We start from the raw sequence: 115,343 nt of genomic DNA, 5'->3' as shown, positions 1-115,343 counted from the left end.
CGACTTCTTCATGACATGGCGAACCGACAGGAGAACGGCTTCAAAGATTTCTTCCGGATCTTGTTCGGCAGTGTGGCTGTCCGGTGTGTACAATGGATAGCCGTTGTTTTCCGATGCGACAATCTCTCCGTTTTCCTTGTACAATACCGCTTTCGTACTGGTGGTTCCGATATCCACACCCATCATCCATTTGTTCTCATTCATATTGCTCATTCGCTTTCTTTAAAAATTCCGGGGTTGTCCACAATCCGTCCGATTTTCTCTTTACGTCTCTGAAGTTTTTGTAAAAAGCTTCTTCAACCAATCGCATGTCCTTTTCTTCGATGGACTGGATCAGGAGTTGGTGGTTTTGGATAATCCGGCCAAAATCCGCATCGTTGTTTTTCATCCGATGCCGCATGTCCAGCAAAATGAGGCATTCCATCACCGGTTTGATATTGGACCAGAGGATGAAAAGATACCGGTGTTGGATGGACCGGATGATTGTTTCATGAAATTCGATATCCCGAAACGAAAATTCATCGGCATCTTTGTATTTGATGGCAACCTTCATCATTTCCAGGATTTTATTTAGTTCCCGGAGCAGAGAATCATTATTTTCCCGCTCCAATAAGTTTTTAAAAACAAAAGATTCCATCATCAGCCGGACATCATAAATTTCATCAATGTCTTTTTCCGTGATGCCGGCCACTTTGGCGCCCATCCGGTTTAATTGCACCAAATCTTCCCGTTCCAGTATCCTCAATGCTTCCCGGATGGGGGAGCGGCTGACGTTGTATTCCTCAGACAGCCGGTTTTCTGATAAAACGGTTCCATTTTTAAGATCCCTGGAAAGGATCCTCATTCGCAAATCGGCAGCCACTTGTTGGCCGATCGAGGACTTTGCGAGTCTTTTTTCCGGATAAAGCCCTTTCAAATCATCACCTCTTTTGGTTTTGAATACTTGTATACAAGTATCCTACCAGGAAACGGTTGGTTTGTAAACGGTTTCGGTCTGGTGGGAAGAAACAAATGTTTCATAAAGAAAACCCTGATCTATCAATAAGATCAGGGTGTGACCATCCGGCCTCTTTTATTCATTTTTGGTTGCGAAGCAGACGGAGCCCGTTTAACGTGACCAGCAAGGTGGCTCCCGTATCCGCGAAAATGGCCATCCAAAGTGTCAGCCATCCCGGAATGATCAGCAAAAGGGCGATTAATTTCAATGCGATGGCCAGCGTGATATTTTGCTTGATGATGTTTAGGGCTTTCCGGCTCAGTCGGATGGTGAACGGGAGTTTTTCCAGATCATCCCCCATCAGCGCAATATCTGCGGTTTCCAGCGCCGTGTCAGTCCCGGCTCCGCCCATGGCGATGCCGACAGTGGATGCAGCCAGCGCCGGGGCGTCGTTGATGCCGTCTCCCACCATGGCGACGGATCCGGTCTCTTGTTGCAACTGCTTGATCCATTTCAATTTTTCCTGTGGCAGAAGCTCTGCCCGGACTTCGCTGACCCCCAGTTTTTGGCTGATGGCTTGTGCCGTGGAAGCATTGTCTCCCGTTAACATGACGGTTCTTTGGATTCCCAGGGAATGCAATTTTTGAATCACTTTTTGCCCGGACTCCCGGATTTCATCCGAAACAGCGATCAAAGCCAGGATTTCTTCTTCGTTCCCCATCAACATGACGGTTTTGCCTTGGGCTTGTTGCGATTGGACCCGATCTTTGAGATCATCGGGCATCCGGTCACGGAATAACCCTGGATTTCCAATTTCGTAAAGGATGCCGTCCACTTTGGCCCGCACGCCTTTTCCCGTCAGCGAGGAAAAATCCTCCACCACGCGGGAGCCGAAAGGAACATTCCATTCTTCCGCTTTTTTGAGAATGGCTGACGACAACGGATGTTGGGAGTTTTTTTCGATCGCTGCCGCAATGGCAAGCAGTTCTTCTGCGGACCTTGAACAAAGCGGCACGAAATCCGTGACTGCCGGTGTCCCTTTGGTCAGGGTGCCGGTTTTGTCAAAAGCGATGGCTTTGAGTTTGGCCGCGGATTCCAGGTGAATTCCGCCTTTGATGAGCACCCCGTTCCGTGCGGCCGTGCCGATGGCCGTGACGATGGAAACCGGGGTGGAGATGACCAAAGCACAGGGACATCCGACAACAAGCAGCGACAACCCCCGGTAAATCCATTCGCTCCAGTCTGCCCGGAAGATCAGGGGAGGGAGGATGGCCAAAAGAATGCCGGCAGCCAGTATCGCCGGGGTATACACCCGTGCAAACCGGTCAATGAAGGCTTGCGCCGGAGCCCGTCCGGCCTGGGCTTCTTCCACTAAATGAATGATTTTGGCTAGGGTGGTGTCTTCAACCCGTTTGGTCACCCGCACTTCCAGGAATCCTTCTTCGTTTAAGGTTCCGGCAAACACTTCATCCCCGGTGCTTTTGGCCACGGGAACGGATTCGCCGGTGATGGCGGCCTGGTTGACCGTGGAAGCTCCGTTGATGACCATCCCGTCCATGGCTATTTTTTGCCCGGGTTTGACCAGCATAATGTCGCCCGTTTCAATTTCCTGGACGGGAATGAGTTTTTCTTCCCCGTTGCGGCGAATCCAGGCCTGTTTCGGTGCGATATCCATGAGCGAGCGAATCGATGTGCGCGCTTTATCCATGGAGTATGATTCCAGCATTTCACTGATGGCGAACAAAATAACGACCATGGCGCCTTCCCCCCACTCTCCGATGGCGACGGCACCGACGATGGCAATGGTCATCAGGGTATTCATTTGAAATTCAAATCGGATGAGGTTTTTCAAACCGTGGATAAACAACCGGTATCCTCCCGTGAGGATGGAAGCCGCATACAAGAGGATGACGGGAAGATTTTCGCCGGATTGCCGGCTCAAGATCCAGGCGGCAATCAGAAAGAAAGCAGAGAGAAAGACGGGATAATTCGCTTTGTTCTTCCAAAATGAAAGGCGGTTTTCACCCGGGATTTCATGCTCCGGTGAGATTTTCAAGTTTTCAAAGGCGCCGGCTTTTTCAATTTCTTCCATGGTGGCATTGCCAAGCACCGTGATCTTGGAAGCCCCGAAATTTACCTTGGCATCTTTTACACCGGGCAGATTGCAAACATTTTTCTCAAATTGTGCAGCGCAATGGGCGCAGGATAACCCGTGAATACGGTAAATTTTTTTCGCTTCATTGGTTTCCATTTTCGCGTAACTCCTTACTGTGATCAAAGGCCAACCGGATCAAGTCTTTGACGTGATCATCATCCAGTGAATAAAAAACCATTTTTCCTTCCTTCCGGTATTTGGCCAGGCCCATATTCCGCAACAAGCGTAAATGATGGGAGGCGGTTGCCGGCGAAGACCGGATGATATTGGCCACATCACAAACGCATAGTTCACTTTCCTTTAATAAAGCATAAGCGATTTTCAAGCGGGTCGGGTCAGCCAAAGCTTTAAACATTTGTGACGTATCGCTGAAATTTGTGTCTTTCAGGGAAGACCGGGCTCTTTCGACTTTTTCTTCATCAAAACAATAAATTTCACAACGGTCTTTACTCAACGATGGCACCTCGTTTCTTTGGAAATATCGGGGACAGGCCGGTTTTTACCATCAAATATTCAAATGATTGTTTGATTATATGATAACACCAAGCGGCATAGATTCAAATATCCTTTTGAATATCTTTTGGATCCATGTTTGGAATGTTTCTTTATTATTGACATCCGGATCACTTGATGATAAAAATTGATTGAACGACCAATCAAAAATTAGATTATACAATCAAATTTTGAGGGTGGGTATCGTGCAGATCCAAAAAGGAGAAGAAAAAGCTTATTTTTTTGTTAGTATAGGACTGAGTATCCTTGCGTTTTGGTATTTATGGCATCACTTTGCCGGAGTGGAAGAAAAAACGGTGATCACTGTTTATGATTACTGGTATGTTTGGATCCGGCCCGTGATTATCGGGATTGTCGGGATCATTACTTTGCTTTCGGCCGTGCTGTTTTTATTTCGTCATCCTGTTGCGGCCGTGCTGTTTCAAAGCGGGATTTCCCTGATCGTGTTCATTCTGGTGGCGAACTTGGTGGTTTTGGTCATCCGGGGGGGTCATCACTTGATTCAGGGAGGTGCCCGGCCGGTTTTGGAAGGGGTGGTCCGGGAGCCGCACAAAGTATTTTTGGTTCCGGTGATTATCCTTGTGTTGTCCATTATGAGTGCCATCAGGAAAAAATAACCTGAGAGGTGAATGCGATGCAAAAAGATGAACGGGAAAAAGGAAAATTATCCTTTATTCAAGAGGCGAGACGGGAACAGATCATTCAAGCCGCCATTGAAACACTGGGGGAGATTGGATATGTGAAAGCCAGCTTGTCCAAGATCGCCAAAAAAGCTGGCATTTCCACCGCTCTGATTTCTTATCATTTTCGGGATAAGGAAGACTTGATGTATCATGTGTTGATGAAACTGATGGGGGATTTGTCTGCTTATGTTTTGGAGAGGGTTCACAAGAAAACAACCCCCTTGGACCAGTTGCATGCCTTCATTGAAGCCAGTTTGGCTTACCAGGGAACACACCAACAGAAAAATGTGGCTTTGATTGAAATCATTTTTAATGGCAGAACACCAGATCATATTCCTTATTATCTGCTTGGTGACTCAGAAGAGGATCCTCTTCTGAAGGAGCTGCGGAATATTTTAAGGGAAGGGCAGAAAGAAGGAGTTTTTGGAGACTTCCATTTGGATGTGATGGTTCACGTCATTCAGGGATCAATCGGAGAATACATGCTGGATTCAGGTCTCATGCAAAAAGTGGATTTGGAAACATACAGCCGGGAACTGATCCGGATCCTCGATCAGACTGTCAAAGCCGGCGGGGAGGATTGAAACTGCAAGGTCCGTTTCCGATGTCGTGAAGAGGAAAAGAGGGGCTGTCACGACTTCAACCGGCTTTCATCAAAAGGGGAAAGCCGGTTTTGATGCTTTTCAGGTGAAGGAGAGGGATTCCATTTCCGTGATCTTTTGATTGGAAAAGAAAGCTGAAATGGCAAACGAAGCGGCGCCAAGGGCTGTCGAATCATCTTTCAGCTTGGAAAAGCGAAGGCGGGTTGGGAAGGGATGATGGTTGGACAGCCGCTCTTCCAAAACGCGTTCAATGGGGTTTTTAATCCAGGGTTCAAAGCGGGCGATCCGGTTTCCGATGATCATGGCTTCGGGATTGAACGTATTCATGACATTGGTCAGGCCGATGCCGATGTATTCTCCCAAAGTGTTCAACAGTTGAATGACTTCAACGTTTCCTTTTTGGGCTTCGGTGTAAAGAACATCCAAATCGGCTTCCGGATGTCCTTCCGGGAGGTTCCGTTTGGAAGCCGCATTTAAAAGGGCGCTTTCCGATGCATATAATTCCCAGCAACCGCGGTTGCCGCACGAGCATTTTCTGCCCTGAAAGTCGATGGACATATGTCCCATTTCCCCGGCAATCCCCGTAAAGCCCCGATAGAGTTGATGGTTGATCACGATCCCCGTTCCGATCCCGATGCCGATGCTGATATACACTGAATTGGCAATGTGTTTGCCGGATCCGTACAACTGTTCCCCGTGGGCGCCGGCATTGGCTTCGTTTTCGATTTTGACCGGAATGTGGAATTTTTCTTCCATCACTTGTTTTAAATCCACGTTTTTCCATTTCAGATTGGGGGCGAATAAAATTTGTCCCCCGGAATCAACCAGTCCCGGGACCCCGATGCCGATGCCGACAATGCCATACGGGCTGTCGGGAGCTTTTTGGATAAGGTTCTCCGTGACGGCCGTCATTTGGTCCACGACCGTTTCCAGCCGGGTTGACTTTAATTTGCTCGTGGTTTTTTCGACGATATTTCCGCTTAAATCCGTTAAGATTCCCGAGAGATAGTTCACGCCGACATCCATGCCGATGGCGTAACCGGCGTGATGATGAAAATAAAGCATTACAGGCTTCCGGCCGCCACTGGATTGGCCGGCGCCGATTTCTTTGACGAAGGATTCTTTCAACAATTCGGCAACCATGGTGGACACCGTGGCTTTATTCAAACCGGTTTCTTTGGAAATTTGTGCCCGGGAGATCGGGCCTTTGTTTTTGATGGTGTGGAAAACAACGGATTTATTGATCTGTTTGACCAGGTTTTGATCACCGGTTCTGAGTGCTTTCATTTCTTTTTTCTCCTTACTGCAACCTCTGTTGTTGAAATTTTATCATACTCCATGGTTCGGTTCATGCGCAATGATTGTTTATGGTTTATACAAAGTTATGCTGCCAACCGCCGTGGATTTTGTATTTTATTATATATAGAAATTATATATTTGGATATATTCTTATTTTTATTGACAACGCTTTCATCAAAGTGTTAATCTTAGTTTAACAATTAAACAAAGTTTCGCTGAGTGTGGGCTGGAAAGGTTTCCGGGATGTCAGGAAATTCCGTCAAATGACATAATATTCTTTCTAAATTTGTGGTTGAAAGAAACCTGCAGGCAACATGGAGACAGGAGCTGGTTCAATATGAAATATGTCATCGGTGTCGATTTGGGGACGAGTGCAGTCAAGCTTCTTCTGGTCAACAAGCCGGGGGAAGTGGTATTACAAGTCTCCAAATCCTATCCGCTGATTCAGGAAAGGTCCGGGTGGAGCGAACAAAACCCGGATGATTGGGTGAAGGCCACCATCAGCGGATTAAAAGAGCTTTTGCACCAATTTGCGGGGGATCCCGAAGACATTGAGGGGATCAGTTTTTCCGGGCAGATGCACGGCTTGGTGCTGCTGGATGAAAACCTGGAAGTGCTGAGAAACGCCATTTTGTGGAATGATACGCGCACGACGGAAGAATGCCGGGAGATCGAAGAGCGGGTGGGCAAAGAAAGGTTGCTCGAAATCACCAAAAACCCGGCCTTGGAAGGGTTCACCTTGCCGAAACTCCTCTGGGTGAAAAAGCATGAACCACATTTGTATCAAAAAGCCGGCGCTTTTGTCCTGCCCAAAGATTATGTGCGCTTTAAGCTCACCGGGAAACTTCATATGGACTATTCCGATGCGGCGGGCACCCTTTTGATGAATGTGCCGGAAAAAACATGGAGCCGGGAAATCGGGGAACGGGTCGGGGTGGACATGCGCCTGTGTCCGCCACTTATTGACTCGGTAGATGAAGTCGGTACGGTCACACCGGAAATCACAAAAGAGACCGGCTTGTCGCCGGCGACCCGCGTCTTTGCCGGAGGGGCGGATAATGCCTGCGGCGCGATTGGGGCCGGAATTTTAAAAGAAGGAAAAACGCTTGTCAGCATCGGGACTTCCGGAGTGGTTTTAACGTATGAAAAAGACGGAACCAAAGACTTTGGCGGAAAAGTCCATTATTTTAACCATGGCGCCCCCGATGCGTTTTACACCATGGGCGTCACGTTGGCCGCCGGGTACAGTTTGTCCTGGTTGAAAGAGGTCTTAGCCAACGACGGGGATTTTGACGAACTGTTAAACGGGATCGACCGGATTCCCGCCGGGGCGGATGGCCTGCTGTTTACCCCTTATATTGCCGGGGAACGAACACCGCATGCCGATGCCTTGATTCGCGGAAGTTGGATCGGACTGGACAGTTCGCATCAAAAGGAGCATTTGGTCCGTTCCGTGTTGGAGGGAATCACCTTTTCGCTGAATGAATCCGTGGAAATGTTTCGTGCAAACGGCAAAAAGGTGGATCAGGTGATCTCCATCGGCGGCGGGGCCAAAAATGAAACATGGCTGCAAATGCAGGCGGATATTTTCGGGGCCAAAGTCGTGAAACTGAAAAGCGAACAAGGCCCGGGGATGGGAGCGGCCATGCTGGCGGCTGCCGGATGCGGCTGGTTTGAATCGTTATCAGAATGTGCGGAGCAATTCGTCAAAGAGGAACGGGTTTACGAGCCGATTCCGGAAAACGTGAAAAAATACCGGCAACTGTTTCGGATCTACCGGGAAATTTATCCGGCTACCAGCGGACTGAGCCGTCAATTGCAGGCATTCCGCCATGGAGGATGATCTTTTAAAGAGGAGGATGCGAAGGTGAAGGCAGACAAAGCATACCGGTTATCTTTCACCGAAAAGGCCAAGGAAATCGTCAGCCAAATGACCTTGGAAGAAAAAGTGTATCTGATGAGCGGGAATTTGACGAGAGAAGACTTGGTTGAGGAAGACAAAAAAGGCATCCGCTACAATGAAGTTCCTTATGAAGCGGGTGGGAACCGACGCCTGGGCGTGCCGGCCGTCAAGTTTGTCGACGGGCCGCGCGGGGCGGTGTCGGGAAATCGAAGCACCTGTTTCCCGGTTTCCATGGCCAGAGGGGCGACCTTTGACAAAGACTTGGAAGAAAGAATCGGACAGGCGATCGGGAAAGAAGTGAAAGCACTTGGCGGGAACTTGTTCGGGGGAGTTTGCATCAATCTTCCGCGCCATCCCGGATGGGGAAGGAGCCAGGAGACGTACGGGGAGGATTCGTTCCATCTGGGGGTGATGGGCTCTCACCTGGCCAAAGGAGTCCAGAGTGAAAACGTGATTGCCTGCGTCAAGCATTTTGCATTTAACAGCATGGAAAATGCCCGGTTTACGGTCAATGTGAAAGCGGACGAGCGCACGGAACGGGAAGTGTATCTGGCCCATTTCAAAGGCGTGATCGACGCCGGGGCGGCTTGTGTGATGAGTGCTTACAACAAATACCGGGGAACGTATTGCGGACATCATGATTATTTGCTGAATCAGGTGCTCAAAGGCGAATGGGACTTTGACGGATTTGTGATCAGCGACTTCTTGTGGGGAGTCCGGGATACGGTTGAAGCGGCCAACGGCGGGATGGACATCGAAATGAACGCTGTGAAATACTTTGGCGAAAAATTGGTGGAAGCGGTCAAAAACGGCCAAGTTCCCGAAAAGAAAATCGATGAAGCCGCCGTGCGCATTGTCCGGACGCTTCTGGCTTTTTCGGAAGCGGATGAAAAAAAATACGGCGAAGAGGTTGTCGGCTGCAAAGAACATGTTGCTTTGGCGCTGGAAGCGGCGGAAAAGTCGATGACCCTGCTGCAAAACAAGCATGAGACGCTTCCATTTTCCAAAGAACGTTGCAAGCGCATCGCAGTAATCGGCCGGCTGGGGAGCAAAGAAAATACGGGCGATCATGGTTCCAGCCGGGTTTATCCCGAATATGTGGTGACACCGGTGGAAGGAATCCGGCGAATTGTCCCCGGTGCCGAAGTGATTTTTGATGACGGACAAGACATCGGGCGGGCCCGAAAATTGGCCGCCACGGCGGATGCGGTCATTTTTGCGGTGGGCTATGACCATGATGATGAAGGTGAATATATCAACAATGCTCAGGATGACAGCGGATTGTCCGCCATCGGTGCCGGGTTTGATGCGGTGGGCGGAGACCGGGTCCGGTCCTTGGGGCTCCATGAAGAAGAGATCCGGTTGATTCAAGCCGTGGGGCCGGTGAATCAAAATTCTGCAGTCGTTTTGATCGGCGGGAACATGATCATGATCGAGGAGTGGAAAGATTTCGTTTCCTCCATTCTGATGGCTTATTATCCGGGGATGGAAGGCGGAACTGCGATTGCCAAAACGTTATTCGGCGATGTGAATCCCGGCGGAAAGCTGCCGTTTGTTGTCCCCAAAAAGGAGAGCCATCTCCCACCGGTCGATTGGGAAGCCGATGAGATTGTCTATGGATATGACCATGGTTATGTCAAATTGGAAAAAGAAGGGGTCGAACCGTCTTTGCCGTATGGGTTTGGCTTGTCTTACACCACGTTTGATCTGTATGATGCCGGGTTTTCCGCCGGCGACGGGTGGGTCACTGCCAGCTGTACGGTCAAAAACACCGGAAACCGGGCGGGGGATGAAGTCATCCAGATGTATGTCGGATTCAGCCAGGCCAAAGTGGACCGGCCGGTGAAAGTGTTGCGCGGGTTTGAACGCGTCCGCCTTCAACCGGGAGAGGCCAAAAAAGTGGAGATCCGGTGCCCCGTTGATAAGCTGAAGTGGTTTAATCCCAAAACCCGCCAGTGGGAGCTGGAGCATATGGAGTATGAAGTCTATATCGGAAACAGCAGCCATGAGCGGGATTTGATCAAAGGCAAGGTCACGTTGTGATTCTTTTGCGCGCGGAAAAGGCCGGACGGGTCTTTTCCGTGTCCCAACCAAAATTTAAAGTGTTTGGGGGATTTGTATGGAACACATCAGGGAGTACAAACCGAAGGCCGGGGAAACCCCGAAGTTGACAATGCTGGAGAAACTGACGTTTGGGATCGGGGATTTCGGTGCCAATTTCAGTTGGACCTTCATCGCTTCGTTTATCACGATTTACATGACGGATACGGTGGGGATTCAAGCCGGGGTGATCGGAACGATTATTTTGATTGCCCGGATTTTTGACGGCTTCACGGATCTGTTCATGGGAAACATCATTGACCATACCCGGACAAAAATGGGGAAAGCCAAACCGTGGGTGTTTTGGACGGCTCCGGTTCTCGGAATCCTGACATTCATGTTGTTTCATGTGCCGGATGATATCAGTGATATTTGGAAAATTGCTTATATTTTTACGGTTTATCTTTTAATTTCTGCGGTTTTTTACACGGCGAACAATGTCGCTTATGCTTCGTTGACCTCATTCATGACCAACCGTGAAAAAGACCGTGTCGCTTTGGGAAGCATCCGGTTTATTTTCGCCAATGCGGCGGTATGGATTATCACCACGTTCACCACCGTGTTGGTCGGAACATTCGGCGGCGGCCAGCAAGGTTGGACCGTCACCGCGGCCATTTACGGGATGCTGTGCGCCGTTCCCCTGATGATCACCGGTTGGTTTGTCAAAGAAAGAAATGTGGCCAAAAAGAAAAAAGCAGAAACCAAAACCTCTTTTTTCCCGACCATGAAGGTGCTGTTTACCAACAAATACTTTATTCTGGCTTTGATTTTGTACTTGTTGTGGTATCTGCGCCAAACGGAAACAGGGGCAAGAATTTATTATGCGTCTTACATTTTCCATCAGCCGAATCTGATGGGCGTCTTAAGCACAGCCGGATTGATTCCTTTGCTGGCAGGACTCTTTTTTGCCCCGTATGTGGTAGGCAAATTCGGAATGAAAAAAAGCGCCTGTTACGGGTTGTTGATTTCAGCCGCCGGGTCCTTGATCATGATGGTGTTTTCCGAAAATTTAATCGCCTTGATTATCGGCATTGTGATCAACGCCATCGGATTGGTTCCCTTGCAGGCAGGGCTGAGTGCCATCGTGGCGGATGTGGGGGATCTGGTTTATTGGAAATCCGGCGTGCCGGTTCAAGGCTCGGTCTTCAGCTTGACCAGCGCCGGCATGAAAATCGGACAAGGACTCACCTCCGCTCTGGTCGGTTGGGCCCTGCAAATCGGAGGGTACGTGGCCAATGCCGGCGTCCAGTCGGAAAGTGCCGTTTTCGCGATCAAGTCGATGTTTATGTATTTTCCGTTCCTCGTCATTCTCTTGATGCTCGGGGTGCTCATGTTGTTGGATTATGAGAAAAAAATGCCGAAAATCAGACAGGAAATTCAAAGCCGAAATCATTGAGGGAGGGAATCCGGTGCATGTTCAAACCATCCGGCTCCACGAAAAATGGAAAAAATTCATTCTCCAAAACAGGGAAGGAATTGAAATCCATGTATTAAATTATGGCGGGATCATCCAAAAAATCATGGTCCCAGATCGCTTTGGCAAAGTGGAAAATATTGTTTTGGGATATGAAAAGGAGAAGGATTATGAGACGGATCCTTATTATCTGGGGGCGTTGATCGGGCCGGTGGCAGGCCGGATCCAAGGGGCCGAATTTCAATGGAATGATCAAACATTTAAACTGGAAAAAAATGAGGGGAACAATCATTTGCACGGCGGATCGCAGGGGTTTCACCAAGTGATTTGGGAAGCGGAACCGCTTCAAACACCGGAGGGTGTCGGCGTGAAGCTGTGTTATGAAAGCAAAGACGGAGAAAGCGGATATCCCGGAAACGTCAAAGTAACGGTGATCTATTGGCTGAACCGGAAAAATGAGTTGGTCATGGATTATCAAGCTGTCACGGACCGGACGACCCCGGTTACCTTGACCAACCACTCCTATTTTAATTTGTCGGGGAACTTGAAGGATACCGTTGAAAACCACCGGGTGCGGATGAATGCTTCCCGTTTTGCGGAATTGGACGAAGCGTTGCTTCCGACGGGAAGAATCCTTTCCGTCCGCCAAACCCCGTTTGATTTTGGGCAGGGACGAAATCTGAAAGACGGTTTTACCGGCAGCCATCCGCAAAACCGGATGGTTGGCGGCGGATATGACCACTATTTTTTCTTTGCTTCCAACCCGGGATGCGTGTCAGTCGAAGAAATAAAAAGCGGCCGGATGATGCAAATCATTACAAACCAGCCGGGGATGGTCTTGTATACATCCAATCAGATGAAAAAGGACCGGATGCTGGCGGGGGGATGGTCGAGAAAATATTTGGGAGTTTGTTTTGAAACACAAGCATCGCCTGCCTCCTTGCATGATCAGAGGTTTCCGTCCGTGCTTTTAAAGAGGGATGAAGTTTACCGCAAAAAAACGGTTTTTTCGTTTGGAATCAAATAGTGGCAGATGGCGTGGCCCTAACGGGCCGCTTTTTTTTATTTCTGATTCAAAACCATTCCCGTGGTCCACAGTTTGATACTCAGGTCAAGCAGAAACAGATCATCGGGATTTTCCAGGGACCGTCCGGTCAACGATTCAATTTTGCGCAGACGGTACACCAGGGATTGCCGGTGCAAATTGAGGGCCCGGGAAGTTTGGCTGATTCGGCAACATTTGTGCTGGGGATGATGACATCCGGCGCGAACTCCGATCCTTCCATCCTGTGCCGCTTCATTTGGGGAATGTTGATGGCCGCCATCACGGCCGTTCTCATCATCAGTAGCGGCTTGGAAGGATTGCAGACCGCCGCCTTGATTTCAGCTCTTCCCTTTACAATCATATTGATTTTGATGAGTTTTTCCCTGATCAAATCCTTAAGGCAAGAGAAAGGTTAAGGTTGTGCGCGGAAAGGAGAAAACACCTTTCCGCTTTTTGCTTGAAAAAGGGGACAAAAGCGGGGAAAGAAGGATCTTTTTTTATTCAGCCGGCCGGCTATGATAAACAAAGGAATCATTCAACCGGACGATGCACAGGAAAGGGTGAAAGGGAATTGGCAGGAATCAAAAAAAGCAAGCGCAAATGGATTTGGATTCTTGTGGTTCTTTTGCTGTTCGTCTCTTTGGTTTATGTCAACAACACTTCTCTTTTGGCAAAACCGCGTTCTGGCGATCCGTATCTCATGGCTCATCGCGGGCTGGCACAAACCTTTGACTTGGAGGGGGTGGAAAATGACACCTGCACCGCCGAGCGGATCCATCCGCCGGAACATTCTTATCTGGAAAACACGCTTCCTTCCATGCGTGCGGCTTTTCAGGCCGGAGCGGACATGGTCGAACTGGATATTCAGCTGACCAAAGACCATCAGTTTGCCGTGTTCCATGATCATATGCTGGAATGCCGGACCAATGCCAAGGGGAAAGTACGCGATTATACCATGGATGAACTGAAGAAATTGGATGTGGGGTATGGTTATACGGCCGATGGGGGAAAAACGCATCCCTTTCGCGGGAAAGGCGTCGGCTTGATGCCGTCACTGGACGAAGTGCTTCAGGCCTTCCCCGGAAAAATGCTGCTCATTCATGTGAAAAGCAATGATCCCCAAGAGGGAATCGTGCTTGCAGAAAAACTTAAATCGCTCCCTGCAGACCGCCTCCGTCAATTGGCGGTGTATGGCGGAGACCAACCGGTGGAAGAATTGCAAAAACAGCTTCCGGAGCTCCGCACGATGAGCAAAGCATCATTGAAAAGTTGCCTGCTTTCTTATCTGGCCGTGGGTTGGAGCGGTTATGTCCCGGCAAGTTGCCGGCAAACCCAGATTCATATTCCGGATGAGATCGCTCCCTGGCTGTGGGGATGGCCTGACCGGTTCCTGGAAAGGATGGACCGGGTGGACACCCGGGTGATTCTGGTGAAGGGAAGCGGCGGCTTTTCAGATGGATTTGACCAAGCCGAAGATGTATACCGTCTCCCCGAAGGTTACAACCGGTGGATCTGGACAAACCGGATTGATCGCATGGCCCCGCTTTTTAAGGATTAATCATTTCGTTCCACCAGATACCATTTTCCGGTGGAAGAAGCGATCATGGTCGGTGTCACCGGAAAGGGATGTTGTTGAAACCCGTTGATTTCATGAAGAGGAATTCCGGGAAAGCTCAAGTGACGGAGCAGTTCGCGATAGCACTGCTCGCGCACTTTTGCCGGGATTCCTTCTCTTTTGATCCAGCGGACGGCTTCCCGGAATTGTCCTTGTTGAATCAAAAATTGTATGTATAAAGGGAATACATGGTGTAGCGGCCGTCTGAATTGCAACTTGGAGCGTTTGCCGCGCCCGCCGCCCGGTTTAAAGAAGATCAGTTGGTCATCCACCATTTTTCGCAACAACCGTTTTACGTTGCGGGTGGAACAACACAAGACCCGGGCCAATTCGTTCAAACTGACATAAAACGATTGATGACAACGGTACTCTTGATATTGAAGTCTGAGCAACAAATAATACTCGATGATATTCATGCCATCACCTTGGTGCCAATCGGTTTGTTTGAAATCATCTTAACGGAAGGGCCGGAAATTTACCACCTGAGTTCCCGGGCTCATCCACCGCGGAGGGTATAAATGGAGACGTGCCCTCCGGACACGCCTCTTTATCCCGCTTTTCAATAACCTGATCGCCTCTGAATTTTTTCCTCTTAGTGAATATCTCTCTTTTTAAAGGAACCGCCCTGCACATCATGGATGTTTCCGGTGGCCAAAAATGCATTCGGATCAATATCCTCGACAATGGATTTTAATTTCGCTTCCTCCAGCCTTGTGATGATACAAAAAATCACTTTTTTGTTTTCTCCGCTGTAGCCGCCTTCCCCGGCCAAATAAGTGACACCGCGTCCCAAACGGTTGGAAATCGCTTGGCCGATGATTTCGATTTTGTCACTGATGATCCAAACGGATTTCATTTCTTCAAAACCTTCAATGACGATGTCAATCATTTTAACAGCGATGAAATAAGTGATCAAAGAGTACATGGCACGATCCCAGCTGAAGACAAAGCCGGCGCTGCTCAAAATGAACAGGTTGGCGAACATCACAATTTGACCGACGGAAAAAGGAACTTTCTTATTGATGAGGATGGCGAGGATTTCCGTTCCGTCCAAGGAACCGCCGTACCGGATGACCAGACCGACTCCGACTCCCAGAATAATTCCGCCAAACACGGCGGCAAGAAGCGGATCTTTGGTTACAGCCGGAATGGAATGGAATAAGTTGGTAAACACGGACATCACAACAATCCCAAACATGGTGGAAAAAGCAAAAGTTTTCCCGATTTGCTTATACCCCAAGAAAAGGAACGGAAGGTTAAAAACGACTAACAACAATCCAAGATTCCATTGGGTTAAATGAGAAATGATGATCGAGATACCGACAATGCCGCCGTCGATAACCTGATTGGGTACGAGGAAAACTTCCAAACCGAGCGAAAACAAAAAGGCACCGACCAAAATAAAGAAAATTCTTTTGATAGTATTTAACCAAATCAACTTTCTCGGCTTTTCCATTTGTTCCATTTCATTGGAAGAAGTTAATAACTCCATATGATTCACAACCCCTTTTTGACAGTGTGTTATCCAAGAGGGGATCAGGTTACAAAAAAGGGGAATGGCGAGGTTTTCAATTTCTTTCCATAACAATGATTCTTTAATTATATCACAATTATTTCATACGTGTTTTAAATATTTAAATGTCTAAAAATTAAAACCAATGTACAGAGGATGAAACCGGAAGGCGGTTCGGTTTTTGGGCTCCAAGATCATCCATTAATAAAGCGGTTTTTTTCGCACAAAATATGCTTGATATGGATGGAAATGGTTGATCTCTCCCTCTTTTTTTGGATTATCCCGAAAAAACAAAGATTATTCACTTATCATTATGAATATATCCAATAAACAAAATAAATTGTTAAATAAAAAATAAATTATTCATATTCATATTAAAACAAATTGAAGCGAATGGGAAGGTGGCTGAATAATTTTCCATATGAATTAATTTCGTTCTTTTCCTTTTGAAAAAAGCAGAAAACGATTGGATTCAAACGAGAGGATAGAAAAGAAATAAAAAAAGAGGGTTTTTATTACAAGATAGAAAATAAATATTTAAACGTGGTTTCCAACAAAACCCTGCAAAAGAGAACAATTCCTCCAATCCATGTTTTTCCTTTTATGTGGCACCGGAAAAAAGAGATCCAAATCATTTGATGATGTGATTGACTTTGAAAGGTTGATATTTTATGATATGAATCATTCGGTCATCGAAGTAATTTTGGATGGTTGTTGAACATCTTGTGACGCATATTGACTTATGCAGGTTAATATTTTATTGTATTAATCATTCGATAATCGAAACATCATTTCCCTGGGGGAGGTGATTGTGATTCGTGATGATCAAATGGACAATTTGATTGGCCTGTTTCACCAAATAATGGCGCTCTGTCACCTCTTGCTGCGGGAAGAATTAAAAAAACATCATTTAACTTTTTCCCATGCGCTGGTTCTTCATTTTCTCAATGTCAAAGGAGCCTCCCCGCTGGTGGAGATCAGCAAGCATCTGGATATACCGCTGAGTTCACTGAGCGGAATGATCGGGCGTTTGGAAGAGATGGGTATGGTTTTGAGGAAACGGGATCAGAAAGACCGGCGAATCGTACAGATCAGGCTGACGGACAAAAGCCGGGAGATGATTGATGAACTCTCCGACTCCCAGAGAAACAAGATTTATGCGCATGTCAAAAGGTTGAATCTTTCTTCTGAGGAAATGGAGCGATTCATTGAAAATATGCAAAGGTTTATCGAGGGGGTACACGAAAACCGGTTGGAGAAAGGAGGGACAAAGCATTGAAGCGTGCGGTGAACAACTTGATTTTGGTCCTTTTTGTGCTGGGGATGGTTATCGGTGCGGGATACTATCTTACCAATCAATCCCTTTATGTGACCAGTGAAATTGCCCAAGTGACGGCAGAGATGGTTCCGGTTTATCCGGATCAGGCCGGTGTGCTGAAAGAGTGGGCGGTTGAAGAAGGGGATTCCGTGGAAAAAGGTCAGATCCTGGGAACGGAGACGCTTCTGCAGTCCGGCCGGCCGTCTGACGAGGAATCCGATGCTCCGTTGACACAATCCATTACTTCGCCATATTCGGGTGTCCTTGTCAAAAGCAATGCCGTTCCCGGAAAGGTGGTCAGACCGGGACAACCGGTTGCGATGGTTGCCGATTTATCGAACAAATACATCGTTGCTTACATTGATGAGACAGAAATCGACCGGGTCAAACCGGGCAAAAAAGTGGACATTACGGTGGATGCTTTCAAAGACCGCATTTTTAAAGGAAAAGTGCAAAAGATTGGTTCGACGGCCGGGGATTTCACCAATCCATCGGCAAGCACGGACAGCCAAAATGAAAATAAAAAGGTTCAGCGTGTTCCGGTACAAATCGTCTTTGATGACCAAATCAACGTGAATTTGATGCCCGGAATGAATGCTGAGGTGAAAATACAGTCTTAAATCAAGGGGAAAGGTGATGGCTCATGAAAACAGGACGTCTTGTTTTGACGAATGCGCTTGTGTTCCTTATTATCATGGGATTGGGAATTGGCGGCTATTACTTCTATTATATGAAATCCAATTATATTGAAACCGAAGATGCCCGGGTAAAAGGGGATTTGATTCCGGTGGCTTCGGTCGGAAACGGAAAGTTGGAAGAATGGAAGGTTGAAGAAGGGCAACAAGTGAAAAGCGGTCAGGTTCTGGGGAAAGTAAACACCGGACAGCAAACCGTGGACATTCAAGCTCCGATGGACGGAACCATCGTGAAAAGCGATTTTTCTGAGGGGCAAATGGTTGCCGCAGGCCAAACCTTGGTCCAAATGGTGGATTTGAACAAACTTTACATTGAAGCGAACATCGAGGAAACCGAGATTAAAGATGTAAGTGTCGGACAAGAAGTGGACATTAAGATCGATGCGGAAGAAGGCACCAAAATCAAAGGAACGGTGAAGAAAATCGGAAAAGCGACCAACTCCGTCTTCTCCCTGTTGCCGCAACAAACCGCCAGTGGTGATTATACCAAAGTGGTCCAACGCATTCCGGTGGTCATTGAAATGGAAAGCTATCCGGATACCGTGGTGCCGGGTATGAATGCAACGATCCTCATTCATAAATAAGTTGATTTAAACAGATTTGTCAGGAAAGGAGGAAAAGAATGAGTGCGAATCAAAATACAGCGGACGGCGGCGGATTCCGACAGCATTTGCCGCTGATGATCGTGATTATGCTGGGAATGTTTTTGGCGGTATTGAACCAGACTTTGCTCAATGTGGCCATTCCCAGTTTGATTAATGAATTCAATGTGACGGCAAGCACGGCACAATGGTTGCTCACTGGTTATATGTTGGTCAACGGGATTTTGATTCCCTTCTCCGCTTATTTGGTTGACCGTTACGGAATCCGGCGGCTTTTCATCGCTTCGATGGTGTTTTTCACAGCAGGTTCACTCATCTGCGGGCTGGCCGCCACGTTTTCCATGATGTTGATCGGTCGTCTGATTCAGGCGGTTGGTGCCGGAATCCTGATGCCGCTGGTGATGGTGGTGACCCTTCATATTTTCCCGCCGGAGGCGCGCGGAAAAGGAATGGGGCTGTTCGGGCTCGGGATGATTTTTGCCCCGGCCATTGGTCCCACGTTGTCAGGATGGGTCATTGAACATTACGATTGGCGCATTTTGTTTAACGGGATGGTGCCGCTTGGTCTGATCGTCATTGGTTTTGCATTCTTCCTTTTAAAAGATGGTTTGAGAAAAGAGACCAAGCCGCAATTTGATTTTTGGGGGGCCGTCACCTCTTCGCTCGGCGTCGGTCTGTTGCTGTACGGATTGAGTGAAGCCGGGAACAAAGACTGGGATGATCCGGTGGTGGTTTCCACCCTTGTGCTGGGTGTGTTCTTCCTTTATGTGTTTGTGCTGTTGCAAGTTCGTTCGAAAAAACCGTTGCTCGATTTTTCCGTGTTTAAATTTGATATGTTTACCCTGTCGAGCGTGATTAATGCGATTATCACCATTGCCATGTTTGCGGGCATGTTTTTGATTCCGATTTACTTGCAAAACCTGCGCGGCTTTACCGCTTTCGAATCCGGGTTATTGCTGCTGCCGGGAGCGATTATCATGGGGTTGATGTCCCCGATTTCCGGTGTGTTGTTTGATAAAGTGGGTCCCCGTCCTCTGGCGGTGATCGGGCTGTTGATCACCACGGTGACCACTTATGAATTTACGCATTTAACCCTGGAAACCAGTTATACTTGGATCTTGATCATCTATATGATCCGTTCTTTCGGAATGTCCCTGTTGATGATGCCGATTATGACGGCCGGTTTGAACCAATTGCCGGAAGAGATGAACGGTCACGGCACGGCGATGGCCAACACATCACGGCAAATCGCCGGATCACTTGGAATCAGTGTGTTTACGACGATCTTTTCCATCCGCACCCAATATCATTTAGGGAAACTGGCGGATCAAGCCAATATGATGGATCCGGCTTACAGCGATCATTTTTATTCGGCACTGAGCGGTTTTGCCCAAGCTGTCGGCTTGCCGGCGGAACAAGCACAAAGTTTGATGACCAGCACATTGTACGGGCAAGCTGCCCAACATGCTTCAGTTTTGGGAATCAATGATGCTTTTGTTTGGGCCACCGTTTTTGCGTTTATTGGTTTGATTTTGAGTTTCTTCTTGCGGGATGTGCGGAAAGACAAGAAAGTATCCGGTTGAATGGTTCCTGAAATTACTCGGAATGTCGTGGAAGGGAGAGAAGTGATTCATGAAGATTTATGTGGTATATGACAGTGAAAGCGGACATACGGAAAAAGTGGCCGCATCGATTGCAGAGGGCGCACGCGAAGTGGAAGGGGCGGAGGTGATCCTCCGTCACGTCAATGAAGCCGATGTGCGGGAGTTAAACGATGTGGATGCGATCATCTGGGGATGCCCCGGCCATTTCGGAACAATCAGTTCCGGATTGAAGTCATGGATTGACCGTTTGGGACATCTGTGGGCGAACGGAAAATTGATTGGAAAAGTGGGAGCGGTTTTCTGCACGACCGCAACCCTGCACGGCGGTGCGGAAATGACATTGTGGAATTTGATTACGCCGATGCTTCATAATGGAATGATTATTGTCGGACTGCCGAGTAATTTGCCGGAAAATGTCATGTTGGGCTCTTATTACGGATTGTCTGTGACTTGTCCGGTCACGGATGGGGAAGAAGATTCACCGGGCGAAAATGACTTGTCACTCGGAAGAGCATTGGGACGCCGTGTGGCCAACGTTGCGAAAAAGTTGAAGTAAAAAGTTGATATGCTTTAAACCCGGAACAAAAGGGGGGAGTCGATTGACTTTTTTGATTCTTTTTTACGGGGCGCTCATTGTTCTTGGCGGAATAGTGTTGTATGCCATCAATTCCCGTGCCGGGAAAAATGTTGAGGAAGAAGAGCAGGCGGGAACCGCGGAGGTCCCGTCCCAAAAAGAAGCGCCTCAAAACAATGAATCTCCGGCGAAAAAAGTGACCGGGAAAGAAACGGATTCCTCCGGATACACCATGACCGATGATGAGTATCGGGAAGCCTTGCGCAGAAGCTTGAAAAAACAAACAGATACGGAAACGAAAGAAGAGCCGCCCCGGGATCCCGACCGGTACAGTGACCAAGAATACCGGGAAGTTCTTCGTTCGATGCATAAGCAATTGAATCAAGATAAGGAATCCAACCGGTAAACGAAGTCCCGGAATGCACCGCCCTGTGAAATGCAGGGTGGTTTTTTATTAGTGTTCCCATCGGTTGCCGGTTTTATCCCTTGGTTGAAAAGAGGTTCACGGACGGGCACTTCATGCGGATTATTCAGGATGGTCATTCTTCCCATGGCGCCGGAAGGAGGAATGGGCTATACTTTTGGCTGGTTGGATTTGGATGGAACGATAACCGAAGGGAACCGGAATGCTGTGCATGAATGGGAAGCATGGTATTTTGGTTGAAAGAAAAAGGAGTACGAGCGAATGGGACAAAATGCGTACAAAAAGGTTCGGGAAATCATCGATACCTCTGCCGGTTTATTAACCGGCCAGGCTTTATATCCATTTGCGGTGGATGAAATTCTTTGCAAGGAAGTGGGAAGCGGCCATCTTCCCCCGGTGCTTCATATTTGGCGGCATCAAAATGCTTTTATCCTGGGAATCCGGGACCGGAAATTGCCTCATGCTGAAAAAGCGATCGGTTGGTTGGAATCACTTGGTTCCCGTGTGGGAGTCCGAAATTCCGGGGGAGCCGCTGTTCCTTTGGATCCGGGGGTGGTCAATCTTTCTTTGATTTTGCCTTCACCAAGGGGAAAAGTGGAAATCAAACAAGACTTTGAAATCATGTATCAGCTGATGCGGGAGTGTTTAAAACCTTTGGTTCCCCCCGTTGAAAAAGGGGAAATCGAAGGATCCTACTGCCCGGGGGATTATGATTTAAGCATTGACGGGCGGAAGTTTTGCGGCATTGCCCAGCGGAGACAGATCCGGGCCTTTGTGATTCAGGCATTTGTTCTGGTGGAAGGAAACGGAAAGGAAAGAGGAAAGAAAGCGAAACAATTTTATGATTTGGCGTCAGGCGGCGATTTCAGCGCGGATTTCCCCAAAGTGGAACCCGGCAAAATGGCTGCCTTGTCCGAATGGAACCAGGATCTGACCGTTGACCGGTTTGTATCGCGGGTCAAAGAAGTGGTTGGTGACGGACGGAAAAAGGAAAGACATGATTACGATCCGGTGTATGAAGGACCGGTTCGGGAAATGTTGACGAAGATCCAAACAAGATACGGAAAATGACAAAAAGCCACTCCGGTGAGGAGTGGCTAAACACGTAGGAAAACGCTGTGAAAAAGGGATTGGGTTATAATGAACCCGCCTGCTGCAGCACAGACGGATGCGAGAAGGTCTCGGGTCTCATATTATTATTCGGACCCGTTTTTGATTTTCTGTCCTCGCGGGCAGATTTTTTAATGACGCCTTGCAAAGTCGACAAAACGGAATTTTTCCGGCAGATGGCGGGATTCCGTGTATTGAAAAAGCGTGTTGTCCTCCAAAAAGACATAATTTCGGACCACCGCCACATAAGGCTCTTTTTGATGGTCAAGGAAGTTCCGGTCTTCTTCCGTAATGGGTTCGATGGTGATGACTTTTTTGGCAAAGCTGATGGAAAGCCCGCACTGTTTTTCCAGATATTCATAAATGGAATCTTGGCAGACTTCTTTGGTCAACTCGGGAACATAAGCCTGTCGGAAGTAATCCTTGTCCAAAATGATTTTTTCCCCGTCCACTTCACGGATCCGGACAACTTCCCAAACCGGTTCCTTGCGCTTTAACCCAAGTTCCGCGTGGATTGTCGGATCCGCCGGTTTTAATTCCAATTTCTTCACATGGGTCTTCCATTGTTTATTTAATTTGGAGAACAATTCTTTGAAACCGACCAATCCCGAAACCGGAAAGTCGTACCGGTGAATTCCCAACACAAAAGATCCTTTGCCTTTGATTTTTTGGATATAGCCGTTTTGGGACAACAAGTTCAGTGCCTTTCGCACCGTTTCACGAGAGGTTTGGTATTGTTTGGAAAGATCATGTTCGGAGGGAAGTTTCCCTCCGGGTTTTAACTTTCCTTTTTCGATTTGTTCGGCAAGTTCATGGTAAATGGTCAGATAAATGTTTCCCACTTTGTTTCCCCTCAATGATTGGTTTTCGTTAAACGGAAAACAAGGGATTCGTAAGGACGCAATGTCATTTCCCGGAAATGGTCCGGCGCATCCGGATAGTTGGAGAGCACCAATTCTCCTTTCCAGTCTTCCGGCACATGGGAAGACGGCAGATGCCAACGGGTGGAATGAGCAAAGAAATTATTGATGACGAGCCATTTTTCATTCCGGCCGTACCTCAGATAAGAAAAGACATCCGGGTGATCCAATTGAACGGGTTCAAAAGTGCCGTTGATCAAGACATCGTGCTCTTTTCGCAGCTGAATGAGACGTTTGTAATGATGAAAAATGGAGTTGTTGTCCTTTAAGGCTTGTTCCACGTTGATTTGCCGGTAATTCGGTGCAATGGGAATCCAAGGGGTCCCTTGGGTGAAGCCCCCGTGTTTCCCCGCTGTCCATTGCATCGGGGTGCGCGCGTTGTCACGGGATTTTTGCCGGATGATCCGCATCACTTCTTCCTCGGTTTTCCCCTGCTCCCGCAAAATGTGATACATATTCCTTGTTTCGACATCCCGGTACTCGTCGATGGACGTAAAATCCGGGTTGGTCATGCCGATTTCTTCCCCTTGGAAAATAAACGGGGTTCCATGCATCAAATACATGGCGGTGGCCAACATTTTGGCCGATTCTTTGTGGTATGGTCCGTCATTGCCGTAGCGGGAAACCACCCGCGGCTGATCATGGTTGCACCAAAACAAGGTGTTCCAGCCGCCGCCTTTTTGCATTTCCGTCTGCCAGGAAGAAAGGATTCGTTTTAATGCTTCAAAATCCATTTGGCCTGTTTCCCACTTCTTCCCGTCCGGATAATCCACTTTCAAATGATGGAATTGAAAAACCATGTTTAACTCGCGGTTGTCCGGACGGGTGTATTGAATGCAGTGCGGGATGGTCGTGGACGACATTTCGCCTACGGTCATGATATCATAGCGGGAAAAGACTTCCCGGTTCATCTCCTGCATAAATTCGTGGATGCGCGGCCCGTCGGTGTAAAATTTGCGGCCGTCCCCGGGAGGGACGGATCCGTCGTCATCGGGGAACCGCTGATCTTTGGAGATCAGGTTGATCACGTCCAACCGGAATCCGTCCACGCCCAGATCCAGCCACCAACGCATCATTTCGTAAATTTTTTGTCTCAGCTCCGGATTTTCCCAGTTTAAATCCGCTTGGGTTTCATCAAATAAGTGCAAGTAGTATTGGCCGGTTTTTTCGTCCCGTTTCCAAGCGGAACCCCCGAATTTGGATTGCCAATTGTTCGGTTCCTTTCCGTCCTTTCCGTCTTTCCAGATGTAATACGAACGGTACGGACTTTCTTTGGAAGATCGGGACGCTTGAAACCATTCATGCTCGGTGGAAGTATGGTTGACCACCATATCCATGATCAATCGCATGCCGCGTTGGTGCACTTGATGGAGAAGTTCTTTAAAATCCTCCATCGTTCCGTATTCTTCATGGATTTTGTGATAATTGCTGATATCATACCCGTTGTCGTTTTGCGGGGATTCATAAACCGGCGTCAGCCACAAAACATCGACCCCCAGCTTTTTCAGGTAGTCCAGCTTCTGAATGATTCCTCTTAAATCTCCTGTTCCGCTCCCTGTCGTGTCATAAAAGCTTTTTGGATAGATCTGGTAGACAACAGCTTTTTTCCACCATTCCGCCAACAAAAAAACCTCCTTGTAAGCTACATCAACTCTTGGATTTCTTCCTTGATAATGGATGATTTCGTTCCAAACACCGCCTGAATCCCGTCGCCTTTTTTGATGACACCGGCGGCGCCCAATGCTTTCAGACGGTTTTCATCCACTTTGTCAATTTCTTTGACCCCGACCCGGAGGCGGGAGATGCACGCGTCCAGTTTGACAATGTTATCTTTGCCGCCCAAAGCTTCCAAAATGAGAGCGGCTTGGCTGCTTGTGCTTTCTTTTTCTTTGCTTCCGGATTGGATGCCGATTTTTTCGCGGAACTCGTCTTTGGTGCGGAGACGGGTTTCTTCGTTATCATCTTCACGTCCCGGTGTTTTCAGGTTCATTTTTTGGATCAAAATCCGGAACGTGAAATAGTAAATAACCGCAAAGACAAGGCCGAGTCCGATGGTGACAAGCCATGCATTGGAGTGGTTGGGCAGTACATTGAACAAGATGAAGTCAATCAGCCCGGATCCGCCGGCAAAACCGCCGTGCATGCCCAAAGCATTGACAAGCCCGAAAGCGATGGCGGTCAAAACAGCATGAATGGCATATAACACCGGGGCAACAAACAGGAATGTGAATTCAAGCGGTTCCGTGATTCCGGTCAACAAAGCGGTGACGGCAGCCGCCACGATCAAGGATTTGGTTTTTGTTTTTTTGCCCGGTTTTGCCGTGTGAATGATGGCCAGTCCCGCAGCCGGCAGTCCGAACATCACCGGGATGAATTTCCCAGCGATGTAGGTGCCTCCGGTAATGGCAATCGACGGGTCACGCAGTTTGTCGATGACTTGGGAAATATAAACGTTTTGGTCCCCCACGATGCGGGCGCCGTCCAACGAAGTGTAAGCGCCGCCGATATCCGTGAACAGCAAGGGGGTGTTGTAAATATGATGCAAACCGAACGGGATGAGCAGTTTTTCAATCCCGCCGTACAACCCCACAATCAACGGGTTGGTATGGGTGGCAATATAGTTCCCCAAAACAAAAATCCCGTTTCCGACCGGCGGCCAGATGAAGTAAAGAACCACCGCAGACAAGATGGCCCCGAACGAAGAAACAATGGGAACCAGCCGTTCTCCGCTGAACAAGGAAATCGAATCGGGCAATTCCACTTTATGAAAGCGATTGTAAAGATAGGCGGTCAAAAAACCGATTAAGATCCCGCCGAACACACCGATTTGCATGGTTTCGATGCCAAGTTCGGTTCCCAGCAGTTTTTCGTTCAGGTTGATTCCGGTGATATCAATCAACGCCCCGAGGGTGGTATGCATGATGAAGAACGAAATCAGTGCCGAGAAACCAGCCATTCCTTTGCCTGTCCAAGTGACGGCAATTGCCACGGCGAACAGGACGGGAAGATTATTAAAAACGGCTTGTCCTGCCCGTTGCATCAATTCCCCGGTGACTTGCCAGCCGTTGCTGCTCAAGAAAGGAATCAATTCTTGAACATTGGGATTTAAAATCACACCGCCCAGACCCATCAAAATCGAAACAAGCGGAAGAATGAGAACCACGGCCATCATGGAGCGGCCGACACGTTGAAAAAAGTCAAAAGAGAAACCTTTCGCCATTATTTTCCTCCTATCCCCGTGTTGGAATCAGTCGCCTGTATATACAGGAAAGGGAATATAAAAAAATGAAAAGCCTTTCATTTAACCAAATTGTACTCCTGTCTATACAGGTTTGTCAATGGAGGAGGGAGGTTCCGGGAAATCCTGATCCTGCCATTGATTCTGACGCCAAGCTTGTGTTATGATGAATACACCGCGCTAGACGGGGAGGTAGCGGTGCCCTGTAACCCGTAATCCGCTATAACGGGGTTGACGCCTGTCCGAGGCGTGCTTTGTGCGAGGCTGGTCTGGATCATCCGTGTTGATGACCGGGTCCTGCGCAACGATCACTTCCGAACCGTGTCAGGTCCTGACGGAAGCAGCACTAAGGGAGACCGGTCGTGTGCCGCAGGGGTGCCTGGTCTGAGCTGATGGTTCAGGGGCCGCTCGGGCAAGACACGTCGGAGACAGGTGCGCGGTACATAGACATCTTTGAAAAACGCACCTTGGGCACAAGGTGTTTTTTTTAGGTTTTGAATGGAAAATTTTTTCTTAAAGAAGGAAGAAAAAGGTAAACAGCGAATAAAAAGGTAGAATTATTTGTGGCATGTTGCCCGTACACAGCAGGTTGTTGTCAAAAAAGATGGGAACTTCCCATTTTGATGTCGGTTGTTTGCGGTTGTGATGGGAGAAGTTGTTCACTTGTGGATCTCATGTGATTCCAATGAATCGTTCGTTGCAAAAAGTAAGCACGAAGGATAGAAGGGAAGCTTTTAATGTGGCGGTGCGAAGATGATGAATATGAACACAAAGGCGTTAGCAGGAAATGGAGATGGGTCAATCCATTTATACACATTTTATCCTGTGACACCCTATGAGCGTTTGGCCGTCCAGTTAATTTCAAAAATCCACTTGGGAGTTATCGTGGTTGATGACCGGTTGAATGTCGTGGAAATCAATCAAGCAGCAGCAAGGCTGTTGGGGCTGGAAAAGTCAAAGATGATGTACCGGTCGTTCCGGGATGCCGTGATTCAGCTGGGGTTGCCGAAAAAGTACAGGGAACGGTTGTTTTCGATTTTGCATTCCCGCAAAGAGAAACGGAAGCTGGAATTGGACTGGTGCCCGGACGGGGAAGAACCGCGGTGCCTGCTGATGCGGTTTCACACGTTTGAAGACAGTGAAAGCGGCTTGAAAGGGCAAATTTTGATGATTGAGGACCAAACCGAGATGCAACTTTTGAGGCAGCAGGTTCAGCAAAACAACCGTTTGGCGACCATCGGTCAGATTGCAGCCGGAACCGCGCATGAAATACGCAATCCCCTCACGGCGATCCGGGGCTTTTTACAGGTGATCGGGCACAAAATGAAGGAGAACGGGCAGCAGAAAGAACACGGGTATATCGATATCATGTTAAGGGAGATCAGCCGGATCAGCAGCCTTGTCGGGGAATTTTTGATGCTGAGCAAACCACGGCATTTAAACGTCCAATCCGTGAATGTGACAAAGGTCTTCAACGATATCCTGCCCATCATCAAAAACGAAGCACTTCTTTATAACATTGATGTGGTGACCAAACGGCAACTGACGACGATTCCGATGATTGAAGCAGATGGGGAGTTGTTGAAACAGGTTTTTCTCAATATTTCCAAAAATGCGATTGAAGCAATGAAAGATGGCGGCCTGCTGACGATTCGGCTCAAAACATATGAAAAAAGAAAACATGTGGTTGTGGAGATCATGGATACCGGTCCCGGAATACCACCTCATGTTTTGGAAAAAATATATGAACCGTTTTTTACAACCAAAGAGAACGGAACCGGTCTGGGACTTCCCATTTGCCGTCAGATTTTGCGGGAGATTGACGGAGAAATCAAAATTGAGTCCGGACCGAAAGGAACCAAGGTGAAAGTCTGCTTGCCGCTTATCAAAACATAAAACCCACTGCCGATAAGACGACGGATCTTTTCCCACAGGCAGTGGGTTGTTTCTTTTGGAAAAAAGGTTTCCAGTGTAGTATGATAGTAAAGACCATGAATATGCCCCGTTGAGGGGGAACAAGTTGGAGTGTTGGGTGTGTCCTATCGGGCATTGTATCGCGTTTGGAGACCGCAACGCTTTGAGGATTTAGTCGGTCAGGAACATGTGACAAAAACATTGATGAATGCATTAAGCGAAAAACACCTTACCCATGCTTATTTGTTTAACGGACCGCGCGGAACGGGGAAGACCAGCGCGGCAAAGATTTTGGCCAAAGCAGTGAACTGCGTTCACGGTCCGGCCAAAGAGCCTTGCAATGAATGCGAAGCTTGCCGGCGCATCACCGAAGGTTCCCTGATGGATGTGGTCGAAATTGACGCGGCATCCAACCGGGGGGTGGATGAGATCCGTGATCTGCGCGACAAGGTGAAATATGCGCCGACCGAAGTCCGTTACAAGGTGTATATCATTGATGAGGTTCATATGTTGACTACAGAAGCATTTAATGCGCTGTTGAAAACATTGGAAGAACCTCCGGAGCACGTGATTTTTATTCTGGCTACCACGGAGCCGCATAAACTTCCTCCAACGATCATTTCCCGCTGTCAGCGATTTACTTTTCGCCGCATTTCCTTTGAAAAGATCGTGAACCGTTTAAAAACGATCTGCCGGTCGATGGATATTTCCTTTGATGAAGAAGCCTTGATCTCCATTGCGCAAACCGCCGACGGCGGACTGCGGGACGCGCTGAGTCTCTTGGATCAAGCGCTGGCCTTCAGTGGGGATTCCTTGACCATTGAAGCGGTGCAAGCCGTGACGGGAAGTGCGTCGAGGGAGATGGTGCTTTCAATTTTCGTTGATTTGGCCGGACAGAAGATGCCTTCCGCCTTGCAAAAGCTGGAGGAGTGTATTGCAAGCGGCGTGGAACCGGAAAAGTTGATTCAAGATTTCATCCATGTTTGCCGGGACTTGTTGATGTATAAAACCGCACCTTCTTTGATGGAGCACGAAGGAAGAACACAGTGGATGAAATCGGTGGAAAAGGTTGCAGGGGAGTTGACACATCAACGTCTTTCCCGGATGCTGGATGTGTTGGTTCATTCCGAACAGCAGATGAAATGGGTGACCCATCCCCGCGTGTTATTGGAGATGGCCTTGGTCCGTTTGGCGGATGTTTTTGGAAGCGATCCAAAAAATGTGGAGCCGGATCTGGTGGCAAGGCTGGAAGAGCGGATCGAAAAGTTGGAAAGTTGGATTCGCCAGGCAAAAAACACCGCGGCCGTGAAGGAAGAAGCTTCCCCGGCCTCCGGGAACCGTCCAGGCCCGTCTTCTCCGGTTGTCAAATCTTCCGAACCGGCGTTCAGCCGGCAATGGTTGGAGAAGCTGTCCGGGAAACAAGGAGCCCGGATCAAAAAGATCTGGCCTGAATTGCTTCAACGGGTCAAAGAGGAAAAAATCACGGTTCATGCTTGGTTGATTGACGGTGAACCGGTCGGAGCCACCGATGATGCCGTGATCGTTGCTTTTAAAAGCAAAATTCACCGTGAAACGACGGAAAAGGAAAGCAACAAGTCTTTAATTGAAGGAATTCTTTCACAGATGACGGGGCAACGGATGCAACTGAAAACCGTGATGCTGGATGATTGGAAGAAACAAGCTTCCGCACAGAATCTTCCGGCTTCCGGTAACAAGAGCGGCCCGCAACCGGAACCGGAGTCTTTGCAAGAAGACATTGTGAAAAAAGCCGTGGATTTGTTCGGCGAAGAAATCATCAAAGTTTCCGATGAGAGTGAACCGAAAGTTTAGGAGGCGATGACGGATGCGGAACATGAATCAGATGATGAAACAAGTGAAAAAAATGCAGCAGGAAATGGCGAAAGCCCAACAAGAACTGGAGAAAAAGGAAGTGGAAGGAACAGCCGGCGGTGGTGTGGTCAAAGTGCGGATGAACGGCCATAAGCAATTATTGGGGATTGAGATTTCCCCGGAAGTTGTGGATCCGGATGATGTGGAAATGTTGCAGGATTTGATCACCGCTGCAATCAATGAAGCGATGAAACAGGCCGAGGAGCTGGTGGCCAAAGATTTAGGGAAATTCACAGGCGGTTTGAATATCCCCGGACTATTTTAAAGTGACCAGAGGTGGGGAACGTTGTATGTGCCTGAACCAATCTCAAAACTGATCGAGGGATTCATGCGCTTGCCGGGGATTGGCCCCAAAACGGCTCAACGGCTGGCTTTTTATGTATTGACCATGGAAGAAGAGGACGTTTTGGATTTGGCCAAAGCATTGGTCCGGGTACAACGGGATTTGTGCCATTGTTCCGTATGCGGGTATATCACGGATCAGGACCCTTGTTATATCTGTTCCGATAAAAACCGGGACCAGTCCACCATTTGTGTGGTGCAGGACACCAAAGATTTGATCGCCATGGAACGGACTCGTGAATATAATGGCTTGTATCATGTGTTGAACGGGGCGATTTCACCCATTGAAGGAATCGGCCCTGATGATTTGAATATTCCCGGACTGTTGAAGCGGTTGGAAGACGAAAAAGTCAAGGAGCTGATCCTGGCGACCAATCCCAACATTGAAGGGGAAGCGACGGCAATGTATTTGTCCCGTTTGACCAAACCTTTCGGGTTGAAGGTGACGCGCATCGCCCACGGACTGCCGGTCGGCGGGGATTTGGAATATGCGGATGAAGTCACCCTGGCCAAAGCGCTGGAAGGCAGACAAGAGTTATAAAAATTGGTCATGAAACAGACAACCTTGTGCATAGAATGGAAGCGACACTTCCCGGGAAGCTGTCGCTTTTATTTTTGCCAGAAGAGCAGGCCGAAATGCCGGATGGGACGAAACGGACCACGTCAAAACGATCAAGGGGAGATTGTGTCCGGTTTTATTTTGGGAGGCGTCGCAGCGGAATCCATGGGGAGGAGTGTCAGAGGTTGTAAGGATGTCCGGTTGCGTTTGGATGTGTTTCCCGTTTCCATTCCTGTTTTGCCTTTTTGCCTTGATTCCGATTCCGAAAAAAATGATCCGGGGAGGGATGGGTTTGTTGGAATATCAATGGTGGATGGCTGCCGGCTTGTTGGGCGTGGTGTTTTTTATGATGATCAACCGGTCGGTGAAAAAGCCGCTGGTGTGGTTGGGAAAAGGAGTGTTGTCGACCGCTGTGGGGGCATTGGTTTTGTTTGTTTTGAACTTGCTGGGGCAATATGTGCAAATCCACATTCCGATTAATCTTTGGACGGCGTTTGTCACCGGCTGTTTGGGGATTCCGGGAATCGCTTATCTGGTGGCCGTGAAAATAATTTTTATCGGGCTATAAAAAAATCGAAAAAAGGTGTTGACTTATGTCTAATAAGGTGGTAGTATCATATTTGTCGCCGCGAGAGAGCGGCACAAACAAAGTGAAATGAAGTGTTCCTTGAAAACTGAAGAGTGAAGACATGACTCGTTAATTCTTGAGAGTTCACATCAAACTTTTTTGGAGAGTTTGATCCTGGCTCAGGATGAACGCTGGCGGCGTGCCTAATACATGCAAGTCGAGCGGGAGAATCATCCTTCGGGATGAGGATCCAGCGGCGAACGGGTGAGTAACACGTGGGCAACCTGCCCGCAAGACCGGGATAACTCCGGGAAACCGGGGCTAATACCGGATAGTCCTTTTCCCCGCATGGGGAAAAGGGGAAAGGCGGCTTCGGCTGTCACTTGCGGATGGGCCCGCGGCGCATTAGCTGGTTGGTGAGGTAACGGCTCACCAAGGCGACGATGCGTAGCCGACCTGAGAGGGTGATCGGCCACACTGGGACTGAGACACGGCCCAGACTCCTACGGGAGGCAGCAGTAGGGAATTTTCCGCAATGGGCGAAAGCCTGACGGAGCAACGCCGCGTGAGTGAGGACGGCCTTCGGGTTGTAAAACTCTGTTCTTGAGGAAGAATTCCTTCCAGGCGAACAGCCTGGAAGGTTGACGGTACTCAAGGAGAAAGCCCCGGCTAACTACGTGCCAGCAGCCGCGGTAATACGTAGGGGGCGAGCGTTATCCGGAATTATTGGGCGTAAAGCGCGCGCAGGCGGCTGATTAAGTCAGGTGTGAAAGGCTGCGGCTCAACCGCAGAGCGGCACCTGAAACTGGTCAGCTTGAGTGCAGGAGAGGGGAGCGGAATTCCCGGTGTAGCGGTGGAATGCGTAGAGATCGGGAGGAACACCAGTGGCGAAGGCGGCTCTCTGGCCTGTAACTGACGCTGAGGCGCGAAAGCGTGGGGAGCAAACAGGATTAGATACCCTGGTAGTCCACGCCGTAAACGATGAGTGCTAGGTGTTGGGGGGCTACGCCCCTCAGTGCCGAAGGTAACCCATTAAGCACTCCGCCTGGGGAGTACGGCCGCAAGGCTGAAACTCAAAGGAATTGACGGGGGCCCGCACAAGCGGTGGAGCATGTGGTTTAATTCGAAGCAACGCGAAGAACCTTACCAGGGCTTGACATCCCGCTGACCCCTCCAGAGATGGAGGTTTCCTTCGGGACAGCGGTGACAGGTGGTGCATGGTTGTCGTCAGCTCGTGTCGTGAGATGTTGGGTTCAGTCCCGCAACGAGCGCAACCCTTGTCGTTAGTTGCCAGCATTTCGGATGGGCACTCTAACGAGACAGCCGGTGAAAGCCGGAGGAAGGTGGGGATGACGTCAAATCATCATGCCCCTTATGTCCTGGGCTACACACGTGCTACAATGGCTGGTACAAAGGGCAGCGAACCCGCGAGGGGGAGCCAATCCCAAAAAGCCAGTCTCAGTTCGGATCGCAGGCTGCAACTCGCCTGCGTGAAGCCGGAATCGCTAGTAATCGCGGATCAGCATGCCGCGGTGAATACGTTCCCGGGCCTTGTACACACCGCCCGTCACACCACGAGAGTTTGCAACACCCGAAGTCGGTGAGGCAACCTTTTAGGAGCCAGCCGCCGAAGGTGGGGCAGATGATTGGGGTGAAGTCGTAACAAGGTATCCCTACCGGAAGGTGGGGATGGATCACCTCCTTTCTAAGGAGCTCATTTCGAGCAAAAACGTTTCTTCTTTCAAAGAGTCATGTCTCGCACTCTTTAGTTTTGAAGGAATACACGGGCCTATAGCTCAGTTGGTTAGAGCGCACGCCTGATAAGCGTGAGGTCAGTGGTTCAAGTCCACTTAGGCCCACCACCTTCTTAATGTGGGGCTATAGCTCAGCTGGGAGAGCACCTGCCTTGCAAGCAGGGGGTCAGCGGTTCGAATCCGCTTAGCTCCACCATGACGCACCTTGAAAATGAGATATGGAAGAAGCAAGACGAGGTTGAAGAGGCTCGTTTGACGAGAATCTTCACACGTCGCTTGTCAAGTTGCAATCACCGGGAGAAGTAATCTCCAAGAGAGCCAGTAGGGTAAGCTACTAAGGGCACACGGTGGATGCCTTGGCGCCAGGAGCCGATGAAGGACGGGACGAACACCGATATGCCCCGGGGAGCTGTAAGTGAGCGTTGATCCGGGGATGTCCGAATGGGGGAACCCGCCAGCTTGAAGAGCTGGCACCGCCATCTGAATCCATAGGATGGACGGGGGCATACCAGGGGAACTGAAACATCTTAGTACCCTGAGGAAGAGAAAGCAAACGCGATTCCCTGAGTAGCGGCGAGCGAAACGGGAACAGCCCAAACCGGTTGGCTTTGCCAACCGGGGTTGTAGGACGTCTCACACGGAGTCACAAAGGTGACGGATAGATGAAGTGGTTCTGGAAAGGCCCGCCAAAGAAGGTAACAGCCCTGTAATCGAAATCGGTCACCCTCCGAGACGGATCCTGAGTACCGCGGGACACGTGAAACCCCGTGGGAAGCAGGGAGGACCACCTCCCAAGGCTAAATACTCCCTGGCGACCGATAGTGAACCAGTACCGTGAGGGAAAGGTGAAAAGCACCCCGGGAGGGGAGTGAAAGAGAACCTGAAACCGTGTGCTTACAATCAGTCGGAGTCCTTTTAAAGGGATGACGGCGTGCCTTTTGTAGAATGAACCGGCGAGTGACGGTTACGTGCGAGGTTAAGGTGAGAAGCCGGAGCCGCAGCGAAAGCGAGTCTGAACAGGGCGAATGAGTACGTGGCCGTCGACCCGAAACCGGGTGATCTACCCATGTCCAGGGTGAAGTTCCGGTAACACGGAATGGAGGCCCGAACCTGTTGGTGTTGAAAAACCATAGGATGAGGTGTGGGTAGGGGTGAAATGCCAATCGAACCCGGAGATAGCTGGTTCTCCCCGAAATAGCTTTAGGGCTAGCCTCGGAGAGGAGTCGTGGAGGTAGAGCACTGATTGGGCTAGGGGCCCCCACAGGGTTACCGAACTCAGTTAAACTCCGAATGCCACAGACTCGTCCTCCGGGAGTCAGACTACGAGTGCTAAGATCCGTGGTCGAGAGGGAAACAGCCCAGACCGCCAGCTAAGGTCCCAAAGTAACCGTTAAGTGGCAAAGGATGTGGAGTTGCCCAGACAACCAGGATGTTGGCTTAGAAGCAGCCATCATTCAAAGAGTGCGTAATAGCTCACTGGTCAAGTGACTCTGCGCCGAAAATGTAACGGGGCTAAACGGTTCACCGAAGCTGCGGATGTCCTTCGGACATGGTAGGGGAGCGTTCCAAACAGCAGCGAAGCTGCTTCGTGAGAAGCGGTGGAGCGTTTGGAAGTGAGAATGCCGGTATGAGTAGCGAAAAGAAGGGTGAGAATCCCTTCCACCGAAAGCCTAAGGTTTCCTGAGGAAGGTTCGTCCGCTCAGGGTTAGTCGGGACCTAAGCCGAGGCCGAAAGGCGTAGGCGATGGACAACAGGTTGAGATTCCTGTACCACCTTGTTCCGTTGACGACGGGGGGACGCAGGAGGGTAGAGAATCGCGCGACTGGTTGTGCGCGTCCAAGCAGTGAGGCTGAAGAGACAGGCAAATCCGTCTCTTCTTAAGGCCAGGCTGTGATGGCGAGGGAAGTTTCAGTACCGAAGTTCTTGATCTCACACTGCCAAGAAAAGCCTCTAAGGAGGAACAAGGTGCCCGTACCGCAAACCGACACAGGTAGGCGAGGAGAGAATCCTAAGGTGCTCGGGAGAACTCTCGTTAAGGAACTCGGCAAAATGACCCCGTAACTTCGGGAGAAGGGGTGCCCCGTTAGGGTCTTCGGGCCCGAGGGGGCCGCAGTGAAGAGGCCCAGGCGACTGTTTAGCAAAAACACAGGTCTCTGCAAAGCCGCAAGGCGAAGTATAGGGGCTGACGCCTGCCCGGTGCTGGAAGGTTAAGGGGAAGAGTTAGCTCACGCGAAGCTCTGAACCGAAGCCCCAGTAAACGGCGGCCGTAACTATAACGGTCCTAAGGTAGCGAAATTCCTTGTCGGGTAAGTTCCGACCCGCACGAAAGGCGTAACGATCTGGGCGCTGTCTCAACGAGAGACCCGGTGAAATTGTACTACCAGTGAAGATGCTGGTTACCCGCGACAAGACGGAAAGACCCCGTGGAGCTTTACTGCAGCCTGATATTGAATCCGGGTACGGCTTGTACAGGATAGGTGGGAGTCTGCGAAGCCGGAGCGCCAGCTTCGGTGGAGACGCCGGTGGGATACCACTCTGGCCGTATCGGGGTTCTAACTCGCCGCCGTCATCCGGCGGGAGGACCGTGTCAGGTGGGCAGTTTGACTGGGGCGGTCGCCTCCTAAAAGGTAACGGAGGCGCTCCAAGGTTCCCTCAGCGCGGTTGGAAATCGCGCCCTCAGAGTGCAAAGGCAGAAGGGAGCTTGACTGCGAGACCTACAAGTCGAGCAGGGACGAAAGTCGGACTTAGTGATCCGGTGGTTCCGTGTGGATGGGCCATCGCTCAACGGATAAAAGCTACCCCGGGGATAACAGGCTTATCTCCCCCAAGAGTCCACATCGACGGGGAGGTTTGGCACCTCGATGTCGGCTCATCGCATCCTGGGGCTGAAGTAGGTCCCAAGGGTTGGGCTGTTCGCCCATTAAAGCGGTACGCGAGCTGGGTTCAGAACGTCGTGAGACAGTTCGGTCCCTATCTGTCGCGGGCGCAGGAAATTTGAGAGGAGCTGTCCTTAGTACGAGAGGACCGGGATGGACGCACCTCTGGTGTACCAGTTGTTCCGCCAGGAGCACCGCTGGGTAGCCAAGTGCGGAAGGGATAAGCGCTGAAAGCATCTAAGCGCGAAGCCCCCCTCAAGATGAGATTTCCCATTCCCTTCGTGGAAGTAAGACCCCTTGTAGATGACAAGGTAGATCGGTCCGGGGTGTAAGCACAGCAATGTGTTCAGCTGACGGATACGAATCGGTCGAGGGCTTTCCCTACTACTTCTCACGGTTGCATTGCTTCTTCCATCCTCATTTTCAGGGTGTGTCCATGACATCTTTGTCTGGTGACCATAGCGGAGGGGATCCACCCGTTCCCATCCCGAACACGGAAGTTAAGCCCTCCAGCGCCGATGGTACTTGGGGATGACCCCTGGGAGAGTAGGTCGTTGCCAGGCAATCAAACATCCTGAACCCTCTTAAGCAAATTGCTTAAGAGGGTTTTTGCTTTATGTGGCAAGTTTTTTGCTTCGCAAATTATTTGGATTCCATTTGATTTTGTGGATCTTTACTGCAGACTGATATTGGATCCGAATAGGGTTTCTTTGGTCAGGTGGCCCCGGGATGAAAGAAAAAATAAGAAAGATGACTTCACGTTTTTGATGTCACGTCTTTCAGATGATGATGTCTTTTATGGTCAATCAGGAATTTCATCCGATGTGTATTGGGATCGTGCATAAGTTCTTTTTTCACGGGTTAAATTAGCAAATACACATTTTTTCGGGGAAGCTTTGATAGTAATAGAAGAAAGGAAATGCGAAGCGGGGAATCATCGCGGCGCTTGGCCGGTTCTTTTTGCATAACTGTTTAAATATTGGCGAATGTGGCGAAAATAATGGCAAAGAAGGAAAGAGGCAGGGGATTTGCATGCATGAGAAAAAGGAGTGCATTGTTTGCCGGCAAAAAAGGGAACGTGGCATCAATATATTAAATCGTTTTCTTTGTGATGATTGTGAAAAAGAAATTATTGAATCCGATTCCAATCATATTTTGTATACATATCTGGTTTGGAGAATGCGCTTTTTAATCCATCAGGACGCAGAAAAAGAATTGCACGGATAAGATTTCATCCGGTTGGGGATCGGTTCCGGTGGAAGGAATCCCTACCGGAAGGCGGGATGGATCACCTTTTTTCTGTGGATGAATGATACAAAGATCGTTGAATCATCGGCAGGAAAAAGACAAAGACGAAGGGGCGAAAAAACGCCGGAAAAGATGGTTGCCAAACTTAAAAGATGGCTGCCAAAAACTTATGGAGTCCGTCTGTTATTGGTATAATAAGACGAAGTGGGTTTGGCGATGAATTGAAATGAACCGGTGATTCCATGGTCATGGGGCGGTTGTCATGAAACTGGATCTAATGGGCAAAGCAACGATCTGATGCAACAGAAACGAAAAAGGGATCAGGGCGCGTTGGTCCTCAAGGGAAGCACCGATTGCCGGTGGTTTGGGTGGATGCCGTTTTTTCAAGACCCAAAGCGGTTTCTTTCAAAACCATGTCCTTTTCACCGGACGGATCGTTCAATTGGACGGAGATTTTGTTGCAGAGAAAAAGAAAAAGAGCGAAAACCGTTGAGACTTGAATGTTCAAGTCTTTTTTCTTGTAAACGGAGGGAGAAAAAATTTGGATCAGACGAGAGCGCCAATATTTGATGCATTAAAAGAACATGTGGCACGAAAGTGGATCAATTTCCATGTGCCGGGCCATAAACAGGGGCAAATGTTTGACCGGGAAGCATTGGAATGGTTTCATCCTCTTTTATCCATGGATTTGACGGAAGTGGGGCAGCTGGATGATTTACACCAGCCGACGGGAGTCATTAAAGAAGCCCAGCAGCTGGCGGCGGAAGCTTTTCGGGCAACAACGACTTATTTTTTGGTGGGGGGGACGACCGCCGGCAACTTGGCTGCGATTTTGGCATGTTGTCCATCCGGGGGTTCGGTGATTGTGCAGCGAAGCAGCCATCAATCTGTGTTTCACGGCTGCATGTTGGCAGGAGCCAAGCCTGTTTATTTGAAGACCGGTTTTGATGAATGCGGAGTGGAAAAGCCGGTTTCCCCCCGGGAAATTGAACGGATTTTAAAGGAAGATGATTCGGTGAAAGCGGTGGTCCTGACCAGTCCGTCCTACTATGGCAGGGTTCAACCGGTCCGGGAAATTGCGCAGGTTTGCCACCGGCATCGGGTTCCGCTCATCGTGGATGAAGCCCATGGGGCGCACTTTGGATTTCACAAAGCACTGCCGCAGTCTGCCATGGATTTGGGAGCGGATATTGCTGTTCAGTCCACCCATAAGATGTTGCCTTCCATGACCATGTCGTCCATGTTACACTTGCAAGGCCAAAGGGTTTCCCCTGACGAAGTGCGTCACTGGCTGCGGGTGATCGAATCAAGCAGTCCTTCTTATCCACTGATGGCCTCCTTGGATGTGACACGCCGTCTTATGGCGACAGAAGGGGAAAGGCTCTTGGACCGTTTGTTAACCGATCTGGAATATTTCCGGGGAAATATCCAATCTCTTCAATCTTTGTCTGAGCTAAAAGCGGATGATCCATTGAAATTCACCTTGACGGCCAATGGAAAAATAACGGGATTCCAATTGGCCGATCGGCTGAAACAGGAAGGCATTCATGCGGAATTGGCCGATCCGTTGTCCGTATTGTTGGTTTTGGGTCTGGGAACCACCCGGGAGGATTTAAAGATCCTGTGGAAAGCTCTAAAAAAAATTGATCAATCTCTTGCAGGGATTCCTGCTTCCTCTGCCAAGGTTTCCTTTGCTTTTGCAACGGATACGCAAAAAGTCCGCCTGCCACTGAGCGAACTTCGCCGCCGGTCTTTCCGGGCGGTGCCCTTAAGTGAAGCCGCGGGCAAGGTCGCCGTGGAGATGGTGGTTCCTTATCCGCCGGGAATCCCGGTGGTGCTGCCCGGAGAGACATGGACCCGGGAAGCGCAGGAAACCATTGAAACCATTCTCAAAGGCGGCGGGCAAGTGCGGGGGGTTTCACAACATTTCAATCCCACCGTGAATGTGCTAACCTGAATACGTTGAGCCAAGCGCAGGATGGAGGAGAACGATGAAAGGAAAGTTTATTACTTTTGAAGGTCCGGAAGGAGCCGGAAAAACAACACAAATCAAGCGGGTTCACCAATATTTGCAAAAGCGGCGGGTTCCTTGCCTGGTGGTGCGGGAACCCGGGGGGACCATCATCGGGGATCGTGTGCGGGAAATTTTGCTCGATCCCGGCCGGAGCGAGATGAAATGGAAGACCGAGGTGTTGTTGTATGCCTCTTCCCGTGCCCAGCTTGTCAATGAAGTGATCCGCCCCCATTTGGATCAGGGAATGGTGGTGCTTTGTGACCGCTATATTGATTCAAGCTTGGCTTATCAAGGTTACGGGGTTGAAAAAGATGTGGAGGAAGTGAGAAAACTGAACCAATGGGCCACGGACGGATTGATGCCGGACCGTACGTATTTGCTCGACATCCCGGTGGAAGTGGGCCGAAAACGGCTGTTGAGCCGCGGAGGGAAGAAGGATCGCATGGAGTTGAAAGAGAAAATGTTTCATGAACGGGTCCGCAAAGGGTTCCGGCAAATTGCTTCTAAAGAGCCGTCCCGCTTTTGCACCATCCGTGCGGAACAGTCCGGCGACAGAGTGTTTCAGGAGATCGTGGAGGATCTGAATTCATGGTTTCTCCGTTAATCTGAAATAGAATTTGCTCAACTTTTATCATCGATGATAAAATGTTATCAAAGGTTCTGAGCACTGGTTTGTGCAAAACTTTTGGAACCTGATAACCAAACGGTTGCATAAGATTCCGAACGCGTTGAGATAGATTTTTTCCGAACTTGTTGCAAAACAGGTGATGTTTGCCGCTTGCCTTACCGGCGGATGACTGGCCGATATGCAACCTCTGGCCATACTGGTCTTCAGGGTATTGGCTGTTTTGGAGGGATTGCTGCATGCAAAGAGTAATAGGTGTCCGCTTCCGACAAGCGGGTAAGATATATTTTTTTGATCCACTCGATTTCGAGGTGAAACGCGGAAATTACGTGATTGTGGAAACAGTTCGCGGAATTGAATATGGACAAGTGGTTTCCGGCATACGCTATGTAAAAGATGACGAGGTGGTTTTGCCACTGAAACCGGTGATCCGGATTGCCACGGAACAAGACAAAAAGCAAGTGGAGGAGAATCAAAAGGCAGCAAAATCAGCAATGGGAGTCTGTCTGGAGAAAATACGCAATCACGGGTTGGAAATGAAGCTCGTGGATGCCGAATATACATTTGACCGGAATAAAATCATTTTTTATTTTACAGCAGACGGTCGGGTGGACTTCCGGGAATTGGTGCGGGATTTGGCTGCCGTTTTTCGAACCCGCATCGAATTGCGCCAAATCGGAGTCCGGGATGAAGCGAAGATGCTCGGGGGACTGGGCCCTTGCGGCCGGGTTCTCTGCTGCTCCTCCTTTTTGGGGGACTTTGAACCGGTTTCGATCAAGATGGCCAAAGATCAAAACCTTTCATTAAATCCGGCCAAAATATCCGGGTTGTGCGGCCGATTGATGTGTTGCCTCAAATTTGAAAATGAGGTGTATGCAGAGGCCAAACAGCTCCTGCCCGATTTGGGCGAACAGGTCGTCACCAAAGAAGGAATGGGTAAAGTGATATCAATAAACATGTTGGAGCGTCGGGTTCTGGTGGAACTGGCGGATACCGGCGCCATGGTTGAATATGACATTGAGGATGTAACCATCGGCGGATCTCCGCAGGCCAGCGGAATGAAATCATAGATGAAAAAATCTTAACCGTTTTTGGTGCTTGAACGAGGTGGGGGGGCTTGGACAAGGAAGAAATCTTTAAACGGATCGCGCGTGTCGAAGAACAAATCGGTGAATTATATATCGAATTGGGCGGTCTGAAAGAGCAGATTGTGGAATTGATCGAGGACAACACTCGGCTGGTTATGGAAAATCAACGGTTACAGGAAAAGGAAGAGGCAAGGGTTCTTGCATCAAACCGGGATCAAACCCGGGCAGGAAACAAGGAACAAGACGAAGAAGACGTTGGACAAGGAGTTCATCATCTGGTTGATTTATACGATGAAGGATTTCATATTTGCAATGTTCACTACGGTCGTATGCGCGGTGAAGGGGATTGCCTGTTTTGCATTGCCTTTCTCAATAAATCATCGAAAGAAAAATGACGCCGGGATCCCGGCGTTTTTTTATGCGGAGAGGGGAAAAATGTCCAAACTTTATGTCGTTTATATCCTGGAATGCAGTGACGGAACCCTGTATACGGGAATCACCAATCGTTTAAAGCAAAGAATGAAATCCCATCAACAGGGGAAAGGTGCCAAATATACACGCGGGCGGTTGCCCGTCCGGTTACGATATGTGGAAAGAGGGGGCGATAAATCTTGGGCTTTGAAACGGGAAAGAGAAATCAAAAAAATGTCCAGGCGAAAGAAGTGGGAATTAATCAAAAAAAGGGGAGTCATGGATGGAGATTCAAAAGAGTTTCATGAATGAAGGACAAGAAGGGACGCTTTATGTTGTCGGGACCCCGATTGGCAATTTACACGATTTCAGTCCGAGGGCCCGCGAAATATTGGAGCAAGTGGATATCATTGCGGCGGAAGACACACGCCATACCCGCAAGTTGCTCAGCGCGTTCGGGATCCGGGGAACGCTGGTCAGTTACCATGAGCATAACAAGCAATCCAGAGAGCCGGAACTTATCCAAAAGTTGATGGATGGCAAAAACATTGCGCTGGTCAGCGATGCGGGGATGCCCGGCATTTCCGATCCCGGCGAACCGCTCATCCAAAAGGTCACCAGCCGGGGGATTCCCGTGGTTCCGATCCCTGGCCCCAATGCGGCCGTCTCCGCTCTGGTGGCTTCGGGGCTTCCCACACAACCGTTTGTTTTTATCGGCTTCTTGCCCAGGGGAAAAAAGGAACGGAAGAAGGAGTTGGAAAGCTGGCGCTTGATTCCGGCCACCCTGATCTTTTATGAAGCCCCCCACCGGTTGCCGGAGATGTTGAAAGATCTGCTGGAGGTTCTGGGAAACAGGAATGTGGCCATTTGCCGTGAACTGACCAAAAAACACGAAGAATGGTTGAGGGGAAAATTGAGTGACGGGCTGGATTATTTCAAGGAGAAGGAAGCGCGGGGGGAATTTACGATTGTGGTGGAAGGAGCGGACCTTTCCCGGACGGAAGATACGGAGCCGGAAGAAGAATGGCATTCATGGTCCATTCATGAACATGTCGAAAAATATATCAGTCAGGGATGGACAAAGAAAGAAGCGGTGAAGCAAGTGGCCCGGGAACGTTCCCTGCCCAAGCGTGAAGTGTACAACGCTTATCACAAAAACGGGGCGGATGTGGAATAAATCCGGTTGGAATGGAGCAGACAAAAAGAAAAAAGCAAAGGAATTCCAGTAGCATGTCCGTTTCATGTATAATTGAAACGATAAAGGAAGCGGTTTTTTATTTCTGGAGGTGAATCGTTTGAAGAAAAAAGGCGCGCTTCTCGGGGCTTTACAGCGAATCGGGAAGTCATTCATGTTGCCGATCGCCGTTCTTCCGGCCGCCGGGATTTTGATGGGTTTCGGCGCGTTATTAACGAACCAGGAATATTTTGCGGAAGGATCGGTTCCGTATTTTATCGGCGAAGTCTTTAATGCCGGGGGCAGTGCCATTTTTGACAATCTCGCCCTGTTGTTTGCCATCGGGGTGGCCCTCGGACTGACGGGGAATGCCGGTGCATCCGCGTTGGCGGCAGTTGTCGGCTATTTTCTGATGAGCAAAGTAGTTTCCCTCGGCAGCACCGAATCGATGGAATTAAACACGGGAGTGCTGGGCGGAATCATCGCCGGGGCCATTGCGGCTTATATGTACAATCGCTATCACGATATAAAACTGCCGGACTGGCTGCAATTCTTTGGCGGCAAGCGTTTTGTCCCCATTGTCACTTCCTTGGTCATGGTTTTGGTCGGTCTCATCTTTCTGGTGGTTTGGCCGCCGGTTCAACAGGCGATCAATGCCGGCGGAAATTGGATTATCGGGCAAGGAGCCATCGGGCTTTTCTTGTACGGGGTGTTTAACCGTCTGCTGATTCCTTTCGGACTGCATCATATTTTAAATACATTGGTCTGGTTTAACATTGGTGAATACACGACCGAAGCCGGCAATGTGGTTACCGGGGACATCCCCCGTTTCTTTGCTCAAGATCCGTCTGCCGGAATCTTTATGACCGGATTTTATCCCATTTTGATGTTTGCGCTGCCGGCGGCATGTTTTGCCATGCTGCATGAAGTAAAGCCGGAACGTCGCAAACTGGTTTCGGGGATTTTGATCAGTGCGGCGCTGACGGCATTGATCACCGGAATCACCGAACCCATTGAGTTCTCATTTATGTTTGTCGCACCTTTTCTTTATGTCATTCATGCCATTCTTACCGGAACTTCCATGGCAGTGGTTTACCTGCTTGGAATCCGCCACGGATTTTCCTTTTCAGCCGGGGGCATTGACTTTTTCCTGAATATGCATCTGGCAACCAAACCGTGGCTGTTGGCATTGGTCGGGATCATTTATGCGGTGATTTATTATGTGGTATTCCGGTTGTTAATCCGTTGGATGAATTTGAAAACGCCGGGACGTGAAGATGAAACGGAAGACGGCGCGGAGAAACAAAAACAGGCCCGATCCGATGAAGACGAATTAGCCAGGAAGGTTTTGGCAGCCATCGGTGGAAAAGAGAATATCGACCAATTGGATGCTTGTATCACCCGGTTAAGGATGACGGTGAAAGATGAAGACAAACTGGATGAGGAACAATTGAAAAAACTGGGGGCTTCCGGAGTGATCAAAGTAGGTTCCGGGAACTTCCAAGCCGTTTTCGGTACCAAATCCGAACAATTGAAGGACCGGATCTTACAATGGATTCAAGCCGAAGAGCAGCAAGAAACCGGGGAAAAACCGGAGGAAAAGCAATAACCGGCATAAAAAAAGCGAGGTTCAACTGATGAGCCTCGCTTTATCTTGAGCGTGCAGAAGAGTTTCATGCGAAATGAATTGTGACATGCAATTGGCAAACTTTTGGAACAACAAAGAAATCATTTCCGTAACCCTGTATTTTTTATATGTATGTGGTCGGATGATGATTGCTAAAATGAAACAAAAAAGTGAAATTCTATCCTTCAAGCGGGAAAGCACGTGAGTCGAGAGGGAAGGAAATGATTTTGTTTATAACAAATTTTTCCTTAGTCTGCGTAGACTTTTTCACCATGGATCATTTGATACATCTCTTCGATACATTTTTTGCTGACAACTTTATTTTTATAGCGAACGGTGTCTTCCACTTCGCCACTGAAAATGCAAGCGGGTTCATATTTTTTCAGAACAATCCGTTCACCGTCAACATAAATTTCCAGGGCGTCTTTTTCGCCAATTCCCAGTGTTCGACGTAATTCGATAGGTATAACAACACGGCCAAGTTCGTCTACCTTACGTACAATGCCCGTAGATTTTAACATTTTCCGAATCTCCTCTCAACGAAATCTGGTTTTGGGAAATTTTTCTCTTTGAATTGACGTCAAATTTCGACATCGACGTTAAGTTCATCATACCAACGATTCCCATAACAGTCAATATAACTAGAGGATTTTTATAGAAAATTCCTTAATAATATTAAGGATAAAATATATTTAGATAGAAAAAAGTTTAACATCTATCAATAAATATTTATTTTGTTAATATCGCGCCGATTTATGATAAGTCTTGTTGTTTTCTAAGATTTCTACAAAAATAGATGATAGAAATGACAGCTTGGCGATAACCAGCAACCGCCGGAAGATTGGCGGCCAACCCATATAAGGAGGGGTGGGATTGTTACCCGTATCCGTTGAACTGAAGAGGAAATTGGAATGGTTGAATGATTCATTGAAACAAGCTTTTCCTTTGCAATCCCTCGATAAATCCGCCATACGGAAACGTTTGAAAGAAGCAGGCGCTTTTTATTCCATTGAAAAATGGAGCGGCGAAGAGATCAAAGATTTTCTCCAAGAACGGTTTCTGGTCGGTGTCGATGGTTCGGTAAACTCCACCAAAGGCTCGCAAACCCGCACCTTGTCCGTTTTCCAGGCATTGGCCAAAGCCACCAACGGGAAAGAAAAGTGGGCAGCGGATGTGTATACGCCGCTTTTAAAAGGAGATGAAACCAAAGAGGGCAATGCGGCCAGCGAAGCCCGCAAAAGAGGAGATCTGTTGTCCCGTCTCGAAATGCAGGTCACGATGGAGGCGATGGAAGACTGGGCTCCACGGGTCGTGATGTTGGACGGTTCTTTGCTGCACTTCTATATATCGGATGCAAAAAGCTGGGAACAAGTGGCGCAAATGGCGGAAAGCCAAAATTCGCTTCTGGTTGGGGTTTCAGAGGAAATTGAGACTCGGACCTTGGTTCATGCCTTTTTCCCCGAGTATCCGGCATTGACCGACCGTGATTTGTTGTACGGGGTCCTGCAAGAAGGGGAAGCGTTTGAATGGGAAGCGTGGAGCCCGTCGGGAAGCCGCATGTGGAAAATGGCTTTTCGGACTTCCAAAAGCCCGCAACCGATTGGACTGGACGGATTGAAGTCCCAGTGGGAAGACCGGTGGAACCTGGCAAGGTTGGTTTACAGCTTGACGCCGGAGCAGGGACGGGGCATCCCTTACTGGCTGGACATTGTGGACAATCAGGTGAGGGTTACCGACCCGTTGGTGGAAACCATGGTGGAACAGTACATTGATCCTGAACTGCGTTACCGGCTGTTGCAAAGCAAAAGAAAAGAACGGATGATTTAGAATCCGATGGAACAGGAGAGATCGATCATGCAAGTGGTAGGTGTCACCACTCAACAGGAAGTTTATGTTGTCTCCCGGGAGCGGAAGTTCCGCATCAACGAAATTCTGGTCATTGAAGACCCTGCATTGAACCATCCGCAGGGAGAAGTGGTGGAAACCATGTCGTACAACCGCCTGATTCCGATGGGGCTGGATAAATCGTTGGTGGACGGGCAAGTGATTGATACATTGGAACAAATCGGCTATGACATTGAATCGGATGAAATCAATCTGGCGAAGCTGCGTCTGTATGAGGAAGCCCCGCATCCGGTGCGGACCGGGTGTCCCGTCCGTTTGCCTTCATTTGAAGAAGTGCGCCATCTCCTTGTCAAAACGTCCCCGGATGAAGGAATGACGTTGGGGGAAATCCGGGGAACGGAATCCATGGCGGGGACGATTTCTGATGATTTAAAAGACCGGGTTGTGATGATGGAGCACGGCGAGTTGAGGCCGCAAGAAGGGGTTCCCTTCATTTTTGACATTCAATCGATGCAACAGTATCCGCATGTCGGCATCTTTGGCGGATCCGGATCGGGAAAATCATTCGGCTTGCGGGTGATGTTGGAAGAATTGATGAAACTCCGGATTCCCGCGCTTGTGTTTGATCCGCACTTTGAAATGGACTTTTCCGACCCGGCTCCCGGATTATCGAACCAGGCTCCGGATTTTCGGGATCTTTTTGTAACGGTGCAAATCGGCAAAGAAGTGGGGATTTCTTTTTCCGATTTGTCAACGCGGGATGTGGTGGAACTGTTGCGGGCCGCCGGAAGCCAGCTTTCCGATTCCATGGTGAATGTGATCCAGATGTTGCACCGGCCCCGGGACAGTTTTGAAACGTTCAGCGATCGCATCGGCAATTTGGTGCAAGCCCTCGATGAAGGGAAACAAGGTTTGGAAAGACAGTTAAGAAAGAAAGAAGATTTGACACCGATGGATGTCCAACGGATTCAGGAATTGATGCAATTGTTGCAGCAATACGGTTCTTTGCCGCCTTCTTCCGTCAAAGGAGTGGACTGGCGTCTGAAACGTCTGGACAAAGCCGGATTGTTCCAGCGGGATATCCGGTCCATTGAACAGGGACTGGAGCAAGGAAAGCTGGTGGTCGTCCAGGGGAACGCCTGGATCCTGCAAGTTTTTGCCACTTATGTCACCGGTACGCTGTACCGGAAACGCCGTGAGTATAAAGATGCGCGAATGAACGGGGAGGAAGGGCATTTCTTTCCGCCATTTGTCATCGTGACTGATGAAGCTCACAATTTTGCCCCCAAATCGCTCGATTCCCCGGCGAAGTCGATTTTAAAGGAAATCGCGCAGGAAGGGCGGAAATACGGTGTCTTTTTGTTCCTGGCAACGCAACGCCCGACATTGCTGGATGAGACCATTACCGCCCAGCTGAACACCAAATTCGTATTCCGGACCGTTCGGGCCACGGATATTGCCACTTTGCGGGAAGAAACGGATTTGACCCCGGAAGAAGGGAAGCGGCTTCCTTATTTGCGCTCGGGGGACACCTTTGTTTCGTCAGCCGCTTTTGGGCGGACGGTGTTTATCCGGATTCGTGCCGCCTACACCCAAAGTCCCCATTTGGCCAATCCGTTTGACGAGCTGAAACGGTTTTCCGCACAACAAGACCAAAAATTGCTGGATACGCTGACGGAATCTTTGCCGGTGTTTGAAACCGACCTGATGCAAGTGTTGAGCCGGGTCAATCAGGAATGCGGGCTGAATTGGGATGTGCACCGGCTGAAGCAGGAACTGGAACGTCTTTCCCAATCCGGAAAATTGACGAAACATGAAACGCCTTTTGCAGTCCGGTACGACCGCGGAGAAGGTTTGAAAGTTTAAAAAGAGAGGATCCGGTTCAAACTATGAGACAGGAACCGGAGCTTTTCAAGGTCTTTTTTGTGATGTATAATTAAATGACAAATTAAACACTTGCCGATTCGATGACGGGGATGAGTAGTGGGTGGAAGCTATGGACAGAGAGCCGGGACAGGTGAAAGCCGGCATAGCGGAAGCCGATGAAATGGCCCCCGAGTATTCTCTTTGAACCGGACCGTTGTCCCAAAGTAGGAGAGAACGTTTTCCCGCGTTACGGGAGCAGAGTGGGTGATCGCCTTTTCTTGTGCGATGAAGCCAAATTGGGTGGTACCGCGAGACCGGATCTCGTCCCAACGTGGACGGGATTTTTTATTTCCATAGAAACCAAGTCTGATTTGACGGAAAGGGGTTGCCAAGATGGGAGACAAAAAGAAAACTTTCTATATTACAACGCCGATTTATTATCCAAACAGCCATTTGCATATCGGCCATGCTTATTCAACGGTGGCCGGGGATGCCATGGCCCGGTACAAACGGTTGCGCGGTTATGATGTCATGTACCTGACCGGAACCGACGAGCACGGGCAGAAAATCCAAAAAAGTGCGGAAGCGGCCGGGAAAGACCCCCAAACTTTTGTCGACGAGATTGTTGCCGGCATCCAAAAGTTGTGGGGGGCCTTGGATATCTCATACGATGACTTCATCCGGACCACTGAACCCCGTCATAAAAAAGTGGTGCAAAAGATCTTTCAGAAACTGTTGGATCAAGGGGATATTTATCTGGGGGAATATGAAGGATGGTATTGTGTGCCCTGTGAATCTTTTTTCACCGATCGCCAGGCGGAAGGCGGAAAATGCCCGGATTGCGGCAGGGACATCCAGAAGATCAAGGAGAAAAGTTATTTTTTCCGGATGAGCAAGTATGTCGACAAACTGCTTGCCTTTTATGAAGAAAACCCGGATTTTATTCAACCGGAATCCCGGAAGAATGAAATGATCCAAAACTTTATCAAGCCCGGGTTGGAAGATCTCAGCATTTCGCGGACGACGTTTGACTGGGGAATTCCCGTCGCTAGCGATCCGGAACACGTGGTCTATGTATGGCTGGATGCACTTACCAACTATATTACGGCCATCGGTTATCTGTCTGATGATGAAGAGCAAAGAGCCCGGTTTGAAAAGTACTGGCCGGCTGATGTCCACTTGGTGGGAAAAGACATTGTCCGTTTTCACACCATTTATTGGCCGATTTTCCTGATGGCTTTGGGGCTTCCGCTGCCGAAAAAAGTGTTCGGCCACGGATTTTTCCAAGTGATGGGCGAAAAGATGTCCAAATCCAAAGGAAACGTGATCGATCCGATTCCGTTGATCGAACGCTACGGGCTGGACTCGGTGCGTTATTATTTGCTTCGCGAAGTTCCGTTTGGAGCTGACGGGGTCTTTACGCCGGAAGCCTTCGTGGAACGGGCCAATGCTGATTTGTCCAACGACTTGGGGAATTTGTTGCATCGCACCTTGGCTATGTTGAACAAGTATTTTGACGGGGTTGTGCCGGAACGGGTGGAAAACGCAACCGAACATGACCAAAAACTGGTTGAAAAAGCCCGCGAAACGGTACATAAAGTCGAAGAAGCCATGGAAGAATTGCAGTTTTCGGTTGCCCTTTCGGCCATTTGGGAGCTGGTTCGTTTCGGAAACCGTTATATTGAAGCGACCCAGCCGTGGAATCTGGCTAAAGATGAAGAAAAACGTAGCACCCTGGGTTCCGTGCTGTACCATCTGCTGGAAGAACTGAGAATGGTCAGCATTTTGATTCAGCCTTTCATGACCCAGGCGCCGGCGAAAATGTGGGAACAATTGGGGATTGAGGATGCGAACCTGACCACCTGGGACAGCTTGTACACCTTCGGGGCGTTAAAGCCGGGGACGAAAACCAAAAAAGGTCAGCCGATTTTCCCGCGTTTGGATGTAAAAAGCGAAGTGGAGGAGATCTTAAAAATGATTGGGAACACGCAACAAGTGCAACAAAAAGAGGAGAAAAAACGAGAAAAACAGAAAAAAACAGAGGGTCTGATTTCCATCGACGACTTCGCCAAAGTGGAACTTCATGTGGCGGAAGTGCTCGAAGCGGAACCGGTCGAAAAAGCAGACCGGCTGTTAAAGTTGCAACTTGATTTGGGATCGGAAAAAAGACAAGTGGTTTCGGGAATTGCCAAACACTATCAACCGGAAGAGTTAAAGGGAATGAAAGTGATTTGTGTCACCAACTTGAAGCCGGTGAAATTGCGCGGTGAATTGTCGGAAGGCATGATTTTGGCCGCCTCGGAGGGAGAACGCCTGGTGCTTGCGACCGTATCCGGGGACATTCCGAACGGCACGAGAATCAAGTAAACCGGCATGCCTTCCGCAACAGGGATAGGAGGACGATCGGATGGCGGATACAAAAAGTTCGTCCAATGAGTGGTACAAGGTGTTGGAATGGGTTGCGGCCATTGCCTTGGCCGTGATTATCGCTGCGGGCATCCGCACCTTTTTGTTTGTACCCTATGAGGTGCACGGGGCATCCATGGAACCCACCTTGCAAGGTGATGAGCTGTTGATCGTCAACAAGTTGATATACCGTGTTGACCAGCCCGATTACGGGGACATCGTGGTCTTCCATACCGATGAACAGCGGGATTTTATTAAACGGGTGATCGGCTTGCCCGGGGACCAGATTGCCATAAAGGACGGCAAGGTGTTTCGAAACGGAAAACCGTTGGAAGAACCTTATATTTATGAGCCCATGAATTTCAACATGGAAGAGGAAGTCACGGTGCCCGAAGGACATATTTATGTGCTCGGGGATAACCGAAACAACAGCAAGGACAGCCGCAGAATCGGCCCGGTGAACATCGATGCGGTGGTCGGCCGTGCCGATTTGATCATATGGCCGCTGGACCGGATGCATTTTTTGACACAGCAGAGTAAGCAGTAACCGGAAAGGGTGAGGCGTGTGATGTTGTTTGACACACATACCCATTTGAATGATCCGAAATTTGACGAAGACCGGGAACAAGTCATTGAGCGGGCAAGAGAGGAGTACGGCGTAAAATATATGTTGAATGTGGGGTATAACCGGGAAACCATCCGGCAAACCCTTCAGCTGGCGGAAACTTATTGCTTCATTTATGCTTCCGTCGGTTGGCATCCCGTCGAGGCGAAGGATTGCACCGCGGAGGATTTGGAGTGGATCAAGTCGATGACCCGGCACCCGAAAGTGGTGGCGTTGGGGGAGATCGGATTGGATTACCATTGGGACACCTCCCCCAAAGATATGCAGCAAGCGGTTTTTCGCAAACAAATCGCCATCGCCAAAGAAACGGGATTGCCTATCATTATTCACAACCGGGATGCGGATGAGGACGTGGTGCGGATCTTAAAGGAAGAACATGCCGAAGAAGTCGGAGGCGTGATGCATTGCTTCGGCGGAGACCTTTCGGTTATGGAAGCATGTCTTGACTTGAACTTCATGATCGGTTTGGGAGGACCTGTCACATTTAAAAACGGCAAGCTTCCCCAAAAAATCGCGGAACATGTTCCCTTGGACCGTCTGCTCATTGAAACCGATTGTCCTTATTTGGCTCCCCATCCCTACCGGGGAAAACGAAACGAGACCGGCTATGTCCGGCTCGTTGCCGAAAAAATCGCCGAAATCCGGGGGATGTCTTTGGAAGAGCTCGCTCAAATCACCATGCAAAACGCTTTTCGCCTTTTTGGAATTGATGAAGGAAATTAGAATAATGTTTTTGCGGGCCAATGGGAAGGTGCATTCCTCATTGGCCTTTTTTCGGAAAATGTGGAGCGAGAGGAAGAGAACGTGTGAAAGTGTATGAAGTGATTGTTGTCGAAGGAAAAAATGATACGATCGCGATCCAAAAAGCGGTCGAAGCCGATACGATTGAGACACAGGGTTCGGCATTGGAGCCGTATGTGCTGGCTGAAATCAAACGGGCCCAACAGAAACGGGGAGTCATTATCTTTACCGACCCGGATTATGCCGGCGAACAGATCCGCAAGAAAATTGCCAGGGAAGTGCCCGGGGCCAAACATGCTTTTTTATCCCCCAAAAAAGCGAAAGGAAACCGCAAAATCGGAATTGAACATGCCAAGGCGGAGGATATCATCGAAGCTTTGGCCAAAGTCCGTACGGCCCAAAAAGAGGATACGGTGCAGCCTCCGCTGACATGGGAAGAATATATGGACTTGGGATTTGCCGGTGATGCCGGTTCCCGGAAACTGCGGGAGCAGGTGGCTGAACGGCTTGGCATCGGTTACGCCAATGCCAAACAATTTTACCGGCGGTTGCATGTTTTGCGCATCACCAGGGAAGAAATTGCAGAAGCGCTGGATTATCTGAAGGAGAAAGGAAGCACACAATGAAAGAAAAGCCGATTTCAGCAAGAACGAAAAAATTGCTCAGTGAACACCAAATCCAACTGAAAAAGAGCCTGGGACAAAATTTTTTAACCGATTCCCATGTATTGGACAAGATTATCCATGCGGCTTCGCTGACCAAAAAATCCGGGGTCATTGAAATCGGACCGGGAATCGGGGCTTTGACGGAGCGTTTGGCACAGGCGGCGGGAAAAGTGGTGGCCATCGAGATCGACCAACGGTTAATCCCGATTTTGGAAGATTTGTTTCAAAATGATGACAATGTGGAAATAATAAATGCAGATGCACTGACAGTGGATTTGAAAACAGTGGTTGCAGAACATTTTCGGGATACCGGCTCCCTTCATGTGGTGGCCAACCTGCCTTATTATGTCACTTCACCGATTTTGGTCCGCTTGCTCGAAGAACGGCTGCCGCTTACAAATATTGTCATCATGATCCAAAAAGAGGTGGCGGACCGGCTGAAAGCGGCACCGGGAACCAAAGATTACAGTTCTTTGTCGGTTCTTGTGCAGTATTATGCGGAAGTCGAAGAAGTGGGGCGGGTTCCGAGCCATGTGTTTGTTCCGCGGCCGCAGGTTGATTCCAAGGTGGTTTGTTTGACGCTTAGAAAAGAGCCGAAGGTGCGGGTTCCGGATGAACAAGCCTTTTTCAAAATGGTCCGGGCCGCATTTAATCAGCGTCGGAAAACCTTGTTGAATTCGCTTCATTCTCATCTGTTGTCTTCCGTTTCAAAAGAAGAACTGGAAAAATGGATGTCTGAAGCGGGAATTGATCCGAAACGACGCGCCGAAACATTGGATTTGGAAGAATTTGCAGTCTTGGCTGAAGTGCTTGATCGGAAAAAGATATCGTTTTAACCAACGGAGTCTCGGATCAACCATATCCTGAGTCGATGGAGGTTGTTCCGTGAAATTTTATCATCCGAGAAAAGGTAGAAGAAGCCTGAATGAAATGATTATGGATATCCGGGGATATCTGCAAGAGGATCCGGATGCCCAATATAAAGTGGTGATCGGAACCGATTCGCAAACCCGGGAGAATGAAACGATCTTTGTCACGGCGCTCATCGTGCAGCGGATTGGCAAAGGGGCGATTTTCTTTTACACGAAATATCGCCATGCCGCCATTCGTGACTTGCGTTACCGGATCTACCGGGAAACGGAATACAGTTTGAAAGCCGTTGAAACGTTGAAGAAAAACGGCTTCTTTGGATTCTTTGTGGATATCCCGATGGAAATCCATCTCGATGTCGGACAACAGGGGGAAACGAGGAAGCTGATTCAAGAAGTGGTCGGATGGGTGACATCCGTTGGATATACAGCGAAAATCAAACCGGAATCTTACGCCGCCAGCGCGGTGGCCGACCGGTTTACCAAATGAGAAAAAAAGGAATAAATATGCGAAAATATTATTGACAAAAATGTTGTCCCCTTGCTATAATACAAAATTTGACTTTTCACTTCGCTTGTAGTATAATCGACTATAAGTGAGGTGGTCGTAAAATGGGCAAAAACGCTTTATCTGAAATCAAATGCACTCTGGATGGTTTTATCGGGCAAAAAATTCGCCTTAAAGCCAATAGCGGACGCCGTAAGACCATTGAGCGAACTGGCATTTTAGAAGAGACATATCCTTCTGTGTTCGTTGTCAAGCTGGATGAGGATCACGCTTTCAGCCGTGTTTCATACAGCTATGCAGATATACTGACGGAATCCGTTGAATTGACGGTTTACAGCGGGGAAAATGAACAAATACCTGTGAAATATGTAAGATCTGCGCAATAACTATGAACACATCCCAATGTGTTCTTTTTTTTCATACCTTTGTAAGCGATTACATACTTACGGGTGCTTGGTGCATAATAAGAAAGCCCTGTGTTTTGCCCTTGAACCATTTGCCCTGAACCAAAGGAGGAGATCGCTTGGCTCGTCGGCGCGGAATCATGTCTGAAAGCTTTAAGTATGAACTGGCAAAAGATCTTGGCTTTTATGATGTGGTCAAACGCGAAGGATGGGGTGGAATCACCACCCGTGATGCCGGTAATATGGTGAAAAGAGCGGTTCAGCTTGCGGAAGAGTATTTAAAACAGCAAGGTTCAAGGTGAAACCGGGGACATTCCTTTTTTAAAGAGGCTTCTCGCATCCCGAGAGCCTCTTTTTTTTGCGGGAAAATATTTGTTCCCACCTACTAGTCCGGACTCATAACGTGATAAAATAGTAAAATCATGTGCCGGAATTTGCGGATGGCGACCGTGTGAAAATTGGAGGGAATCAATCTTGTTTATATCAGTCAAAGCACCAGCTAAAATTAATTTGACATTGGATGCGCTATATAAACGTCCGGATGGTTATCATGAGTTGGAGATGGTCATGACGACCGTGGATTTGTATGACAGGGTGGATCTTTCTTTGAGACCGGACTCAAAAATCACCCTGGATTCGAGTTCCGGATTTGTCCCGAGGGATGAGAGGAACCTCGCTTACCGTGCGGCGGTATTGTTGAGGGAAAAAGCGGGGATTTCTCAAGGTGTACATATTTACATCGATAAACAGATTCCTGTTGCTGCCGGCCTGGCGGGAGGAAGCAGCGATGCTGCGGCGGTCTTGAGAGGATTGAATCAATTATGGAATTTGGGATGGAGTTTGGAGGAACTGGCTGAGATCGGGGCCGGGATTGGTTCCGATGTTCCGTTTTGCGTTTATTCCACCACCGCACTGGCAAAAGGAAGAGGGGAAAAGTTGACACCGCTTCCGGCACCGCCGCCCTGTTGGGTTGTTTTGGCCAAACCGGGACACGGTGTATCCACGGCGGATGTTTTTCAAAACCTGAAAGTGGACCAAATCGATCATCATCCGCAAACGGAAAAGATGATCGAGGCACTCAAACGGCAAGATTATGAATCTGTTGTCCGAAACCTGGAAAACGTATTGGAGCCGGTGACTCATCACATGCATCCCACTGTGAAAAAAATAAAAGAAAAAATGCAGCTCTTTGGAGCGGACGGGGTGTTGATGTCCGGAAGCGGCCCCACCGTATTCGGGCTGGTGAAGCAGGAACAAAGGGCCAAACGGATTGTAAACAGTTTAAAAGGCTTTTGCCAGCAAGTGTTTGCCGTGAGAATGTTGGGAAAAAAACAGGTTCCGCTGCTTGAAGAAAAGCGAACGAAGTGATATATTTCGGTCAATATCATTCGATTTTTCGGAGGTAGTGAATGGAAAAGTGGAAACGGAGTGCACGATTAACCGATATGATCCGCCAATTGCTGTTCAATCCATATCGATTGATTCCTCTGACCGTTTTTGCGGAGAAGTATAAAGCGGCAAAATCCTCTATCAGTGAAGATTTGGATATTATTGATGAGGTGTTGCGCTCGGAAGGAAACGGCAAATTGGAAACAGTGGCCGGTGCGGCCGGCGGTGTCCGTTATATTCCGGGTTTTGGCGTGGAACATGCCCGGAAGGTCGTGCAAGAGTTGTGCGAAAAATTATCCAGTCCCGAACGCATTTTGCCGGGCGGCTTTTTGTATCTGTCTGATCTGTTGGGCGACCCCTTTTTCCTGAATCAGATCGGGCGGATTTTTGCCACGGTGTTTCAGGAACAAAACATCGATGCCGTGTTAACCGTCGAGACCAAAGGAATCCCCATTGCTTATGCCACGGCGGCTTTGTTGGGGGTTCCGGTCACCATCGCCCGGTACGATTACCGCGTCACCGAAGGTTCCGTCGTGACCGTACACACCGTCTCGGGTTCCAGCAGACGGTTGCGCCAGTTATCCGTATCCAAGCGGAGCTTGTCTGAAGGAGCCCGTGTCCTCATTATTGACGACTTTATGAAAGCCGGGGGCACGGTCCGGGGACTGATGGATTTGTTGAATGAATTTAAAGCAGAAGTGGTCGGAGTCGGAGTGATGTTGGAACAGCCTGCTGAGAACCGGTTGGTGGATGAATATGTGTCACTGGCCAAAGTGACGGAAATTGATGTGAAAAAGAGGAAAGTTCAAGTGGAAGTTGGAAATGTTTTTGATGACAGGAAGGAGCGATGATCATGTTGAAAAAAGTGCAAACAGACAAAGCGCCTCAAGCAATCGGTCCTTATTCGCAAGCGGTGGAAACCGGGGATTGGATCTTTACGTCTGGGCAAATTCCGCTCACCCCGGACGGGAAACTCGTCGCGGGAGGAATCGAGGAACAAACCCGGCAAGTGCTGGAAAATTTAAAATCAGTTCTTGAAGCTGCCGGAAGCGGTTTGGAGCATGTGGTGAAAACCACGATCTTTCTCCGGGATATGAACCAGTTTCAAACCGTAAACGAAATTTACGGCGGGTACTTCAAAGAACACCAACCGGCACGTTCGTGTGTGGAAGTGTCCCGCCTGCCGAAAGACGTGTTGATTGAAATAGAAGTGATTGCAAAGAAAAATAGATAAAAAAGAAAATTTGGTCAATTTATCCATTCATGGAAGGATTTAATCCCGCTGCCTAGAATAGTAAAAATAAGCAAATTGAGTCATCATTGTAAAATAGGTGGTGGGATCTAGTGGAAATTACCGATATTCGACTTCGCAGGGTCAACCGTGAGGGAAGAATGCGCGCCATCGCATCCATCACGTTTGACAGTGAATTTGTGGTCCATGACATTCGTGTGATTGAGGGAAATAACGGTATGTTTGTGGCAATGCCGAGCAAACGTACTCCTGACGGGGAGTTTCGCGATATTGCCCATCCCATTTCTCCGATGAGCCGTGAGAAGATTGAATCCGCTGTGCTGGCCGAGTACCACCGTGCAGGAGAGATGGAGTCTCAAGCCGATCCGAATAAAGCGTTGCAAGTGGATGTATAAAAAATCACCCATTCCGTTTCGGGAATGGGTGATTTTTTCGTTGTCGGCAAAGGTTTTTGATTATAATGGTGATGGGCATTGTTTTTATACGATGTTCAAACAAAGGGGATTGGTTGCAATCCCATACCAATTGGGATATATTCAGGGAGGAAGTTTTGAGAAACGGGGGAACTTGGGTTATGCAACAACATGTGTATGCAGTCATTTTGGCCGCGGGAAAAGGAACCCGTATGAAATCCAAAAAACATAAAGTATTGCATCCGGTTTGTGGAAAACCTATGATTGATCACATTATCGGTCAATTGAACCGGCTGGCGATTGAAAAAACTATTTTGGTGGTGGGGCATCAAAAAGAGGCGTTGAAAGGGCACTTGAGCGGTCAAGTTGACTTTGTGGAACAAGAGGAACAACTCGGAACCGCTCATGCGGTGATGCAAGCCCGGTCCTTGTTGGAAAATGAAGAAGGGATCACGCTGGTATTAAACGGGGACCATCCTCTCTTCACAGCGGAAACCTTCCAAAAATTGATTGAGAAACATCAGGAAACCAAAGCGGCTGCCACGGTTTTGACAGCCATCATGGATGATCCTTCCGGTTACGGACGGGTGGTTCGGCGCGAGGACGGGCAGGTGGATCGCATCGTCGAACATAAAGATGCCACGGATGCCGAACGGCAAATCCGTGAAGTGAATACTGGCACTTATTGTTTTGATAATCAAAAGCTTTTTTCCGTTTTGTCGCTGGTCAATAACGATAATGCCCAAGGTGAATACTATCTTCCCGATGTATTATCCATTTTGCGCGATCAAGGGGAAACCATCGGTGCACAAGAGATCGGGGACCAAGAGGAAGCAATGGGAGTCAACGACCGGATCCAGCTTGCGGAAGCCAATCGATGGATGCAGCAGCGTTTGCTTAAAGAACACATGCGAAATGGTGTCACCATTGTCGATCCGGCAAACACCTATATTGAAGCCGATGTGAAAATCGGCGCCGATACGGTGATCGAACCGGGAACATTTTTAAGAGGGAAAACCGTGATTGGGGAAGACTGCCATATTGGCCCGCAAGCAGATCTGACCGATGTGGAGGTTGCCGATGGAACAAACATCCGTTATGCCGTCCTGGAAGACAGCAGGGTCGGGGAAGAGGCCAAAGTCGGTCCTTATGTCTTGGTGCGGCCGAAAACGGAACTCGGAAACCGGACCAAAGTCGGTTGTTTCATTGATCTGAAGAAAGCCAAAATCGGTGAAGGGACCAAGATTTCCCATCTGGCTTATGTCGGGGATGCCGAAGTCGGCAAGAAAGTGAATATCGGTTGCGGTGTGATCACCGTGAATTACGATGGTGTGAACAAGCATCAAACCGTCATTGAGGATGATGCGTTTATCGGATGCAATGTGAATCTGGTGGCACCCGTTACGGTTGAACAAGGCGCTTATGTGGCGGCCGGTTCCACCATTACCGACGATGTGCCTGAAAAAGCTTTGGCCATTGCGCGGGAGCGTCAGACAAACAAGTCCGGCTATGCGGATAAAATTAAATCAAAGCGTGTGGAGAAATGATAAAATTGGAGGAACAAATTTCTATGTCTACGGTAAGCCCTCGTCTACAAGTTTTTACGTGCAATTCCAACCCGAAACTTGCCCATGCCATTTGCGATCATTTGAATATTCCTCTCGGAAAAGCGCATGTGGGTAAATTCAGCGATGGAGAGATTCATGTAAAGCTGGATGAAAGCGTGCGCGGTTCGGATGTGTATGTGATTCAATCCACATGCAATCCGGTGAACCAGAACTTGATGGAACTGTTGGTTTTTGTGGATGCCTTGCGCCGTGCTTCGGCCGGCACCATCAATGTGGTGATTCCCTATTACGGATATGCAAGGCAGGACCGGAAAACCCGGGCACGGGATCCCATCACCGCCAAGCTGGTTGCCAATCTGATTGAGACAGCCGGTGCGGACCGGGTCATTACGATGGACTTGCATGCGACACAAATCCAAGGTTTCTTTGACATCCCTGTGGATCACCTGATGGGTGTCCCGATTTTGGCTGATTATTTTATCAAAAAAGATCTGGGGGATGTGGTGGTCGTCTCCCCCGACCACGGCGGAGTGATTCGTGCCCGTCGTCTCGCCGAACGGTTGGAATCTCCGATAGCGATCATCGACAAAAGACGTCCGGAGCCCAATGTGGCGGAAGTGATGAACATTGTCGGTGATGTCAAAGGAAAAACGGCGATCATCATTGATGATATCATTGACACGGCAGGAACCATTACCCTGGCTGCCAATGCCTTGCTTGAATACGGAGCCAAAGAAGTATACACATGTTGTACCCACCCTGTTTTCTCGGGACCGGCCATTGAACGGATTCGCGACTCCAACATCACCGAGATGGTGGTGACCGACACCATCCCTCTTTCGAAGGAAAAACAACTGGACAAGGTCACCGTTCTTTCGGTGGCGGAGTTGATCGGTGAAGCCATCCGGCGGGTTCACAATGAGCAATCGGTCAGCAAGTTGTTCGACTGAGGCGGGATCCGGCACAAAGTTTCTTTTTGTAACGGCTTTCAAAATGTGATTTTCCAAAATCAGGTTTAGATCGCGGTGAAAAAGGTTATATTCCCTCTTATAGAAGGGGGATATGGAAATGTCGAATGCCATTACAGCAGTGAAAAGAGAAAAAACCGGATCTTTAAATGCCTTGAGAAAACAAGGCCAAATTCCGGCGATTTTATATGGCAAGGGATTGGATCCGGTAAAGCTTGCGGTTGATTACAGTGAAGCACAAAAACAAGTTCAGTCGAATGGTTTTGTGGATTTAAACGTAGCAGGCAAGACGCATCGAGTAATGGTTCGAGACATCCAGAGAGACCCGATCAAATCTTCCATTTTGCACATTGACTTTCTCAAAGTGGAAATGAATGAACCTTTGCATGTCGAGGTGCCTGTTCACCTGACGGGGGAAGCGGCCGGTGTGAAAAGCGGGGGGATTTTGGAACAGCATCTCCGCTTGGTCGAAGTGAAGGCGTTGCCGTCCGACATTCCGGAATCCATTGAAGCGGATGTGTCCCATCTGCAGGTGGGGGATTCCCTGTTGTTAAAGGATATCAAGGTGCCGGACAGAGTGGAACTGCTTCATTTCGAACCGGAAACAACAGTGGCTACGGTCGTGCCTCCTGCCAAAAGTGAAGACATTGACAACGAAGAAAAAGCCGTTGATACAGATACAGATGAGGAAGAAACAGAATGAAGAAAAAGGCGCAATCCTTACCGGTTGCGCCTTTTTCATGATTCCATGATAAAATAAAAAGGATTGAGATGAGTTCAGGGAAAGTTGGAGGTACAGGATGAAGCTAATAGTCGGTTTGGGTAACCCGGGGCGACAGTATGCGCGGACACGCCATAACGTCGGTTTTTGGGTGATTGATCAACTGAGTGAACAATGGGGAATTCCCGTGGGGAAAGAAAAGTGGAAAGGCGAAGTGGGCGAAGGCTTTGTGCACGGGGAGAAAGTTATTTTATTGAAACCGATGACCTATATGAATTTGTCCGGGGAGTCGGTGAAGCCGGCATTGGACTGGTTGAAACTGGATTTGGAGGATTTGTGCGTCATCTACGACGATCTCGATTTGCCGTGCGGGCAAATCCGCTTGCGGTTAAAAGGAAGTTCAGGCGGCCACAACGGGATGAAATCCATTATCCGCCATTTGGGAACGGATCAATTTAAGCGGATCAAGATCGGCATTGACCGGCCGTCGGGAAATCTTTCGGTTCCGGATTATGTTTTGTCCCCATTTCGCCAAGAAGAACTGGAAACGGTGCTGGATGCCGTTGACCGTGCCAAAGAAGCGGTGAATGAATGGGTGAAGTCAGACTTTTTGCAAGCGATGAACCAGTTTAATGTGCGGAAATAAATGTTGCATTTGGTATGGCCATGGAAACCAAAGCGAAGTTGAATATTTTTTGTTTGAAAGACGATACTATGACTAACATAAACAGGCAGGAGGCATTTTCATGGCCATACATTATATTTGCCGACATTGTCAAAAATCGATCGGAAGAATCGATTCTTCAAGGGTAACCGAATCCCAGTTGGGGTTTGATCAGTTGACCCCGGAAGAACGGGAAGATATAATAACCAGTGATATTGAAGGAAACCAAGTGGTGAAAGTGACTTGTGAGTCATGTCAGCAGGTATTGGAAAAAGATCCGGAACGGGTTTTGTATCCTTCACTCTTTCATTAGGAATAATGGTGGATATTTTTCTGATTATAATGAAAAAACGGCCTTGGCTGTTGATAGCTAAGGCTTCTTTTCTATTTGACCTGTAGACTGATGGAAAAAAGGGGAGGAACAACTGTTGATACCGTTAACGCATATATTTAAGCAGGACAAAGATTTTCAGTCAACGGTAACAGGAATCAAAACCGGGTTGAAAGAGCAGTTGGTTGCCGGATTGTCAGGCACCGCCCGCATGTTATATGTCGCTGCGCTGTTCCAGGAAGTGAAACGGCCCGTCCTGTTGGTTTGCCATAATTTAAATCAGGCGCAAAAAGCGACCGAAGACCTGCAGGAAATCTTGTCAAAGGACGAGGTTTTGCTGTACCCGGCCAATGAACTGGTCACCACCGAAATTGCCGTGGCCGGCCAGGAGACACTGGGAGAAAAAATCGGTGTGTTAACCCGTTTGATTCATGGATTCAACGGGGTGCTTGTGGTCCCGTTTTCCGGCTTGCGCAAATTGTTTTTGCCGAAAAAAGTGTTTGCGAAAAACTATACCACGTTGAAGGTGGGGCAGGTTCAGGAAATTGATTCATTGCTCACGCAGCTGGTGAATGTGGGGTACCAGCGGGTTGAAATGGTGGAAAAACCCGGTGAATACAGTGTGCGTGGCGGCATTGTGGACATTTATCCCGTTCACTTTGAAAATCCCGTCCGTGTGGAGTGGTTTGACGACGAAGTGGATTCCATCCGTCCTTTCTCCGTGTCGGATCAGCGTTCTTTTGACAAATGGGAGGAATTGACCATTCCTCCGGCAAAAGAATTGTTCGCATCGGCAGATGAGTTGTATCAAGCGGGCGAAAAAGTGGAAAAACGGTTGGGGGAACGGTTAAGCGTCACCAAAGAGACTGAACTGAGGGAAAAATTAAATCAATCGATTGGTTATGATATTGAACAATTGAAAAACGGCACATACTTTACCGGCATGTACAAGTATATTTCGCAAATTTACCCGGAGTGCCAAAGCCTTGTGGATTACATGCCTTCGGACACGTTGGTCATCTTGGATGAACCGAACCGGATCATTGAAAGTGCCCGGCAGATGGAAAGGGAAGAAGGGGAATGGCAGACCGTCTTGTTGCAACAAGGAGAGCTTTTGCCAGGGTTGAAAATATCTTTTTCTTTTGATGAAGTGGTTGAAAACAAGGACCACCAACGGATTTATCTTTCCTTGTTCATGCGAAAGATTCCGGCAATCAAGCCGCAAAATGTGATCCAGATGGTGTGCCGCAGCATGCAGCAATTTCACGGGCAAATGCATGTTTTGAAGGCGGAATGGGAACGTTGGGAAAAATCCAATTACCGTGTGGTGTTTTTGGCCAGCAGTGAAGATCGGATGGACCGTCTGGAACGGGTGTTGAATGATTACGGAATGAATGCGGCCAAAGATTTGTCCGACCAGGTTCCTTTGCCGGGAAAACCCGTCATTTGCCTGGGCAATCTGCAAAACGGCTTTGAGATGAACCCGGTCCGGCTCGCAGTGATCACCGAAAGCGAAGTGTTCACGCAAAAGCAACGGCGGACCCGGCGCCATGCCAAGATGGACCATGCCGAAAAAATCAAAGATTACCAAGAATTGAAACCCGGGGATTATGTGGTTCACGTCAATCACGGAATCGGGAAATACATCGGCATTGAAACGCTGGAAGTCGGCGGCATGCACAAGGATTATCTGCACATCCAGTATGCCGGAAACGACAAGCTCTACGTGCCGGTGGAGCAAATCGACCAAGTGCAAAAGTATGTCGGCAGCGAGGAAAAAACGCCGAAGGTTTACAGTCTGGGCGGCAGCGAATGGAGCAAGGTGAAAAATAAAGTCCGGTCTTCGGTGCAGGATATCGCCCAGGATTTGATCGAATTATACGCCAAGCGGCAACAGGCCAAAGGCTTTGCTTTTTCGAAAGATACGCCTTACCAGAGAGAGTTTGAAGCGATGTTCCCTTATGAGGAAACGCCGGATCAATTGCGTTCAGTGGAAGAGATCAAAAAGGATATGGAACGAAGCCAGCCGATGGACCGCTTGTTGTGCGGGGATGTGGGATACGGAAAAACGGAAGTGGCCATCCGCGCGGCGTTTAAAGCGACGATGGACGGCAAGCAGGTGGCTGTGTTGGTTCCGACCACCATTTTGGCTCAACAGCATTATGAGACTTTTCGTGAGCGTTTTTCTGACTTCCCGGTACAAATTCATGTGTTGAGCCGGTTCCGCACCCGGAAAGAACAGAAAGAAACGATGGAAGGGCTGAAAAAAGGAACGGTGGATATCGTCATCGGCACGCACCGTCTTTTATCCAAAGATGTCCAATTCAAAGACTTGGGGCTTCTCATCATCGACGAGGAACAACGCTTTGGCGTGAAACACAAGGAGAAAATCAAACAGCTGAAGCACAATATTGATGTGTTGACGTTATCGGCGACACCGATTCCCCGCACCCTGCACATGGCCATGATGGGTGTGCGCGATCTGTCTGTTATTGAAACGCCTCCTGAAAACCGGTTCCCGGTGCAGACATACGTGTTGGAATACTCCGGGGCGTTGGTCCGGGAAGCGGTGGAACGGGAACTGGCGCGTGGCGGACAAGTTTATTTCCTATATAATCAAGTGCACAACATCGAACAGATGGCCGACCAAATCCGGCTTTTGATTCCGGAAGCACGGGTGGCGGTGGCCCATGGCCAGATGCAGGAATCCGAACTGGAAAAAGTGATGCTGGACTTCCTGGACGGGGAATACGACGTTTTGGTCAGTACCACCATCATTGAAACCGGTGTGGATATTCCCAATGTGAATACATTGATCATTTATGACGCCGACAAGATGGGATTGTCCCAGCTTTACCAGTTGCGCGGCCGGGTGGGGCGTTCCAATCGCATTGCTTATGCTTACTTTACGTACCAACGGGATAAAGTGTTGTCCGAAACCGCGGAGAAGCGCCTGCAGGCCATCAAAGAATTTACCGAGCTGGGATCCGGATTTAAAATTGCGATGCGCGATTTATCCATCCGGGGAGCCGGGAACATCTTGGGAGCCGAACAGCACGGCCATATTGCAACCGTGGGATTTGAGCTTTACAGCCAGATGCTGAAGGAAGCGATTGAGGAACTGAAAGGAGAAAAATCCACAAAGGAAGAAACCGAGCCAGTCATCGAATTAAATGTGGACGCCTATTTGCCTTCCGGATACATTGGTGATGAGAAACAGAAAATTGAATTGTATAAAAAGATCCGTGCCGTCACCACATTGGATGAAGTGACCGACTTGGAAGAAGAGATTGAGGATCGTTTCGGGGATTTGCCGGATCCTGTGCAAATTCTGTTAAAAATTTCCAAAATCAAAGCTTATGCCATTCTGTACGGCATGGAATCAGTTGAGCAGAAAGACGGGGATATCATTCTCCGGTTGCGGCCGGAACAAAATGACCAAATCGACGGCCCGAAATTGTTTGAAATTGCTCAGGATTTCCCGGGAAAAATTCGTTTCTCAACGGGAGAGAAGATCGGGATCATCTTCAAAACCAAAGGGATGCCCCATAAACAGGCATTAGAAATGATCGAACAGTTTCTGATAAAATATAAAGATGTTCCCAAACCGAAAGGAGCCGTTCAACATGCGACTGAGTAAAAAGTGGATCGCCGGGACGTTGGCCTTCGTGCTGATTCTTTCCGCGACCATTGCCGGATGTGCGATGGGAAAAGACAACAAAGAAGAAGAGCAGACGGCCGGGGCGATGGAATTCCAGCCCCTTGACACCACCAGCAAAAAGGTGGTTGCCGAATACAAGGGAGGCAAAGTGGTTGAAGGGGATTTGAACCGCTACATCAACATCATTGCGTATTTGGATCCCCAATTGTCGTTTATGATGTCATCGATCAAGGACAATCAGGAATTAAAAACGGAATTGGCGAAAGAGTATGCGGCCCGCCAGTATATGTTGACCAAAATCAAAGATGATGCATCGTTCGCCAAACAAGCGGATGAAACGATCAAACAAATCGAAGAAGGCCTGAAACAGCAAGCAGGGCAGGAACAAGGCCAAAACAATCCTCAAACCCTGGATGAGGCGATCAAAGGAAAAGGGTTTGACAAGACGCAATTACGGCAGTTTTTTGTGGAGTATCACCGGGTCAACGAATACTATGACGAACAATTAAAAGGGCAAACTTATGACTATGTAAAAGTACAGCACGTGTTGGTTTCCATCAATGACGGTTCGCAGCAAGATCAGCCGAAACGAACGGAAGAACAAGCGAAAAAACGCGCGGAGGAAGTCAAGAAAAAATTGGATGACGGCGGCGATTTCGCAAAGTTGGTGAAGGAGTATTCGGATGATCCCGGATCCAAAGACTCAAACGGAGTTTATGAAGGCACACCGGACCAGTTTGTCCCTGAATTTGCCAAAGCATGCCGGGAGTTGCCCCTCAACCAAATCAGCGACCCGATTAAAACCGATTACGGTTTTCATATCGTAAAAGTGTTGGACCGGGGGAAAAAGCCGGTGGACGAAGCGGACGAACAAGTGAAAATGCAAAAACGGCAAGAAGTGTATGATCAACTGGTCAAAGAGGAATTAGGCTTTAAGTCCCTTCTTTCCAATGACCAAAAAGGATCCTGAACTGCCGGAAAAGAGCCCGTGGCATGTTATGCCGCACTAGGGCTCTTTTTTTATGTCCGGAGGTCTGTATAATCTGCTGGAAGAAAATAAATACTATGGCTGATAAAACAAATTAAACCAGAAATTATAAAAAATATATAAAGAAAGAGAGGAAATTATTCTATGAAAGCAACAGGCATCGTTCGCCGGATTGACGATTTGGGGCGTGTTGTCATCCCGAAAGAAATTCGACGAACACTGCGTATTCGAGAAGGAGACCCTTTGGAGATTTTTGTGGACCGAGAAGGTGAAGTGATTTTAAAAAAGTATTCACCCATCGGCGAGTTGGGTGACTTTGCACAGGAATTTTCCGAAGCATTATATGAAAATATGCATTACCCCACACTCATTTGTGACAGGGATCATGTAATTGCCGTTGCAGGGGTATCCAAAAAAGAATATTTGGAGAAAAACATTGGTGAAATCGTGGAATCATGCATGGATCAAAGAAGAACTCATCTGGAAACAAACCCCGGAACTGCCGAGATATTCAAAGGAATGCCTGAAAAATATCAGTCCTATCTCATTGTTCCCATTAATGCGGGAGGCGATCCGATCGGTGCAGTCATCGTGCTCAGCAAGAAAGAAGGAGGGAAGTTGGGGGAATTGGAAGAAAAACTGGCCAGCACGGCTGCCACTTTTCTGGCCAAACAAATGGAACATTAACAATTCTTTGTCGGGCAGGTGAATGTACCTGCTTTTTTCTTTTGTAACCTCCCGCACTTTTGTATAATGAAAAGCAATTGCAGCGTGGAGAGGAGAGCAAATGGAAGATGATGGAGCAAAGCCGGCAGTCCTTCTTCCGTGGTGCGGCCATTTTGGGAGGGGCTGCTTTGTTTTCGAAGATATTAGGGGCTGTTTACAAAATTCCTTATCAAAATATTACCGGCGATGAAGGGATGTATGTTTATCAGCAAGTATATCCCTTGTACAGTGTTTTGTTGATCCTGGCCACCGCCGGGTTTCCGGCCGCGATTTCAAAGTTGGTCTCGGAAAAGTGGTCCCGCGGGCAAATGGCGGGAGTCGCGCAAATTTTCCGTGTTTCTTTGACAGCTTTGTCCTTGCTGGGGGCGGTTTCCTTTTTGCTCCTGTTTTTTGGGGCCGGCCAAATCGCGGAATGGATGGGAAACCGTAGCTTGCTTACTTTGCCGATTCAAACCGTTTCCTTTGCTCTTTTGGCTGTGCCGTTTCTGGCGGTGATGCGCGGCTGTTTTCAAGGACAGCAAAATATGGTTCCGACTGCAAATTCACAAATGGTTGAACAGTTGATCCGGGTTGTGACCATTCTTGTTCTTTCCTGGTATTTTATGGATTCGGGGATGAGCGTGGTTTATGCCGGTGCGGGAGCTGTGTTTGGATCCATCACCGGAGCCGTCGGAGCGCTGATTGTGTTGGTCTATTACTGGCATAAAGCCCAGCCGTTTCCCAAAAAAGAGGCAGGCTTTGCAGTTGCTTCCGGCATCGAGCCGCCGGCTGAAGTGATGAAAAACCTGTTTCGTTTGTCATTGCCGATTTGTATCGGTTCGCTCATTCTCCCTTTGTTTTCTTTGGCGGATTCTTTCACGGTGGCCAATTTGCTGGTGGATCGGGGATGGGAAACTGAAGAAGCCATTCGCTTAAAAGGCGTTTTTGACCGGGGGCAACCTTTGGTTCAATTTGCTTCGTTTTTTGCCACGGCGATCGCGCTCTCCATCGTTCCGGCCATTTCGGATCTGGTCAGCAAACAGAGGGTGAAGGAAGTTGAAGAGCAAGCTGTCCTCGCTTTGCGGTTGACTTGGGGCTTGGGGCTTCCGGCTGCGGTCGGTCTGATGGTCATCGCCGAACCTGTCAACGTGATGTTGTATGAAGACGCGGCGGGATCGGATGCCATGGCTGTTTTGGCATGGTCCGGAGTCCTCTCATCTTTGTGGATTGTATCGGCAGGAGTTTTGCAGGGATTGGGAAAAGTATATTTGCCCGCTGTTTATTTGGCATTGGGGATGATTTTGAAAGTCGGGTTCAATGTGTTGCTGATTCCCCTTTGGGATATCCGGGGGGCTTCCCTTTCAACGGTGCTTGCCTTTTTGTGCACGGCCATTTTGCAACTGGTGAAAATGAAACAGCATTTCGGTTGGAAATCGTGGATCCCCAGGCAAGAGCTGTTTGCCGCATGGGCAGCAGTCTGGATGGGGATTGCAGTTTACGTGACATCAGTTGTGGTTCAGCAAATCGCGGTTCCTTTCCTGGAATTCAGAGTGGCGATGATGGCTGCTTCCTTATTGTCGGTGCTTGTCGGCGTGATGGTTTACCCGTGGGCCGTTTTCCGCTTCGGGGTCTGGACACGGCGGGATCTGGAGAAAGTTCCGAAGTTGCGGAAAAAGTTGGTCCCGCTCCTGGATAAATGGGGATGGCTGAAGAAAGAACGGAATTAAGGAATCCGCAAGAGGAGGAGAAAAATGGCAAAAATTGTGGTTGTCGGTTTGGGTGCAGGCGATGAGGAATCGTTGTCTTTGGGAGTGCTCCGGTTATTAAAAGGAGAAAACCCGGTTTTTTTGCGGACCCGGCAAATCCCGGTTGCCGGGTGGCTGAGTCAACAAGGGATTTCTTTTGCCACTTTTGATGATGTTTATGAGTCAAATCATGATTTTGATACGGTTTATGATCAAATTGCCGGGCGGTTGCTTCAGGCGGCCAAAAAGAATTCCACGGTGATTTATGCGGTTCCGGGGCACCCGATGGTTGCGGAACGGACGGTCCGGTTGCTCCTTGATCAAGGGGAGGGGCAAGGGGTGGAAATCGATATCCGGGGAGGAAGTGTGAGTTTCCTGGAAACGTTTTTTGCCCGTTTGCAGGTGGATCCCATTGAAGGGTTTCAATTGCTCAACGGGACGGATTTTGATTCAGGGAAGGTGAATCCGGAAAACCACCTTTTGATTGCCCAGGTATACAGCCGGTTTGTCGCTTCTGAAGTCAAATTGACGTTGATGGAAATTTATCCCGATGATCACCCGGTTAAAATTGTCACTGCTTGCGGGATCGACGGATTGGAAAAGATCACCGAAGTTCCCTTGTATGAATTGGATCGCAAGGAGCTTTTCAGCGACTTGACCTCCGTTTATCTCCCACCTCTTGTGAAAGAGGAAGATTTATACCCGCGCTTTGAGTATTTAAAAGCAGTGATCCGCCATTTGAGAAGCCCGGAAGGCTGTCCTTGGGACCGCAAACAAACCCATGACAGTTTGCGCCCGTACCTGCTGGAGGAAGCTTATGAATTTTTGGAAGCGGTGGAAGAAAAGGATTCCGACGCAATGGCCGAGGAATTGGGGGATGTTTTGCTTCAAGTGATGTTGCACTCTCAAATCGCCAGCGAAGAAGGGACGTTTGACATTCATGATGTGATCCGCCACTTGAATGCGAAAATGATCCGCCGCCATCCCCATGTGTTTGGCAACTTAAAGGCCGAGACGGCGGAAGATGTGAAGCAGACTTGGGACCAGTTGAAGCAAAAAGAGAAAAAACAAGAGGAATCTTCCTCGTTGCTGGAGGGTGTGCCCAAACATTTCCCGGCTTTGATGAAAGCTTACGAACTGCAGAAAAAAGCGGCCAAAGCGGGATTTGACTGGAATGATGCAGAGGAAGTTTTAAAAAAGGTGCAAGAGGAATTAAAAGAAATGTCGGAAGCCGAAACCCAGGAAGAAAAGGAAGAAGAACTGGGGGATGTGTTGTTTGCTTTGGTTAATTTCGCCCGCTTTCTCAAAGTGCAACCGGAACTGGCTCTCCACGGATCTTGTTATAAATTTGAGCGCCGTTTTCGCTACATTGAAAGTCAAGTCAGGATGTCCCAAAAAAGTTGGGAGGACTTCTCTTTAGAAGAATTGGATGCCTGGTGGGATGAAGCCAAGCGTCTGGAAAAAGGCGAATGATTTATGAGCCGAGGCAGGATTTTTTCCTTTGTTCAAGAAAACGTTAAAAGATTGAAGGTGACATCATGCGATTGGACAAGTTCTTGAAAGTGTCGCGTTTGGTGAAAAGACGGACATTGGCCAAGGAAGTGTGTGACGAAGGGCGGGTTCAAGTCAACGGAAAAACGGCCAAAGCAGGAACGGTTCTTCACGTGGGAGATGAAATCCAGATTCGTTTCGGGCAAAAATTGGTGACGGTCTGTGTGGAGAAGTTACAGGATTCCGTCCGCAAAGAAGATGCCGGGAGCATGTTCAGCCTGATCCGCGAAGAGAGCCTCAGCGGACAAAAAGATCCCCAAGAACAGTTCTAAACGGAGATTTTGTCCATATCATGTACCAAGAGGGGGGAACGTGATATGGAAGAAACCTTTAACCAGATTCCGCATGAGATCGTGATGACCAACCGCAACACGCTGGATGTCAGCGGTGTAACCCGGGTGGAGAGTTTTGACAGCGAGGAGTTTTTGCTTCAGACCGATTACGGTTATCTGGGGATCAGAGGGCAAGGGTTGCATATCAAAACACTGGATTTGGATCAGGGCAGGGTTTCCATTGAAGGGCAAATTTCAGACATGAGCTATTTGGACATGCCTGTGCCGGCGCAGGAAAAAGTTAAAAGCGTCTGGGGCCGGATCTTCAAGTGACGCTGCAAACGCAATGGTTTACCATGCTTCTCATGCTCGGATCCGGTTTTTTTATCGGGATCATTCTTGATTTTTACCGGGTGTTGACAGTCCGTTTCCGGATTCGCAAGTGGTTGATTTCCCTCATTGACCTCATTTATTGGATGGTTTCGGCCGTTTTGGTGTTTGGTTTATTGTTTTGGAGCAATTGGGGAGAGCTTCGCTTTTATTTCTTTGTTGCGGTGTGCCTGGGTTTTTTGATTTATTTTAAGTGGGCAAGCCGCTCGGTACTTCGCGGAATCCGGATGTTGTTTAATATCATGGAACGGATTTTTTTCTTTCTCGCACGGCTGTTTCACCTGTTGATATTCAGTCCCGCCCGGATCTTGTTCAGGGGATGCCGGCGGTTGGCGGGTCTGATCTGGAAAGGAACCACTGCATGCATCAAGCTGATTTTGTCCCCGTTTTTCTTCCTGCTTCGCCCTGTTCAAGCCAGGTTGGAACCCTGGCTCTCCCGAAGGATTCAAAAAGGAAAGGCCCAAGTCCGAAAGATCAAAGCATGGTGGAATAAAAACCGGGATAAGGGTGAATGAAAAGATGGCTTATCAACACGGCAGAGATAATGTGCTTTTCATCCAGCGGTCCGCAAAACCCGTGAAAAAACCGGAATCCGCATCCAAATCCCAATCCGTACGCCCTTTGCATCCCGCCGTCAAAAGGCGCCGGCTGATCTGGCTTGGTTGCATGGTTGTCTTTATTGTTTGGGCGGCGGCGCAAAGCGTCATCCAGCAGGTGCGCATCTGGGATCAGGAAAAAGAACTGGCCGACAAACAAAGGCAGTTGTCTCAGGCTTATGAACAACAGAAAACGTTAAAGCAGGAAGTTCAAAAGTTAAAATCGGAAGATTATATGATGGAATTGGCTCATAAAATGGGTTACGGAAAACCGGGTGAACAAATTTACTCCATTGAAAACAAAGAGTGAAGCAGATCCCTCTTGTTCTGTCGGGGAACAAGAGGATTTTTCTATCTGTGTCAGGAAGAGGGATAGCGATGGGGAGAAAGTGGATCGGGCTTTTTTGCATTATGTTGTTGGTTTTGGCCGGATCCGGTTGTTTCCGTCTTAACGTGCAGGAAAACAGGGAAAAAAAGGTGATCACCGGCTTGGAAAAAGTGTTGAGGAATCCGGAGGATTTTCAAGGGAAACGGGTGGGCTTGATCGCCAATCCGACCAGTATCACCCCGGATTATCAGCATGCGCTGGATGCGATGCTGGCCCGCGGGATTCAAGTGACGAAAGTTTTCGGTCCGGAGCACGGGGTCCGCGGGGCTGAACAAGCCGGAGAGGAACCGGAGACGGTGGTGGATCCCAAAACGGGAATCCCTTTCGAAAACCTGTATGGAAAAAAGCCGGAAGAAATGGCTTCCCTCTTTCAAGAGGTGGATGTCCTCGTCTTTGACATGCAGGAGACCGGCACCCGGTTTTATACTTATCTTTACACGATGGCGGATGCGATGAAGGCCGCGGGGATGTTAAAGAAGCCTTTGTATGTTTTGGACCGGCCCAATCCGCTTGGCGGAACACGGGTGGAGGGGCCGCTTTTAAACCCGGCATTCCGCTCTTCCGTGGGACGGTTTCCCATTCCGCTCGTACACGGAATGACGATGGGGGAATTGGCTCTTTTGATCAATGATCAGCAATCGCCGAAAGCGGAATTGCACGTGGTGAATATGGAGGGATGGACACGGGATCAGAGGTATGAAGATACCGGATTGCCATGGGTGATGCCTTCTCCGAACATGCCCTCCCCGTTGACCGCCCTTGTCTATCCGGGGACGGGGTTGGTGGAAGGAACCAACTTGTCGGAAGGAAGAGGGACGACCCGTCCTTTTGAACTGGTCGGGGCCCCCTATGTCAACGGTTGGGAATTGTCTCAGGCGTTGAACCGGGCCCGTCTGCCGGGGGTTGTTTTTCGGGAGGCATATTTTATTCCCACTTTTTCAAAATTCCAAGGGGAAGAGGTGGGCGGTGTCCAAATCCATGTTACGGACGTTGACCAATTTGATCCGGTTTTAACGGGGATCACGATTTTGGAGAAAACGAAAAAATTGTATCCGGAACAGTTTGCCTGGGTCCGATCAGGGGAAAAATACTGGATAGATCTGCTGGCTGGAACGGACCAAATACGCCGTCAATTGGATCAGGGGAAGTCAGCCCGGGAAATCACCCGACAATGGAAAAAAGAAATCAATCACTTTAAGGGGATACGGAAAAAATACCTTCTCTATTCATCATGAAAAATCTGAATTCAATTTTAAATGAAATTGGATGTTGACACCGAAACACAGGCTATGTATAATTGAGATTGTTCGCGGTGATAAATGATGAATTGACGCGGGGTGGAGCAGTCAGGTAGCTCGTCGGGCTCATAACCCGAAGGTCGCAGGTTCAAATCCTGTCCCCGCAACCAAAATATATGGCGGCGTAGCTCAGCTGGCTAGAGCGTACGGTTCATACCCGTAAGGTCGGGGGTTCGAGGCCCTCCGCCGCTACCAAAGTAGGAGAAGGCGAGCTTCCCCAATTGGGTGAATGTCGCCTTTTTTTTATGTGATTTTTAAGGATCAGCAAGTTGCGAGTGCATGGGAGTGATTGTGTGAATGTCGTGATTAAGAAAATAAAGTTTACGACCATAAATAAAACCTATACGGAAAAAGTCCGGGATTGGCGGGGGCGTCATTTGTTCTCCACGCAGTATGCCAATCCGGACGGAAAACGGATCTTTTTGACGTATTATTTTGTGCGCAAAGGATACACAATTTCAAAGGTGTTCGGCCGCTCCGGAGAATTCCTTTACTATTATTGCGATGTGATGCAAATGCACCAGGTGGGCCGCATGCGTTATGTGATGGTGGATCTTTTGTTGGATCTGATCATTGACCGGGATGATCATTGTCATGTAATCGATATTGATGAATTTGCCGATTCCATTGAACGCAGGCAGATCAAACGCAGACAGCAAGTGCATGCGTTGCGGACGCTGGATCAGATGATCCGTTTGCATGCCGATCGCAAGCTGATTCCCTCGTTTATTCGCGAGGCCAAGATGTATCCGTTGACGGATTCCCCTTCCCGGCGCCGGTGAATCCGATTTTCGACAAACCGGAAAAAGAAATAGGAAGTTTTGTCGCTCCCATGTTTGTCTTGAGAGAAAACGACAAAGGAAGACGGGATCCGAGTGAGCTCCCAAAGGAAGCCGGGGGCTCATTTGGCTGAATCCCTTGCCGTTCCTTCTTTGTCCCGATGGCAAATCATACGGGATCGCGGCCGGTTAGAAAAATGTCGCCAAAAAAATTTTTCTTTTCAGAAATTGCAACAAACTTTCCGCTTGCCTCCCCGCTATAATGAGTGGCACAAACTGAACGCGAGGTGACAAGGGATGCAAGTGGGAACTCATTTTCGGAATTTATTGATTCGACCGGTGGGAAGTTGGTTCGGTTGGGAAAGCAGTAAGCGAAGACGGATCATGCATCGTTTGGCGAACATGTGGAATGTTCCGGTTGTTGTGATGGGAGTGCTCTTGGGAAGGGCCACGATCTTGGGGATGATCTCCCCGTTTGCTGTTGCTTATCTGGCCGTGGTGTATCATTTGGCCAAAAAGCAATGGCCGGTGGTGATGTTGTCACTGATTCTCGGTGCGGCCACCCTGGGCGGGGCAGAGGTGGCCAAGATGACCGGCAGTTTAATTCTTTTCCTTTTTATCCAGAAAATTTTTGCGGCCTTGGGAAAAGGAGAGCTCAGTTTTGCTCCTTTTATGGTGGGGATCACGGGGGCCGTGGCCCGCCTGGCTGAGTGGTGGTGGAAAGACGGGACTTCTTATGAATTGTTGTTGGCCGGGATCGATGTGCTGCTCAGTTTCATCTTGACGTTTATCTTTGTCCAATCCCTCCCGATTTTCACCATGAAAAAAAGACGCGTTTCACTGCGTCAGGAGGAAATTGTCTGTTTGGTGATTCTTCTGGGTTCCGCGATGACCGGAACCATGGGGTGGGAAGCTGGGCAGTTATCGATCGTCAACATTATTTCCCGTTACGCAATTCTGGTGCTGGCTTTGGTGGGTGGGGGAATGTTGGGTTCCTCCATGGGGGTGGTCACAGGCATGATTTTAAGCCTCTCCGAACCCAAATCCATTTTGCAGATCAGTTTGCTGGCGTTTGCCGGTTTGCTGGCCGGTTTGTTCAAAGAAGGGAAAAAAATCGGCGTATCGGTCGGCTTTTTGTTGGGTTCGGCCATCCTGACCTTATATGACGGCGGTTCCCAGGCCATCTGGCCTTCCATGCAAGAATCGGCATTGGCAGTCTGTTTGTTTTTCCTGACTCCGGAACGTTGGTTGAAAGCATTGTCCCGGTATGTTCCCGGCACGTTGGAAAATCATACGGCGCAACAGGAGCACATCAAACGGCTCAGGGATGTGACGGCGAGCAAAGTGGAGAAATTCACGGAATTGTTTCAGGAGTTGGCGTTCAGTTTCCGTGAAGATGTGACCAAACACAAAAAAGAAGATGAAGACCAGGTCCGGTTTTTTATTTCCGAGATCATGGATCAGGCTTGCATGGGGTGCAGCAAGTTTGAACATTGTTGGGATCAAAAAGTGGTGAAAACTTATCAGGGGATGATGGATTTAATGGCTCGTGTCGAGGAGAACGGGCCGCAAAATCCTGCGCCGGTTCCAAAATCATGGGAACGTCACTGCATCCGTCCCGACAAAGTGGTAAACGAAATTCAGCGTCAGTATGCACGCTACGAGCAAAACATCTATTGGAAGGAAAAAATGCAGGAATCGCGCCGGTTGGTTTCCGACCAGTTGACCGGAATGGCGGAAGTGATGTCCAAGCTGTCCAGGGAAATCCGGCATGAAACACAAGTGCTGTCCGCGCATGAAGAGCAGATTCACGAGGCGCTGGAAGAGTTGGGCTTGTCCATTCACCGGGTGGATATCATTAACCTGGAAGAAGGAAAAGTGGAGATTGAAGTTACGATGGCTGACCGGGACGGGCTGGAAGAGTGCAAAAAGTTGGTGGCTCCCTTGTTGACGGAGATTTTGGGAGAGCCGGTGGCTGTGTACCGGAAGGTGGTCAAAGACGGATCGCCTGGTGCGGTTGTCATTTTGGGATCGGCACAGCGTTTTGAACTGAAAACGGGAGCTTCTTGTGCGGCCAAAGGCGGGGGAGTGATTTCCGGAGACAGCTATTGTTACATGAATTTGGGCACAGGAAAGTATGCCGTGGCCTTATCGGACGGAATGGGGAACGGACAACGGGCACAAGCCGAAAGTAGTGCGGCATTGAAGTTGTTGCGCCGTTTGCTTCAGGCGGGTATGAATGAAGAGCGGGCGGTGGATACGGTCAATTCGATTTTGAGTTTGCGGTCGGCCGACGAAATGTTTGCGACGATTGATCTGGCCATTGTGGATTTGAACACCGCGGAAGGGCGGTTTATGAAAATTGGTTCCACCCCGGGCTTTATCAAGCGGGGGAAAAAGGTGATCGCGCTGTCGGCAGCCAATCCCCCCATCGGCATTTTAAATCACATTGAATTTGAACCGATTGAAATGCAGCTGGAGCCGGGCGACCTGATTATTTTGATGACGGACGGGGTTTATGACACACCGAATCATGCGGTCAACAAAGATGCTTTCATGGCGCGGATGATTTCGGAAATTGACACCAAAGATCCGCAGGGATTTGCGGATTGCCTTTTGGAAAAAGTGGTGCGGCATCACGGGGGACAGATCATGGACGATATGACGATTGTCGTTTCCAAGGTGGAAAAGCATTCCCCCGAATGGTCGACGATCCGTTTGCCCGGCGTCAAAAAGCTCGTCCGGCCGGAACCCGTGAATTAAAACGGACAAAAACCATGTTGTAAATTGCTTCCCTTCCTGAAAAAATATATGATGAGTACAGGGAAGGATGAAACAAACCCGGGGCTTCCCGGGCCTTTTTATTTTAAGGGGAAGATGACATTGTCCTGGTTTTTGAAACGCTTGGAAGAAGAGATTGCAACGAGAAAATTGATCAGACCCGGTGACAACGTATTGGTCGGGGTATCGGGCGGTCCCGATTCCACGGCCTTGCTGTTTGCTTTAAAACAGTTGGAAAAGACATTGGGGCATCAAGTGTTTGCCGTTCATGTGAATCATCACTTGCGCGGGGAAGAAAGCGATGAAGATGAGAAATATGTGGTGTGCCGCGCAAAGGAATGGAACATCCCCGTCCGTGTCATGCATGTGGATGTGGCCGGAGAACGGAAGAAACACGGTGGGAATAAACAGGCCGTATCGCGAACATTACGCTACCGGGCATTCAAACGGGTGGCTGAGGAAATAAAAGCAGACCGGCTGGCGTTGGCGCACCATGCCGATGACCAATTGGAAACGGTGTTGATGCGTTTGTTCCGGGGAACAGGGATCTCCGGCCTCTCCGGGATGGATTGGTCCCGGCCTTGGGACGGTTACGTGTTGATCCGGCCTTTATTGGGATTTAGGAAAGAGGAAATCATTTCTTTTTGCCGGGAACAAAATCTGTCCCCGCGTGAAGATTCAAGCAACCGCTCTCTGGAATATACGCGAAACCGGATCCGTCATGAACTGATTCCCGTGGTGAGAAGGCTGTATCCGCATGCCGACAGAGCGGTTTCAAAGTTGAGCGATCTGATCCGGGAAGAAGAAAGAGACTGGGATTTCCGGGTGAAAAAGGCATTGAAAGAAGTGGTCACCGAACGGGGTGAAAACTGTTACACGCTTGATGTTTCAAGTTTTCTTCACTTGTCGGTTGCTTTACAAAGAAGAGTGGTTAAACTAATATTAAGTTATCTTTGCCACCAAGATTTAACGGAACTTTCCCTTGATAAAGTGGATCAGGTTCGAAAATTGGCTGAAAACAACAATCCGTCGGCAATGATCCGGATGTTTCAAGGAATCGTTGCAGAAAGAGAGTATTCCAAGTTGATTTTCACAAAAAAGCCACAAACACCGGATGAAGCCCGGGACAGGCAGGAAACGCCGGAAATGATCTGGTTGCCCGGTCATGGAGTGTCTTCATTACCGGGGTTTTTGGGTAGAATGGAAATATTGGAGTCAGATCAACCCATCCCCATACATAGATTGAAAAACGTTTTTAGCCATGCTGTGTTTGACCTTGATCTTCTTTCAGGACCGCTTTATGTCCGGGCCCGGAAACCGGGAGACAAAATGCGTTGTTCAGGTATGCGCGGAAGAAAAAAGGTAAAAAGTTTAATGATGGAAGCAAAAATCCCCAAAAAAATGCGTTCGCGCTATCCATTGGTTGGATCCGGTGATGAAATCATCTGGATACCGGGAGTGAGGAGGTCCGACCTGGCTCCTGCGACAGCATCAACAAAACGTTTTCTATATTTATTGTGGGATCAAAATGATGCACCCGAAGAAAGATAGGAGGTTCCCACCGTGCATGAAGACATTGCGGAAGTGTTGTTTACCAAAGAGCAAATCCGGGAAAAAGTAGAGGAGTTGGGGAAAATCATTTCCCGTGAGTACAAAGGGTTGAACCCGCTGTGCGTTTGTGTGTTAAAAGGGGCCGTTCCTTTTATGGCCGATTTGATCAGGGAGATTGACATCCCGATTGAGATGGACTTTATGGATGTTTCCAGCTACGGGAATTCCACCAAATCCTCAGGGGTTGTGAGAATTATTAAAGATTTAGAGACATCCGTCGAAGGACGTCATGTCCTGATTGTCGAAGACATAATTGATTCCGGTTTGACGCTCAGTTATCTGGTGGAAATGCTGAAAGCCCGGAATGCGGCATCGGTTAAAATCATCACCATGCTGGACAAACCGGAACGCCGTAAAGTGGATCTGAGCCCTGATTACTGCGGATATACGATTCCGGATGCATTTGTTGTCGGTTATGGCCTTGATTATGCGGAGAAATATCGGAATCTCCCATACATAGGAATCCTCAAAAAGGAAGTTTATACGGATTAGCCGTGACGTTTTGTTTTGTTGAGAACCGTTTGCCTGCTATGCTAAAATGATACAAGTGGACTGAGAGGAGGCCAGGGATGAAAAACTACTTCCTCAGAAATGGAGTATTATATATTATCCTCATCCTTGTAACCATTGCGGTTATCAATATGTTTGCCAATCCGGCAACAGACACGCAGCAGCTGGCTTACAATGAATACAGGCAACAGCTGACGGCGAATAAGCTCACTGACATCAAGGTACAGTTGGATGGGGGTACTTACCATATTGAAGGTAAGTTCAAGGACCAGCCGAACAAGTCTTTTGTAACCCGGGGACCCGCGAACTACGGTTCAACGGTGCTTCAGGATTTACAAAATGCAAATGTCAAGGTGACTTATGAAAAACCGAAAGGTGACTCGATTTGGATCACCTTGTTTACGTACATCATTCCTTTTGTCGTCATTCTTTTCCTTTTCTTTTTCTTGTTAAACCAGGCGCAAGGCGGCGGAAGCCGTGTGATGAATTTCGGCAAAAGCAAAGCCAAGTTATACAATGAAGAGAAAAGGCGTGTAACTTTTGATGACGTGGCAGGCGCAGACGAGGAAAAAGCCGAGTTGGTCGAAATTGTTGACTTCCTGAAAGACAACCGGCGTTACGCCCAAATGGGGGCACGGATTCCGAAAGGGGTTCTTTTGGTCGGACCGCCGGGAACAGGGAAAACTTTGTTGGCCAGGGCGGTGGCCGGAGAAGCGAAAGTTCCGTTCTTTTCCATCAGCGGTTCGGACTTTGTGGAAATGTTTGTCGGGGTGGGGGCATCCCGTGTTCGTGATTTGTTTGAACAGGCGAAGAAAAATGCGCCTTGTATCATTTTCATCGACGAAATCGACGCAGTGGGCCGTCAACGCGGGGCCGGGCTCGGCGGCGGTCACGACGAGCGCGAACAAACATTGAACCAATTGCTTGTGGAAATGGACGGATTTGATGTCAATTCCGGAATCATCATCATGGCGGCAACCAACCGTCCGGATATCCTCGACCCGGCATTGTTGCGCCCGGGCCGTTTTGACCGCCAGATTCTGGTGAACCGTCCTGATGTGAAAGGCCGGGAAGCCGTTTTGAAAGTGCATGCCCGTAACAAACCCCTGGCAGAAGACGTCAAATTGGAAGTCATTGCCCAGCGTACCACGGGCTTTTCCGGAGCCGATCTGGAGAACTTGTTGAATGAAGCGGCTCTGCTTGCGGCACGGCACCGGAAGAAGAAAATCACGATGGAAGAAATTGATGAAGCGGTGGACCGCGTGATTGCAGGTCCTCAGAAGAAAAGCCGCGTCTTCAGCAAAAAAGAAAGAAAAATTGTTGCTTATCATGAATCCGGACACGTGTTGTGCGGATATTACCTGCAGCATGCCGATGTGGTTCACAAGGTGACAATCGTCCCCCGCGGGCAAGCCGGCGGATATGCCATGATGTTGCCGAAGGAAGATCGTTATTTGGCCACCAAAAACGAATTGCTGGATCGGGTGACCGGGTTGCTCGGAGGCCGTGTCGCCGAAGAGATTGTGTTTGGTGAAATCAGCACCGGGGCCAGCAATGACTTTGAGAAAGCAACCTCCATTGTCCGTTCCATGATTACGGAATACGGAATGAGCGACCGGTTGGCCACCATGACCTTCGGGCGTTCGCAAGGACAGGTGTTCTTGGGGCGTGACCTGGGACACGAATCCAACTACAGCGATAAAATCGCCTATGAGATCGATACGGAGATGCAAGATTTGATCCGTTCCTGCTACAACCGGGCGAAAAACCTGATCATGGAACATCGCGACAAATTGGAACTGTTGGCGCAAACCTTGCTGGAGAAAGAAACGTTGGATGAGCGGCAAATCAAACAATTGCTTGAAAACGGGAAGTTGGATGATGACGATTCCGTGAAAGTCAACATCCAATCCAAAGAGGAAGAAGAAACCAATAAAGAGTCCACAAAACAGGATAATTCCGGGGCGGTTGATGCCAACCGGACAGAAAGCCCTGCAAAGGATAATCCGTTTGTCAATAACGATCCGGTGGATAAAGATTCGGATTCAGACCAATCGGTGTAGAAAAAAGAGGCGTTTCCGCCTCTTTTTTCTTGTGAATTAATGGATGTAAAAGAATCCGGGAGGATGGTATTCTATAAATAAAATGGATTACATCACTAAAGCAGGTGAATAACTTGAACAAGGATTTATTGCTGGTCATGGATGTTGGAAACACCAATATCGTTTTGGGCATTTACCGCAAGGAAAAATTGTTGCATCATTGGCGTTTGCAAACAAACCGCCACGCGACCGAAGATGAATACGGCATGCAATTGGCCGATTTGCTTTCCTATACCAACCTGTCCATCAAAGATGTGGGGGCTGCCATCCTTTCTTCCGTTGTCCCTCCGCTGACGATTGTCTTGCGGCGGATGGCTGAAAAGTATCTTGGTTTGACCCCATTAATCTTGGGACCGGGCATTCGTACCGGATTGAATATCAAGTATGACAATCCACGCGAGGTCGGGGCCGACCGGATTGCCAATGCGGTGGCCGGCATTGAGAAATACGGGGCGCCGTTGGTGATTGTCGATTTTGGGACGGCAACCACCTTCTGTTTTATTGATGAAGAGGGAAATTACGTCGGAGGAGCCATTGCGCCCGGTATCAGTATATCCATGGAGGCGCTGTATCAACGGGCCGCCAAGTTGACAAGGGTGGAAATTGACAAACCGGATTCGGTGGTTGGCAAAAATCCGGTTCAATCCATGCAGGCTGGCATATACTATGGTTATGTCGGGCTTGTGGATGAAATTGTCACCCGCATGAAAAAGATGATGCGCCAACGTCCCACGGTGGTGGCCACCGGCGGGTATGCCTCATTGATTTGCAAGGATACCAAGACGATTGACAAGGTGGATCCGCTGTTAACCTTGGAAGGATTAAAGTTGATCCATGAGCTGAATGCAAAGTAACAGAATGGGAAAAGAGGGCTTCTTGCGAAGGAGTCCTTTTTTTAAGGAGGAAATCACTGATGGAAGATTATGTTATTCGAGCGATCTCTGCAGACGGGGCCGTGCGCGGGTTTGCGGCACGGACGACGAATCTGGTACAGGAACTGCAACAACGTCACCGCACTTTTCCGGTGGTCAGCGCGGCATTGGGCAGAACGGCGACCATGGGTGCGATGATGGGCGTGACTTTAAAAGAGAAGAACCACAAAGTATTGATCCGGGTGGAAGGTGACGGACCCATCGGGCGGATCATGGTGGATGCCGACGGGCAAGGCCATGTGCGCGGATGTGTCGACCAACCGCAAGTGGAAGGCAAATCCAAAGGTAACAAGCTGGATGTGGCTTCCGCTGTGGGAAAAGGAATGATTCACATCATCAAAGACTTGGGCATGAAGGAACCGTATCGAGGCGCTTCGCCGATTATATCAGGGGAATTGGCGGAAGACTTTACTTATTATTTTACGGCCTCTGAACAAACTCCATCATCCGTGGGATTGGGGGTATTGGTCAAAGGGAACGAAATTTTGGCGTCCGGCGGGTATATGATCCAGCTTTTGCCGGGGGCCGGGGAAGAAGTGATTCAAAACCTGGAGCAACGGATTTCCCGGCTTTCGTCGATCTCAGACCGGTTGAAAAACGGGGAAACGCCGGAAGAAATGCTGCGCTTTTTAATGGGGGACGATTTGGAAATTCTCGGGAAATCGCCGGTTCAATTTCAATGCAATTGTTCCAGGGAACGTTCAAAGGCAATGTTGCGGGCGCTAGGCAAGGAGGAAATAGAATCCATCCGGGACGAATTGGGCCGTGCTGAGGTCGTTTGCCATTTTTGCAATGAAAGATACTTGTTTACGGATGAGGAATTAGAAAGGATTATAATAGAAGAAATTGATTGACAAATCGGATCGGGATTAGTATGATGATAAATACAAAACCTATGAGTTTACTCGGAATAAGGAGGCTTCCTACATGCGGGTTGGAAATAATATTCTTGAGTTGATTGGCGAAACACCGCTTGTGAAATTAAACCGGATTGTTGGAAAGACGGATGCCGATGTTTATTTGAAACTGGAATTTTTTAACCCGGGTGGCAGTGTCAAAGACCGGATTGCCCTCAGCATGATTGAAGAAGCTGAAAAACGCGGGGAGCTGAAACCCGGTTCCACGATTTTGGAGCCGACCAGCGGAAACACCGGAATCGGACTGGCGATGGTGGCAGCAGCCAAAGGTTACCGCGCCGTGTTGGTCATGCCTGACACGATGAGCGTGGAACGCAGAAATCTTCTGCGGGCCTATGGAGCCGAACTGGTGCTGACTCCCGGTGCGGAAGGAATGAAAGGGGCCATTCAAAAAGCCAAAGAAATCCATGAACAACATCCCGATTATTTCGTTCCCCAACAATTTGAAAACCCGGATAACGTGAAAGCACACTTTGAAAACACCGCCAGAGAAATCGTTGAACAAACAGGCGGTGAATTGGATGCCTTTGTTGCGGGAATCGGGACCGGCGGAACGATTACCGGTGTCGGCAGGGTCTTGAAAGAAAAATATCCTCATGTTCACGTGGTTGCTGTTGAGCCTTCCAATTCCCCCGTTTTGTCCGGAGGAAAACCAGGGCCTCACAAAATTCAGGGTATCGGTGCCGGATTTGTACCCAAGATTCTCGATACGGATATTTACGATGAAGTCTTGCAAGTGGATAACGAGGAAGCTTTTGAATGGGCGCGTCGTGCAGCTCGTGAAGAAGGGATTCTCGTGGGAATCTCCTCCGGTGCGGCCATTGCTTCCGCGGTGAAAATCGCCCGCCGGTTGGGAGAAGGCAAAAAAGTTGTCGCTGTTGTTCCAAGTAACGGAGAACGTTATTTGTCCACGCCTCTTTTCAATTTCGAAGATGAAGCATAAGCGTAAACCAAATACATCTGTTGGAAGCTGTCCTTGATCGGAAAGGATAGCTTCTTTTGCTTTCGGGGAAAATTGTGATGAAGATCCCGGTTTTATGTGGTAAAATGATGTGATTAGAAGAGTTGAGCCTGTCGGGAAAAGCCGGGAAGGGATTGGATCATCATGAAATTGGTTTGCGGGATGAGCAAAAGCGATGCCATGGACATCGATGAAATAGAAAAGCAAGCGTAATCACCGGCGTCGGATCCGAAAGCGTTTGAAGAAGAAGCGGGAGCGGTGTTGAAAGGTTCCCTTGCGGGGATTGCATGAACGTCGGGCGCCGGAATTCCTCTTTTCCGTCATCATGGCGCAGGCTGCTTTCCAGTCTGATTGGAGCGGAATCCGACGGAAAGAGACCCGGTCCCATCCGGAATCCCTGTGAAAGCAGAGATGAAAAACCATTTTGAAGAACCGGATTCAGAAAACAAATCCATTTCCTTCTGCGGAAGAAGAAAGATAGATATGAGATGGCTCACTGACAGAAGGAATCGGTCGGCCATCTTTTTTTGTCATCGATGCAGCATCAAGCGCTTGTATTCATCAGAGAGGAGCTGGAGCCATGAACCATTCAACGATTCAAGCCGGTCCGTATACGTTGTCTTATGACCGCCGAACGCTGGTGATGGGCATTTTGAATGTGACCCCGGACTCTTTTTCAGACGGCGGAAAATACAATACGGTGGACCGGGCTATCGAACATGCCAAACAACTGGTGCGTGATGGCGCGGATATCATAGACATCGGCGGAGAATCCACACGCCCCGGGGCGGAGTATGTACCGCCGGAAAAGGAATTGTCCCGCTTGCTCCCGGTGATTGAGGTGTTGCATCGCGAGTTGGACTGCCCCATTTCCGTGGATACGTATAAGGCAGAGGTGGCCCGGCAATGCATCCAGGCCGGGGCGCATATCATCAATGATGTATGGGGAACGCTCAAAGATCCGGACATGGCCAAGGTTGCGGCGGAGTTGGATGTGCCGGTCATTTTGATGCATAACCGGCAACAACCTGATTATGATTCGCTGATGGACGATGTGATTCAGGATCTGATGGCGATGGTACAAAATGCGAAACAAGCCGGAGTCAAAGATGAAAATATCATTTTGGATCCCGGGATCGGCTTTGCCAAAAACCTTGAACAAAATTTAACCGTGATGCGCCACCTGGATCGCATTACCGCGTTGGGGTATCCCGTGTTGCTGGGAACGTCCCGGAAATCCATGATTGGCAAGACATTGAACCTGCCGGCTCATGAAAGGGTGGAAGGCACGGCGGCAACGGTGGCATTCGGAATTTCCCAGGGATGCCGGATCGTACGGGTCCACGATGTCAAAGAGATGACCAGGGTTTGCCGGATGATGGATGCGATGCTTTACGGGGTTCTGCCAAAGGAGGCGGAGGCCCGTGGATAAAATCTTTATGAAACGGCTGAGCTTTTACGGGTATCATGGGGCTTATGCCGAAGAAAACCGGCTGGGGCAGCGTTTTTATGTCGATCTGGAAATGAAATTGGATTTAAGGCCTGCCGGCACAACGGATGATTTGCAGAAAACCGTTGATTATGGAGCGGTATATCAGAAAGTGGAAAACATCATGACCGGAACCCGGGTGAAATTGATTGAAACCTTGGCAGAGCGAATTGCCGGACGTTTGTTGGCTGATTTCCCGATTGAAGAAGTACGGGTCCGCGTCACCAAACCCAATCCGCCGATTCAGGGACACTATGAGTCGGTCGGGGTTGAAGTGGTAAGGACAAGGCCATGAGCCGAAAAGTGACGGCCTATCTGGGACTGGGAACCAATCAGGGAGATCGGCGGGAACAGTTGAAACAGGCGATTCATCTGTTGAACAACACCAGAGGAATCCACGTGCGGCAAACCTCTTCGATTTATGAAACCGCTCCGGTCGGGTATCTCGATCAACCGCCGTTTTACAACATGGCGGCGGAAATCCAGACGATTTTGTCTCCCGGGCAATTGTTGGAAGCTTTTTTGCGGATCGAACAAAAGTTACACCGGGTGCGAAAGATCCGCTGGGGACCGCGCACCATGGATCTGGATCTGCTCCTTTATGAAGATCGCGTGATCCGGCAGGAAGATCTGGTGGTGCCCCATCCGCGCATGACCGAGCGGGCATTTGTTTTGGTCCCCTTGTTTGAAATTGCCGGGGATATCGAAATCCCGGGGACGCATAAAACAATTTCCCAGTGGATGAAGGAGATTCCCGGTGAACAAAAAGTGTACAAGTTGGAAATGATTCCGGTTTAACCATGGGGAAAGGAGGTATTTCGATGCTGAAAATTGGTGACATTGCGTTAAAAAACCGTGTCGTGTTGGCTCCGATGGCAGGGGTCTGCAATCCGGCTTTCCGCCTCATTGCCAAAGAGTTTGGTGTGGGATTGGTGTGTGCGGAAATGGTGAGCGACAAAGCCATTTTGCACGGAAATAAAAGGACCCGGGAGATGCTTTATGTGGATGAACGGGAAAAACCGCTCAGTTTGCAAATTTTCGGCGGAGACAAAGAAACGCTGGTGGAAGCGGCCAAAGTTGTCGACCAACAAACCAATGCGGATATTATCGATATCAACATGGGATGCCCGGTTCCGAAAGTGGTCAAATGCGATGCGGGCGCCCGCTGGCTCCTTGATCCGGACAAGATTGAAGAGATGGTGTCTGCCGTGGTGGAAGCCGTGGACAAACCGGTGACCGTCAAGATGCGCATTGGTTGGGATGAAGATCATATTTATGTGGTTGAAAACGCCAAAGCGGTCGAACGCGCCGGAGGAAAAGCGGTTTCCGTACACGGTCGCACGCGGAAGCAGATGTACCGCGGGCAAGCGGACTGGAGTTGGATTAAAAAAGTAAAAGAGGCCGTGGGGATTCCTGTCATCGGAAACGGCGATGTCTTTACACCGGAAGATGCGAAGCGGATGCTTGATACAACCGGTTGTGACGGGGTCATGATCGGTCGCGGCGCATTGGGGAATCCGTGGATGTTGTACCGGACGGTCCATTATCTTCAGACCGGCGAACTGCTTCCGGAACCGGAAGTGAGGGAAAAGATGGAGATTGCCATTTTGCATATGGACCGGCTTGTCAAACTGCGTGGGGAAGACATTGCCGTCCGCGAAATGCGAAAACATGCGGCGTGGTATCTCAAAGGACTGCCTGGTGCCAGCAAGGTGAAAGAAAAAGTGAATCAACAAGAAACCAGGGATGGAATGGCAAATCTCCTGCTTTCGTTTGCGGAGGAATACGAAAAGCGTCAGCGCGAAAAACAAGAAGCCGTCAATCAAGAAACTGCGTAACGGATGAACGAAGGAGTGCGAAACGATGAGTCATGAAGAACAAAGCGATCTGTTTCAAATCAGGCGTGAAAAAGTTTCTGCGTTGAGGGAGAAAGGTGTCAATCCTTTCGGCCACAAGTTTGAGCGTACCCATCATGCAAAGCAGATTTTGGATCAGTACGAATCGATGTCCAAAGAAGAATTGCAAGAAAAAAACATTTCCGTATCGATTGCGGGTCGTCTTGTGGCCAAACGGAAACAAGGAAAGGCTTCCTTTGCCCATCTCCAGGATATGAGCGGCCGGATTCAGATCTATGTCCGGCTGGACCGGGTGGGGGAAGAGCAATATGAGATTTTCCGGACAGCCGATCTCGGGGATTTTCTGGGGATCAAAGGCGTTGTTTTTAAAACCAACCGCGGGGAAGTCAGTGTCAAAGCCGATCAGGTGGATTTCCTGAGCAAATCGCTCCGGCCCCTTCCGGAAAAATATCATGGACTGAAAGATGTGGAGCTCCGGTATCGGAAACGGTATCTGGATCTCATCATGAACCCGGAAGTCAAAGAAACGTTTGTCACCCGGAGCCGGATCATTGCCGCGATGCGCCGGTATCTGGATCAACAAGGGTTTTTGGAAGTGGAAACCCCGACTATGAATGTGATCGCCGGCGGCGGGGCGGCACGTCCGTTCATCACCCACCACAATGCACTCGATATGAAGCTGTATATGCGGATTGCCCTTGAGCTTCATTTGAAGCGCCTGGTTGTGGGCGGATTTGAAAAAGTTTATGAAATCGGCCGGGTGTACCGCAATGAAGGGATTTCCACCCGCCATAATCCGGAGTTCACCATGATGGAATTGTATGCCGCTTATGCGGATTTTCATGACATCATGGATCTCACGGAGGATTTGATCGCCCATGTGGCGCAAGAAGTCTTGGGCACCACGAAAATCCATTACCAAGGGCATGAAGTGGATCTTTCCCCCGGCTGGGCACGCAAATCGATGACCGAATTGATCCGGGAAACGACCGGGGTGGATTTTACCCGGCAGATGACCGATGAAGAAGCCCGCCGGCTTGCGAAAGAACATGGCGTGGAAATTACAGAGTTTATGACCTTTGGTCACATTGTCAATGAGTTCTTTGAACAAAAAGTGGAAGACCAATTGATTCAACCGACGTTCGTTTACGGACATCCGGTGGAAATTTCCCCGCTTGCGAAGAAAAATGAAGAAGATCCCCGGTTTACGGACCGGTTTGAGCTGTTTATCGTGGGACGGGAACATGCGAATGCTTTCTCCGAATTGAACGACCCGATGGATCAACGGGAGCGTTTTGAAGCACAACTGAGAGAAAAAGAAGCCGGTAACGACGAAGCGCACCCGATGGATGAAGATTTCCTGGAAGCACTGGAATACGGAATGCCGCCCACCGGCGGTCTGGGAATCGGTGTGGACCGTTTGGTGATGCTGTTGACAGACAGCCCGTCGATCCGCGACGTTCTCTTGTTCCCGCATATGCGCGAAAACCAGCAGGAAGACTGATGGAAAAGCTTCTGATTCGTTATGAATCAGAAGCTTTTTTCACAAGTTATCCACAATATACACAAACGCCTGTGCGAATTGTGGATAACTTGTGAAAAAACAGCCCCGATCTTCCAAATAAAGAAAATATCAATAAATATCAGGAATAAAAAGGTAAATTTTGCCTGGGTGTTGAAAGATATAGACAACCCTGACAGCTAGGAAAAGGGAGGTTGGGAGCACATGGATAAATGCACCTGTGCCAAATGCGGCGCAAAGTCCTTATACATTCAATTTTTTCAATTCAATGGCAAGTATTATTGCCGGATGTGTTATACCGAATGTCTTCAACAAACTGACAAAAAAAAGACCAATCTTGTTATCACCCGGATGCCCTGAACGGGCATTTTTCTTTGAAGAAGGAGTTTTCAGGGACAATTTCGAAGTTGTATGGGGAAGTTCAGCCATGGCGTTTTGCCGGACCAAAAAACTTCAGAAATGAAAGGAAACGGGAATATCTTGGAATAGTTTATAAAAATCGCCTTGTATAAAAACTTCAAAACGTCTATAATTGCCCTAGGTTGCATCATGATATCATGGAATCTATCAAGTTTTGCAATATTTCCCGGCATTACCGCATGATTTACTTCATTTTCGTTGGTCCGGCGAGAAAAACATTTTTTGATGTAGATATTTGATATTCTTTTTGAATTCATCCACTTGCGACATGAATGAGGTTATTAGTAAAATGGTAGGAGCAGTACTGTTCCGTTCAGTTTACAAAAAGAGGCAAATCATTCAATATACAGAGAATGATGGATAGTTGGCCTTGATATATATCACAGAATATGAAAATAGTGTACACCAGGGAGGTTAAGCTATGGGTTCCAGGAAAGAGAACCATAGATTCTTAGAACAGGGTAACCAGCTTTCATTTCCTGAAGCGCGTTTTGGATTAACAAAAAAAGAAAACGTGGCTCCGAGTCCGATCAAAGAAACCAAAAGCGAATCTCGTTCCCAACAACAAGTTTTGAACATGCTCAGTGCATTGCAACAAAATTTCACATCGCTGTTGAATGTGGTTACCAACCGGCTCAGTTATGACAAAACGAAAGAAATGGCGTTTGACCGCCTTTATAAAGAGATGGAAGAGTTGAAGCAGGACCAGGAACTTCAACAACTCCGTCCGCTTTATATTGATTTGATTCTGCTGATTGACCGGATGAACAACATTTATAACGATCAGCTGGATGTCGGAGGACAAAATCCCGAATTAATTGACATTCTGCAAACCTTGAGCCATGAAGTGCTGGAAATTTTGTACCGTCGCGGCGTTGAATTGATTGTTGCCCCGTCCAACAAATTTGATCCCAAAATTCAACAAGTGGTTGAAGTGATTCCCACCAATAACCCTGCAGAAGATAATATGGTTGTCCATATGATCCGCCATGGCTTTAGATATGGAGACGTGGTTCTCAGACCTGAAGAAGTGGTGATAAAAAAATATAATCCCTGATTGAACGGAATATGACAACAAACGAGGATTAGCCATGATGTTGGCTAATCTTTCATCATTGAACCCTTTTCATGAGCATTTGGGGACCGGGGTGAAAGACGCATTTTTTTGTCAACCGTTTTTTACACTACATAGATTTTGCCATTTTGCGTGAAAGAGGGTAGTATATGGGAGCTTTCCCGTAACCCATGGGTTATAAGTGATCGAAGGAGTGAAAAAAGATGGGAAGAGTCGTTGGGATCGACCTGGGAACAACCTATTCGGCGATCTCTGTTGTAAATAAATACGGGAAACCGGAAATTATGGTGAACCGGGAAGGGGAACGGATTACTCCTTCTGTCGTTCTCTTTGATGGTTCGGATGTGGTTGTGGGCAGTATTGCGAAACGTTCTGCAGTTGCAAGTCCTTTTAATGTTGTCCAATTTGTGAAAAGACAGATTGGCGACAAGGCATGGAAATTCACCACGGAACAAAACGAAGACTTTACCCCCGAAGAAATTTCGGCCATGATTCTCCGGCGCCTGAAAGAAGACGCGGAAACCCTGCTGGGGGAAAAAGTGGAAGATGCCGTCATCACCGTCCCCGCTTACTTTGACGATGCACAACGGAAAGCGACACAAGACGCGGGAAGAATTGCAGGTCTCAATGTTCTTCGCATCATTAACGAACCCACCGCAGCGGCACTGGCATACGGATTGGACAAGATGCATATGGAGCAAAACATTCTGGTTTATGATTTGGGTGGCGGAACCTTTGACGTGACCATTATGCACTTGTCTCCAAGCGGATTGAGGGTGTTGTCCACCGGGGGTGCCAAAAACCTTGGCGGCTTTGACTGGGATAATGTGGTGATGAACTACCTGAATGAAGAGTTCCAAAAGCAAGGGGGCATCGATCTGTTGGAAGACCCCATGCTGGAACAGGACTTGCGTGATAAAGCGGAAATCGCCAAGAAAACCCTTTCTGTCCGTGACCGCACCAATGTATTCCTGTCTGCCAATGGAATCAACGCATCCATCACCCTGACAAGAGAGATTTTTGATGAATTAACCGCTCCTCTCCTGAACCGGACCCAAAAAATCATGGAATTCGTTTTGGAAGACGCAAACATTGAATGGAAAGACATTGACAAAGTCCTTTTGGTCGGCGGCTCGACCCGGATGAAACAAGTTCCTGCCATGATCGAGCGTGTCACGGGAATCAAGCCGTCATTGGATGTCAATCCGGATGAAGTGGTGGCTTTGGGAGCTGCCATCCAAGGTGCGATCCTGCAGATTAAGGAAGGAAATGCCGACCTCTCACTCAGCCAGTCCTTCCCGGTGGTTGAAGTGCAGGATGTCAATTCTCACAGCATGGGGGTTGTGGCGCTGGATGAATCCGGGCAAGAATTCAACTCCATCGTACTCAAAAAAGATACCGTGATCCCCAGCAAAGTAAGCGGCCATTATGAAACCACCGTTGATCAACAGTCCCAATTGCATTTGCAAGTGACGGAAGGGGAAGACATGGATCTGGATTATGTAAAAATCGTGGGGGAAGGCATGATCGACTTGCCGGAATACCCCAAAGGCGCTCCCCTCGAGGTTATTTTTGAGTATGACAGTGATGGAATCATCCATATCTCGGTGATTGACTCCACAGCGGGGAAATTGCTGGGGGAATTGAATATCGAGCGGAAGTCCAACCTGACGGAAGAAGAAGTGTTGGAAAAACAAGAGCGGATGAAAAAGCTGGCGATCGGTTAATCGGTTGGCATCTTTGTACATAATAAACAGACAGAGAATGGGATTGACAAGAGCACTTATTTTATCTTTCATGAAAAGATGAAGCTTGGGAAACCAAGCTTTTTTTTATGGGAAAGGGCATGAAAAAATCCATTCCGTGGGGGCGGATGCCAGGGAATGGATTTTCAGTCTCGTTATTGAATCGTTTTTCCATCGGCGGTCTGAATGACGAATTGGTTTTGCGGGCCGATGGAGCCTTTGGGAATCTCCGCATAACGCCGGGGTGCTTTTCCGGCTCTTCCGCCCTCCTCATCAAATTCAACCAGAATGCGGGTCACCTTGGGCTGGATTTTTTGCAGGGCCTTGATTTTCAGCCCTTTTCCCATGTATGATTCGTCTTTGATTTGAACCAACAGCATGTCTTTGTTATTCCAATCAAGGGTATCCTGAAACATGGCGGGGTGCTTTTCCTTCGTATATACCCATACGCCTCCATGCGGTTGTCTTTCGGGTTCGCCTTCTTTCCAATTGATCAACGTAAAAGGAATTTCTTCGTAGGTTTCCTGTGCGGGTTGTGCCTCTGAAAGATCGATGTGATCTTCCGGAACCGGATCTGCACCGGCAGAAGATTCACAACCGGTTAACAGGCTCAAAGATAAGGCAGAAGCCAAAAGGAATGGGACAATCCTCATCGAACCCAACCTCCTTTAAGACTAAGTCCTATGCTATTAAAATAAAATTACTTCGTCAATGGGATAAATGTTGTTATTCGGTGAAGGAGGGATCCAATGCAGATTCGGCCCGGCCTTTTTCTTCATTGACGGTGAAAAGCAATACAATTCCGATGATGAAGAAAAGAGGCAATGCCCGCCCGGCCCGATCCCATCCATTGCCCGGCCAGACCAAACACGGCCGGTCCGAAAATGGAGGCAAATTTGCCGGACAAACTGTACAAACTGAAAAATTCCGCCTGCCGCCCCCGGGGAATCAGCCGGCTGAATATGGCCCGGCTCAACGCCTGGCTTCCTCCCTGCACCCATCCGACCATGACCGCCAAGATATAAAAGTGCAGAGCCGTTTGCATAAAATAACCGAAGATGACAATGACGAGGTAAACAACCAAGGTGAAGATCAATGTGGGTTTGGAACCCCGGCGGACGGCCAGTTTCCCGAAGAGGAACGTGCAGGGAATCCCGACGAATTGTGTCAAGAGCAAAGCGATGATGAGATCGGTCTGATGAATGCCAATTTCCACACCATAAATGGTTGCCATTTTGATGATGGTGTTGATCCCGTCGCTGTAAAACCAAAAAGCGATCAGAAATTTCAAGAGTTCCGGGTATTTCCTTGTACTTTTGAAGGTTGCCGGTGACGGAACGGATGCCTTTTCGTGTCAAGCGGAAGACGGAAGCGGGAGGGGAAGAACGCTTTTTTTCTTGAACATGGCGAAACATCGGAATGGAGAAAACCCACCACCAGACGGCCACGGTTAAAAAGGTGACCTGTGTGGCGAAGGTTCTTGTAAAAGAAAAAATATTGTGAAATTGGATCAGAAATAAATTCAATGCGAGCAAGATGCCTCCGCCAAGATAGCCCAATTGATATCCGCGGGAAGAAATGCGGTCCCGTTCGTGTTCCGGGGCAATGTCGTTTAAAAAGGCGTCATAAAAGTGTTGGCTCCGGAAAAAGCAACGGTTCCCATAACCACCGTGACCGATGCCCACAACCATTCCCCTTCATTGATCGTGAACATGCACAGGGTGGATGAGATGCCAAGACCCGTAAAAAAGGCAAGGAAACTTTTTTATTGTGCATGCTGTCCGCAATGGCTCCGAGAACCGGAGTGATGAGCACCACCAGGATGAGAGAAATGGACTGCGTGTATCCCCAATAGGCGGTGGAAGCGGAGGGAGCTAGGTGTTTTCCGGCTACTTCCGAGTAAAAAATCGGCATCACGGTGGTCATAATGATCGTGGCATAAGCTGAGTTGGCCCAGTCATACATCACCCAACCAAAAACGGCTTGCTTGTTCATGCATTTCTCCTTTTTTTTCATTCATTTCAACACAGGAAAATTTTTTCGGTGAAAGAAATTTGAACGTTTGGACGGATCAGGCAATCCATCCGTCAAGGTTCTACTCTCTTTTTCATAATCATGATAGAATGAAGCGTAGAAAATAATTCGAGTGCAAGGCAGATGGGCAAGCAGAACGGATCAGAGGGAAGGAGGGAATGAATGATTGAGGAAAGTGCAAGAGGGTGAATGGATTAAAGAAAGATACCGTGTATTAAAAGGTTTTCCATTTGTGATTGGCACATTATACTATACGGAATATCATTGTGGTCAGGATGAGGTACATACCCGGTTTGTTCATGCCCTTGACCTTCAATTGGTGAATGCTGATTTTGATCCGAAGTCACTTCTTCATCGGGATGAACATGTGTTTTTCCCAATCCGTGAGGTTTTTTCCGATGAAACAAAAGGGTTGCTTTTCCAGGTTTTCCGGCGCTTGGAAGGAACACTTCTGGCACATTATCTGGGAACGCATGCACCATTGTCTTTGAAAGAAACCGTAAATTTAGGCCGCAAAGTCATACAGCATTTGCTCCGGCTTTATGAAATAGGCCAGTTCACACTTGTCCATCCGCAAAATATGGTGCTGACATCAGGCCGGTCTTTGCGGTTTTTATATGGGGGAAATAAAGGAGAATTGCCCAAAGGATTTGCAGGATCTGTTTCGGGAAACACCAGCGCGGACCGGATTTATGATACGTACACCGTTGGCGCATTGTTATATCAGATGTTGACTGGAAAGAATCCCATGGCACAAGGACTCACAATTCCCTCTGTTTCTCAATACCGTCGAGACTGCCCGGCTGAACTGGATGAATTTGTGCAGCGATCGATCTCTTTTGATATCCATAAACGACCTCATATCGAAGAGATTGCCGACTTCTTGGATTGGATGGCAGAACGTTTAGAAAAAAAGGTTGGAGGAGAAAAATGAGTGAGTTTAAACAGAAAGGTGAACGAATTCGGGGAAGTTATGAAGTTTTAAGTGTATTCCCTTTTGTGGAAGGGGTTTTGTATTTTACGTCCGTAAAAAAAGAGGCAGAAGAAGGCACCACCCGGTTTATTCATGCCGTAAAGCTGAAAAACCAGCCGGAAGAGCACGAGTTGGAAGAGTTAAAAAAGCGAAACAGCGAAGTGTTTTTCCCGGTCCAGGATGTGTTCATCGAAGACGGGATCCTGTATCAGGTGTTTGAGCGTATGGAGGGGGACTTGCTGGGGGTTTATTTGATGCGTTCCGCTCCTCTTCCCATGGCGGAAGTGGCCAACTTGTTGAAAAACATCACCAGCCATCTGTTACAATGTTATGACGATGAGCAATTTGCCCTGGTCGACCCGCAAAACATGGTGTTGCAATCGGACGGCCATCTCCGCTTTTTGTACGGGGGCCCCAACCGTTTGTTCAGTCACTACCGCCAAGAGACCGAAGATGTGAAGAAATTGGGTCAGTTACTTTATTTTATGCTGACCAAAGAGCGGATTGACGACAAAACCACGCAGATCGATTCCATTCGTTCCTCCCGTTCGGATTTGCCATTGCAATTGGAAGGGCTGCTGTTGCGGTCATTATCCAATGACGCCATTAAGCGTCCGCGCATCCATGATTTCTGGAAATGGGCCTATCAATATGAAGAGAAAAAACCAAAAGCCTTGGATGAAAAACCGGTTGCGGATGATCAGGAGGAGAAACCGGCGGAAGAGAAAGGGAAAATGAAAAAGCCGGCTGCATCCGATAAAAAAGAGAAGGCGAAAAGCGCCAAGAAAGAGAAAAAAGAACCGGCCAAAAGCCGGAAAGGATGGAAGCGGTTCGGGTTGGTGGCAGCGGCCGTTGTGTTGGCTTTTGTGGTGATCCAAATGTTTGCCGACAACACCCGGGAAACGTTGGCCGGGGTGATTGATCCGACCGTGGAAGAAAATCCGCAAGAAGCGTTCAATTACTTCCGCCAATCGACACAAGCTTATGACCAAAAGCAATTGGATCAGGCCATTCTCCTGGGGCGCAAGGCGTTAAGCGCCGATTTGGAACAAAAAGAGTATTTCTTGCATTTGGCGAACTTATACGGATTGAAAGAAGATTATCAAACCGGATTGCAGATTTTAAAAGCGGCAACGGATAAATTCCCGAAAGATTATGAGTTACAAGATGCCTTGTCGGTGTACGCTTATTATCTGAAGGATTATGAACTGGCCAAGGAAGCATCGGATCAGGCGGTTTCCCTGACCAGTGAAGAAGCAGAAGTTTATTACCATCAAGGGAAAATTTACGGGGCCATGGGGGATTATGATCAAGCAGTCCAATCCCTGAAGTTTGCCACCTATTTGAAAAAGAAAAATGCACGTTACCAACATGACCTGGCGGTTTATCTTTTCAAACAGGGAAAGATTGATGAAGCGATCGAACAAGCCAAAAAAGCGGCCAAATTGGCCAGCAGCAAAAAAGAAGAATATTATGTGACGCTGGGTGTCCTTTATTTGAAAAAATGGGAACAAGTTTATCAAGACAAAAACATGAACGCCGAAGAGAAGAAAAAAGAACTTGCCAGCTACTCCAAATCTGCTTTCCGGGCTTTCAATGATGCAGTGGATGAAGAATCCAAATATCCGAGAGCGCAATATTACCGTTCCATGGCTTACTATTTGTACGGATATTTCATCTCCGCCAATCAGACAGCGGAAAAAGCCGCCAAATATGATCCGAAAAATCCTCTCTACCACTATCAACTGGGAATCACCTGCATGGGGCTGGGAGACAAAGAAGGAGCGCTGAAAGCTTTTGAACGCGCATACCAGTTGGATCCGAACCAGTCTTTGTATCAGGATGCGATTAAAAAAGCCCAACAAATGCAGGCCACACCACAAAATAAGGAGGCAAAACCGGAAGATGAAGAAGCCAATAAGTAAACTCTTGATTCCGTTCATCCTGGTGGTCGCTGTGATCAGCGCGGTCGTTTGGGCGGTTGGAGGGGATGATGAAAAAGCCGGCGTTCCGATCATCGTCCGGACCCCGAAATTGGAAATGCAATTGGATAAAATCGAGAAAGATCCTCTGCCTTTGGATATTCAGGTTGAAAAAAGGTGACACCCAAAAAGGCTGTTGACAACCCCGGTAGGTCAACAGCCTTTTTCATGGGTTGTCAGGGGAATTGCGGCAAAATTGTATACAATGCTGTCAATGTCGAGGCTGTTTGATGAACGGGTTTCATGGTATATTGTAAGGGGAATTGTTTTATATGCTTAAAGATATGGGAATGAGACCGGATTTAACCGGTGAAAGATATAGTAAAAGACGGGTTAAGGAGGCTCTGTGAGTGGAGCAGGAACAGTCCAATCAGAAAAATCGAAGAAATTTGGGTTGGCTCGGACTTTTTTTGGTCAGCATCGGAACCAAGTTGAAATCGATCTTGCCCTTGTTGAAATTTGGAAAGTTTGGCGGCACATTGATCACCATGGCGATTTCCGTCGGAGGATATGCGCTGCTTTTTCCTTATCAATTTGCCATCGGTTTGGTTTTGATGATTTTCATCCATGAAATGGGACATGTTTGGGCGGCAAAGATCAAGGGATTGCCTGTGTCGGCACCGGCCTTTATTCCGTTTGTGGGTGCGTTGATCACCATGAAGAAGCAGCCGAGCGATGCGGCGACGGAAGCCTTTGTCGCTTTGGGCGGTCCTCTTTTGGGCACGTTGGGGGCGGTTGTTTCCTACGGTTTGGGAGTTTGGCTTGATCAGGATCTTTTGATCGCCATCGCCTATATCGGCTTGTTTTTAAATTTGTTTAACCTGATCCCCATTCATCCTTTGGATGGCGGAAGGATTGTCGTGGCGATTACCCGTTGGCTGTGGGTGGTCGGTTTGATTGTGGGGCTTTTTTTGATCATATATTTGAAAAGTATTTTGCTGTTGATTATTTACATTATGTTTTTGATTGATTTATGGGGGGCATACCGGAAGAAGAAGCCGAAAAAAAGAGAGTTTGTGATTGAAGCCAGGGTGAAAAAGGAGCGTTTTGATGAAGCCGGGTTGTGGATCCCGGGTGAATATCACCAACGTTCTTTGCCGTTTCGCCAATATTGTTTCATCCAAGACCAGAGAGAAATGGCGGAAGTGGGTTATCCCGGGCTTGGGACGATCCTCCAGTTTGAAATGATGGGACAAATCCATGAGATGACGTTGGTACAGACGATTCCCCCTTCTCCGGAAGATCCGGAAGTGAAAATGAAGTTAAAAGGGACTTATACGCCTCTTCGTGTGGGAGGTATTAAACAGGATGAGAAGTATTACAGCGTGCCTCCGAAGTTGCGGTGGATTTACGGCACCGTCTACGTGGGGCTGGCCGTATTTATCGGCTTTATGATGTATCAAATCGGCCAAATGGGATTGACGTGACCAAAAAAGGAGCTCCGGATCCGGGCTCCTTTTTTTACTGCACGGTAACGGTTTTTTCCTGGTGATCGTGAATCTTTTCTTTTTCCACATGCAATTTCAAATGATATGTTCCTTTTTCCGGAAAGGACAAGGAGGCGGTGTACTCACCGGGTTTCTTTTCGGAGGCCTCGACAAACTTATGTTGTTCGTTGCCTTGTTTCCAGACCTCCAACCGGACATCGGCACCACTTAAAGCTTTTTGATTCAGTTGAATGTGTGCCGATGCTTCAATGGCTTGCCCGTCCTGAATGTTGTCCGGGACCGTCAGATGCATTTGCACCCCGGAATCATGGTGCGCGTGGGAGTCATTTTGGACGGATCCGACGGTAAACGAACCACTGGTCATCTGGTGGATGCCGGGGGCGGTGACATGGACCACCACGTGATACTCCCCGTCCTCAGGGAATTTCTGTACTGCGGTATATGTTCCGTCGGCCTGATGGGTTGCTTTGAACGTTTGATGTTCTTTCCCTTGTTTCCAGACTTCAAATTCGACATTGGCATCCGGAAACGGTTTGTTTTCGGCCGTAATCACGGAACTTAACTCAACCGGCTGATTCTTTTCGGGATGGTCCGGGGATGATTGGAAAGTGATATTCAGCTGGGCCGGTGTTTGCAGGTTTTGCTGTTCCTTGGTTTCGGGTTTTAACTGTCCGCATCCGGCGGCAACCAGGATAAAGAGAACCAAATGAAAAAAGAATAAATTACGCTTCATGATGGCGGACTCCTTCCGTAACTTCCGGTCTGTATCATGCTCATTGTAGCAAAAGCGGCAGGAATGACTATCCCTCTTTGGAGCTATTCTCTCCCCGGTCGTTCCCTTCCATCCATCCTTGTTCATAGGCATAACGGGTCAATTGAACTCGATTATTCAAGTGGAGTTTCTGCATAATATTTTTCAGATGGTTTTTGACGGTGTATTCCGATATCAGGCACTGGCGTGCGATTTCTTTATTGCTGTAACCCTGGGCCACCCATGTTAAAATTTCTTGTTCCCGTTGGGTCAGATTGGATTGTTTGGAAGGAACGGGGGTGGTATGGAATTCATGCAAAATCCGGCGGGCAATTTCTTTGGGCATGGGGGTTTCGTCTGCGGCAACGGCTTGTAAATATTCCAGCCACAAGGAAGGCTTCAGGTTTTTCAGCAGATACCCCTGAGCCCCCTGTTTTAAAGCGTCAAACAGATCGGAAGCATCATCGGAAACCGTGACGATGACAATTTTTACGGACGGGAACTGTTCTTTGATGATGCGGGTGGCGGTCAGGCCGTTGATCTTTGGCATGTTGATATCCATTAAGATAAGATCGGGACGGGCGGATTCGGCGAGTTCGATCACTTCCTTTCCGTCGGCTGCTTCGCCCACGATTTGAAACCGGGAATCTCTTTTGATAATCAAACGCATGGCTTGGCGCGCGTGTTCATGATCATCTCCAATGACAATGCGATAAAGGGGATTCACTCGTTTTCCCTCCCTTTTTGGATGGTCAGAATGGTTTTTCCGTCCTGTCGTGTTAATTGAAGTCCGGCGCCGATGCTTTTTACCCGTTCTTGCATGATGCGCATCCCGTATCGGTCCGGGTAGGAAAACACATCGCCTTCAAACCCGATTCCGTTGTCTTCCACCGTGCATCGCCATCCTTGGCGGAACGGTTCGAAAGAGACTTGGACCCAAGTGGCCCGGGCATGTTTTCGGACGTTGGTCAAGGCTTCCTGTATACAGGCATACAGTTCCACTTTTTCTTTGGTGAGAAGGGATCCGGTTTCCATTTCGAAACGGGCTGAAATGCGGACCCCGGTATCGATTTCAAATTCGCGGAACAAATGCATCAATTTGTCCTTTAAAAGAAAAGGAGCGGGGTGTTCCGGATTTTTTAAACTGGCGATCGCTTGACGGACATCATCGTGCAATTGTTGCAAGTGTTGATGAACCCGGTTTAATGAAGGATCGGGGTGTTTTTCCCGCAGGGATTCCAGTTCCACCGAACACAAAAACAACGTTTGTGCCATGCCGTCATGCAATTCGCGGGCGATTCGCTCCCGTTCCTGTAAAACGGCATTTTCTTCCCGCTCTTTTTTTAGAGCTTCTTGGATTTCTTCATAAATCACAAATAAATGCACCAAGAGGGTTAATGTGACCCCCAAAACGATCAGAGGGGTGAGCCAGTTGCCCAATTCCATGGAGATATAAGGCAACAGGTATTCATGACGTATATATTCCCAGATCCCCACCGCGATCGTGGGGATTGTCAAAATGAGCCATTTGATTTGTTTATAAGTCAACGGGATCACTCCAAAAGCCATTTCAAAATTTACTTTACACGAAAATAAACGAAAAAAAATGAACAAACTGTCGAACATCCTTTTTGCGATCTTGTAAAATGAAAAGAACATCACTGGAAAGAAGGGGAATCATGAAAGCAATCATCTTTGACTTGGATGGAACATTATTTCAAACCGAAAAAGTGGCCGTTCCCGCATTTCAGGAAACTTTTCGCCATTTACAGACGACGGGCAAGTTTCAAGGAGACATCCCCGATGAGGAAAAAATTCAATCCGTTTTCGGAATGACGCATCAGGAATTGTGGGAGGTTTTGTTGCCGGGGGCAGACAGTGCCCTCAAAGAAAAAGCGGATCGGTTCATGCTGCAAAAAGAGCTAGAATTGTTCCGCCAGGGAAAAGGGGAGATTTTTCCCGGGGTCAGGGAAACCTTGATGCAGTTTTATGAAGACGGATGGCCCTTGTTTGTGGCCAGCAACGGGGCCGGTGATTACGTGCGCACGGCTTTGGAAACAAAAGGATTAATTTCTCTGTTTAAGGGAATTTATACAGCAGGAGAGTATCAAACGGCTGAGAAATCGGATCTTGTCCGCATTTTAAAAAATGATTACGGGGTGACGGACGGTTTGATGGTCGGAGATCGCAGTTCAGACATCAAAGCCGGCAAGGAGAATCAACTGTTTTCGGTTGGATGCCGCTATACCGGATATCCCTGTTTTGGTCAAGAAAATGAACTGGACGAAGCTGATGCAATCATTCATTCTTTTCCGGAACTGAAGCAAGTGGTCGAAGCAACAAAAAAGTGAACAGGTGAAGGTGATGGATGAGGTTTCCAACCTTTTGATTTTCAAGTCGGGGAACAATGAAGTCAAAAGGAAGGAAATCTCTTTTTGTACCGGGAGTTATCACGAAAGAAAAGAGGGTGAAAAATGGGAGAAAGTGTATGGATGGTTTCTTACCTGGAAGTGGCGGTTCGTTTGTTTATGGCGGCACTTTTGGGAGGGTTGGTCGGTTGGGAACGTGAACGGCATAACCATCCTGCAGGCTTTCGCACACATATTTTGGTCAGTGTGGGCTCGGCTTTGATTATGCTGATTTCCATCTATGGTTTTACGGATTATATGGCGGAGCAGAATGTCCGGTTTGATCCTTCCCGGTTAAGTGCACAGGTGGTGAGCGGAATCGGTTTTTTGGGAGCGGGAACGATCATGCGCCACCGTGCATCGGTGACAGGGTTGACGACGGCGGCTTCTTTGTGGGTGGTCTCAGGCATCGGGCTGGCGGTCGGAACCGGTTTTATCTTCGGGGCCGTCCTGACCACCATTTTGGTTTTGGTGAGCCTGGAGCTTTTAAACCGGTTGGAAAGCATGTGGATCAAAAAGAAACGTCTTTGTCTGCTTCACATCATTGCCGAGGATGAACCGGGCAAACTGGGCGAGCTGGCATCGCTGATCGGGCGGTTTGGCGGAAAAATAAGGCGGGTGCACATGGAGGAACAGGAAGAAGAGGATGAGGGCCGTCTGTTGGAGATCACTTTTACCATCCGCATCCACGAAAAAGTCCCCATTCCCCAATTGGTGGAGGAAGTCCGTCAGCTTGACGGTGTAAAATCAGTTCGCGTGGATTAAAAACAAACGGTACATGTCAAGGTAAAAATTGGTCAATACTGAAAATAAATGCAGGGGACTTGGCAAATGGAAGCTTTTTTCTTATAATGAATATCAGAAGGTCAAAGTTAGTCAAGGTCAGCAGGAGGTTGTCCGAATGAGTAGTATTTCGGACATAATTGAACGCTATTTAAAAAAAATAATCAATGAAAGCGAAGACGGCGTGATTGAGATCAAACGCAGTGAATTGGCGGATATTTTCCAATGCGTCCCTTCTCAGATCAATTATGTGATCAGTACCCGATTCACGGTGGAGAAAGGGTATATCGTGGAAAGCAAAAGAGGGGGAGGAGGATTTATCCGCATCCAGAAAGTACGTTATAAGAATTGTCATGAAATTTTTGATGAAATGTTGTCATATATCGGGGATGCCGTCACCCAGATGACGGCGGAACATGTAATTTCCAGATTGATGGAAGAAGATTTGATGACAAAGCGGGAAGCTTTGCTCATGAAGCGTTTGATTTCCCGTGAAACCTTGCAGTTGCCGATTCCGCTTCGGGATCCGGTGCGGTCAAGGATGATGAAAGTTTTACTTACCACATTATTAACCAGCAAAGGAGAGTGACGGCCGATGCTCTGTCCCGAGTGTGGTAAACGGCCGGCAACGATTCATTACACCAAGATTGTCAACGGCGAAAAGTCCGAGTTTCATTTATGTGAAGTTTGCGCACAGGAAAAAGGAGAACACATGCCCGGGTTTGACAATGGGTTTTCTTTCCATCAACTTTTGTCCGGGCTGTTGAATTTTGATTCCTCTTCTTCCGGCGGACATGCAGGATATGAAACGAATTTGCTCCGCTGTCCCACATGCGGGTTGACTTATAATCAATTCAGCAAGGTCGGCCGCTTTGGATGCGGTGATTGTTATCAAACGTTCCAGGATCGTTTGGAACCTTTGTTGAGAAGGATTCACGGCCATACATCGCATAACGGGAAAATCCCGTCCCGTGCCAAAGGTGAATTAAAACTGCAGAGAAAATTGGAACAGCTGCGTGAACAATTGGCGCAAAAAGTTCAGGCTGAAGAGTTTGAAGAAGCGGCCCGTTTGCGTGACCAAATCCGAGAATTGCAGGATCGACTCAAGAAGTAGGGAGGAAACACCATGTCACTCGAACATTTCATGAACCATGCCATCAGTGAATGGATGCGGGTGAAAGGTCCTCTGTCAGATGTGGTATTCTCCAGCCGGATCAGGGTCGCAAGGAATTTGGACGGATTTCCGTTTCCCATGCTGAGCACCGCATCCCAGGCGGAAGAAGTGATTCGCAAAGTCGAGCAGGCATTGAAACAAGATCAGTCGAAGTACTCCTTCCTGGCAGGTGCTGAATTGATCCGCATGAAGGACCTGTCTGATTTGGAAAAAAGCGTGTTGGTCGAGAAGCATTTGATCAGTCCGATGTTGGCGGAAGAATCACGGCATGGCGCCGTTTTGTTGAATAAAGCCCAATCTGTCAGCATCATGATCAATGAAGAAGATCACATCCGCATTCAGGTGTTGTTCCCCGGATTGCAAATGAAGCAAGCCTGGGAACTGGCCAATGAGATTGATGATTGGTTGGAAAGCCACTTGAATTTTGCTTTTGATGAAAAGTGCGGTTATTTGACCAGTTGCCCGACTAATGTCGGGACGGGAATCCGGGCTTCGGTGATGCTTCACTTGCCGGCTTTGGCCATGACCCAGCAGTTAAACCGGTTGTTGCCGGCGATAACGCAAGTCGGGCTTGCGGTTCGCGGAATATACGGAGAGGGCAGTGAAGCTTTGGGCCAATTGTATCAGGTTTCCAATCAGGTTACGCTGGGATTGGATGAGAATGAGATTTTGGAAAACCTGCAAGGAGTTGTCCGGCAAATGATTGAACATGAACATACAGCCCGCGGACGGCTCCAAGAGGTTTCTTTGATTCAGCTGGAAGACCGTGTCCATCGTTCATACGGGACTTTGGCCCATTGCCGCATCATTGATTCCAAAGAAGCGATGAGCCTTCTCTCTGATGTCCGGTTGGGAATTGATTTGGGATTTATCCGTGGCGTTTCGGCCAGTGTCATGAATGAATTGATGGTGATGATTCAACCCGGATTTTTGCAACAGTATGCCGGGGAACGGCTGAATGCCGAACAAAGGGACATTCGCAGAGCCCGGTTGATTCGTGAACGTTTGGCCATGGAACATAAGTCCTGACAAATCCATGCATAAGTGAGGTGTAAGGGATTATGATGTTTGGACGTTTTACAGAACGGGCGCAAAAAGTTCTCGCCCTTGCTCAGGAAGAAGCCGTGCGTCTGGGACATACCAACATCGGAACGGAACATGTTTTGCTTGGATTGGTTCGCGAAGGGGAAGGGATTGCAGCCAAGGCCTTGATCGGTTTGGGCCTGGGATTGGAAAAAATCCAAAAAGAAGTTGAGAATTTGATTGGACGGGGACAGGGGCAACCCGTAAACATTGCTTATACGCCACGGGCGAAAAAAGTGATCGAATTGTCCATGGATGAAGCTCGCAAGTTGGGGCACACCTATGTCGGCACTGAGCACATTCTTCTCGGTTTGATTCGCGAGGGGGAAGGCGTGGCGGCCCGCGTTCTCAACAATTTGGGTGTGAGCTTGAACAAAGCCCGCCAGCAGGTTTTGCAACTCTTGGGAAACAGCGAAACCTTCTCCAACCACTCCAGTACCCATCATCAGGTCAATACACCCACACTGGACGGCTTGGCCCGCGACTTGACGGCCGCTGCGCATGACGGAAACCTGGATCCGGTGATCGGCCGCAGTAAAGAGATTGAGCGGGTGATTCAAGTCTTGTCCCGCCGGACCAAAAACAATCCGGTTTTGATCGGTGAACCGGGAGTCGGAAAAACGGCGGTTGCCGAAGGTTTGGCCCAGCGCATTGTTGACGGGGAAATCCCGGAAACCTTGCGCAACAAGCGGGTTATGACCCTGGATATGGGAACGGTGGTGGCCGGAACGAAATATCGCGGTGAGTTCGAAGACCGGTTGAAAAAAATCATGGATGAAATCCGCCAAGCCGGAAACATCATCTTGTTCATTGATGAGTTGCACACGTTGATCGGGGCGGGAGGTGCCGAAGGAGCGATTGACGCATCCAATATCCTGAAACCGGCGCTTGCCCGTGGGGAATTGCAATGTATCGGTGCGACAACCCTGGATGAATACCGGAAATACATCGAGAAAGATGCCGCTTTGGAGCGCCGTTTCCAACCGATTTTGGTGGAAGAGCCGAGCACTGAGGAAGCGGTGTTGATCCTGAAAGGTTTGAGGGATCGTTACGAAGCCCATCACCGGGTGAAAATCACCGATGAAGCGATTGAACAAGCGGTGAGATTATCCGACCGCTATATTACGGACCGGTATTTGCCGGATAAAGCGATTGACCTGATCGATGAAGCGGCATCCAAAGTGCGGTTGAAATCTTACATGATGCCGCCGGAACTGAAAAAACTGGAACAAAAGCTGGAAGAAGTGAAAAAAGAAAAAGACGCGGCCGTGCAAAGCCAGGAATTTGAAAAAGCGGCTTCTTTGAGGGATACCGAGCAAAAATTGCGTGAGGAAATCGAGACCAACCGGAATTCCTGGAAACAACACCAAGGAAAAACCGATTCCGAAGTCACCGCGGAAGATATTGCCGATGTCGTTTCAAGCTGGACGGGAATTCCTGTGAAGAAGTTGGCGGAAGAAGAATCGGAACGCTTGTTGAATATGGAGTCCATCCTGCATAACCGCGTCATCGGACAAGAGGAAGCGGTCCGTTCCGTTTCCCGTGCCATCCGCCGGGCCCGTGCAGGATTGAAAGATCCGAAGCGGCCGATCGGTTCCTTCATCTTCCTGGGACCGACCGGAGTCGGAAAAACCGAATTGGCCCGTGCTTTGGCGGAAGCCATGTTTGGTGACGAAGATGCGATGACCCGGATTGACATGTCTGAGTATATGGAAAAACATGCGACGAGCCGTCTTGTCGGTTCGCCTCCGGGATACGTGGGATATGAAGAAGGAGGACAATTGACGGAAAAAGTCCGCCGGAAACCCTATTCGGTCGTCCTGTTTGACGAAATCGAAAAAGCTCACCCGGAAGTTTTCAACATCTTGTTGCAAGTGCTGGAAGACGGCCGGTTGACGGACGGAAAAGGCAGGGTGGTGGATTTTCGTAACACCATCATCATCATGACTTCCAACGTGGGGGCATCCACCATCAAGAAAACGTCACGCCTCGGATTTAACGTTGGCGGCAATCAAGCGGAAGATGACTATGAACACATGAAGCAAAATGTCATGGAAGAGCTGAAGAAAACTTTCCGTCCCGAGTTTTTGAACCGGATCGACGATGTGATTGTTTTCCATCCTTTGAAAGAAGAGCATCTGGAAGAGATCGTGTCCCTGATGGTGAACCAATTGCGCAAACGCCTGGTTGAACAGGGAATCGAATTCCGGTTGACGGATGAAGCCAAACGTTACTTGGCGAAAGAAGGATTTGACCCGAGCTACGGTGCCCGCCCGTTGCGCCGGGCCATCCAGAAAAACATCGAAGACCGTTTGTCCGAAGAGTTGTTGCGCGGCAATGTCGCACGCGGGAACTCGGTGGTCATCGATGTGAAAGACGGAAAATTGGTTGTCGAAAAAGAAGAGTCCCGGTCTGCAACCCAATGATCGAGAAACAGGCACCCGGCTGTATCAGCGGCCGGGTGCTTTTGTTTATCACTATTTTTTAAAAAAGAGGTTGAAATTTGCCCGTATAGGGAAAAAATTCCTTAATAGGAAGAGATTTTGCCGGTGAAAAAGTCTCCATAAATTTTTAAAGAGTGATTTGTTATAATGTTTGAAGATCATGATTCATTGTAAGTGGGAGAAAAAGCCATGGCGAAGAAAAAAACAAAGTTTGTTTGTCAGGAATGCGGCTATGAAACGCCGAAATGGATGGGCCGGTGCCCCGGCTGTCATGAATGGAACACTATGGTGGAAGAGCTCAACAGCGAAAGTTCAACCGTTCCCGGTACCGGAATGCACAGAAAGAGCAAACGGGAAAAAGCCATTCCGATTACGCAAGTGGAGAAGCTGGATCAGCCTCGTTCTGACACCGGGATCAGAGAGTTGAACCGGGTATTGGGCGGAGGATTGGTGCCGGGTTCTTTTGTTTTGGTGGGTGGAGATCCGGGAATCGGAAAGTCGACTCTGCTTTTGCAGGCGACGCATGAACTGGCAAGGCGGGGATTGTCCGTTTTATACGTGTCAGGAGAAGAGTCCGCGGAACAGATCCGGTTGCGTGCTGACCGGCTGGATGCTTTGAGCGACCGTTTGTTGGTGGTATCCGAAACGGATTTGACGGCCGTTGAATTGTTGATGGACGAAGTGCGGCCGAAATTGATGGTGATCGACTCAATTCAAACCATGTTTCATCCGGATATTGCTTCAGCGCCGGGAAGTGTCGCTCAGGTTCGCGAATGCACCGGACAATTGATGCGGTGGGCCAAGGAACAAAACATTGCGATCATCATCGTGGGGCATGTGACCAAGTCGGGGTCGCTGGCCGGACCGAGGATGCTTGAACACATGGTTGACTGCGTTTTATATTTTGAGGGGGAACGCCATCACACATACCGCGTTTTGCGTGCGGTCAAAAACCGCTTTGGTTCCACGAATGAAATAGGTGTTTTTGAAATGAAGGAAGAAGGATTGGCGGAAGTCGAAAATCCTTCGGAGTTGTTTTTGTCGGGTCGTCCGGTGGGAGCGCCGGGGACGGCTGTGACGGCAAGTATGGAAGGAACCCGCCCGGTTTTGGTCGAATTGCAGGCATTGGTGGCTCCGACGAGTTTTGCCACCCCCAAACGGATGGCAGCCGGCATCGATTATAACCGGGTTACGATGATCATGGCGGTTTTGGAAAAGAGATTGGGGCTTTTCTTGCAAAACTATGATGCTTATATCAACGTTGTAGGAGGCGTACGCATTGACGAACCGGCCGTTGATCTCAGTGTGGCCGTCAGTCTGGCATCCAGTTTTCGGGACGTGGCCGTATCGCCGTTTGATTTGTTTATCGGTGAAGTGGGACTGACCGGGGAAGTGAGAGGGGTCTCACGGATTGAACAACGCGTGGCCGAAGCGCATAACATGGGTTTTAAAAGAGTCATTCTCCCCGAGAAAAATTGTCAGGGATGGACGCCTCCGAACGGGATCGGACTAATCGGGGTCAAAACGTTGGAAGAAGCATTAGAAGTGGCGTTGGGAGGGTAGGGTGTGAAAAACGACAGACATCAAGGAAGCAGTAGTATTTTACAAATGATCGCTCCGGGAACTCCCTTGAGAGAAGGATTGGACAACGTCCTGGGGGCTAAAACAGGGGCTCTGATCGTGATCGGCTATGACGAGGGAGTTCGCGAAATTGTGGATGGGGGTTTTCATATCGATTGTCCGTTTACGCCCGCTTATCTTTATGAATTGGCCAAGATGGACGGAGCGATTATTCTGAGTAACGACGGGAAAAGGATATTGTATGCAAACGCACAATTGGTTCCTGATTCCGCAATCCCTTCCACGGAAACAGGCATCCGTCACCGCACGGCGCAGCGAACGGCTAGGCAGACCGGGAAATTGGTGGTCTCAATATCCCAGCGCAGAAATATTATCACTTTGTATAAAGGTAACTTTCGTTACGCCCTGAAAGATATGGGAGTGATTTTGACCAAGGCCAACCAAGCCATCCAAACCTTGGAGAAATACAAATCCGTTTTGGATCAAACCACCACGAACCTGACGGCGCTGGAGTTTGAAGAGTTGGTCACCTTGAGCGAAGTGGCACTGGTTTTGCAACGGGTAGAAATGGTGCTCAGAATCAAACGCGAGATCGAAACATATATTCATGAATTGGGAACGGAAGGCCGACTGGTCAGTATGCAATTGGAGGAACTGGTGGCTGACACGGAAGATGAAGCGAAGTTGTTGATTGAGGACTATTGCATTGATCCGTGTGTTTCTCCAGAAGTGGTTTTCCAAGAGTTGCAGAAGTTGTCGTCGGATGATTTGCTGGAACACGCCAACCTGGTGCGGATTTTGGGATATCCATCGTCCGTCAACATTGAAGAGGAAGCCGTTTTGCCGCGCGGATACCGGATTCTTCATAAAATCCCGCGCCTGCCAAGCCATGTGATTTATAAATTAGTTGAGCGCTTTGAAAATTTATCGAGAATCATGGTGGCAACCATCGATGAACTGGATGAGGTCGAAGGAATCGGAAGTGTGCGCGCAAAGATGATCAAAGAAGGATTGAAGCGAATTCAGGAACAAGTATTTATTGACAGACATATATAAATAACCTAGACTATAATGAAACCACTTTAAAAAATTACAAAGAACATCAAATTAGAAAACTTTGAAAGATGTTTTGGTATTTCTGATTAGGAGGTTCCCTTTATGATTGCCAGAGCATTACCTAGTTGTTTAACGGTTGGGAACTTATTACTCGGGATTGTGTCAATTCTTTTGGCATTTCAAGATTCGTGGGAATATGCGGCGATCATGGTGATTTTCGGAATGATTCTGGATGGCTTGGACGGGCGGGTGGCCCGTATGCTGAATACGCAAAGCGAATTTGGAAAAGAGTTGGACTCATTATCGGATGTTATTTCATTTGGCGTGGCTCCTGCAGTCATCATGTATGTATCTTCATTTCAACATATGGGGATGGAAGGTTGGTTGGTGACAGCCATATTCCCCATTTGCGGAGCTTTGAGGTTGGCACGCTTTAACGTACATCCTGGTGAACCGGGCTACTTCATCGGATTGCCGATCACGGCCGCAGGCGGGATTCTTGCGACCATGGCTTTGTATCATAATCATGTGCCCAATGCGTATTTCCTCATGGTGGCCATGCTTTTCTTATCCTTCCTGATGGTCAGTCAAATCAAATATCCGACGTTTAAAAAGGTGGGCATTCCGAAATCTGCCGTATGGATGGCCCCGCTTTTTTTGATTGCGATTGCGGCGACAGCCGTGTTATACCCGCGCGAATTGCCAAAAGTCCTGTTTATTCCCTTGTTTTTGTATGCTTTGTATGGTGTGAAAAAAGCCGTGAGTTTAAAACGTGAAGAAGATGGCGAAAAAGCGATTGAAGAGTGGAAATAGGAAAAATAAACAACCCTTTTTTAAAAGGGTTGTTTTCCTTTGAATCATTAACGGAGATTGAATACTCCGAGTGTTGTGAGTTTTTTTGATTCCTTTTCCATCACTTCGGGGAGGGAGATCTCCAACAGATTGCATAAAGCAGTAAGATAAAAGAGGTTTTTTCCGATTTCGGTCTGAACGGTTTCCAGGCATTGGTCACACAACCTGCCGGATAAATGCGTTTTGAAGTGATTTTTCCATTCTTCACGGGGGGCATCGGTGGGGTAAGGTTGTTTCTGTGCATCGATCCGGATGCATCCGCATTCGGTGACGGCTTTGGTGAGAGACCGGTTGATCCGGGTGCCGGATTCTTGAAATTTTGATGTCACATCTAAAAAACTGCGATGCCGGATGAGTAATTCATCGACTTGTTCCTGAAAGGAAGAAAAAGGGTTTTCGCTCATGCCTTTCACCTCTTTTTTTCGTATAGAGACGGCAGATTTATAGAAAGACTTCGGGGGATGACCTGTGTCATCAGCCTTGTGGTCGCAATGGAAGTCAGTTTTATTATATAGGGAGCGGAATTATAGTGTCAATTTTTTGACAAGACGGAACAGCAGGACAAATGGAAAAAGGGATTGACGATAATCAGTTTTGTATGCTAAGATAATGATTTTTATTTTATTGACTGTGCTGAAGTTTTGTGATATCTTGGAAACAGATATTGCCTCTGGAGGTGGATCTTTTGTTCAATGTTGGCGATAAAGTGGTATACCCCATGCATGGTGCAGGTGTCATAGAATCGATTGAAGAGAAGGAGATCTTGGGTGAGCGGAAGAAGTACTATGTCATGAGGATGCCCATTGGAGATATGAAGGTCATGGTTCCCATGAGCAATGTGGAGAAAATCGGTTTGCGCGAAGTGGTCGATGAGTCGACCGTTGACAAAGTGCTGAAACAAATGAGGCAAAGGGACAACCATGATACACTCAATTGGAACCGACGTTATCGTGCCAATATGGACAAAATCAAAAGCGGAGACATTTATGAAGTGGCAGAAGTGGTCTGTTCGCTGATGCTCCGCGATGAAGAAAAAGGATTATCCACCGGAGAGAGGAAAATGTTGGACAATGCCAGGCAGATTTTGATCAGTGAACTGGTGCTGGCAAGAGACATGAATGAGGAAAAGGCGATGGAGTTGATTGACGGCATCTTTTCCGATAAGGACTCATAATCGTTTCTATTTTCTGTTGTAACAAAAAGGTCATAAGAAAAATTTTTGATATCAGGTTTTCATTTTTGCAGAATGTCTATAATGATTATTACGAGCATCGTTTTGGGAGGAGGTGAAGCCCCGTGTTAAAACGTTTTGTCGAACTTGCTTTCACCTTGGTCGGAGCATCCGCTGGCTATTATTTAGGTCCTGAGTTTTTCGGGTTGCTTCAAGAGTCTCCTCTGAATTTTGGCGAAGTGCCGGGACCGCATTATATTGGCGCGGTTCTTGGAGCGATCATCATGTTTGTCGCAACATTTTGGTTGTCGAATAATGTGGTGAAGTGGATTCGCTGGAGCGAAGAACGTTTGGTTAAAATACCGGCTGCGGATGGACTTTTCGGGGCTCTTGGTTTAATTTTCGGATTGATTGTTGCATTTTTAATTCAACAACCGTTGGCACAGCTGCCGATACCGGGCGTAAACCGTGTGTTGCCTTTTATCTTTTCCGGTTTGTTCGGTTATCTTGGATTCAGGGTGGGATACAAAAAGCGGGATGAACTGATCTCGGTTTTTACGCTTGGGCGTCAAAATAAAGAAGGAAAACAGAAAAACGAAGAAAAGCCTTATGTTGAGCATAAAATTTTGGACACCAGCGTGATTATTGACGGACGCATTGCCGATATTTGCCGTACGGGCTTTTTGGAGGGGACGTTGGTGATTCCGAGCTTTGTGCTCGAAGAACTGCAACATATCGCCGACTCATCCGATGTGCTGAAACGGAACCGGGGACGTCGCGGATTGGATATCCTGAACAAGATCCAAAAAGAGCTGGATGTTGATGTCCTGATTTATGAAGGCGACTTTGAAGAAATTCAGGAAGTGGACAGCAAGCTGGTCAAATTGGCCAAAGTTTTGTCGGGGAAAGTGGTCACCAATGATTTCAACTTGAACAAAGTTTGTGAGTTGCAAGGAGTCAGCGTGCTCAACATCAATGACTTGGCCAATGCCGTGAAACCCGTTGTGTTGCCCGGGGAAGAAATCAATGTTCAAGTGATTAAAGACGGGAAAGAACATGGTCAAGGCGTGGCATACTTGGATGACGGAACCATGATCGTGATTGAAGGCGGGCGTGAATACATCGGGGAACGGATTGATGTTTTGGTCACCAGTGTGTTGCAAACATCTGCGGGTCGGATGATTTTTGCCAAACCGAAACTTTTGGAAAAGGCGTTGTAGGCTTTTTAAATCTTTAAGGAAAAAATGAAATTGCCGTTGCTTGAGGCCCGTGATTGGTTTATATTCTAAACCAAGGACGGGCATATTTTGTTGCAAAGCGAAAGGAGACAGGTGCTTGAGTGTCGGAGTTGTGGTTCCTGCCGCAGGACTGGGAAAAAGAATGGGGGCCCGTGAACCGAAGCAGTTTTTAACCTTTCACGGTCAACCCATCTTGATACATACTTTGGCCTTGTTTGAATCTTTTCCCGAAATTGATGAGATGGTGGTTGTCGCTGATCAAAAGGAGATCGGGCGGACGCAAAAGATGATCAGGGGAGCGGGGCTTCAAAAAGTGACGCATGTCGTTCCCGGAGGAAAAGAACGGCAAGAAAGTGTTTATCTGGGATTGAAGAAGATTTCGACGGACTGGGTCATGGTGCATGATGCGGTCCGTCCTTTTGTCAGTCATGAAGCGATTTCCCGTTTGTTGGAGGAAGCCCGCATGCACGGAGCCGCCATATTGGCTGTGCCGGTGAAGGATACGGTCAAAGTGGTCGATGATGCGGGAATTGTTGAAAACACCCCGGACCGGAAGCGCCTGTGGGCAGTCCAAACGCCTCAGGCTTTTCGGCGCGAGGTCCTGTTGTCGGCGCATGAGCATTTTGCCGGACGGGAAACGGTGGCGACGGATGATTCCATGCTGGTGGAAGAAATGGGCGTGGATGTGCGTGTGGTTCAAGGGGAATATACAAATATCAAGCTGACCACACCTGATGATTTATATTTGGCAGAAGCGATTTATCAGATGAGGGGAAAGAAGAAATGATTCGCATTGGACAAGGATTTGACGTTCACCAGTTTGCTGTTGGAAGACCGCTGATTGTCGGCGGCATCACCATTCCATACGAAAAAGGGTTGATGGGCCATTCGGATGCGGATGTTTTATTGCATGCCATTACGGATGCGATTTTGGGTGCCGCAGGGATGGGGGATATCGGAAAAATCTTTCCGGATACGGATGATGCTTACAAAGACGCCGACAGTGCGGTGTTGTTAAAAGAGGTCTGGAAGCAAGTGAAAGAAAAGGGGTACGCATTGGGGAATCTTGATTCCGTGATCATTGCCCAGAAACCGAAGATGGCTCCGTACATTCCTCAAATGACGCAAAGAATTGCGGAGATTTTGGAAGCGGAAACCTCTCAGGTGAATGTGAAAGCCACCACCACGGAGCAGCTGGGTTTCACCGGACGCGAAGAAGGAATGGCATCCATGGCGGTGGTTTGTCTCGTGCAAAATCGATAAAGAATGGAATCTGGCATAAAAGGAGAGAGTAAAACATGGACAGGGTTCGCACACGTTATGCACCCAGCCCCACGGGGCATCTGCATATCGGCGGTGCAAGAACGGCATTATTCAGTTATTTGCACGCCAAACGCAATGGTGGCGATTTTATCGTCCGGATCGAAGATACTGACACGGAAAGGAACGTGGAGGGCGCCGATGAAAAACAGATGGCCATGTTGAAATGGCTGGGCATCGAATGGGACGAAGGCGTGGATGTCGGCGGTCCTTACGGGCCTTATCGTTGCATGGAGAGAACGGAAATTTACAATCGGTACATTGATCAGCTTCTCAAAGAAGGGAAAGCTTATTTGAGCTATACCACCAAAGAAGAGCTGGAAAAAGAGCGCGAGGAGCAGATTGCCCGGGGAGAAGTTCCCAAATACAGCGGATGGGACCGGGATTTGACTCCGGAACAGCGGGCGAAGTTTGAAGCGGAGGGACGGGTTCCCAGTGTCCGCTTTCGTGTGCCGGAGGGAAAAACCATTGTCATCGAGGATGAAATTCGCGGAACGGTGAAATTCGAATCCGACGGCATCGGGGATTTTGTCATTCGCCGGCCGGACGGACGCCCCACTTACAATTTTGCCGTGGTTGTCGATGATGCCTTGATGAAAATCAGCCATGTGATCCGCGGGGAAGAGCATTTATCCAACACCCCGAAACAAATCATGATTTACGAAGCCCTTGGTTTCAAGCCGCCGGTCTTTGCCCATATTCCGCTCATTTTAAACGGCGAAGGCAAGAAAATGAGCAAACGGGATGAAAGCATCATCCAATTCATTGATCAGTATAAGGAATTGGGTTATTTACCCGAGGCGATCGTCAACTTCATTTCGCTTTTGGGTTGGTCGCCGGAAGGGGAAGAAGAGATGTTTACACCGCAAGAGCTGGTAGAAGTGTTCTCGCTTGAGCGGGTGTCCAAAGCGCCGGCGATTTTTGACACCGGAAAATTAAAATGGATGAACGGGCAATATATCAAAAAAGCATCCTTGGAACGGGTCGTTGAGCTGGCCATTCCCCACTTGGAAAAAGCTGGCCGCATCCGGACACCGCTCGATGAGGAACAGAAAGCCTGGGTGACCCGCCTGGTCGCTTTGTATCAGGAGCAAATGGAGTATGCGGCGGAAATTGTTGAGTTGTCGGATTTGTTCTTCCAAGATGAAATCAATTACTCTGA

The 115,343-nt window shown here is 48.6% G+C and carries 108 protein-coding genes, 4 tRNA genes, 3 rRNA genes, 1 other RNA gene, 2 pseudogenes and 1 other annotated feature (2 of these 119 only partly in view); of the genes and pseudogenes, 98 read left to right on the top strand and 20 right to left on the bottom strand.

Going from position 1 to position 115,343, the window contains the following annotated elements:
• The 4 genes from gntK to NYE37_RS00945 form a co-directional block, all read right to left on the bottom strand.
• On the bottom strand, positions 1 to 204 hold the start of the coding sequence (gntK, locus tag NYE37_RS00960) for a gluconokinase (protein ID WP_049720771.1). Its footprint begins 1,332 nt before the window's first position; only the first 204 of its 1,536 coding nucleotides appear in the window; it begins with the start codon at positions 202 to 204; the stop codon falls past the left edge of the window.
• Complete coding sequence (locus tag NYE37_RS00955; RefSeq protein WP_037996607.1) at positions 197 to 916, bottom strand: GntR family transcriptional regulator; 720 nt, start codon at positions 914 to 916, stop codon at positions 197 to 199. The genes gntK and NYE37_RS00955 overlap by 8 nt, the downstream gene beginning before the upstream one ends.
• A 160-nt stretch (positions 917 to 1,076) precedes the next feature.
• Complete coding sequence (locus NYE37_RS00950) at positions 1,077 to 3,188, bottom strand: heavy metal translocating P-type ATPase (protein WP_049720772.1); 2,112 nt, start codon at positions 3,186 to 3,188, stop codon at positions 1,077 to 1,079.
• Positions 3,175 to 3,546 (bottom strand): ArsR/SmtB family transcription factor, encoded by a 372-nt coding sequence (locus NYE37_RS00945; RefSeq protein WP_037997750.1) that lies wholly within the window; start codon positions 3,544 to 3,546, stop codon positions 3,175 to 3,177. The genes NYE37_RS00950 and NYE37_RS00945 overlap by 14 nt, the downstream gene beginning before the upstream one ends.
• A 244-nt stretch (positions 3,547 to 3,790) precedes the next feature.
• On the opposite strand from NYE37_RS00945, the gene NYE37_RS00940 reads away from it, so the two are divergent.
• Together NYE37_RS00940 and NYE37_RS00935 are read left to right on the top strand one after the other, a co-directional pair.
• Positions 3,791 to 4,222 carry a hypothetical protein gene (locus NYE37_RS00940; protein ID WP_049720773.1) on the top strand — a complete coding sequence of 144 codons (432 nt, stop codon included), beginning with the start codon at positions 3,791 to 3,793 and terminating at the stop codon, positions 4,220 to 4,222.
• A gap of 17 nt (positions 4,223 to 4,239) precedes the next feature.
• On the top strand, positions 4,240 to 4,872 hold the full coding sequence (locus NYE37_RS00935; RefSeq protein WP_049720774.1) for a TetR/AcrR family transcriptional regulator: 633 nt from the start codon (positions 4,240 to 4,242) through the stop codon (positions 4,870 to 4,872).
• A gap of 99 nt (positions 4,873 to 4,971) precedes the next feature.
• On the opposite strand, the gene NYE37_RS00930 is transcribed toward NYE37_RS00935, so the two are convergent.
• On the bottom strand, positions 4,972 to 6,177 hold the full coding sequence (locus NYE37_RS00930) for an ROK family transcriptional regulator (RefSeq protein ID WP_049720775.1): 1,206 nt from the start codon (positions 6,175 to 6,177) through the stop codon (positions 4,972 to 4,974).
• Between the two features lie 349 nt (positions 6,178 to 6,526).
• Between NYE37_RS00930 and xylB the strand changes: the two genes are divergently transcribed.
• The 4 genes from xylB (at position 6,527) to NYE37_RS00910 (ending at position 12,633) form a co-directional block, all read left to right on the top strand.
• Positions 6,527 to 8,032 carry a xylulokinase gene (gene xylB, locus NYE37_RS00925; protein ID WP_049720776.1) on the top strand — a complete coding sequence of 502 codons (1,506 nt, stop codon included), beginning with the start codon at positions 6,527 to 6,529 and terminating at the stop codon, positions 8,030 to 8,032.
• 24 nt (positions 8,033 to 8,056) lie between these two features.
• The gene (locus NYE37_RS00920; protein WP_340711717.1) at positions 8,057 to 10,135 is read left to right on the top strand and encodes a beta-glucosidase family protein; all 2,079 of its coding nucleotides are present in this window, start codon (positions 8,057 to 8,059) and stop codon (positions 10,133 to 10,135) included.
• Between the two features lie 76 nt (positions 10,136 to 10,211).
• A complete protein-coding gene (locus NYE37_RS00915; protein WP_037997743.1) occupies positions 10,212 to 11,588 on the top strand; it encodes an MFS transporter in 1,377 nt (458 codons plus the stop codon).
• Positions 11,589 to 11,601: 13 nt separating this feature from the next.
• On the top strand, positions 11,602 to 12,633 hold the full coding sequence (locus NYE37_RS00910) for an aldose epimerase family protein (protein WP_049720778.1): 1,032 nt from the start codon (positions 11,602 to 11,604) through the stop codon (positions 12,631 to 12,633).
• 35 nt (positions 12,634 to 12,668) lie between these two features.
• On the opposite strand, the pseudogene NYE37_RS00905 reads toward NYE37_RS00910, so the two are convergent.
• Positions 12,669 to 12,836: pseudogene (locus NYE37_RS00905) on the bottom strand (helix-turn-helix domain-containing protein); the annotation flags it as partial.
• Between the two features lie 21 nt (positions 12,837 to 12,857).
• Here NYE37_RS00905 and NYE37_RS00900 point away from each other — a divergent pair.
• Complete coding sequence (locus NYE37_RS00900) at positions 12,858 to 13,067, top strand: BCCT family transporter (protein WP_340712040.1); 210 nt, start codon at positions 12,858 to 12,860, stop codon at positions 13,065 to 13,067.
• 155 nt (positions 13,068 to 13,222) lie between these two features.
• Positions 13,223 to 14,209 (top strand): glycerophosphodiester phosphodiesterase family protein, encoded by a 987-nt coding sequence (locus NYE37_RS00895; RefSeq protein WP_062843303.1) that lies wholly within the window; start codon positions 13,223 to 13,225, stop codon positions 14,207 to 14,209.
• On the opposite strand, the gene NYE37_RS00890 is transcribed toward NYE37_RS00895, so the two are convergent.
• On the bottom strand, positions 14,206 to 14,682 hold the full coding sequence (locus tag NYE37_RS00890; protein ID WP_062843200.1) for an SgrR family transcriptional regulator: 477 nt from the start codon (positions 14,680 to 14,682) through the stop codon (positions 14,206 to 14,208). The genes NYE37_RS00895 and NYE37_RS00890 overlap by 4 nt on opposite strands.
• 176 nt (positions 14,683 to 14,858) lie before the next feature.
• Complete coding sequence (locus tag NYE37_RS00885; protein WP_131470951.1) at positions 14,859 to 15,731, bottom strand: YitT family protein; 873 nt, start codon at positions 15,729 to 15,731, stop codon at positions 14,859 to 14,861.
• Positions 15,732 to 16,590: 859 nt separating this feature from the next.
• On the opposite strand from NYE37_RS00885, the gene NYE37_RS00880 reads away from it, so the two are divergent.
• The 7 genes from NYE37_RS00880 (at position 16,591) to NYE37_RS00850 (ending at position 22,067) form a co-directional block, all read left to right on the top strand.
• Positions 16,591 to 17,058: a MarR family winged helix-turn-helix transcriptional regulator gene (locus NYE37_RS00880; protein WP_037996527.1), complete on the top strand. Its 468-nt coding sequence runs from the start codon at positions 16,591 to 16,593 to the stop codon at positions 17,056 to 17,058.
• Complete coding sequence (locus NYE37_RS00875) at positions 17,055 to 17,717, top strand: HlyD family secretion protein (protein WP_037996529.1); 663 nt, start codon at positions 17,055 to 17,057, stop codon at positions 17,715 to 17,717. Before NYE37_RS00880 ends, NYE37_RS00875 begins: the two co-directional genes overlap by 4 nt.
• Positions 17,718 to 17,740: 23 nt before the next feature.
• The gene (locus NYE37_RS00870) at positions 17,741 to 18,376 is read left to right on the top strand and encodes an HlyD family secretion protein (RefSeq protein ID WP_037996530.1); all 636 of its coding nucleotides are present in this window, start codon (positions 17,741 to 17,743) and stop codon (positions 18,374 to 18,376) included.
• 38 nt (positions 18,377 to 18,414) lie between these two features.
• Positions 18,415 to 19,977 (top strand): DHA2 family efflux MFS transporter permease subunit, encoded by a 1,563-nt coding sequence (locus NYE37_RS00865; RefSeq protein WP_049720783.1) that lies wholly within the window; start codon positions 18,415 to 18,417, stop codon positions 19,975 to 19,977.
• 49 nt (positions 19,978 to 20,026) lie between these two features.
• The gene (locus NYE37_RS00860) at positions 20,027 to 20,554 is read left to right on the top strand and encodes an NAD(P)H-dependent oxidoreductase (protein ID WP_037996532.1); all 528 of its coding nucleotides are present in this window, start codon (positions 20,027 to 20,029) and stop codon (positions 20,552 to 20,554) included.
• Between the two features lie 43 nt (positions 20,555 to 20,597).
• Positions 20,598 to 20,978 carry a hypothetical protein gene (locus NYE37_RS00855; protein WP_037996534.1) on the top strand — a complete coding sequence of 127 codons (381 nt, stop codon included), beginning with the start codon at positions 20,598 to 20,600 and terminating at the stop codon, positions 20,976 to 20,978.
• 279 nt (positions 20,979 to 21,257) lie between these two features.
• Positions 21,258 to 22,067 carry a lipoate--protein ligase family protein gene (locus NYE37_RS00850; protein WP_037996535.1) on the top strand — a complete coding sequence of 270 codons (810 nt, stop codon included), beginning with the start codon at positions 21,258 to 21,260 and terminating at the stop codon, positions 22,065 to 22,067.
• A gap of 170 nt (positions 22,068 to 22,237) precedes the next feature.
• Here NYE37_RS00850 and treR read toward each other — a convergent pair whose 3' ends face one another.
• The 3 genes from treR to NYE37_RS00835 are packed head-to-tail and all read right to left on the bottom strand — an operon-like array spanning position 22,238 to position 26,246.
• Entirely contained in the window at positions 22,238 to 22,948 is a 711-nt protein-coding gene (treR, locus tag NYE37_RS00845; protein WP_121874259.1) for a trehalose operon repressor, read from the bottom strand.
• Positions 22,949 to 22,959: 11 nt separating this feature from the next.
• Positions 22,960 to 24,651: an alpha,alpha-phosphotrehalase gene (treC, locus tag NYE37_RS00840; RefSeq protein WP_084712962.1), complete on the bottom strand. Its 1,692-nt coding sequence runs from the start codon at positions 24,649 to 24,651 to the stop codon at positions 22,960 to 22,962.
• Positions 24,652 to 24,668: 17 nt separating this feature from the next.
• Positions 24,669 to 26,246 carry a PTS transporter subunit EIIC gene (locus NYE37_RS00835; protein WP_138614818.1) on the bottom strand — a complete coding sequence of 526 codons (1,578 nt, stop codon included), beginning with the start codon at positions 26,244 to 26,246 and terminating at the stop codon, positions 24,669 to 24,671.
• A 193-nt stretch (positions 26,247 to 26,439) separates the two neighbouring features.
• Between NYE37_RS00835 and ffs the strand changes: the two genes are divergently transcribed.
• The 19 genes from ffs (at position 26,440) to ptsG (ending at position 44,336) form a co-directional block, all read left to right on the top strand.
• Positions 26,440 to 26,704: signal recognition particle sRNA large type (gene ffs, locus NYE37_RS00830), an RNA gene on the top strand.
• Positions 26,705 to 27,017: 313 nt separating this feature from the next.
• Positions 27,018 to 28,160, top strand: a complete 1,143-nt coding sequence (locus NYE37_RS00825; protein ID WP_049720789.1) for a two-component system sensor histidine kinase NtrB — start codon at positions 27,018 to 27,020, stop codon at positions 28,158 to 28,160.
• A gap of 138 nt (positions 28,161 to 28,298) precedes the next feature.
• The gene (gene dnaX, locus NYE37_RS00820; RefSeq protein WP_037996555.1) at positions 28,299 to 30,008 is read left to right on the top strand and encodes a DNA polymerase III subunit gamma/tau; all 1,710 of its coding nucleotides are present in this window, start codon (positions 28,299 to 28,301) and stop codon (positions 30,006 to 30,008) included.
• Between the two features lie 13 nt (positions 30,009 to 30,021).
• A complete protein-coding gene (locus NYE37_RS00815) occupies positions 30,022 to 30,333 on the top strand; it encodes a YbaB/EbfC family nucleoid-associated protein (protein ID WP_037996542.1) in 312 nt (103 codons plus the stop codon).
• Positions 30,334 to 30,354: 21 nt separating this feature from the next.
• On the top strand, positions 30,355 to 30,951 hold the full coding sequence (gene recR, locus NYE37_RS00810; RefSeq protein ID WP_037996544.1) for a recombination mediator RecR: 597 nt from the start codon (positions 30,355 to 30,357) through the stop codon (positions 30,949 to 30,951).
• Between the two features lie 310 nt (positions 30,952 to 31,261).
• On the top strand, positions 31,262 to 31,537 hold the full coding sequence (locus NYE37_RS00805) for a pro-sigmaK processing inhibitor BofA family protein (RefSeq protein ID WP_165489722.1): 276 nt from the start codon (positions 31,262 to 31,264) through the stop codon (positions 31,535 to 31,537).
• 156 nt (positions 31,538 to 31,693) lie between these two features.
• Positions 31,694 to 33,242: ribosomal RNA gene (locus tag NYE37_RS00800) — 16S ribosomal RNA — on the top strand.
• Between the two features lie 80 nt (positions 33,243 to 33,322).
• A tRNA-Ile gene (locus NYE37_RS00795) sits at positions 33,323 to 33,399 on the top strand.
• Between the two features lie 12 nt (positions 33,400 to 33,411).
• Positions 33,412 to 33,487, top strand: a tRNA-Ala gene (locus NYE37_RS00790).
• A 128-nt stretch (positions 33,488 to 33,615) separates the two neighbouring features.
• Positions 33,616 to 36,551, top strand: a 23S ribosomal RNA gene (locus tag NYE37_RS00785).
• A gap of 64 nt (positions 36,552 to 36,615) precedes the next feature.
• Positions 36,616 to 36,730: ribosomal RNA gene (gene rrf, locus NYE37_RS00780) — 5S ribosomal RNA — on the top strand.
• Together the 16S, 23S and 5S rRNA genes with 2 tRNA genes alongside form the textbook arrangement of a ribosomal RNA operon.
• Before the next feature lie 469 nt (positions 36,731 to 37,199).
• A complete protein-coding gene (locus NYE37_RS00775; RefSeq protein WP_049720795.1) occupies positions 37,200 to 37,394 on the top strand; it encodes a sigma factor G inhibitor Gin in 195 nt (64 codons plus the stop codon).
• Positions 37,395 to 37,956: 562 nt separating this feature from the next.
• Entirely contained in the window at positions 37,957 to 39,372 is a 1,416-nt protein-coding gene (locus NYE37_RS00770; RefSeq protein ID WP_165489721.1) for an aminotransferase class I/II-fold pyridoxal phosphate-dependent enzyme, read from the top strand.
• A gap of 34 nt (positions 39,373 to 39,406) precedes the next feature.
• A complete protein-coding gene (tmk, locus tag NYE37_RS00765; RefSeq protein ID WP_049720797.1) occupies positions 39,407 to 40,033 on the top strand; it encodes a dTMP kinase in 627 nt (208 codons plus the stop codon).
• Positions 40,034 to 40,293: 260 nt separating this feature from the next.
• The gene (locus tag NYE37_RS00760) at positions 40,294 to 41,124 is read left to right on the top strand and encodes a PSP1 domain-containing protein (protein WP_037997929.1); all 831 of its coding nucleotides are present in this window, start codon (positions 40,294 to 40,296) and stop codon (positions 41,122 to 41,124) included.
• 47 nt (positions 41,125 to 41,171) lie between these two features.
• Positions 41,172 to 41,537 (top strand): initiation-control protein YabA, encoded by a 366-nt coding sequence (locus NYE37_RS00755; protein ID WP_037997932.1) that lies wholly within the window; start codon positions 41,172 to 41,174, stop codon positions 41,535 to 41,537.
• Positions 41,538 to 41,577: 40 nt separating this feature from the next.
• A complete protein-coding gene (locus NYE37_RS00750; RefSeq protein WP_049720829.1) occupies positions 41,578 to 41,865 on the top strand; it encodes a GIY-YIG nuclease family protein in 288 nt (95 codons plus the stop codon).
• A complete protein-coding gene (gene rsmI, locus NYE37_RS00745) occupies positions 41,837 to 42,730 on the top strand; it encodes a 16S rRNA (cytidine(1402)-2'-O)-methyltransferase (RefSeq protein WP_340711716.1) in 894 nt (297 codons plus the stop codon). Before NYE37_RS00750 ends, rsmI begins: the two co-directional genes overlap by 29 nt.
• 118 nt (positions 42,731 to 42,848) lie before the next feature.
• On the top strand, positions 42,849 to 44,336 hold the full coding sequence (ptsG, locus tag NYE37_RS00740) for a glucose-specific PTS transporter subunit IIBC (RefSeq protein ID WP_255347210.1): 1,488 nt from the start codon (positions 42,849 to 42,851) through the stop codon (positions 44,334 to 44,336).
• A 266-nt stretch (positions 44,337 to 44,602) separates the two neighbouring features.
• Here the strand turns inward: ptsG and NYE37_RS00735 are convergent, their stop codons facing one another.
• A complete protein-coding gene (locus NYE37_RS00735) occupies positions 44,603 to 44,875 on the bottom strand; it encodes an AbrB/MazE/SpoVT family DNA-binding domain-containing protein (RefSeq protein ID WP_037997937.1) in 273 nt (90 codons plus the stop codon).
• Between the two features lie 352 nt (positions 44,876 to 45,227).
• Between NYE37_RS00735 and NYE37_RS00730 the strand changes: the two genes are divergently transcribed.
• The 46 genes from NYE37_RS00730 to NYE37_RS00505 all read left to right on the top strand — a co-directional run bounded on the left by NYE37_RS00730 (position 45,228) and on the right by NYE37_RS00505 (position 91,865).
• On the top strand, positions 45,228 to 46,181 hold the full coding sequence (locus NYE37_RS00730) for a DNA double-strand break repair nuclease NurA (protein WP_037997939.1): 954 nt from the start codon (positions 45,228 to 45,230) through the stop codon (positions 46,179 to 46,181).
• 27 nt (positions 46,182 to 46,208) lie between these two features.
• Positions 46,209 to 48,065, top strand: coding sequence for an ATP-binding protein (locus tag NYE37_RS00725; RefSeq protein ID WP_049720798.1), 1,857 nt, complete (start codon positions 46,209 to 46,211; stop codon positions 48,063 to 48,065).
• Between the two features lie 92 nt (positions 48,066 to 48,157).
• Positions 48,158 to 48,397: a binding site (T-box leader), on the top strand.
• A gap of 61 nt (positions 48,398 to 48,458) precedes the next feature.
• Positions 48,459 to 50,432, top strand: a complete 1,974-nt coding sequence (gene metG / locus NYE37_RS00720) for a methionine--tRNA ligase (RefSeq protein ID WP_340711715.1) — start codon at positions 48,459 to 48,461, stop codon at positions 50,430 to 50,432.
• A 40-nt stretch (positions 50,433 to 50,472) separates the two neighbouring features.
• On the top strand, positions 50,473 to 51,018 hold the full coding sequence (gene lepB / locus NYE37_RS00715) for a signal peptidase I (RefSeq protein ID WP_037997947.1): 546 nt from the start codon (positions 50,473 to 50,475) through the stop codon (positions 51,016 to 51,018).
• A 21-nt stretch (positions 51,019 to 51,039) separates the two neighbouring features.
• Positions 51,040 to 51,819 carry a TatD family hydrolase gene (locus NYE37_RS00710; protein ID WP_037997950.1) on the top strand — a complete coding sequence of 260 codons (780 nt, stop codon included), beginning with the start codon at positions 51,040 to 51,042 and terminating at the stop codon, positions 51,817 to 51,819.
• Positions 51,820 to 51,902: 83 nt separating this feature from the next.
• Positions 51,903 to 52,463, top strand: coding sequence for a ribonuclease M5 (gene rnmV, locus NYE37_RS00705; RefSeq protein ID WP_037997954.1), 561 nt, complete (start codon positions 51,903 to 51,905; stop codon positions 52,461 to 52,463).
• The gene (rsmA, locus tag NYE37_RS00700; RefSeq protein ID WP_037997957.1) at positions 52,460 to 53,338 is read left to right on the top strand and encodes a 16S rRNA (adenine(1518)-N(6)/adenine(1519)-N(6))-dimethyltransferase RsmA; all 879 of its coding nucleotides are present in this window, start codon (positions 52,460 to 52,462) and stop codon (positions 53,336 to 53,338) included. Before rnmV ends, rsmA begins: the two co-directional genes overlap by 4 nt.
• A gap of 49 nt (positions 53,339 to 53,387) precedes the next feature.
• A complete protein-coding gene (locus NYE37_RS00695; protein ID WP_037997960.1) occupies positions 53,388 to 53,861 on the top strand; it encodes a ribonuclease H-like YkuK family protein in 474 nt (157 codons plus the stop codon).
• A gap of 122 nt (positions 53,862 to 53,983) precedes the next feature.
• Positions 53,984 to 54,265: a Veg family protein gene (locus tag NYE37_RS00690; RefSeq protein WP_037997964.1), complete on the top strand. Its 282-nt coding sequence runs from the start codon at positions 53,984 to 53,986 to the stop codon at positions 54,263 to 54,265.
• A gap of 137 nt (positions 54,266 to 54,402) precedes the next feature.
• Positions 54,403 to 54,585: a small, acid-soluble spore protein, alpha/beta type gene (locus NYE37_RS00685; protein WP_037997967.1), complete on the top strand. Its 183-nt coding sequence runs from the start codon at positions 54,403 to 54,405 to the stop codon at positions 54,583 to 54,585.
• Between the two features lie 172 nt (positions 54,586 to 54,757).
• The gene (gene ispE, locus NYE37_RS00680) at positions 54,758 to 55,651 is read left to right on the top strand and encodes a 4-(cytidine 5'-diphospho)-2-C-methyl-D-erythritol kinase (RefSeq protein ID WP_049720799.1); all 894 of its coding nucleotides are present in this window, start codon (positions 54,758 to 54,760) and stop codon (positions 55,649 to 55,651) included.
• 41 nt (positions 55,652 to 55,692) lie between these two features.
• Complete coding sequence (gene purR / locus NYE37_RS00675; protein WP_037997971.1) at positions 55,693 to 56,523, top strand: pur operon repressor; 831 nt, start codon at positions 55,693 to 55,695, stop codon at positions 56,521 to 56,523.
• 5 nt (positions 56,524 to 56,528) lie between these two features.
• Complete coding sequence (locus NYE37_RS00670) at positions 56,529 to 56,906, top strand: RidA family protein (protein ID WP_276319281.1); 378 nt, start codon at positions 56,529 to 56,531, stop codon at positions 56,904 to 56,906.
• Between the two features lie 110 nt (positions 56,907 to 57,016).
• Positions 57,017 to 57,319 carry a septation regulator SpoVG gene (gene spoVG / locus NYE37_RS00665; RefSeq protein WP_037997974.1) on the top strand — a complete coding sequence of 101 codons (303 nt, stop codon included), beginning with the start codon at positions 57,017 to 57,019 and terminating at the stop codon, positions 57,317 to 57,319.
• A 179-nt stretch (positions 57,320 to 57,498) separates the two neighbouring features.
• Positions 57,499 to 58,884 carry a bifunctional UDP-N-acetylglucosamine diphosphorylase/glucosamine-1-phosphate N-acetyltransferase GlmU gene (gene glmU, locus NYE37_RS00660; protein WP_340711714.1) on the top strand — a complete coding sequence of 462 codons (1,386 nt, stop codon included), beginning with the start codon at positions 57,499 to 57,501 and terminating at the stop codon, positions 58,882 to 58,884.
• Between the two features lie 23 nt (positions 58,885 to 58,907).
• The gene (locus tag NYE37_RS00655) at positions 58,908 to 59,855 is read left to right on the top strand and encodes a ribose-phosphate diphosphokinase (RefSeq protein ID WP_037997977.1); all 948 of its coding nucleotides are present in this window, start codon (positions 58,908 to 58,910) and stop codon (positions 59,853 to 59,855) included.
• A 118-nt stretch (positions 59,856 to 59,973) separates the two neighbouring features.
• Entirely contained in the window at positions 59,974 to 60,576 is a 603-nt protein-coding gene (locus tag NYE37_RS00650; protein WP_049720801.1) for a 50S ribosomal protein L25/general stress protein Ctc, read from the top strand.
• Between the two features lie 97 nt (positions 60,577 to 60,673).
• Positions 60,674 to 61,240 (top strand): aminoacyl-tRNA hydrolase, encoded by a 567-nt coding sequence (pth, locus tag NYE37_RS00645; protein WP_037997980.1) that lies wholly within the window; start codon positions 60,674 to 60,676, stop codon positions 61,238 to 61,240.
• Between the two features lie 100 nt (positions 61,241 to 61,340).
• The gene (locus NYE37_RS00640; protein ID WP_037997983.1) at positions 61,341 to 61,571 is read left to right on the top strand and encodes an anti-sigma-F factor Fin family protein; all 231 of its coding nucleotides are present in this window, start codon (positions 61,341 to 61,343) and stop codon (positions 61,569 to 61,571) included.
• Between the two features lie 115 nt (positions 61,572 to 61,686).
• Positions 61,687 to 65,229, top strand: coding sequence for a transcription-repair coupling factor (gene mfd, locus NYE37_RS00635; protein ID WP_340711713.1), 3,543 nt, complete (start codon positions 61,687 to 61,689; stop codon positions 65,227 to 65,229).
• Positions 65,216 to 66,220, top strand: a complete 1,005-nt coding sequence (locus NYE37_RS00630) for a peptidylprolyl isomerase (protein ID WP_175413159.1) — start codon at positions 65,216 to 65,218, stop codon at positions 66,218 to 66,220. The genes mfd and NYE37_RS00630 overlap by 14 nt, the downstream gene beginning before the upstream one ends.
• A gap of 162 nt (positions 66,221 to 66,382) precedes the next feature.
• Positions 66,383 to 66,925 (top strand): stage V sporulation protein T, encoded by a 543-nt coding sequence (gene spoVT / locus NYE37_RS00625; protein WP_198051086.1) that lies wholly within the window; start codon positions 66,383 to 66,385, stop codon positions 66,923 to 66,925.
• A 107-nt stretch (positions 66,926 to 67,032) separates the two neighbouring features.
• Complete coding sequence (locus NYE37_RS00620; RefSeq protein WP_198051085.1) at positions 67,033 to 68,670, top strand: putative polysaccharide biosynthesis protein; 1,638 nt, start codon at positions 67,033 to 67,035, stop codon at positions 68,668 to 68,670.
• A gap of 24 nt (positions 68,671 to 68,694) precedes the next feature.
• Positions 68,695 to 70,161: a nucleoside triphosphate pyrophosphohydrolase gene (gene mazG / locus NYE37_RS00615; protein ID WP_037997995.1), complete on the top strand. Its 1,467-nt coding sequence runs from the start codon at positions 68,695 to 68,697 to the stop codon at positions 70,159 to 70,161.
• Between the two features lie 50 nt (positions 70,162 to 70,211).
• Positions 70,212 to 70,511: an RNA-binding S4 domain-containing protein gene (locus NYE37_RS00610; RefSeq protein ID WP_276319280.1), complete on the top strand. Its 300-nt coding sequence runs from the start codon at positions 70,212 to 70,214 to the stop codon at positions 70,509 to 70,511.
• Between the two features lie 45 nt (positions 70,512 to 70,556).
• On the top strand, positions 70,557 to 70,844 hold the full coding sequence (yabP, locus tag NYE37_RS00605; protein ID WP_037997999.1) for a sporulation protein YabP: 288 nt from the start codon (positions 70,557 to 70,559) through the stop codon (positions 70,842 to 70,844).
• Positions 70,841 to 71,416, top strand: coding sequence for a spore cortex biosynthesis protein YabQ (gene yabQ / locus NYE37_RS00600; RefSeq protein ID WP_138614815.1), 576 nt, complete (start codon positions 70,841 to 70,843; stop codon positions 71,414 to 71,416). The genes yabP and yabQ overlap by 4 nt, the downstream gene beginning before the upstream one ends.
• Before the next feature lie 4 nt (positions 71,417 to 71,420).
• The gene (locus NYE37_RS00595) at positions 71,421 to 71,807 is read left to right on the top strand and encodes an FtsB family cell division protein (protein WP_037998005.1); all 387 of its coding nucleotides are present in this window, start codon (positions 71,421 to 71,423) and stop codon (positions 71,805 to 71,807) included.
• 68 nt (positions 71,808 to 71,875) lie between these two features.
• Complete coding sequence (locus NYE37_RS00590; RefSeq protein WP_037998008.1) at positions 71,876 to 73,120, top strand: exo-beta-N-acetylmuramidase NamZ family protein; 1,245 nt, start codon at positions 71,876 to 71,878, stop codon at positions 73,118 to 73,120.
• A 96-nt stretch (positions 73,121 to 73,216) separates the two neighbouring features.
• Positions 73,217 to 73,293, top strand: a tRNA-Met gene (locus NYE37_RS00585).
• Positions 73,294 to 73,301: 8 nt separating this feature from the next.
• A tRNA-Met gene (locus NYE37_RS00580) sits at positions 73,302 to 73,378 on the top strand.
• 98 nt (positions 73,379 to 73,476) lie between these two features.
• On the top strand, positions 73,477 to 73,965 hold the full coding sequence (locus NYE37_RS00575) for a DUF402 domain-containing protein (RefSeq protein WP_340711712.1): 489 nt from the start codon (positions 73,477 to 73,479) through the stop codon (positions 73,963 to 73,965).
• Positions 73,966 to 74,259: 294 nt separating this feature from the next.
• Positions 74,260 to 76,725: a stage II sporulation protein E gene (gene spoIIE, locus NYE37_RS00570; protein ID WP_062843352.1), complete on the top strand. Its 2,466-nt coding sequence runs from the start codon at positions 74,260 to 74,262 to the stop codon at positions 76,723 to 76,725.
• 120 nt (positions 76,726 to 76,845) lie between these two features.
• Positions 76,846 to 78,294 carry a tRNA lysidine(34) synthetase TilS gene (gene tilS, locus NYE37_RS00565; RefSeq protein WP_049720808.1) on the top strand — a complete coding sequence of 483 codons (1,449 nt, stop codon included), beginning with the start codon at positions 76,846 to 76,848 and terminating at the stop codon, positions 78,292 to 78,294.
• Between the two features lie 12 nt (positions 78,295 to 78,306).
• Positions 78,307 to 78,846, top strand: a complete 540-nt coding sequence (hpt, locus tag NYE37_RS00560) for a hypoxanthine phosphoribosyltransferase (RefSeq protein ID WP_037998020.1) — start codon at positions 78,307 to 78,309, stop codon at positions 78,844 to 78,846.
• A 77-nt stretch (positions 78,847 to 78,923) separates the two neighbouring features.
• The gene (ftsH, locus tag NYE37_RS00555) at positions 78,924 to 80,927 is read left to right on the top strand and encodes an ATP-dependent zinc metalloprotease FtsH (protein WP_037998022.1); all 2,004 of its coding nucleotides are present in this window, start codon (positions 78,924 to 78,926) and stop codon (positions 80,925 to 80,927) included.
• A 137-nt stretch (positions 80,928 to 81,064) separates the two neighbouring features.
• Positions 81,065 to 81,820 (top strand): type III pantothenate kinase, encoded by a 756-nt coding sequence (locus NYE37_RS00550; RefSeq protein WP_062843359.1) that lies wholly within the window; start codon positions 81,065 to 81,067, stop codon positions 81,818 to 81,820.
• A gap of 59 nt (positions 81,821 to 81,879) precedes the next feature.
• Positions 81,880 to 82,752 carry an Hsp33 family molecular chaperone HslO gene (hslO, locus tag NYE37_RS00545; protein ID WP_037997861.1) on the top strand — a complete coding sequence of 291 codons (873 nt, stop codon included), beginning with the start codon at positions 81,880 to 81,882 and terminating at the stop codon, positions 82,750 to 82,752.
• A 73-nt stretch (positions 82,753 to 82,825) separates the two neighbouring features.
• Positions 82,826 to 83,758 carry a cysteine synthase A gene (cysK, locus tag NYE37_RS00540; protein WP_049720809.1) on the top strand — a complete coding sequence of 311 codons (933 nt, stop codon included), beginning with the start codon at positions 82,826 to 82,828 and terminating at the stop codon, positions 83,756 to 83,758.
• A gap of 598 nt (positions 83,759 to 84,356) precedes the next feature.
• A complete protein-coding gene (folP, locus tag NYE37_RS00535; RefSeq protein ID WP_037997865.1) occupies positions 84,357 to 85,208 on the top strand; it encodes a dihydropteroate synthase in 852 nt (283 codons plus the stop codon).
• Positions 85,201 to 85,560, top strand: a complete 360-nt coding sequence (gene folB / locus NYE37_RS00530; protein WP_037997867.1) for a dihydroneopterin aldolase — start codon at positions 85,201 to 85,203, stop codon at positions 85,558 to 85,560. Before folP ends, folB begins: the two co-directional genes overlap by 8 nt.
• Positions 85,557 to 86,063, top strand: coding sequence for a 2-amino-4-hydroxy-6-hydroxymethyldihydropteridine diphosphokinase (gene folK, locus NYE37_RS00525; protein ID WP_037997876.1), 507 nt, complete (start codon positions 85,557 to 85,559; stop codon positions 86,061 to 86,063). Before folB ends, folK begins: the two co-directional genes overlap by 4 nt.
• 23 nt (positions 86,064 to 86,086) lie before the next feature.
• Positions 86,087 to 87,103 (top strand): tRNA dihydrouridine synthase DusB, encoded by a 1,017-nt coding sequence (gene dusB / locus NYE37_RS00520; RefSeq protein ID WP_049720811.1) that lies wholly within the window; start codon positions 86,087 to 86,089, stop codon positions 87,101 to 87,103.
• Between the two features lie 25 nt (positions 87,104 to 87,128).
• Positions 87,129 to 88,625, top strand: a complete 1,497-nt coding sequence (lysS, locus tag NYE37_RS00515; protein ID WP_037997879.1) for a lysine--tRNA ligase — start codon at positions 87,129 to 87,131, stop codon at positions 88,623 to 88,625.
• Positions 88,626 to 89,484: 859 nt separating this feature from the next.
• A complete protein-coding gene (locus tag NYE37_RS00510; protein WP_037997884.1) occupies positions 89,485 to 90,120 on the top strand; it encodes a nucleotide exchange factor GrpE in 636 nt (211 codons plus the stop codon).
• A 221-nt stretch (positions 90,121 to 90,341) separates the two neighbouring features.
• Positions 90,342 to 91,865 (top strand): Hsp70 family protein, encoded by a 1,524-nt coding sequence (locus tag NYE37_RS00505; protein WP_049720813.1) that lies wholly within the window; start codon positions 90,342 to 90,344, stop codon positions 91,863 to 91,865.
• A 173-nt stretch (positions 91,866 to 92,038) separates the two neighbouring features.
• Here NYE37_RS00505 and NYE37_RS00500 read toward each other — a convergent pair whose 3' ends face one another.
• From NYE37_RS00500 to NYE37_RS00485, 4 genes and pseudogenes are all read right to left on the bottom strand, one after another.
• Positions 92,039 to 92,536, bottom strand: a complete 498-nt coding sequence (locus NYE37_RS00500) for a hypothetical protein (RefSeq protein WP_037996943.1) — start codon at positions 92,534 to 92,536, stop codon at positions 92,039 to 92,041.
• 122 nt (positions 92,537 to 92,658) lie between these two features.
• Positions 92,659 to 93,174, bottom strand: a complete 516-nt coding sequence (locus NYE37_RS00495) for an MFS transporter (RefSeq protein ID WP_340711711.1) — start codon at positions 93,172 to 93,174, stop codon at positions 92,659 to 92,661.
• Between the two features lie 94 nt (positions 93,175 to 93,268).
• A pseudogene (locus NYE37_RS00490) lies at positions 93,269 to 93,574 on the bottom strand (MFS transporter); the annotation flags it as partial.
• Positions 93,507 to 93,878 carry a hypothetical protein gene (locus NYE37_RS00485; protein WP_338067495.1) on the bottom strand — a complete coding sequence of 124 codons (372 nt, stop codon included), beginning with the start codon at positions 93,876 to 93,878 and terminating at the stop codon, positions 93,507 to 93,509. The pseudogene NYE37_RS00490 and the gene NYE37_RS00485, both read right to left, overlap by 68 nt.
• 205 nt (positions 93,879 to 94,083) lie before the next feature.
• On the opposite strand from NYE37_RS00485, the gene NYE37_RS00480 reads away from it, so the two are divergent.
• The 4 genes from NYE37_RS00480 (at position 94,084) to NYE37_RS00465 (ending at position 98,299) form a co-directional block, all read left to right on the top strand.
• The gene (locus tag NYE37_RS00480; protein ID WP_049720814.1) at positions 94,084 to 94,851 is read left to right on the top strand and encodes a hypothetical protein; all 768 of its coding nucleotides are present in this window, start codon (positions 94,084 to 94,086) and stop codon (positions 94,849 to 94,851) included.
• Positions 94,848 to 96,815 carry a tetratricopeptide repeat protein gene (locus tag NYE37_RS00475; protein WP_049720815.1) on the top strand — a complete coding sequence of 656 codons (1,968 nt, stop codon included), beginning with the start codon at positions 94,848 to 94,850 and terminating at the stop codon, positions 96,813 to 96,815. The genes NYE37_RS00480 and NYE37_RS00475 overlap by 4 nt, the downstream gene beginning before the upstream one ends.
• The gene (locus NYE37_RS00470; protein WP_037996955.1) at positions 96,796 to 96,993 is read left to right on the top strand and encodes a hypothetical protein; all 198 of its coding nucleotides are present in this window, start codon (positions 96,796 to 96,798) and stop codon (positions 96,991 to 96,993) included. Before NYE37_RS00475 ends, NYE37_RS00470 begins: the two co-directional genes overlap by 20 nt.
• Positions 96,994 to 97,222: 229 nt before the next feature.
• Positions 97,223 to 98,299 carry a site-2 protease family protein gene (locus NYE37_RS00465; protein WP_037996957.1) on the top strand — a complete coding sequence of 359 codons (1,077 nt, stop codon included), beginning with the start codon at positions 97,223 to 97,225 and terminating at the stop codon, positions 98,297 to 98,299.
• Positions 98,300 to 98,333: 34 nt separating this feature from the next.
• Here NYE37_RS00465 and NYE37_RS00460 read toward each other — a convergent pair whose 3' ends face one another.
• From NYE37_RS00460 to NYE37_RS00450, 3 genes are all read right to left on the bottom strand, one after another.
• Positions 98,334 to 99,053, bottom strand: a complete 720-nt coding sequence (locus tag NYE37_RS00460) for a FixH family protein (protein WP_340711710.1) — start codon at positions 99,051 to 99,053, stop codon at positions 98,334 to 98,336.
• Between the two features lie 67 nt (positions 99,054 to 99,120).
• A complete protein-coding gene (locus NYE37_RS00455; RefSeq protein WP_037996963.1) occupies positions 99,121 to 99,798 on the bottom strand; it encodes a response regulator in 678 nt (225 codons plus the stop codon).
• Complete coding sequence (locus NYE37_RS00450; protein WP_037997069.1) at positions 99,795 to 100,619, bottom strand: sensor histidine kinase; 825 nt, start codon at positions 100,617 to 100,619, stop codon at positions 99,795 to 99,797. Before NYE37_RS00450 ends, NYE37_RS00455 begins: the two co-directional genes overlap by 4 nt.
• 131 nt (positions 100,620 to 100,750) lie before the next feature.
• Here NYE37_RS00450 and NYE37_RS00445 point away from each other — a divergent pair, with 131 nt between their 5' ends.
• The 9 genes from NYE37_RS00445 to pssA all read left to right on the top strand — a co-directional run bounded on the left by NYE37_RS00445 (position 100,751) and on the right by pssA (position 110,413).
• On the top strand, positions 100,751 to 101,422 hold the full coding sequence (locus NYE37_RS00445) for an HAD family hydrolase (protein ID WP_340711709.1): 672 nt from the start codon (positions 100,751 to 100,753) through the stop codon (positions 101,420 to 101,422).
• Positions 101,423 to 101,545: 123 nt separating this feature from the next.
• Positions 101,546 to 102,244, top strand: a complete 699-nt coding sequence (locus NYE37_RS00440; protein ID WP_037996966.1) for an MgtC/SapB family protein — start codon at positions 101,546 to 101,548, stop codon at positions 102,242 to 102,244.
• A gap of 136 nt (positions 102,245 to 102,380) precedes the next feature.
• Positions 102,381 to 102,851, top strand: coding sequence for a CtsR family transcriptional regulator (locus tag NYE37_RS00435; RefSeq protein ID WP_049720817.1), 471 nt, complete (start codon positions 102,381 to 102,383; stop codon positions 102,849 to 102,851).
• A gap of 6 nt (positions 102,852 to 102,857) precedes the next feature.
• Positions 102,858 to 103,376, top strand: coding sequence for a UvrB/UvrC motif-containing protein (locus NYE37_RS00430; RefSeq protein WP_049720818.1), 519 nt, complete (start codon positions 102,858 to 102,860; stop codon positions 103,374 to 103,376).
• 12 nt (positions 103,377 to 103,388) lie between these two features.
• Complete coding sequence (locus tag NYE37_RS00425; RefSeq protein WP_037996974.1) at positions 103,389 to 104,465, top strand: protein arginine kinase; 1,077 nt, start codon at positions 103,389 to 103,391, stop codon at positions 104,463 to 104,465.
• Between the two features lie 32 nt (positions 104,466 to 104,497).
• A complete protein-coding gene (locus NYE37_RS00420) occupies positions 104,498 to 106,945 on the top strand; it encodes an ATP-dependent Clp protease ATP-binding subunit (protein ID WP_049720819.1) in 2,448 nt (815 codons plus the stop codon).
• A 207-nt stretch (positions 106,946 to 107,152) separates the two neighbouring features.
• The gene (gene radA, locus NYE37_RS00415; protein ID WP_037996979.1) at positions 107,153 to 108,526 is read left to right on the top strand and encodes a DNA repair protein RadA; all 1,374 of its coding nucleotides are present in this window, start codon (positions 107,153 to 107,155) and stop codon (positions 108,524 to 108,526) included.
• Positions 108,527 to 108,571: 45 nt separating this feature from the next.
• Positions 108,572 to 109,600, top strand: a complete 1,029-nt coding sequence (disA, locus tag NYE37_RS00410) for a DNA integrity scanning diadenylate cyclase DisA (RefSeq protein ID WP_049720835.1) — start codon at positions 108,572 to 108,574, stop codon at positions 109,598 to 109,600.
• 102 nt (positions 109,601 to 109,702) lie between these two features.
• Positions 109,703 to 110,413: a CDP-diacylglycerol--serine O-phosphatidyltransferase gene (pssA, locus tag NYE37_RS00405; RefSeq protein WP_037996982.1), complete on the top strand. Its 711-nt coding sequence runs from the start codon at positions 109,703 to 109,705 to the stop codon at positions 110,411 to 110,413.
• A 47-nt stretch (positions 110,414 to 110,460) separates the two neighbouring features.
• Here pssA and NYE37_RS00400 read toward each other — a convergent pair whose 3' ends face one another.
• Entirely contained in the window at positions 110,461 to 110,856 is a 396-nt protein-coding gene (locus tag NYE37_RS00400; protein ID WP_037996988.1) for a hypothetical protein, read from the bottom strand.
• A gap of 272 nt (positions 110,857 to 111,128) precedes the next feature.
• Between NYE37_RS00400 and NYE37_RS00395 the strand changes: the two genes are divergently transcribed.
• The 5 genes from NYE37_RS00395 to gltX form a co-directional block, all read left to right on the top strand.
• On the top strand, positions 111,129 to 111,626 hold the full coding sequence (locus tag NYE37_RS00395; RefSeq protein ID WP_231564634.1) for a CarD family transcriptional regulator: 498 nt from the start codon (positions 111,129 to 111,131) through the stop codon (positions 111,624 to 111,626).
• A 122-nt stretch (positions 111,627 to 111,748) separates the two neighbouring features.
• Positions 111,749 to 112,843 carry a PIN/TRAM domain-containing protein gene (locus tag NYE37_RS00390; RefSeq protein ID WP_037996994.1) on the top strand — a complete coding sequence of 365 codons (1,095 nt, stop codon included), beginning with the start codon at positions 111,749 to 111,751 and terminating at the stop codon, positions 112,841 to 112,843.
• A 115-nt stretch (positions 112,844 to 112,958) separates the two neighbouring features.
• Positions 112,959 to 113,648 (top strand): 2-C-methyl-D-erythritol 4-phosphate cytidylyltransferase, encoded by a 690-nt coding sequence (ispD, locus tag NYE37_RS00385; RefSeq protein ID WP_037996996.1) that lies wholly within the window; start codon positions 112,959 to 112,961, stop codon positions 113,646 to 113,648.
• Positions 113,645 to 114,124: a 2-C-methyl-D-erythritol 2,4-cyclodiphosphate synthase gene (gene ispF / locus NYE37_RS00380; RefSeq protein WP_037996998.1), complete on the top strand. Its 480-nt coding sequence runs from the start codon at positions 113,645 to 113,647 to the stop codon at positions 114,122 to 114,124. Before ispD ends, ispF begins: the two co-directional genes overlap by 4 nt.
• A gap of 35 nt (positions 114,125 to 114,159) precedes the next feature.
• Positions 114,160 to 115,343: the 5' portion of a glutamate--tRNA ligase gene (gene gltX, locus NYE37_RS00375; RefSeq protein ID WP_037997000.1), read on the top strand. The gene runs 280 nt beyond the window's last position; only the first 1,184 of its 1,464 coding nucleotides appear in the window; it begins with the start codon at positions 114,160 to 114,162; the stop codon falls past the right edge of the window.

Source organism: Thermoactinomyces sp. FSL K6-2592 (genome assembly GCF_038006465.1).
Lineage (GTDB): Bacteria > Bacillota > Bacilli > Thermoactinomycetales > Thermoactinomycetaceae > Thermoactinomyces > Thermoactinomyces vulgaris.
The sequence above is the reverse complement of the archived record's forward strand: the minus strand, read 5'-3'. Positions and strand labels throughout refer to the sequence as shown.

Coding starts and splice junctions, on each gene's coding strand:
- NYE37_RS00950 (WP_049720772.1), bottom strand. CDS start 3,188: ATGGAAACCAATGAAGCGAAAAAAATTTACCGTATTCACGGGTTATCC.
- NYE37_RS00935 (WP_049720774.1), top strand. CDS start 4,240: ATGCAAAAAGATGAACGGGAAAAAGGAAAATTATCCTTTATTCAAGAG.
- NYE37_RS00930 (WP_049720775.1), bottom strand. CDS start 6,177: ATGAAAGCACTCAGAACCGGTGATCAAAACCTGGTCAAACAGATCAAT.
- xylB (WP_049720776.1), top strand. CDS start 6,527: ATGAAATATGTCATCGGTGTCGATTTGGGGACGAGTGCAGTCAAGCTT.
- NYE37_RS00915 (WP_037997743.1), top strand. CDS start 10,212: ATGGAACACATCAGGGAGTACAAACCGAAGGCCGGGGAAACCCCGAAG.
- NYE37_RS00900 (WP_340712040.1), top strand. CDS start 12,858: ATGATGACATCCGGCGCGAACTCCGATCCTTCCATCCTGTGCCGCTTC.
- NYE37_RS00890 (WP_062843200.1), bottom strand. CDS start 14,682: ATGAATATCATCGAGTATTATTTGTTGCTCAGACTTCAATATCAAGAG.
- NYE37_RS00885 (WP_131470951.1), bottom strand. CDS start 15,731: ATGGAACAAATGGAAAAGCCGAGAAAGTTGATTTGGTTAAATACTATC.
- NYE37_RS00870 (WP_037996530.1), top strand. CDS start 17,741: ATGAAAACAGGACGTCTTGTTTTGACGAATGCGCTTGTGTTCCTTATT.
- NYE37_RS00865 (WP_049720783.1), top strand. CDS start 18,415: ATGAGTGCGAATCAAAATACAGCGGACGGCGGCGGATTCCGACAGCAT.
- NYE37_RS00860 (WP_037996532.1), top strand. CDS start 20,027: ATGAAGATTTATGTGGTATATGACAGTGAAAGCGGACATACGGAAAAA.
- NYE37_RS00850 (WP_037996535.1), top strand. CDS start 21,258: ATGGGACAAAATGCGTACAAAAAGGTTCGGGAAATCATCGATACCTCT.
- NYE37_RS00835 (WP_138614818.1), bottom strand. CDS start 26,246: ATGGCGAAAGGTTTCTCTTTTGACTTTTTTCAACGTGTCGGCCGCTCC.
- NYE37_RS00825 (WP_049720789.1), top strand. CDS start 27,018: ATGATGAATATGAACACAAAGGCGTTAGCAGGAAATGGAGATGGGTCA.
- NYE37_RS00815 (WP_037996542.1), top strand. CDS start 30,022: ATGCGGAACATGAATCAGATGATGAAACAAGTGAAAAAAATGCAGCAG.
- NYE37_RS00775 (WP_049720795.1), top strand. CDS start 37,200: ATGCATGAGAAAAAGGAGTGCATTGTTTGCCGGCAAAAAAGGGAACGT.
- tmk (WP_049720797.1), top strand. CDS start 39,407: ATGAAAGGAAAGTTTATTACTTTTGAAGGTCCGGAAGGAGCCGGAAAA.
- NYE37_RS00760 (WP_037997929.1), top strand. CDS start 40,294: ATGCAAAGAGTAATAGGTGTCCGCTTCCGACAAGCGGGTAAGATATAT.
- NYE37_RS00750 (WP_049720829.1), top strand. CDS start 41,578: ATGTCCAAACTTTATGTCGTTTATATCCTGGAATGCAGTGACGGAACC.
- rsmI (WP_340711716.1), top strand. CDS start 41,837: ATGGAGATTCAAAAGAGTTTCATGAATGAAGGACAAGAAGGGACGCTT.
- NYE37_RS00735 (WP_037997937.1), bottom strand. CDS start 44,875: ATGTTAAAATCTACGGGCATTGTACGTAAGGTAGACGAACTTGGCCGT.
- NYE37_RS00725 (WP_049720798.1), top strand. CDS start 46,209: ATGCAAGTGGTAGGTGTCACCACTCAACAGGAAGTTTATGTTGTCTCC.
- metG (WP_340711715.1), top strand. CDS start 48,459: ATGGGAGACAAAAAGAAAACTTTCTATATTACAACGCCGATTTATTAT.
- lepB (WP_037997947.1), top strand. CDS start 50,473: ATGGCGGATACAAAAAGTTCGTCCAATGAGTGGTACAAGGTGTTGGAA.
- NYE37_RS00710 (WP_037997950.1), top strand. CDS start 51,040: ATGTTGTTTGACACACATACCCATTTGAATGATCCGAAATTTGACGAA.
- rsmA (WP_037997957.1), top strand. CDS start 52,460: ATGAAAGAAAAGCCGATTTCAGCAAGAACGAAAAAATTGCTCAGTGAA.
- NYE37_RS00690 (WP_037997964.1), top strand. CDS start 53,984: ATGGGCAAAAACGCTTTATCTGAAATCAAATGCACTCTGGATGGTTTT.
- purR (WP_037997971.1), top strand. CDS start 55,693: ATGGAAAAGTGGAAACGGAGTGCACGATTAACCGATATGATCCGCCAA.
- glmU (WP_340711714.1), top strand. CDS start 57,499: ATGCAACAACATGTGTATGCAGTCATTTTGGCCGCGGGAAAAGGAACC.
- NYE37_RS00655 (WP_037997977.1), top strand. CDS start 58,908: ATGTCTACGGTAAGCCCTCGTCTACAAGTTTTTACGTGCAATTCCAAC.
- NYE37_RS00650 (WP_049720801.1), top strand. CDS start 59,974: ATGTCGAATGCCATTACAGCAGTGAAAAGAGAAAAAACCGGATCTTTA.
- pth (WP_037997980.1), top strand. CDS start 60,674: ATGAAGCTAATAGTCGGTTTGGGTAACCCGGGGCGACAGTATGCGCGG.
- NYE37_RS00640 (WP_037997983.1), top strand. CDS start 61,341: ATGGCCATACATTATATTTGCCGACATTGTCAAAAATCGATCGGAAGA.
- NYE37_RS00630 (WP_175413159.1), top strand. CDS start 65,216: ATGCGACTGAGTAAAAAGTGGATCGCCGGGACGTTGGCCTTCGTGCTG.
- spoVT (WP_198051086.1), top strand. CDS start 66,383: ATGAAAGCAACAGGCATCGTTCGCCGGATTGACGATTTGGGGCGTGTT.
- NYE37_RS00620 (WP_198051085.1), top strand. CDS start 67,033: ATGATGGAGCAAAGCCGGCAGTCCTTCTTCCGTGGTGCGGCCATTTTG.
- mazG (WP_037997995.1), top strand. CDS start 68,695: ATGGCAAAAATTGTGGTTGTCGGTTTGGGTGCAGGCGATGAGGAATCG.
- yabP (WP_037997999.1), top strand. CDS start 70,557: ATGGAAGAAACCTTTAACCAGATTCCGCATGAGATCGTGATGACCAAC.
- NYE37_RS00595 (WP_037998005.1), top strand. CDS start 71,421: ATGGCTTATCAACACGGCAGAGATAATGTGCTTTTCATCCAGCGGTCC.
- NYE37_RS00590 (WP_037998008.1), top strand. CDS start 71,876: ATGGGGAGAAAGTGGATCGGGCTTTTTTGCATTATGTTGTTGGTTTTG.
- spoIIE (WP_062843352.1), top strand. CDS start 74,260: ATGCAAGTGGGAACTCATTTTCGGAATTTATTGATTCGACCGGTGGGA.
- ftsH (WP_037998022.1), top strand. CDS start 78,924: ATGAAAAACTACTTCCTCAGAAATGGAGTATTATATATTATCCTCATC.
- NYE37_RS00550 (WP_062843359.1), top strand. CDS start 81,065: ATGGATGTTGGAAACACCAATATCGTTTTGGGCATTTACCGCAAGGAA.
- hslO (WP_037997861.1), top strand. CDS start 81,880: ATGGAAGATTATGTTATTCGAGCGATCTCTGCAGACGGGGCCGTGCGC.
- cysK (WP_049720809.1), top strand. CDS start 82,826: ATGCGGGTTGGAAATAATATTCTTGAGTTGATTGGCGAAACACCGCTT.
- folP (WP_037997865.1), top strand. CDS start 84,357: ATGAACCATTCAACGATTCAAGCCGGTCCGTATACGTTGTCTTATGAC.
- folK (WP_037997876.1), top strand. CDS start 85,557: ATGAGCCGAAAAGTGACGGCCTATCTGGGACTGGGAACCAATCAGGGA.
- dusB (WP_049720811.1), top strand. CDS start 86,087: ATGCTGAAAATTGGTGACATTGCGTTAAAAAACCGTGTCGTGTTGGCT.
- lysS (WP_037997879.1), top strand. CDS start 87,129: ATGAGTCATGAAGAACAAAGCGATCTGTTTCAAATCAGGCGTGAAAAA.
- NYE37_RS00510 (WP_037997884.1), top strand. CDS start 89,485: ATGGGTTCCAGGAAAGAGAACCATAGATTCTTAGAACAGGGTAACCAG.
- NYE37_RS00505 (WP_049720813.1), top strand. CDS start 90,342: ATGGGAAGAGTCGTTGGGATCGACCTGGGAACAACCTATTCGGCGATC.
- NYE37_RS00500 (WP_037996943.1), bottom strand. CDS start 92,536: ATGAGGATTGTCCCATTCCTTTTGGCTTCTGCCTTATCTTTGAGCCTG.
- NYE37_RS00485 (WP_338067495.1), bottom strand. CDS start 93,878: ATGAACAAGCAAGCCGTTTTTGGTTGGGTGATGTATGACTGGGCCAAC.
- NYE37_RS00475 (WP_049720815.1), top strand. CDS start 94,848: ATGAGTGAGTTTAAACAGAAAGGTGAACGAATTCGGGGAAGTTATGAA.
- NYE37_RS00470 (WP_037996955.1), top strand. CDS start 96,796: ATGAAGAAGCCAATAAGTAAACTCTTGATTCCGTTCATCCTGGTGGTC.
- NYE37_RS00460 (WP_340711710.1), bottom strand. CDS start 99,053: ATGAAGCGTAATTTATTCTTTTTTCATTTGGTTCTCTTTATCCTGGTT.
- NYE37_RS00445 (WP_340711709.1), top strand. CDS start 100,751: ATGAAAGCAATCATCTTTGACTTGGATGGAACATTATTTCAAACCGAA.
- NYE37_RS00440 (WP_037996966.1), top strand. CDS start 101,546: ATGGGAGAAAGTGTATGGATGGTTTCTTACCTGGAAGTGGCGGTTCGT.
- NYE37_RS00435 (WP_049720817.1), top strand. CDS start 102,381: ATGAGTAGTATTTCGGACATAATTGAACGCTATTTAAAAAAAATAATC.
- NYE37_RS00430 (WP_049720818.1), top strand. CDS start 102,858: ATGCTCTGTCCCGAGTGTGGTAAACGGCCGGCAACGATTCATTACACC.
- NYE37_RS00425 (WP_037996974.1), top strand. CDS start 103,389: ATGTCACTCGAACATTTCATGAACCATGCCATCAGTGAATGGATGCGG.
- NYE37_RS00420 (WP_049720819.1), top strand. CDS start 104,498: ATGATGTTTGGACGTTTTACAGAACGGGCGCAAAAAGTTCTCGCCCTT.
- radA (WP_037996979.1), top strand. CDS start 107,153: ATGGCGAAGAAAAAAACAAAGTTTGTTTGTCAGGAATGCGGCTATGAA.
- disA (WP_049720835.1), top strand. CDS start 108,572: ATGATCGCTCCGGGAACTCCCTTGAGAGAAGGATTGGACAACGTCCTG.
- pssA (WP_037996982.1), top strand. CDS start 109,703: ATGATTGCCAGAGCATTACCTAGTTGTTTAACGGTTGGGAACTTATTA.
- NYE37_RS00400 (WP_037996988.1), bottom strand. CDS start 110,856: ATGAGCGAAAACCCTTTTTCTTCCTTTCAGGAACAAGTCGATGAATTA.
- ispF (WP_037996998.1), top strand. CDS start 113,645: ATGATTCGCATTGGACAAGGATTTGACGTTCACCAGTTTGCTGTTGGA.